This is a genomic window from Nocardiopsis sp. JB363 (assembly GCF_900143625.1).
Lineage (GTDB): Bacteria > Actinomycetota > Actinomycetes > Streptosporangiales > Streptosporangiaceae > Nocardiopsis.
On the sequence record NZ_FRFF01000053.1, the window covers coordinates 1 to 100,986 of the forward strand.

85 protein-coding genes and 1 pseudogene are annotated in these 100,986 nt (G+C 67.8%); 45 read left to right on the forward strand and 41 right to left on the reverse strand.

What is annotated here, in order from left to right; all coding sequences use genetic code 11:
• Positions 1-279: 279 nt before the first annotated feature.
• Positions 280-2,397 carry an acyltransferase family protein gene (locus BQ8420_RS08405; RefSeq protein WP_087097267.1) on the reverse strand — a complete coding sequence of 706 codons (2,118 nt, stop codon included), beginning with the start codon at positions 2,395-2,397 and terminating at the stop codon, positions 280-282.
• A gap of 75 nt (positions 2,398-2,472) precedes the next feature.
• Positions 2,473-3,075, reverse strand: coding sequence for a suppressor of fused domain protein (locus tag BQ8420_RS08410; RefSeq protein ID WP_087097268.1), 603 nt, complete (start codon positions 3,073-3,075; stop codon positions 2,473-2,475).
• A 217-nt stretch (positions 3,076-3,292) separates the two neighbouring features.
• Between BQ8420_RS08410 and BQ8420_RS08415 the strand changes: the two genes are divergently transcribed.
• The 3 genes from BQ8420_RS08415 (at position 3,293) to BQ8420_RS08425 (ending at position 7,026) form a co-directional block, all read left to right on the forward strand.
• Positions 3,293-4,291 carry a hypothetical protein gene (locus tag BQ8420_RS08415; RefSeq protein WP_087097269.1) on the forward strand — a complete coding sequence of 333 codons (999 nt, stop codon included), beginning with the start codon at positions 3,293-3,295 and terminating at the stop codon, positions 4,289-4,291.
• A 434-nt stretch (positions 4,292-4,725) separates the two neighbouring features.
• Positions 4,726-6,603, forward strand: a complete 1,878-nt coding sequence (locus tag BQ8420_RS08420; protein ID WP_087097270.1) for a BTAD domain-containing putative transcriptional regulator — start codon at positions 4,726-4,728, stop codon at positions 6,601-6,603.
• Between the two features lie 15 nt (positions 6,604-6,618).
• Positions 6,619-7,026 carry a DUF1707 domain-containing protein gene (locus BQ8420_RS08425; protein WP_087097271.1) on the forward strand — a complete coding sequence of 136 codons (408 nt, stop codon included), beginning with the start codon at positions 6,619-6,621 and terminating at the stop codon, positions 7,024-7,026.
• A 10-nt stretch (positions 7,027-7,036) separates the two neighbouring features.
• On the opposite strand, the gene BQ8420_RS08430 is transcribed toward BQ8420_RS08425, so the two are convergent.
• The 11 genes from BQ8420_RS08430 to BQ8420_RS08480 all read right to left on the reverse strand — a co-directional run bounded on the left by BQ8420_RS08430 (position 7,037) and on the right by BQ8420_RS08480 (position 22,029).
• Complete coding sequence (locus tag BQ8420_RS08430) at positions 7,037-8,935, reverse strand: TOMM precursor leader peptide-binding protein (RefSeq protein WP_087097272.1); 1,899 nt, start codon at positions 8,933-8,935, stop codon at positions 7,037-7,039.
• A gap of 84 nt (positions 8,936-9,019) precedes the next feature.
• Positions 9,020-9,199, reverse strand: a complete 180-nt coding sequence (locus tag BQ8420_RS08435) for a thiazolylpeptide-type bacteriocin (protein ID WP_087097273.1) — start codon at positions 9,197-9,199, stop codon at positions 9,020-9,022.
• A gap of 66 nt (positions 9,200-9,265) precedes the next feature.
• Positions 9,266-9,451: a lantibiotic protein gene (locus BQ8420_RS08440; RefSeq protein WP_087097274.1), complete on the reverse strand. Its 186-nt coding sequence runs from the start codon at positions 9,449-9,451 to the stop codon at positions 9,266-9,268.
• Between the two features lie 111 nt (positions 9,452-9,562).
• Positions 9,563-10,315, reverse strand: coding sequence for an ABC transporter permease (locus tag BQ8420_RS08445; protein WP_087097275.1), 753 nt, complete (start codon positions 10,313-10,315; stop codon positions 9,563-9,565).
• Positions 10,312-11,235: an ABC transporter ATP-binding protein gene (locus BQ8420_RS08450; protein ID WP_087097276.1), complete on the reverse strand. Its 924-nt coding sequence runs from the start codon at positions 11,233-11,235 to the stop codon at positions 10,312-10,314. Before BQ8420_RS08450 ends, BQ8420_RS08445 begins: the two co-directional genes overlap by 4 nt.
• Complete coding sequence (locus BQ8420_RS08455; RefSeq protein ID WP_087097277.1) at positions 11,232-12,464, reverse strand: hypothetical protein; 1,233 nt, start codon at positions 12,462-12,464, stop codon at positions 11,232-11,234. The genes BQ8420_RS08450 and BQ8420_RS08455 overlap by 4 nt, the downstream gene beginning before the upstream one ends.
• Positions 12,461-13,537 carry a lantibiotic dehydratase C-terminal domain-containing protein gene (locus BQ8420_RS08460; RefSeq protein WP_087097343.1) on the reverse strand — a complete coding sequence of 359 codons (1,077 nt, stop codon included), beginning with the start codon at positions 13,535-13,537 and terminating at the stop codon, positions 12,461-12,463. Before BQ8420_RS08460 ends, BQ8420_RS08455 begins: the two co-directional genes overlap by 4 nt.
• A 3-nt stretch (positions 13,538-13,540) precedes the next feature.
• Positions 13,541-16,315: a lantibiotic dehydratase gene (locus tag BQ8420_RS08465; RefSeq protein ID WP_087097278.1), complete on the reverse strand. Its 2,775-nt coding sequence runs from the start codon at positions 16,313-16,315 to the stop codon at positions 13,541-13,543.
• Positions 16,316-16,337: 22 nt separating this feature from the next.
• On the reverse strand, positions 16,338-17,891 hold the full coding sequence (locus tag BQ8420_RS08470) for a SagB family peptide dehydrogenase (protein WP_087097279.1): 1,554 nt from the start codon (positions 17,889-17,891) through the stop codon (positions 16,338-16,340).
• A gap of 20 nt (positions 17,892-17,911) precedes the next feature.
• Positions 17,912-19,858, reverse strand: coding sequence for a TOMM precursor leader peptide-binding protein (locus BQ8420_RS08475; RefSeq protein ID WP_087097280.1), 1,947 nt, complete (start codon positions 19,856-19,858; stop codon positions 17,912-17,914).
• On the reverse strand, positions 19,855-22,029 hold the full coding sequence (locus BQ8420_RS08480; protein ID WP_087097281.1) for a TOMM precursor leader peptide-binding protein: 2,175 nt from the start codon (positions 22,027-22,029) through the stop codon (positions 19,855-19,857). The genes BQ8420_RS08475 and BQ8420_RS08480 overlap by 4 nt, the downstream gene beginning before the upstream one ends.
• A 656-nt stretch (positions 22,030-22,685) precedes the next feature.
• Here BQ8420_RS08480 and BQ8420_RS08485 point away from each other — a divergent pair.
• Positions 22,686-23,075, forward strand: coding sequence for a hypothetical protein (locus BQ8420_RS08485; RefSeq protein WP_087097282.1), 390 nt, complete (start codon positions 22,686-22,688; stop codon positions 23,073-23,075).
• Between the two features lie 247 nt (positions 23,076-23,322).
• Entirely contained in the window at positions 23,323-25,140 is a 1,818-nt protein-coding gene (locus tag BQ8420_RS08490) for an acyl-CoA dehydrogenase (protein ID WP_087097283.1), read from the forward strand.
• A 69-nt stretch (positions 25,141-25,209) separates the two neighbouring features.
• Here the strand turns inward: BQ8420_RS08490 and BQ8420_RS08495 are convergent, their stop codons facing one another.
• Complete coding sequence (locus BQ8420_RS08495; RefSeq protein ID WP_200815860.1) at positions 25,210-26,394, reverse strand: nitrate/nitrite transporter; 1,185 nt, start codon at positions 26,392-26,394, stop codon at positions 25,210-25,212.
• A 668-nt stretch (positions 26,395-27,062) separates the two neighbouring features.
• Here BQ8420_RS08495 and BQ8420_RS08500 point away from each other — a divergent pair.
• From BQ8420_RS08500 to BQ8420_RS08520, 5 genes are all read left to right on the forward strand, one after another.
• Positions 27,063-27,437 carry a hypothetical protein gene (locus BQ8420_RS08500; RefSeq protein WP_087097285.1) on the forward strand — a complete coding sequence of 125 codons (375 nt, stop codon included), beginning with the start codon at positions 27,063-27,065 and terminating at the stop codon, positions 27,435-27,437.
• A 25-nt stretch (positions 27,438-27,462) separates the two neighbouring features.
• Positions 27,463-28,677 carry an N-methyl-L-tryptophan oxidase gene (gene solA / locus BQ8420_RS08505; protein ID WP_087097286.1) on the forward strand — a complete coding sequence of 405 codons (1,215 nt, stop codon included), beginning with the start codon at positions 27,463-27,465 and terminating at the stop codon, positions 28,675-28,677.
• A gap of 156 nt (positions 28,678-28,833) precedes the next feature.
• On the forward strand, positions 28,834-30,900 hold the full coding sequence (locus BQ8420_RS08510; protein ID WP_087097287.1) for a WD40 repeat domain-containing serine/threonine protein kinase: 2,067 nt from the start codon (positions 28,834-28,836) through the stop codon (positions 30,898-30,900).
• Positions 30,901-30,919: 19 nt separating this feature from the next.
• On the forward strand, positions 30,920-32,992 hold the full coding sequence (locus BQ8420_RS08515; protein WP_087097288.1) for a serine/threonine-protein kinase: 2,073 nt from the start codon (positions 30,920-30,922) through the stop codon (positions 32,990-32,992).
• Positions 32,993-33,035: 43 nt separating this feature from the next.
• Positions 33,036-35,054 (forward strand): protein kinase, encoded by a 2,019-nt coding sequence (locus BQ8420_RS08520; protein ID WP_087097289.1) that lies wholly within the window; start codon positions 33,036-33,038, stop codon positions 35,052-35,054.
• Between the two features lie 9 nt (positions 35,055-35,063).
• Here the strand turns inward: BQ8420_RS08520 and eccD are convergent, their stop codons facing one another.
• Positions 35,064-36,404 (reverse strand): type VII secretion integral membrane protein EccD, encoded by a 1,341-nt coding sequence (gene eccD / locus BQ8420_RS08525; protein WP_087097290.1) that lies wholly within the window; start codon positions 36,402-36,404, stop codon positions 35,064-35,066.
• Positions 36,405-36,623: 219 nt separating this feature from the next.
• Here eccD and eccCa point away from each other — a divergent pair, with 219 nt between their 5' ends.
• Positions 36,624-40,586, forward strand: a complete 3,963-nt coding sequence (gene eccCa / locus BQ8420_RS08530) for a type VII secretion protein EccCa (RefSeq protein WP_369825487.1) — start codon at positions 36,624-36,626, stop codon at positions 40,584-40,586.
• 108 nt (positions 40,587-40,694) lie between these two features.
• Here eccCa and BQ8420_RS08535 read toward each other — a convergent pair whose 3' ends face one another.
• On the reverse strand, positions 40,695-42,479 hold the full coding sequence (locus tag BQ8420_RS08535; RefSeq protein WP_235006006.1) for a PQQ-binding-like beta-propeller repeat protein: 1,785 nt from the start codon (positions 42,477-42,479) through the stop codon (positions 40,695-40,697).
• 65 nt (positions 42,480-42,544) lie between these two features.
• On the reverse strand, positions 42,545-42,694 hold the full coding sequence (locus BQ8420_RS31810; RefSeq protein ID WP_160049283.1) for a hypothetical protein: 150 nt from the start codon (positions 42,692-42,694) through the stop codon (positions 42,545-42,547).
• Between the two features lie 314 nt (positions 42,695-43,008).
• Between BQ8420_RS31810 and BQ8420_RS08540 the strand changes: the two genes are divergently transcribed.
• From BQ8420_RS08540 to BQ8420_RS08585, 10 genes are all read left to right on the forward strand, one after another.
• Positions 43,009-43,335 carry a hypothetical protein gene (locus BQ8420_RS08540; protein ID WP_087097292.1) on the forward strand — a complete coding sequence of 109 codons (327 nt, stop codon included), beginning with the start codon at positions 43,009-43,011 and terminating at the stop codon, positions 43,333-43,335.
• Between the two features lie 70 nt (positions 43,336-43,405).
• Positions 43,406-46,012 carry a hypothetical protein gene (locus tag BQ8420_RS08545; protein WP_087097293.1) on the forward strand — a complete coding sequence of 869 codons (2,607 nt, stop codon included), beginning with the start codon at positions 43,406-43,408 and terminating at the stop codon, positions 46,010-46,012.
• A 50-nt stretch (positions 46,013-46,062) separates the two neighbouring features.
• Entirely contained in the window at positions 46,063-46,572 is a 510-nt protein-coding gene (locus tag BQ8420_RS08550) for a hypothetical protein (RefSeq protein WP_087097345.1), read from the forward strand.
• Between the two features lie 262 nt (positions 46,573-46,834).
• A complete protein-coding gene (locus BQ8420_RS08555) occupies positions 46,835-47,176 on the forward strand; it encodes a hypothetical protein (protein WP_087097294.1) in 342 nt (113 codons plus the stop codon).
• Between the two features lie 43 nt (positions 47,177-47,219).
• Entirely contained in the window at positions 47,220-47,513 is a 294-nt protein-coding gene (locus BQ8420_RS08560) for a WXG100 family type VII secretion target (RefSeq protein WP_087097295.1), read from the forward strand.
• Positions 47,514-47,527: 14 nt separating this feature from the next.
• Positions 47,528-47,893 (forward strand): hypothetical protein, encoded by a 366-nt coding sequence (locus tag BQ8420_RS08565; RefSeq protein ID WP_087097296.1) that lies wholly within the window; start codon positions 47,528-47,530, stop codon positions 47,891-47,893.
• A 68-nt stretch (positions 47,894-47,961) separates the two neighbouring features.
• Positions 47,962-49,947, forward strand: coding sequence for a serine/threonine-protein kinase (locus tag BQ8420_RS08570; protein WP_087097297.1), 1,986 nt, complete (start codon positions 47,962-47,964; stop codon positions 49,945-49,947).
• Between the two features lie 143 nt (positions 49,948-50,090).
• Positions 50,091-51,206, forward strand: a complete 1,116-nt coding sequence (locus tag BQ8420_RS08575) for a hypothetical protein (RefSeq protein WP_087097298.1) — start codon at positions 50,091-50,093, stop codon at positions 51,204-51,206.
• A gap of 116 nt (positions 51,207-51,322) precedes the next feature.
• On the forward strand, positions 51,323-51,763 hold the full coding sequence (locus BQ8420_RS08580) for a GerW family sporulation protein (protein WP_087097299.1): 441 nt from the start codon (positions 51,323-51,325) through the stop codon (positions 51,761-51,763).
• 78 nt (positions 51,764-51,841) lie between these two features.
• On the forward strand, positions 51,842-52,774 hold the full coding sequence (locus tag BQ8420_RS08585; protein ID WP_087097346.1) for an AEC family transporter: 933 nt from the start codon (positions 51,842-51,844) through the stop codon (positions 52,772-52,774).
• 55 nt (positions 52,775-52,829) lie between these two features.
• On the opposite strand, the gene BQ8420_RS08590 is transcribed toward BQ8420_RS08585, so the two are convergent.
• On the reverse strand, positions 52,830-54,545 hold the full coding sequence (locus BQ8420_RS08590; protein ID WP_087097300.1) for an OmpA family protein: 1,716 nt from the start codon (positions 54,543-54,545) through the stop codon (positions 52,830-52,832).
• Between the two features lie 209 nt (positions 54,546-54,754).
• Between BQ8420_RS08590 and BQ8420_RS08595 the strand changes: the two genes are divergently transcribed.
• Complete coding sequence (locus BQ8420_RS08595; protein WP_160049284.1) at positions 54,755-56,740, forward strand: serine hydrolase; 1,986 nt, start codon at positions 54,755-54,757, stop codon at positions 56,738-56,740.
• Positions 56,741-56,932: 192 nt separating this feature from the next.
• Positions 56,933-57,070, forward strand: a pseudogene (locus BQ8420_RS31350) (serine hydrolase); the annotation flags it as partial.
• Positions 57,071-57,292: 222 nt separating this feature from the next.
• Here BQ8420_RS31350 and BQ8420_RS08600 read toward each other — a convergent pair.
• Genes BQ8420_RS08600 through pdhA form a run of 3 tightly spaced genes read right to left on the reverse strand, consistent with a single transcriptional unit; the run spans position 57,293 to position 60,851 of the window.
• Positions 57,293-58,732 carry a dihydrolipoamide acetyltransferase family protein gene (locus BQ8420_RS08600; protein WP_087097302.1) on the reverse strand — a complete coding sequence of 480 codons (1,440 nt, stop codon included), beginning with the start codon at positions 58,730-58,732 and terminating at the stop codon, positions 57,293-57,295.
• A 19-nt stretch (positions 58,733-58,751) separates the two neighbouring features.
• Positions 58,752-59,732, reverse strand: coding sequence for an alpha-ketoacid dehydrogenase subunit beta (locus tag BQ8420_RS08605; RefSeq protein WP_087097303.1), 981 nt, complete (start codon positions 59,730-59,732; stop codon positions 58,752-58,754).
• A gap of 3 nt (positions 59,733-59,735) precedes the next feature.
• The gene (gene pdhA / locus BQ8420_RS08610; RefSeq protein WP_087097304.1) at positions 59,736-60,851 is read right to left on the reverse strand and encodes a pyruvate dehydrogenase (acetyl-transferring) E1 component subunit alpha; all 1,116 of its coding nucleotides are present in this window, start codon (positions 60,849-60,851) and stop codon (positions 59,736-59,738) included.
• 613 nt (positions 60,852-61,464) lie between these two features.
• On the opposite strand from pdhA, the gene BQ8420_RS08620 reads away from it, so the two are divergent.
• The 3 genes from BQ8420_RS08620 (at position 61,465) to BQ8420_RS08630 (ending at position 63,374) form a co-directional block, all read left to right on the forward strand.
• The gene (locus BQ8420_RS08620) at positions 61,465-61,758 is read left to right on the forward strand and encodes a helix-turn-helix transcriptional regulator (RefSeq protein ID WP_087097305.1); all 294 of its coding nucleotides are present in this window, start codon (positions 61,465-61,467) and stop codon (positions 61,756-61,758) included.
• On the forward strand, positions 61,755-62,153 hold the full coding sequence (locus tag BQ8420_RS08625; protein WP_087097306.1) for a VOC family protein: 399 nt from the start codon (positions 61,755-61,757) through the stop codon (positions 62,151-62,153). Before BQ8420_RS08620 ends, BQ8420_RS08625 begins: the two co-directional genes overlap by 4 nt.
• A 123-nt stretch (positions 62,154-62,276) precedes the next feature.
• Positions 62,277-63,374 (forward strand): CPBP family intramembrane glutamic endopeptidase, encoded by a 1,098-nt coding sequence (locus tag BQ8420_RS08630; RefSeq protein WP_087097307.1) that lies wholly within the window; start codon positions 62,277-62,279, stop codon positions 63,372-63,374.
• 397 nt (positions 63,375-63,771) lie between these two features.
• Here the strand turns inward: BQ8420_RS08630 and BQ8420_RS08635 are convergent, their stop codons facing one another.
• A complete protein-coding gene (locus tag BQ8420_RS08635) occupies positions 63,772-64,407 on the reverse strand; it encodes a sigma-70 family RNA polymerase sigma factor (protein WP_087097308.1) in 636 nt (211 codons plus the stop codon).
• 270 nt (positions 64,408-64,677) lie between these two features.
• On the opposite strand from BQ8420_RS08635, the gene purS reads away from it, so the two are divergent.
• The 10 genes from purS (at position 64,678) to BQ8420_RS08685 (ending at position 75,504) form a co-directional block, all read left to right on the forward strand.
• Positions 64,678-64,920 (forward strand): phosphoribosylformylglycinamidine synthase subunit PurS, encoded by a 243-nt coding sequence (gene purS / locus BQ8420_RS08640; protein ID WP_067602247.1) that lies wholly within the window; start codon positions 64,678-64,680, stop codon positions 64,918-64,920.
• A 240-nt stretch (positions 64,921-65,160) separates the two neighbouring features.
• Positions 65,161-65,640: an ATP-binding protein gene (locus tag BQ8420_RS08645; RefSeq protein ID WP_087097309.1), complete on the forward strand. Its 480-nt coding sequence runs from the start codon at positions 65,161-65,163 to the stop codon at positions 65,638-65,640.
• Between the two features lie 307 nt (positions 65,641-65,947).
• Positions 65,948-66,643 carry a phosphoribosylformylglycinamidine synthase subunit PurQ gene (purQ, locus tag BQ8420_RS08650; protein WP_087097310.1) on the forward strand — a complete coding sequence of 232 codons (696 nt, stop codon included), beginning with the start codon at positions 65,948-65,950 and terminating at the stop codon, positions 66,641-66,643.
• 55 nt (positions 66,644-66,698) lie between these two features.
• A complete protein-coding gene (locus tag BQ8420_RS08655; protein WP_087097311.1) occupies positions 66,699-67,247 on the forward strand; it encodes a hypothetical protein in 549 nt (182 codons plus the stop codon).
• 81 nt (positions 67,248-67,328) lie between these two features.
• Entirely contained in the window at positions 67,329-69,623 is a 2,295-nt protein-coding gene (purL, locus tag BQ8420_RS08660; protein WP_087097312.1) for a phosphoribosylformylglycinamidine synthase subunit PurL, read from the forward strand.
• 215 nt (positions 69,624-69,838) lie between these two features.
• The gene (locus BQ8420_RS08665) at positions 69,839-70,177 is read left to right on the forward strand and encodes a hypothetical protein (RefSeq protein ID WP_087097313.1); all 339 of its coding nucleotides are present in this window, start codon (positions 69,839-69,841) and stop codon (positions 70,175-70,177) included.
• A 189-nt stretch (positions 70,178-70,366) separates the two neighbouring features.
• Entirely contained in the window at positions 70,367-71,170 is an 804-nt protein-coding gene (locus tag BQ8420_RS08670; protein WP_143847160.1) for a hypothetical protein, read from the forward strand.
• Between the two features lie 41 nt (positions 71,171-71,211).
• Positions 71,212-72,567, forward strand: a complete 1,356-nt coding sequence (locus tag BQ8420_RS08675; protein ID WP_087097315.1) for a hypothetical protein — start codon at positions 71,212-71,214, stop codon at positions 72,565-72,567.
• A 47-nt stretch (positions 72,568-72,614) separates the two neighbouring features.
• Entirely contained in the window at positions 72,615-73,895 is a 1,281-nt protein-coding gene (locus tag BQ8420_RS08680; protein ID WP_235006007.1) for a PQQ-binding-like beta-propeller repeat protein, read from the forward strand.
• 187 nt (positions 73,896-74,082) lie between these two features.
• The gene (locus BQ8420_RS08685; protein WP_087097316.1) at positions 74,083-75,504 is read left to right on the forward strand and encodes a PQQ-binding-like beta-propeller repeat protein; all 1,422 of its coding nucleotides are present in this window, start codon (positions 74,083-74,085) and stop codon (positions 75,502-75,504) included.
• A 140-nt stretch (positions 75,505-75,644) separates the two neighbouring features.
• Here the strand turns inward: BQ8420_RS08685 and BQ8420_RS08690 are convergent, their stop codons facing one another.
• Positions 75,645-75,965, reverse strand: coding sequence for a helix-turn-helix transcriptional regulator (locus BQ8420_RS08690; RefSeq protein ID WP_087097317.1), 321 nt, complete (start codon positions 75,963-75,965; stop codon positions 75,645-75,647).
• Positions 75,966-76,161: 196 nt separating this feature from the next.
• Here BQ8420_RS08690 and BQ8420_RS08695 point away from each other — a divergent pair, with 196 nt between their 5' ends.
• On the forward strand, positions 76,162-76,410 hold the full coding sequence (locus tag BQ8420_RS08695; RefSeq protein ID WP_087097318.1) for a hypothetical protein: 249 nt from the start codon (positions 76,162-76,164) through the stop codon (positions 76,408-76,410).
• 33 nt (positions 76,411-76,443) lie between these two features.
• Here the strand turns inward: BQ8420_RS08695 and BQ8420_RS08700 are convergent, their stop codons facing one another.
• The 10 genes from BQ8420_RS08700 to BQ8420_RS08745 form a co-directional block, all read right to left on the reverse strand.
• Positions 76,444-76,968: a DUF2812 domain-containing protein gene (locus BQ8420_RS08700; RefSeq protein WP_087097319.1), complete on the reverse strand. Its 525-nt coding sequence runs from the start codon at positions 76,966-76,968 to the stop codon at positions 76,444-76,446.
• Positions 76,965-77,288 carry a PadR family transcriptional regulator gene (locus tag BQ8420_RS08705; RefSeq protein WP_087097320.1) on the reverse strand — a complete coding sequence of 108 codons (324 nt, stop codon included), beginning with the start codon at positions 77,286-77,288 and terminating at the stop codon, positions 76,965-76,967. Before BQ8420_RS08705 ends, BQ8420_RS08700 begins: the two co-directional genes overlap by 4 nt.
• A 124-nt stretch (positions 77,289-77,412) precedes the next feature.
• Positions 77,413-79,296, reverse strand: a complete 1,884-nt coding sequence (locus BQ8420_RS33000; protein WP_087097321.1) for an endonuclease/exonuclease/phosphatase family protein — start codon at positions 79,294-79,296, stop codon at positions 77,413-77,415.
• 122 nt (positions 79,297-79,418) lie between these two features.
• Positions 79,419-79,820, reverse strand: coding sequence for a hypothetical protein (locus tag BQ8420_RS08715; protein WP_087097322.1), 402 nt, complete (start codon positions 79,818-79,820; stop codon positions 79,419-79,421).
• Complete coding sequence (locus BQ8420_RS08720; RefSeq protein WP_087097323.1) at positions 79,817-80,134, reverse strand: hypothetical protein; 318 nt, start codon at positions 80,132-80,134, stop codon at positions 79,817-79,819. Before BQ8420_RS08720 ends, BQ8420_RS08715 begins: the two co-directional genes overlap by 4 nt.
• A 115-nt stretch (positions 80,135-80,249) precedes the next feature.
• Complete coding sequence (locus BQ8420_RS08725; protein WP_087097324.1) at positions 80,250-81,212, reverse strand: glycine betaine ABC transporter substrate-binding protein; 963 nt, start codon at positions 81,210-81,212, stop codon at positions 80,250-80,252.
• Between the two features lie 4 nt (positions 81,213-81,216).
• Positions 81,217-83,187 (reverse strand): proline/glycine betaine ABC transporter permease, encoded by a 1,971-nt coding sequence (locus tag BQ8420_RS08730; protein ID WP_087097325.1) that lies wholly within the window; start codon positions 83,185-83,187, stop codon positions 81,217-81,219.
• A 1-nt stretch (position 83,188) separates the two neighbouring features.
• Entirely contained in the window at positions 83,189-84,355 is a 1,167-nt protein-coding gene (locus tag BQ8420_RS08735; RefSeq protein WP_087097326.1) for a glycine betaine/L-proline ABC transporter ATP-binding protein, read from the reverse strand.
• Entirely contained in the window at positions 84,352-85,926 is a 1,575-nt protein-coding gene (locus BQ8420_RS08740; RefSeq protein WP_087097327.1) for a GMC family oxidoreductase, read from the reverse strand. The genes BQ8420_RS08735 and BQ8420_RS08740 overlap by 4 nt, the downstream gene beginning before the upstream one ends.
• A gap of 169 nt (positions 85,927-86,095) precedes the next feature.
• Positions 86,096-87,622: an aldehyde dehydrogenase family protein gene (locus BQ8420_RS08745; protein ID WP_087097348.1), complete on the reverse strand. Its 1,527-nt coding sequence runs from the start codon at positions 87,620-87,622 to the stop codon at positions 86,096-86,098.
• A 312-nt stretch (positions 87,623-87,934) separates the two neighbouring features.
• Here BQ8420_RS08745 and BQ8420_RS08750 point away from each other — a divergent pair, with 312 nt between their 5' ends.
• Positions 87,935-88,600, forward strand: coding sequence for a class II aldolase/adducin family protein (locus BQ8420_RS08750; protein WP_087097328.1), 666 nt, complete (start codon positions 87,935-87,937; stop codon positions 88,598-88,600).
• A 22-nt stretch (positions 88,601-88,622) separates the two neighbouring features.
• Here BQ8420_RS08750 and BQ8420_RS08755 read toward each other — a convergent pair whose 3' ends face one another.
• From BQ8420_RS08755 to BQ8420_RS08765, 3 genes are read right to left on the reverse strand one after another with little or no spacing between them, the layout of a single operon-like run.
• Positions 88,623-88,892, reverse strand: a complete 270-nt coding sequence (locus BQ8420_RS08755; protein WP_087097329.1) for a helix-turn-helix transcriptional regulator — start codon at positions 88,890-88,892, stop codon at positions 88,623-88,625.
• On the reverse strand, positions 88,885-89,733 hold the full coding sequence (locus BQ8420_RS08760; protein WP_087097330.1) for an ABC transporter permease: 849 nt from the start codon (positions 89,731-89,733) through the stop codon (positions 88,885-88,887). The genes BQ8420_RS08755 and BQ8420_RS08760 overlap by 8 nt, the downstream gene beginning before the upstream one ends.
• On the reverse strand, positions 89,730-90,707 hold the full coding sequence (locus BQ8420_RS08765; protein ID WP_369825486.1) for an ABC transporter ATP-binding protein: 978 nt from the start codon (positions 90,705-90,707) through the stop codon (positions 89,730-89,732). Before BQ8420_RS08765 ends, BQ8420_RS08760 begins: the two co-directional genes overlap by 4 nt.
• Positions 90,708-90,971: 264 nt before the next feature.
• On the opposite strand from BQ8420_RS08765, the gene BQ8420_RS08770 reads away from it, so the two are divergent.
• Positions 90,972-91,415 carry a VOC family protein gene (locus BQ8420_RS08770; protein WP_087097332.1) on the forward strand — a complete coding sequence of 148 codons (444 nt, stop codon included), beginning with the start codon at positions 90,972-90,974 and terminating at the stop codon, positions 91,413-91,415.
• A 24-nt stretch (positions 91,416-91,439) separates the two neighbouring features.
• Here the strand turns inward: BQ8420_RS08770 and BQ8420_RS08775 are convergent, their stop codons facing one another.
• Positions 91,440-92,207: an alpha/beta fold hydrolase gene (locus tag BQ8420_RS08775; protein ID WP_087097333.1), complete on the reverse strand. Its 768-nt coding sequence runs from the start codon at positions 92,205-92,207 to the stop codon at positions 91,440-91,442.
• A 151-nt stretch (positions 92,208-92,358) separates the two neighbouring features.
• Here BQ8420_RS08775 and BQ8420_RS08780 point away from each other — a divergent pair, with 151 nt between their 5' ends.
• Together BQ8420_RS08780 and BQ8420_RS08785 are read left to right on the forward strand one after the other, a co-directional pair.
• Positions 92,359-92,892, forward strand: coding sequence for a DinB family protein (locus BQ8420_RS08780; RefSeq protein ID WP_087097334.1), 534 nt, complete (start codon positions 92,359-92,361; stop codon positions 92,890-92,892).
• A 374-nt stretch (positions 92,893-93,266) separates the two neighbouring features.
• A complete protein-coding gene (locus BQ8420_RS08785) occupies positions 93,267-94,067 on the forward strand; it encodes an SURF1 family protein (RefSeq protein ID WP_087097335.1) in 801 nt (266 codons plus the stop codon).
• Here the strand turns inward: BQ8420_RS08785 and BQ8420_RS08790 are convergent.
• Both BQ8420_RS08790 and BQ8420_RS08795 read right to left on the reverse strand, forming a co-directional pair.
• A complete protein-coding gene (locus BQ8420_RS08790; RefSeq protein WP_200815858.1) occupies positions 94,043-94,477 on the reverse strand; it encodes a DUF3817 domain-containing protein in 435 nt (144 codons plus the stop codon). The two genes, BQ8420_RS08785 and BQ8420_RS08790, sit on opposite strands and share 25 nt — an antisense overlap.
• A gap of 116 nt (positions 94,478-94,593) precedes the next feature.
• Complete coding sequence (locus BQ8420_RS08795) at positions 94,594-96,138, reverse strand: glycosyltransferase (RefSeq protein WP_087097336.1); 1,545 nt, start codon at positions 96,136-96,138, stop codon at positions 94,594-94,596.
• A 268-nt stretch (positions 96,139-96,406) separates the two neighbouring features.
• Here BQ8420_RS08795 and BQ8420_RS08800 point away from each other — a divergent pair, with 268 nt between their 5' ends.
• The 3 genes from BQ8420_RS08800 to BQ8420_RS08810 all read left to right on the forward strand — a co-directional run bounded on the left by BQ8420_RS08800 (position 96,407) and on the right by BQ8420_RS08810 (position 99,133).
• A complete protein-coding gene (locus BQ8420_RS08800; protein ID WP_087097337.1) occupies positions 96,407-97,225 on the forward strand; it encodes a WbqC family protein in 819 nt (272 codons plus the stop codon).
• Positions 97,226-97,338: 113 nt separating this feature from the next.
• The gene (locus BQ8420_RS08805; protein ID WP_087097338.1) at positions 97,339-98,052 is read left to right on the forward strand and encodes a PIG-L deacetylase family protein; all 714 of its coding nucleotides are present in this window, start codon (positions 97,339-97,341) and stop codon (positions 98,050-98,052) included.
• Positions 98,053-98,149: 97 nt separating this feature from the next.
• Complete coding sequence (locus tag BQ8420_RS08810; protein WP_087097339.1) at positions 98,150-99,133, forward strand: NAD(P)-dependent oxidoreductase; 984 nt, start codon at positions 98,150-98,152, stop codon at positions 99,131-99,133.
• A 314-nt stretch (positions 99,134-99,447) separates the two neighbouring features.
• Here the strand turns inward: BQ8420_RS08810 and BQ8420_RS08815 are convergent, their stop codons facing one another.
• Together BQ8420_RS08815 and BQ8420_RS08820 are read right to left on the reverse strand one after the other, a co-directional pair.
• The gene (locus BQ8420_RS08815; RefSeq protein ID WP_087097340.1) at positions 99,448-99,807 is read right to left on the reverse strand and encodes a DUF202 domain-containing protein; all 360 of its coding nucleotides are present in this window, start codon (positions 99,805-99,807) and stop codon (positions 99,448-99,450) included.
• Entirely contained in the window at positions 99,804-100,151 is a 348-nt protein-coding gene (locus tag BQ8420_RS08820; RefSeq protein WP_087097341.1) for a YidH family protein, read from the reverse strand. Before BQ8420_RS08820 ends, BQ8420_RS08815 begins: the two co-directional genes overlap by 4 nt.
• Positions 100,152-100,425: 274 nt before the next feature.
• Between BQ8420_RS08820 and trxA the strand changes: the two genes are divergently transcribed.
• Positions 100,426-100,797, forward strand: a complete 372-nt coding sequence (gene trxA, locus BQ8420_RS08825; protein WP_087097342.1) for a thioredoxin — start codon at positions 100,426-100,428, stop codon at positions 100,795-100,797.
• Positions 100,798-100,986: the final 189 nt, after the last annotated feature.

Here is a 100,986-nt window from a genome sequence, read left to right on the forward strand (position 1 = left end):
TCGCCTTGACGCGTGCGGTGCGGGCGGCAACAATCACGCGGCGGGGAAGGAGGGAAATCCACCGCAACCCCGCCCAACAACCCCAAGGAACCCGACCTCAGGCGCCCCACCAACACACCCATAGAACGCCCGAGAACCTCAATCAACCCCCACCCCATGCGCACCACACACCCGTGAGACGCCCGGCTACCAGTAGGGCTCCGGCTTGAGACGTTCCACCTGAGGCCGAGACCTCCCACCCGAAGCGCACCATGCACCAACCTCACCTACACACCAACCTCACCCACGCGCCCGCACACCCACACACCCACGCACCCACGCCCCCGCTCGCCACTCAGTAGCGACGAGGAGACGCAACCCCAATTCGGCGGCCATAGTGCGCATGTAGGTGGCGGTGATGTGGCCCGCGTCCCAATAGACCAGCACGTTGCCGACGACCGGGTTGCACAGGTCGGGTTCGCAGATGAGGTCGGTGAGGTCGAGGGTGACGACGTTGTCCGGGAGCTCGACGTCGCTGAACGGCGACTCCTCGGCCACCGAGTCACTGAGGGGCGCCGCGCATTCCTCGGGGGAGGCACCGGCCAGGCATTCGGGGGCGTCGAAGCCCAGGCGTGGGGTGTCACGGATCGCGACGACCTCGATGCCCAAGTCCTCCAGCTCGCGCCAGCGCTCGACGTAGCCCTCCACCAGGACCTCTTCGCCGAACCCGGCGGTGGTGTCCAGGCTGGTGGTGGTGCCGGTGGTGAACACCGCGTCCGGCCGCGATTCGGCGAGCTCGGCCATCACTTCGCGATTCCACTCGGCGCACTCGGTGTACGGCTCGCCCTTGTAGAGCTGGGGCGTGTCGGTGAACAGGCAGGCTCCCTTGACGATGTTGACGAGCCGCCAGTTCCGCTCCTGCGCGATGACTTCGAGGGCGGGAAACCAGTGCGCGGCGTGGGAGCCGCCGACGAGGGCGATGGTGCGGTCGGCGTCCTCGGGCTCGGCACCGTACTCACAGACGAGTGCCTCGGTCCCGGCGATGGTCTGGTTGCAGCCGTCCTCGTAGGTGACGGGGGTGTCCTGGGTGGCGGAGGCGGGTGCGGGGTGGACGGGGTCGGGGTACTCGCCGTGCTCGGCGCCGAGCGCGGCGGCGCCCGGATAGCGCTGGGGGTCGGCGAGGAGCTCCTCCATGCGGCGCTGTTCGGCGTCCATGTGCGTCGTCCACACGGTCGTCGTCAAGAGGAGTGGCAGGAGGCAGGCTAGGGCGAGGGCCGGGCCACGGACCTGCGAGGCGCGGACCTGCGAGACACGGACCTGCGAGGCGCGGGCGTACGTGGCGACGCGGTCGGCCAGAGGGGTGGTCGCGGCGGCCAGGGCCACGGACGCCGCGAGGACCGCCGCGCCGCCGAGAGGGCTCGCCAGGGTGCGGCCGGTGAACTCCAGGTAGAACGCCAGGACCGGCCAGTGCCACAGGTACAGGGCGTAGGAGATCGAGCCGAAGTAGCGCACCGGTCGTGGGGTGAGCAGCCGGTCCGCTCCCCAGCGTGAACCGGTGGTCCCGGCGACGACGATGGCGGCCGCCGCGAGGGTCGGCCACAGCGCCGCGTAGCCGGGGAAGACGGTGGACACCTGGAGCAGGACGCCGCAGAGGACGAGGGCGGCCAGGCCGGCCCAGCCGAGGAGGATTCGGAGGGTCTTCGGCGGCTTCAGGTACGGCAGGAGCAGCGCGAGCAGGCCGCCCAGGGCGAGTTCCCACAGCCGGGCACCGGTGTCGAAGTAGGCCCACGTCTGGTCGGCTCGGGTGATGTACACCGAGTACGCCAGGGAGACCGTGAACACGGTGCCCAGGGCGACAAAGAGGCTCCGTCGCGGGGCCGTTCCTCGCCGGGTCGCCCACCAGACGGCCAGGCCGATCACCGGCGGCCACAGGAGGTAGAACTGTCCCTGGATCGACAGCGACCAGAAGTGTTGGAAGGGGCTGGTGCCGTCGTCGCGGGCCAGGTAGTCGACCGACCCGAGCGCCAGGTGCCAGTTCTCGTGGTAGAGCGCCGAGGCGACGCCTTCGGCGACCGTGTCGCGCCACCGTGTCTCCGGGAGAAGGAACCGGGTGGCGACCAGGGTCACCGCGATCACCAGGACGGCGGTGGGGACCAGCCGGGTGGCCAGACGCGCGAGGAAGGCCCCGTAGCGGATCCGGTCGCGTCCGGCCGCCCGCACCAGGGAACCGGTGATGAGGAAGCCGGTGATCAGCAGGAAGACGTCCACGCCGCCGGAGACCCGGCCGAACCAGATGTGGTAGGCGGCGACGAGGAGGACGGCGATCGCGCGGAGCCCGTCGATCTCCGGCCGGTGGCCTTCGGTGGGCACGGGAGAACGCACGGACGACCTTCGGACAGGGGACGGGGAGGTCGCCATGATCGCCCGCCCGGGTGACGGGCGGGCGTACGCGGGTCGACCTCCCGGTCTCGCCCGGAAGAACCCCGTCGAAGGTCAGAGGCGGATGGTCTCGCGGTTCGGGTCGGTGAGCATCTTCGGGTCGCGGTCGCGCAGCAGGGCGATGATCGGCGCGACGGTGTCGGCTTCCTGGGCGTACTCCGCTTCCTCCGCCTTGAGCCCCACGACCTGGAAGAACAGCACCAGACCGTTGTCGGTGTCCAGGATCCTCATGTCGGCGTCGGGCACGATCGCGAGCGAGGTCATGTCGCCGTTGGACTCCTCGCCGCCGAGCGGGGAGCGGGTGATGATCCAGTGGCCGACGTCCAGCTGCGCTCCGGCGACGTACTGCTCGGCCAGGGCGTGCAGGACACGGAGGGCCCACGCGGGTACGGTCTCGTCGCCGCCCTCGCGCGGGATGCGGCAGGAGAACTCGAACCCGGCGCCGGAGACCCGCTTCTCCTCGCTGGTCTTCTCCCCCAGCTCGGTGAGACCGAAGGTCACCAGCAGCCAGTGCCCTTCCATCGGGTAGGCGAGCACGCCGTCGATCCCCAGGTCGGACCCGCCCCCGGGGAACTGGACCGTCAGCGGACGCACGTCCGGGTAGTGCTGCGCCCACCCTTCGTAGATCTGGGTGAGTCCGGGCAGCATCTCCAGCATCGTGCGTTCTCCAGGGTCCGGGGTCGGTGCACTTCAGAGGATAGGAGTCTCCCGGAGGCAGACCGACCGCTCAGAAGGGACGCGGCGAGGGGTCTTGTCCGAACGCCGGAACCGATGTAACTTTCCTGCGAAATAGACAATCAAATAGAAACTTACTGACAGTGACCCGTCGGTAGCCAACCGCTCCCCTCATCCCCGCTCCAGAGGTGGACTCCCTATGAACTCCCCCTTGTTCAGACGTGCCCTGAGCGGCCTGGCCGCAGTGGCGCTCCTCGCGCTCACGCCCCAGGTCGCCATGGCCGACACCGAATTCGTTCCCACACCCGCGGACACCCCCGCCGAACGCGAAGCCGCCGACCGGCAGGCTTTGGAAGACAAGCTCGACGCCGTGTCCGTCCCTTCCGGCCCGCTGACCTTCGGCGCCGAGCCCCTGGCCGCGGCCCAGAGCGCCGCCGAGAGCGCGGCGGCCGGTGCGTCCTGCGCCATCTCCACCCAAGAGGCCACCGCGTTGGCGTTGGCGCCGGTCTGGCCCGAGGTCTCCGGCGGTTCCTCGTCGCCGCCCTCACCGATGACCCTCTCCCGATACGACAACCAGTCCGGCCTGTACGACCCGGCCGGGCGTGACGGCCTGTTCTTCAACCCGGGTGTGGGCCTGTGGCAGATGGACTCGGCCGGGCTGGGCACCGACAACACCGCCGGTGAGGCCATCGACTCGGTGTGGGTGTCCGACTTCGTGGTGCCCTACATCGTGGACAAGTACTGCGGCGCCATCAACGGCGGGTCGGCCGCGCCGGCCGCGCGGGCGACGGCGTGGTCCGACTGGAACGCCTGTTCCGCCGGAGACTGCGACACCGTCTACTGGCGCGCGTACAACGACGGGATCGGCGCGGAGCCGACGGTGGACCGGTACGGCGGCGGCGAGGCGCGGACCTGCTCCTATGAGGGCTCTTCGTACGACTGCCTGTTCGTGAACGTGGCCAACGCGCAGGGCGCGGATTGGTGGGCGAACCCGGGCAGCGGGCAATCCCCGGTCCCGCACCCGTTCTACGTGCTCAGGGCCGGCGACAACGAGGTCCGGGTGTGGTTGGCGCAGGACTCGGGGCACGGGGTGGACGTGACGGTCACCCGCCCGTTCGGCGGCAACGCCCGCGACGCCCTTTCGTGGACCGACGGCCGGGGCCTGTGCGACACGACCGAGGGCCGAGGCGCCTGCTGACGGACCTTCGGGGGCGGGGCGACTCAGCCGCTCCGCCCCCGAGTCGTACCCAAAGGAAAGCGAAAGCGAAAGCGAATACCTTCACACTCAAAATCACACACCGTCACAGAAAAGGCACCCAGGACTATTTCCAAAGGAGATCCACCTCGATCCCATGACGAGCGCCCCATCCGGAGATACAAGGTTAAAAATGGGCAGAGTGGATAAGATCCCCGGTGCCCCACCAGCGCGATCGATCCTTTCCACAGCCCACGAGGGGCACACGGAAAGTAACCGAAACTTACAATAAACTGAACACCCGAAAAAATCTGTATTCGACAGGCGCGAGCCTGGCGATGGTTTCCTCTTGATGCCATCCACACAACAAATTTCTGTGCGCACGGGAAGCGAAGACAGGAATCCCCCACACTCACAAGGCACGGTGCCACCTCAGAATGAAGTACAGATTCGAGATACTCGGTCCCGCCACCATCGTCTCGGACGGCGAGGACACCGTTCTTCCCTCTACCAAGCCGAGTGCGATCCTCGTCAGCCTCCTCCTCAAGTGCAATTCCTTCGTGTCCCTGGAGTACTTGAAGTACGCACTGTGGGGTGAGCATCCTCCGCCCAACGCCGACGTGACCCTGCCGACGTACATCCTCCGGCTACGGCGACTGCTCCGTAAGTACGATGACGAGGCCGATCCGATCGACACCATGTCGCGTGGGTACCGCGTCAGCTTCCCTCCCAACAGCGACGCCCTCGACCTCCTGATGTTCCGGCGCCTCCTCGACAAGGCCGCCCACCACCGTTCCTCCGGGGCGTTGGAGAACGAACGCTCGGCCCTTCAACGGGCGGAGAAGCTGTGGAAGGGCCCCGCGCTGTCCAACATTCCGTCGGACATGCTGCACCGGGAGGAGACCCCCAGGCTGAACGACCAGTGGTTCGACGTGTTGGAGCGCCGTTTCAGCATCGACCTCTCATTGGGAGACGTCGATGGTCTGGCCCCCCAGATCCGTCAGGCCATCACGCACCGACCCGAACGTGAGCGCTACTGGGAGCAGCTCATCGAGACGCTCCATCGGATCGGTCGAACCACTGAGGCCCTGAACGAGTACCGCAAGGTCCACACCTACCTGGCGGACGAACTCGGGATCGAGCCCCGCGCGAGCCTGCAGCGCCTCCACATGGAGGTGCTCGGACAAGCCGAGTTCGAACCGGAGCGGAACGGTCTCGTCCGCGGGGCTCGACTCGCCCCTCCCGCCATCGGCCCCGGCAAGGAACCTCCGTACGGACCGAAGGCCTACCGGGCGACACCTCACCTGCCGTTGTCCCAGGACTTCCTCGGCAGGGGCGAGATCACCGAGGCCTTGGTGGACGGGATCAAGGACTCCGACACTCCGATCGTGGTCGTCTCCGGCCCGCCCACGGCGGGGAAGTCGGAGATCGCGTTCCAGGCCGCGAAGCAGTGCAAGGACGAATTCGCCGGGGGCGTCCACGTCGTACACCTCCTCCGCCCCGACGGCGCTCCCCGGTGCGGGGAGGAGGTCCTGCACGATCTCCTCCTCCAGGCCGGGGTGGAACCGCCCGTCCGAACCGATGCGGGGGACCAGGAGGCACGACTCCTGCGTTCTTGGCGGTCCACCCTGGTGGACCGGCCGTGCCTCGTCGTCGTCGACGGTGCCAGAAACTCCGTCGAATGCCTCCCCTACCTCCCCCGCTCCCCCGAATCGCGCGTGATCGTCACGAGTCGCAACGCCCTTCCCCGACTGCTCGCCTTCCACGGGGCCCGCTCGCACGTCGTCCCCCCACTGAGTCGGCACCATTCGGTACAGCTGCTCACCCGGATCATCGGGGAGGACGCGGAGGGGGAGTCGCACGAGGTCCTGCAACGGATCTGTGACGTCTGCGGCGGCCTGCCCGGAGCGCTTCGTCTGGCCGGTGCGAAGTACCTGTCCACTCCGCACCTGTCCCTGTCGCAGTTCGCCACCCTGTTGGAGTCCTCTCCCCTCGACCAGCTCTCGGCCGCGTCGGAGTCGGAGTTCTCCCTGCGTGAGCAGCTGTACCGGTGCTACGAGGACGTGAGCGAGTCGGCTCGGCGGATCTTCCTGGAACTGGCGTCGACGAACCCCCCGGGCCGGCCGGTGGCGGAACTGTTCGCGGATTTCTCGGGGACACCGCACGAATTCGACCGGGCGTTGGGGGAGCTGTACAACGCCTCCCTGATATACCACTGCGGGAACGGGCGCCTCGGAGTGCTCCGCCTGTTGAAGGGTATAGCCGCCCATACTGTGGACAGACTCACCGAAGTATCGGTGACCAATGGAAAATGAAAAGGGGGATGATACGTGCCAAAGAACATTCCGGACCAGCGGCAGCGTGCCTCGGACCAGGACCGGGAGGAGACCGCGGTCTCTCTGCGCACCGCCTTCGCGGAAGGACGACTGGACCAGGAGGAACATGAGAGGAGAGTCGGCGCCGCCTTCAGCGCCAAGACTCACGGGGAGCTGCGAACCCTGATCGACGATCTTCCCGCCCCCGTGGAACGGACAGGGGAAGTCCCCGTTTCGGCCCAGGAGAAATCCGGCATCAATCCGATCGCCATCTGGGGGATATTCGCCGCGGTCACGTTCGTCATCTGGGGCGTCCCCGCGCTGGTCATGGGCTACCCTCTGGGGCTGCTCGGCTGGGCGGCGTTCTGTGGTTTCTGGGGGATCCCCGCTTTCGTCGTGACGGCGACACGTCGCCGGAAATAGTGTCCACGGATCAGGGGAAGGGGTGCGGAACGGGGTTGGGCGCCCCGGCCCGTCCCCGCCTCACCTCGCGCTCCAGGAGATCGTGGAATCGCGGCATCGTCAGGACCCGCTGCTTGCCCCATCCGAAGTCGATGGGGGCCAGACCGGGGGCGATCACACAGACGTTGGAGAGACCGACGGATTCCTGTTCCGGCGACGTCTGGTCGACGGCGATCACGTCGAAACCCGCCTTCTCCATCACCGACACGCAGAATCGCAGGTCCTCCAGCAGGTCCATGGTGCGCGGACGCTCTACCTCCCACTCGCGGTACAGGTCCTCGATGGGCTCGGGACGAGCGTTCGCGAGCAGGAAGTCCGCCGCGGGAGCCATCTCGGGGAGCGCGAACAACAAGGGGTGGTCCTTGAGTTCCCGCACCAGGCGGTGGTCGTCCGCCATCGCCCGCAGTTCCCCAGCGCGTTTGTCGGCGCGCATGGCCAGTGAGGGGATGTAGGTCGCGATCTCCGACAGGGCGGAGTGGACGGCGCCTTCGGGGTCCATGGCCGATCCTGCGGCGAAGCAGAGGTTTCCCAGCCCACCGTCCCGTCGGACACCCACCGCGTTGACCACCGGGAACGGCAGGTCGATCCTGTTGTCGAAGAGTCGGACGTCGTATCCGTGCAGGCGGATGCGGTCCACCATGTGACGTGTCCGTGGTGAACGCAGCGAGTCGACGTCGATCTCCCGCAGCGGCACGGCCCCGTACCAACCGAGTACGAAGGCGTCCCTCTCCATCAGTTCGAGGAGGGCGTGCAGGATCGCTTCCTCCGGGACACCGCCGACCGCGCAACCGTTGGAGCACTCGTCCACGAACGCTCCGGGGGAACCGTCCCGGACGTAGTAGACGAGCTGCTCGGGGACCAGGATCGGACGGTCGTCACGGAGGGACCTGCCCCAGACCCAGGTCATCTCCCGGTCGGGGTCGAAGGGGATCAAACGATCGGATCCGGCGTAGAGGGCGTCTTCGTAGGTCCCGCACTCTCGCGGGTCCAGCACGTGCGTCCCCTGCTCGGTGAACTCTCGGTAGCTCCCGACCACCAGTTCCCGGTGCCGTCTCTGCTGGGTACCCGCGTGCCGTTCGAGGCCTTCGAAGGCCGCGGAGAAGCGACTCTTCCGGTAGGAGTCGGTCTGCCCCGACCAACCCACCTCAAGGAGTCGCCCTCCGGCGGAGACCCGCATGTTCCCGGTCGCGGGCGCCATCGTCGGGGAGGTGAGGTCGAGGTGTACGCCGTCTCCCAGGACCCCGCACACGGGGTTGGCGAAGACGGCGGTGTCCGTGTCGTGGTCCTCCGCGGAACGGAGTCGAAAGCCGTCGGGATCCGGCTTGCGGCGCGGGACCAGGGGGGCGAGCCCGTACTCGGCCGTGGCCGGCACGGGACGCGCGCAACGCGGACATCCGGAGTCGGCGAGCAGGGGGAAGGACCGCACGGCGAGGGAGGCCAGGGAGAGTTCGACCACCTCGGCGCTCCGGGGGTTTCCGACGGTGGGCCGTTCCCCGCCGATCACCTTCGTGTACAGGTGGTGGACGGCGTCGATCATGAAGTCGGTGAGGTAGGGCGCGGAGAAACCTCCGAAGAAGCTTCCTCCGGATTCCAGGACCTCCCGCTCCGCGGGAGGCCGGATCCTCTGCCAACGGGAGGCGAGACAGTTCACGCAAGGTCCGTGCTCTCCGGCGCCCACCGGACCGATCAGGGCGGAACGGGGGGTGAGGAAGATCCCGGGGCCGTCGCTCCCGATGCCCGCCTCCGTCGCGTCGACCATTCCGAGCAGACGGACCCTCGGACGCAGGGCCTCGGGACGCCCCTCCGCGGACCAATACCGGTTCAGTCCGTCCTGAAGCAGTGTCCCGCTCTCGTGCGCGGCCGATCCCATGTGTGCACCTACTCCTCGTGTGGCCGGTGTCCCGCGTCGGCCGACGCGGGGCGCCGGCCGACCGAAGGCATCCGAGAACGGTCCCTAGGCGCAGCTGCTCGCCGTGCTGGTGCAGCTGGTGCAGCTGCTGCAGGTGCTGGTGCTGCTGGTGGAGGTGGTGCCCGAGAGCATCTCTTCGGGGGAGTCCGCGAAGTCGAGGACCTCGAAGGTCTCCGACTCCAGCTGCTCCAGCTCGTGACGCAGGGAGGTGAACGTGTTGTTCATGGTCGCTCTTCTCTTCATTCTCTGTGGGGGGTCGAAAAGGGGTGGATCATGGACTGCTTTTCCGGGTCAGCCGCCCGCGCAGCTGGTGCTGGAGCAGCTGCTGCTGGAGCAGCTGGAGCAGCAACTCGTGGTGGACGTGGTGCTGCCCAACATCTCCTCGCGGGCCTCCACCAGGTCGAGGACCTCGAAGGTCTCCGACTCCAGGAGTTCGAGTTCTCCCTGGAGGTTGGACAACGCGGTGGTTCTGCTCATAGAGCGCTTCTCCTCTGCTCGTCGTCCGTGGCGGAGTCACGGACCCACTGACGAGCATGGCGATCGGTGCTTGCACTCTCCTGGCAGCGGTATTGCCTCGTCATCGGGCGCTCACTTCTCCCCCTTGCTGAAGAAGAAACCCGCGAGACCCGCCGTCACCACCGTGAACAACAGGAGCGCGGCGCAAGGGCCGAGGAGCGCCTCCGGCCCCTCCCCGCGGACCAGGAGCGCCAGCATTCCGTCGTTCATGTGTCTCAAGGGGCTGGCCAGCGACAGCGTGTCCATCCAGGAAGGCGCGAAGTCCAGGGGGAAGAAGGTCCCGGAGAGGAAGCCGAGCGGAAGTACCACCAGGTTGCAGGCCGCGGAGGCCGCCTGCTCGGTGCGGAAGACCGCACCGATGAGGATGCCCAGGGAGAAGAAGGAGAGCACGCCGAGGAGGAAGAGCGGTGTGGCCATCCACCAGCCGCTCTCCAGGCGCAGTCCGAAGAACGGCAGGAACGCCACGGCGAGGAAGAGGGCCGCCTGGATGACGGCCACGACCACCGTCACCGCGAACCGCGACATCAGGATGGATTGCGGGTTCACGGGAGCCAACTGGAGACGCCGGAGCAGGCCGTTCTGCCGCCAGTTGACCAGGGTCAGCGCGGAGGCGAAGACCGCGGACATGGCGATACCGAAGGAGAGGATGCCCGGCGCGATGTACTGAATCGGCTCCAGGGTGCCCTGTCCGCCCTCCATGTCCCTGAAGAGGACGCCGAACAGCACCAGGAAGAAGAGGGGCAGGACGAACGCGAAGAAGAGGGACGCGCGGTCCCTGACGAAGCCCTTGGTGACGGCCAAGGAGATCTGCTGGAAGGCGATCATGACCGGTACTCCCTTCCGGTGAGTTCGAGGAAGACGTCTTCCAATGAGGCGGCACGGATTTGGAGGGATCCGGCGATCCCCCTCTCGGTGAGGGCCCGCATGAGGGGCCCCGGGTCAGCGGCGCTGAAACGCACTCGGCCGTCCTCCTCCGTCACCTCCTCGACACCGGGGAGCCCCCGGACGTCGTCGGGACCGATCACGCTCACGGGCAGTTCCATGCTCGTCGGCCGTCCCAGGGCGCTGACGAGTTCGGACGGTGTGTCCATCGCGATCACACGACCGCCGTCGAGGATCGCGATCCTGTCGCACAGGCGCTCGGCTTCCTCGATGTAGTGGGTGGTGTAGACGATCGTCTTGCCTTGTTCCTTGATCCCGCGCAGGACGTCCCACAGGTTGCGCCGCGCTTGGGGATCCAGGGAGGCCGTCGGTTCGTCCAGGAACAGGACCTCGGGGTCGTGCACCAGGGCGCAGGCGATCGACAGCCTCTGTCGCTGGCCACCGGAGAGCTTGTCCTCCCGGACCCCCGCGTGATCGGTGAGCCCGACGAGGGCGAGCAGCTCGTCGGTCCGGCCCACCCCGGCCCCGTAGAGGGCTCCGAAGGTGGACAGTTGCTCACGTGCCGTCAGACGTTCGAAGAAGGCCGAGGACTGGAGCTGCACGCCGATCCTCGTCAGCAGCGCGGTGTTCCTCGGCCAGGGGGACGACCCCAGGAGCGACACCGAACCACTGTCGGACCGACGCAGGCCCTCGATCATCTCCAGCGTCGTGGTCTTGCCCGCGCCGTTGGGGCCGAGAAGTCCGAAGAACTCCCCCTCGTGGACGGTGAACGACACGTCGTCCACGACCTTCTTGCCCCCGTAGGCCTTGGAAAGCCCTTGTACGGCCACGGCGACCGCTGCGTCGCCGGTCTCTTCCATCATGTTCTCTCCTTGTTCGCGATCCGATTCCGCCGTCGTACCGCGACGATTCGGTAGACGACGGTGACCAGCACGGCCGTGACGATGAGGATCAGTGCCGCCGCCACCGCCCCATAGAGGTGCTCCAACAGCGCGAACCACCACCACAGCACCAGCGACGCCAGTGCCGTGTAGAAGATCGCCGCGAGCACGGCGTAGGCGGTGTAGACGTTTCGGGCCCATCGGGGCGGCCGGGGCGCCGGGGTCCCGCGACTCAGGAAGTCCCTCAGCGAAGCGGCCACGTGGGCGGCGGAATCCCGTGCGAGGTTCTCCGTGCCCAGGGCGTGGTTCAACATCGCGTAGCCGTCCAGGCGCAGGAACGGTACGAAGTTGGCCAGTGCCGCGGCGGTCCCGAAGAGCAACAGCATCGAAGTGAGCGTGTGCGCGGCGCCGCCCTCGGGAGCCGCCAGCCAGAAGGGCACCACCAGTGGCAGTGTGAGGAGGCTGACGAAGACCCCCGCGAAGGCGATGTGGACCCGATGCCTACCGGGCAGGAGTTGGATCTCCTCGACCGAGCAGTAGGGGGCGATGAGCGGGAACCGCCATTGGATCCCGATCTCTCCCACCCTGGCCCCGAAGTGCTTCGCGGTGAGGCCGTGTCCCACCTCGTGCAGGGCGACGACACCCCACAGGATCAGCAGCGCGACGACGCCCGTCCACGGACGTTCCCACACCCCGGCGGCGGCCCCCACCAGCGACGGCAGGTTCCACACGATCACCACCAGGGTGGCGGTGACCAGGACCATCGCGGTGAGGGTGAACCCCGGCGAGAACACCGGGGACACCCGTTCGGCCAGCCTCCCCAACCGCTCGTCGGGACGGAAGAGGGGCAGCCGAACCCGCAACAGCGAGGCCGGCTCCCGAGTGATGGCGGACGGGGTCCGCTCGTCGGGGGCCATGCCCTCCAGGAAACGCCGCCCGGCCAGCGTCCCCATGATGCCGCCCCACGCCCGGTCATCGAGTACGCGACCGAACTCGGCCCTGTACTCGGAGGAGATGTCGGCGATGCTGTGATCGCCGTCCAGCCGGGAGATGATGAAGTGTTCACGCTCGCCCACCGTCATCAACCGCCCCGACAGCGGGTCCTTGATGACGTGCGCGTATCCGGCCCCTCGCAGCAGGGCGGGCCCCACCACGAGGTCGTCGCGGATGCGCGGGCGCGCGGCGGCGGCGTCCGTCTCGGAGAAGCTCACGGTGTCGACTCCGCGGTGCTCTCCCGGTCCGCGACCACCCGTTCGAGCAGGTAGGACAGGTAGGCCTCGTCGACGATGGTCGCGCCCAGTCGGTTGTTGGTCATGTGCATATAGGGCGAAAGCAGGATGCGCAGCGCCACGTCGGGGTCGGTCACCGGCTCGAAGCGCTCGTCCGTGCGCGAGTGGCGGAGCCGTTCGGGGTCCCACGTGGGGAAGAGCAGGTCGCCCTTCTTCGCGAGGTCGACGACGCGTGCGCGCAGTTCCCGGCAGTGCTCCGCCCACGCCCGGGCGAAGGAACTCAGCCGGGCGGAGTCGTCTCCGCTCACCGCGGCCTCGATGTCGAAGAAGCGCTGGGACAGCCGCTCCGACATGTGGCCGAAGTTCTCCTCGTATTTGTCGACGCTCGCCAGGTCGGTGATCTTGAAGGCGTGCTGCCAGAACTCGTGGTAGCCGCGGTAGAAGGACCGCAGGTCCGTGTGGTCGGGCAGGAACGCGGTCCCCATGACCATCATCAACTGGGAGGAGATACCGAGCAGGACCGTGCGCAAGTGTGTGTTCGCCTGGTCCAGGATGCTCAACACCAGGTCGCTCGAATGCTCGAAGTGCCACTCGGCGAGCTCGATGCCCCGCGGCCCCCCGTACTTGGCGTACTCCGGCTCGTAGGGAAGGTAGGCGTAGGAGTTGTTCTCTCGGAGCGGCATGGGGCCGTCGCTGCCGTAGCGTTCGACCCGCTCCTCCTCGGAGTACTCCAGCCGGAACATGTCCTCGTACATTTCGAGCAGGAACTCGGAGTCGTAGTCGTAGAGCGCCGGCCGTCGTTTCAGGTAGGCCGTGATGGCCTCCTCCACGGTGCGACGCACCTCCTCGGCCAGCTCGGGCCTGCGGGGTTTGACGCGGAACCGTACGTGCTGCCCTTCCAGCCAGTAGTTGATGAAGAAGAAGCGTTCCAGGAGGTCGCGCTCACGAAGGTCGTGGATCAAGGGGCGGACGCACTCCGTCAGAACGGGACGGGAGTCCGCCGCGTAGAAGATGTGGATGGCCATCCAGTCGGCGCCACCGTCGGTCGGTCTCATCACTCACGCCTCGCCTTCTCGTCGGTCGGACCCGGCCCTGGGGGTCCTGGTGATCTCCACCGTCTGCTCGGTGACGTACGCGCCGTCCTCCCCTTGGAGCCACAGCTCGTCGGGGGCGGGAAGCATCTCCGTCATCACCACGCGCCGCTCCGCCCTGGTCGCCATGTGGTCCAGCGACTGCAACGAGAAGTAGTTGTCGAAGTCCACGTACTGGGGTTTGGTCGGATGGGTCGCCCCGGCCTCCTCCGCGCCGTCCTTCCGGTCGCCCAGCAGCGTGTCGACGGCGGCGAACACTCTCCGGGGAAGCCCGTTCTCCCGGCGCCAGCGCTGCCAGGACAGGAACCAGTCGGCCTCGTCCTGGCCCTTCTCCCTGCGAGGCAGGTGCGAGGGCGTCATCTTCCAGGTGTGCCTCGCCAACACGAGGTCGCGGTAGCGCACTCGGGGATGGCCGCCGATCGGCGAGTCCCCCAGCGGTTTGTCGGTGCCCTGCCACAGGTCCAGCGGAGCCATCGCCGTGGGAGAGAACAGCAGCAGTGCCCTCTGCACCTCGGGGAGGGCCAAGGGCATGAGGAAGCCCAGGTAGACCGGGATCACGGTGCGATCGATCCGGGGGCAGTACAGGTGCAGCCCCTTATCGGGACTGTGTCGGATCTGGAGTTCCTCGACCCGGATGCACTCCGCCTCGGGGCGTGAACTGGACTCGCCGGGGCAGACGATCTCGAACTCGGTGACGGCCGGGTGCAGGTTGAGGTTGGTGCTGTCGTACCCGCCCGTCAGTTCGGCGAGGACGGCGTCCTCGGGGCACACCCGCAGCAGGGTCTCGCGGAGTTCGTCGACCAGGGCCGGTTCCCGCGTGTGCTGGAAGCAGTGCAGGAAGCGCGAGTACAGCAGGGTCAGGCCGCTGTAGGAACGGTTGACCACTCCCAGCGCCCGGTCACCCTGCTGGGCGACCTGGAGGAAGAAACTGCGCGAGTCGAGCTGTTGGACCGCCGGGGGCAGCTTCTCGGCCACGGCCGTCATGAAGTCGTCTCCGAGTACGAGCTCTTCCTCGGGGTCGGGAAGCGCCGAGTACGCCTCGCGCATACGGCCGATCAGCTCGACCCGGGCATCGTTGAGGGCGTCGATCTCCGGCATGCGCAGCCAGTTGTCCAGGGGGACGTACTCACCCTGCTCGTCGAAGTCCTTGCGCCGGCCGCCGGCCTGGAGGTACTGGTCGTAGATGTCCAGGTGGAACTCGTGGACGAACTTCAGGACGTCGTCACAGGTCCCGCTCTCGCCGTAGCGGGCGCGGAAGAAGCCCAACAGGATGAGTCGGTGCGGGAGCAGCATGTCGAACAGCGGCAGGATCCCCGTCAGCCCTTGGAGATCGTGCAGGAGTGTGTCGTCCCAGAGTTCCTTGTCCGCGCGGACGTCCAGGTCGGGCAGGGAGACGTCCTCGTAGAGGACCCCCGGGGGAAGCTCCGCCGCTTCCGGGACGAGCGACTTCAACGCCCTGTTCAGGGTGGCGTGGACGGCGTCGCGCAGTTCGCGGCGCTCGGTGGTCCCCGCTTCGGGGTAGGTGTCGGCGAGCGTGGCGGTCCGGTCGAGTTCCGTCACGAGGGTGTCCGACCAGGGACGGTCGAGTACGGCCAGGCCGTCGCGGAAGGTCCGAAGCGGGTCATCGCTGTGGATGTCGATGTCCAGGCTCGGCAGGGTCAGCAGGCTCAGCCTGATCAGGGCCCGCAGGTAGGTCCGTAGTTCCTCGGGCTCTCGTCCCCCGACGTCGGCCAGCCTGTCCTGGAGTTCACCCAGCCTCATACCGGGTTCGTCCGCCAAAAGGGCCATGATCTCGTTGAGCAGCCCGCTGTTGGAGATGAAGAAGAGCTCTTCGCGCAGCGACTCGAAGACGGCGGGGTCCTCGGCGTCACCGCTGAGCTTGGTCCTGCGCACGTAACGGATGCGTTCGCGGTCCAGGCTGTGTCCCGAGGACAGGGCCACGGGCAGGTCGGTGAGGCGTTCCCAGTCCTCGGCGATGGAGGAGGCGATCCTGCCGAGCGCGGCCATGTTCACCCTGACGTGGCTGTGTCCGGCCAGTCCGCGCGGGTCCGCACCCAGCGGTACGCCCGCCAGGGGTTCGAACGTTCCTGTCGCCACTGTGGTCAGGGTGCTGAAGGGGCTGGTCTTGCAGGCCGTACGGAACACGTACTCCAGGAGTGAACGCTCGATCTTGCGCGCACGTTTGGAGAGGGCTCCGGGAGCGGCGTCGAGGTAGGCCGGCAGGTACCGCTCCAACGAGGGGGAGGCGAGCAGGAGCCCGTGGCGGAGCCTGGGGTCGTCCGCGAGCTCTCGCAGATAGGAACGTTGTTCCGCCAGTTCGTTCGAGAGGAGGGTCCTCCCCTCGGCCCGCCGCCGTTCCAGTTCCTCCCGTTCCTCGATCCAGTCGCCGACCGCCCGTCGCACGTCCTCGGGCAGACGCTCCATGACCGGGGTGAGCCGGGCCCGCCCCCGGGGCACCCGAAAGTTGAAGATGTCCCTGCGAAGGGACAGCAGGACCCGGCGTGTCTCGTTGTCGTACTCGGTCACCAGGGGTTCGAGCGTGTCGCTGATCCCCCGGGCACGGTCCTTCAGCCCGGACTCCCGTGCCAGGATCGCGTCCGCCCACTCGGCGGTCGTGTCACAGGCGAGCGGCCGCACCGCCGACCACGGCAGCCCGCCGACCCTGAGCATGAACACGTCCGTACTGATCCAGCCGTCGTCGGGCAGGGGACGTGCCGGCGCCACCGTCGCATTCTCGGTCATCGTGTCTCCACCGTCGGTTGCTTCAGACATTTCGGTACACGAACTCGGGTTGCCCACCGCGTTCATGGCCGATCATGAGGATCAGCAGGGGCCACTCCGTCTCGTCGGTGATCCGCAATTCCTCCCGGTACGAGACGTTGTCGAAACCGAGGGCGGCGCCGCAGCCGACGCCGAGCGCGGCGCACGCCAGGTACACGCTCTGTGTGACCGCGCCGACCTCGGCGTTGACCAGGCGATAGCCCCGGGGACCGACCACTCCGGTCACCGCCGCGGGGCGGGCGACCACCGTGACCACGGCGGCGCACTGCTCAAGGTTGTAGTTGTTCAGGAAGTAGTTGCGCTGGAGGAACTCGGCCACGCTGTGCTCCTGCACGGACCGCAGTTCGCCCTCCCCCATGGCGAAGTCGTAGCTCCCCGCGGGCAGGTCGGCGACATGGTTGGCGAACACCGAGACCCGGGTGAGGCCCGTGTCGTTGAGCAGTGTCGACGCGTCGCCCGCCGCCGTCAGGATCGCCGAGAGGTCCCGCTGGGCCAGCGGCCGCTCCGCGCTGAACCTCCCGAAACCGCTGCGCCGTTCCCGCAGCGTGGTCGTGACGGGAACGTCGAGCGGGGCCGGAGGAGGCAGGCGGCGGGACGTCGCGGCGGGGGCCGGGAGGGCGCGGGCTTTCGCGAGACCGGCCTCGTCGGGTTCCTCCCGGGAGGAACCGAGGATCTCCCGGTGGACATCGAGCACCTGGGAGAACCGGACGACCTCGCGTGAGCGTTCCGACTCGGTGATCTTCACCGTGGGCCGGCCCACGGGCTCCGCCGCGGGTCGCGGGTCGCTCCCCGGCCAGGACAGGGGGACGACGGCGAGCACGCTCTCGTCGCCGGAGTCCAACCCCAAGAGTTCGTTCAAGGCGGGCTCGTCGAACCAGAAACGGGGCTTGAGGGAGAGACCGGCGGCCCGGGCCGCGATGCTCCACGTACCGAGCAACGTACCCACGTCCATGGTGACCGCGTGATAGCAGAAGCTGTTGTACTTGAAGGAGTTCTTCCAGAACTTGACGCTGATCAACAGGTACTGGTCCGTGTCCTGGGCGTCCCGGGGCAGCGCCGCACGCACGTGGGGGGTGACGTCGCCCGCGAGGAGCCTCTGCATGGAGTGGTGCGACGTGCTGTAGTTGTGGATCCCGGGCGGCAGCGGTCCGGAGGGCCCGCTGACCCAGTAGACCTCCAGCGGATAGAGGCCTCCCCCCGAGGCCACCCCCCGCGACCAGGTGGCCGATGGGAACCACGGCATCCCGCGCAGATCGGGGTTGCCGTGCACGGCGAGGCGTCTTCCGGTCAGGCCGTAGGAGTCACGGAGCAGGGAGGAGAGCCGGGGCAGCGTCCACTCCCCTTCGCCCTCGGAGCCGAGGCCCTGGCCCAGGTCCCCCGGCAGGGGGGAGGACGGGGGCAGGGGAAGCCGCACCGCCCCGGGGTAGTACTTGTGCCGGCGGGGCTGGTCGCCCCAGTCGGGTTCGAACCCCCGTGGCTCCATCGGTTCCCTCGCTCGACGCACGATGGCGTCGATGTAGGTGTCCACGGCTGTCATGGCAGGCTCCTCCGGGCGGTTCACGGGAACGGATGGGGGACGGCGGCGGCCAAGACCTCGTCGACCCGGGATCGACTCCAACCGAGATCGTGTGCGACCCGGCCGATCCTCGGCATGAGGAGCGCGCGCTGTCGGTCCCAGCCGAAGTCGATGGGCAAAAGTCCGGGCGTCAGCACACAGAACGTGTGCACACCGCTCCGAAGTTGTTCGGGGGAGGTCTGGTCCACCACCACGCAGTCGACGCCCGACCGGGCGAGTTCGCTCCGGCAGTAGCGCAGGTCGTCGGTGAGATCGTCGTTACGCGGACGGTCCCGGTACCACTTCCGGTAGACCTGATCCGCGGGCACGGTCGGCCCGGGCTCTTCGCCATGGGGTCCCAGGAGGTGATCGGCGTGGGCCCGCATCTCGGGGAGTCCGTACAGCCTCGGATGGTCCGCCAGTTCCCGTACGAGCCTGAAGTCGGCGGCCATGTCGAGCAGCCGTTCCCGGGAGTGCGTGGCGTAGGCCTCGGCGTTGGGAACCTCGAAGGCCACCTCACGTAGCGCCGAGTTCGCCGCCGATTCCGGGTCCAGGCTCGCCCCGGCACCGAAGCAGAGGGTTCCCGGTCCGCCGTCCGCACGCTCGGCGACGACGATCACGACGGGGATCGCGAAGACCGTTCGGGCGTCGAAGAACCGTGCCCGGTACCCGTACAACGCCAGGCGGCGCACCATCCACCGGATGTCCGGGGACCGCCAACTGTCCGCCGCGATCTCGGTCGCCGGGAACCGCCCGTACCAGGTGAGGAGGAACGCGTCCCGTTCGACGCGTTCGAAGAGCCCGTGCAGGATCGCCTCCTCCTCGCTACCGCCGGTGGCGCATCCGTTGGAGCACTCCTGGACGATCTTCCGGTCCTCCCCGAGCCCGTGGTAGTAGACCGAGACCTCGGGGACGAGTACCGGACGCCGTTCGCCCAAGGAACGACCCCAGACCCAGGTCAGCGGCGTGTCCTCGGTGAAGGACCGGTACTCGGGGTTGTGCTCGTAGAAGACGGGGTCGTAGGTGCCCAGCTCACGTGGGTCGAGCGCGTCCGCCGCGAACTCCCGATAGGTGCCCCTGACCGAGGGCCGGTACCTTCTCGGCGCCAGACCCGCCGACCGCTCCAATCCCTCCAGCAGCCCGAAGCGGAGGCTGTCGCGGTAGGTGTCGGCGTGACCGCCCCAGTAGGAGGGGTGCAGGTAACCCGGTCCCCGCACGGACACGTATCCGACCGCCGGAGCCGTGGTGGTGTTCTCCAAACGCAGCACCCCCTTGGCCGAGAGCGCTCCGCACACGGGGTTGACCAGGGCGGTCTCCGACATCCGGTACTCGGACACGGACCGCACCCGCATCGCGTCGGTGGAGCTCTTGGCGCGCGGCCGCAGTTCCGCCACGGTGTGCTCGGGACCATCGGGGAGCCGGGTCGCGCAGGCCGGGCATTGCGAGTCGGGGACCAACGGGTGACGGTCGATCCGCAGGTCCGCCAGGTCCAGGCGGTAGACATACCGGTTACCGCTGTCGTCGGTCTCGTCCAGGAAGGGAGCGGACGTCAACGTCCGAGCGAGGGAGCACACGGTGTCGATCGCGAACCCGGTCAGGTAGGGCGACGGGCTGTGCGCCCGCATCCTGGACCCCTTCTCCAACGTGTCCCGGTACTCGTCCGGGCGCAGCTGCTGCCAACGGCGAGCCAGGCACACGAGGCATCCGGGGGCCAGGGCCGGATCCCGCCGGACCGGTCCGATGAGCACGTATCGGTCGTTCAGGAGAAGGGGGAGCAGGGGGGAATCCGGGTCGAGGCCTTCCCACCAACGCGCGGACGGGTTCCACAGCAGGTCCTGTTCACCCAGCGTGCGCACGGCGATGGCGAGCGACCCCTGCCCTCCCAGGGCCTCCTCCAGCCGGACCCGTGCCTGTTCCAACGGCTCCGCTCCGGCCCTTTCCCCGTTCATGCGTTCCCGTCAGGCTCGGTGAACAACACCTTGGCCGTGTGGACACCGCAGCGCGCCAGGTCCGAGGTGCCGGTCTGGACGGCGACGGCCTTCCGTCCGTCCCCGGCGAGGTCTTCGCGTACCTGGTCGGCCGTGGTGCGGACGTCGTCCGGCCGTTCCGTCGAGGCGTCGGAGCCGGGGTCGGAGTCGAGGACGAGGGAGCGCGGGTCGAAGCCCTCCAGCCACGTGTCGGTCGCCTCCTCCGCCGGAACACCGTTCTCCGTCAGTTGTTCGAGGGCGACCAGGTCGCGCAGCGCGGCGGTCACGGCCTCGGTCGTGGAGACGCCGAAGCCCAGGGCCCAGTCCGCACTGTCCACACGGCGGGCGACGACGGTGGGAACGGAGCCTGTCAGCCGGAGCAGCTCCACCTCCGTTCCCATCGTCGCGGCGACGCCGGTCAGGAACTCCAGCTCGCTTCCGACAGGTGGATCGGACGGGTCGATCCGCGTGACCGGGCGGCCCGAGGCCGCCTCCCGCAGAGCGTCGAAGGCACCCGCGCTGAACAGGGCGGCGTTGATCGCGTATGCGGCCGTGGAGCCCGCTCCCTCACCCGCGACCGTCCGCTCGAAGAGTCCTTCGGAGTTGAACGCGGAGAAGGGGTGGACCGCGGCCAGGGGGACCTCCCGGACCACACCGTCGATCAGGCAATGACCGCGCGCGAGCGGCCCCTCGGCCTTCGATCCGGGCACACCGGTCGCCGTGCCGATCCGGCCCACGTCCGGTCGGCCCGGGTCCCCGGTGACGGTGGCGTTGGTCCTGACGTATCTCAGGGCGGCGGCGCGCATCGTCCGCAGCCGGGCCCGCAGGGTGGTGTGAACGTCCGCGCGCGCGATCCTCGAACCGTTCCCCTCCTGCCCGACGAAGCCGAGCCTGCTCACCTTCAGGGGGGACTGCGTCAGATCCAGGTCCAGGTACTCCTGGATGATGCCCAGGCGTGCGCCGACCAAGGCCTCGGCGGCCTGGTACGCCTCGCTCACGGAATCGTCGTCCTCCGGTTCGGCGTCGAGACCGATCGGCGGGGCGACGGCCGGGGGACCGGCCTCGTGAGGGGCGGGGCAGGACGGGTGCGGCAACACTCTTTCCGAGGCGCTGTCGAGGGTGCGCAGGTCCTGGACCAGGGCCGCTTCGAGCGTTTCGCCCGCCAGGACCCCCGTCGCCCAGCGGAAGGCCTCGAAGGCCAGCGCGTTACCGATCATCGCCGTCTGTGGCTCGTGGATCCGGGTACTCGCGGGCTGTCCACCGTCGACCTGGAAACGGCGCCAGATCCGTGCCGACACCTCGGCGTCCGCCGCTTCGGTGTACCGAAGGAGGAAGCAGTTCCAGCAGGAGTCCGTTCCGTGCGCGTTGAGCGGGCCGACCACCGCGTGCTCGCCGAGCAGTACCGCGGGAAGCAGGGGCGGCGCGTCGGCGTCCGCGCACAGGCGCCACACGTGTGCCAGGGATCGCTCGTCCGCGGTCACGAGGACCAGGTCGTATTCGGACAGATTCGCACCGGTCACCGTGGCCAGGGACAGGTCCGCGTCACGCAGCTCGACCGGACAGCCGTCCCCCTTCAGACGGTCGGCCTCGTCGAGGAGCTCGTCTGTGATCCCGCCGCCATCGGCCATGTCCACGCTCGCCGCACCATTGCGGAGCAGCCCGAGTGCGGCCCAACCGGTGAGCGGACCGTCCCCCGCCACGAGGACGCGCAGATCGCGGAATCGGGCGAACCGCTCGACCGCCCCGTCGACGTAGTGCTCGACGTAGTCGATCTGACGCTGGAACCCGGCCTGGATCTCCGGGGCGAGCGCCCCCTCGGGAGAGAGCCGGGAATCACGGGCGAAACCGCGTTCGAGCAGGGTGCCGACGAGGCTGAGCAGCATCGGTCGCTGCTGTTCCGGGATCGCCTCGGCCAACTCCTCGACGGTGACCTTCCCCGTGAAGTAGGGGGCCAGCGCCGAGAAGAACCGGTACGCCCCTCGTCCCTTGACGACGAAGCTGGCGTCGGCGTGCCGAAGTAGCACCCCCGAACCGGTGTCGGCGAACAGAACGTCGTGCCGAAGGCGGGGTCGACTGCCCCACACCGGGTCTCTTCCCCCGTCCGGGCCGGAAGCGTCCGGCTTCTCCTGGTCCCTGGGCTCTGCCTGCTGCATGGCTGCCGTCCCTGATCGCAAGACTCGGTGTCCTCGGCGGCGCGGCGGATCCGCGTGCCCCGCCCCTTGATGCGGACCCCACCGGGGTGGAACGCGCTCACATCATCCGAGGGGGACATTGCACATCGATGGCGTCGGGATAGCAGGCCGCGGAGGCCGCGGGAGAGGCGTGTCCGGAAGCGATCCCTGGTGGGGCCGGGGGAAGCAGGACGTTCCTTGCTTCCCTCTCGCGCCACGGGGACGGGTCGGGGACCACCCGGCCACCGACGTCACCCGTCGACGTGCCGGGGATCCGAAAAAATAGAATTAATTCGCGAACCCAGAGAACCACAAAGACTTGATCATCATCTAAGGGCGATCATGAATGGTCGCCTTATGTCGCCGATCGATCCTCGCATAATCATCCCTTGCATGGGGAAATTTCGACTTGATCTGCTTTTCTGACAGAGAACTTAACCCGCGCCGGCGAGCATGGACCACGTCCATCGAACGCCCGGGCGGTTCACGAACGAGGACCTACAGCCCAACAGGGATCGACCTTCGGGGACAGGGGGGCCGGGGAACCCCGAGGGCCGACACGTTCACACAACACCCGAGAACCGCGCACGGAACGCCACGGCGTATACCGATATCTCTCGAACCCAGAAACGGACATCATGAAGAACACATTCCGCTCCACCGCCCTGGTCCTTCTCTCCTCCGGCCTTCTCGTCACCGGCATGGCATCCCAGGCATTCGCGGACACGGCGAGCGACTCCGCGGACGTCGTCGCCGAGTCCGCCGGCTTCACCGGCACCCTCTCCGGGGAGGTGGAGTACCTGGCCCCCGGCAAGTACATCGTCGACGGCCAGGCGTTCTTCGTCAGCACGGAGACCGAGATCCTCGGCGGTCTCTACACCTGCGCCTCCGAGTCGGCCGGCGACGTCGGGAACGTGGAGTGCCCCTTCGACGAGTTCGACGAGGCGCTCGCCGAGGGGATGGTCGTCCTCGCGGGGGTCGAGGTCGAGGACGGCATCGCCGAGAGCATCACCGAGTTCCAGGCCTGATCCGGGTCCGATCCACGCCTCCCGGGCCGCTCCGATCCGCGCTTCGCGGGCGGGCGGCCCGATGGCGTGTGCCTGGTGTCCGATAAGCACCCATGGCCTGCCTTTCAAGACACTTGACACACTCCTGGGGGACACAAGTACCTAACAAGACTGGCATCTGGATCTACTCGGTAGTAACATTGACTTGTTACTAGTCGGTAGATCCGCGTGTACAGACACCGCGGCCAGGGAGACAGCGGAGCTGTTCATGACGCATTACAAGAGCAACCTGCGCGACATCGAGTTCAACCTCTTCGAACTCTTCAAGCGCCAGGACATCCTGGGCCAGGGCCCCTTCGAGGAACTCGACGAGGAGACCGCGCGCACCATCCTGGAGGAGATCAACCGTCTCGCCACCGGTGTCGTCGCGGAGTCGTTCGAGGACGCGGACCGCAACCCGCCCGTCTTCGACCCCAAGACCAACACCGTCGCCATCCCCGAGAGCCTGAAGAAGTCCTACCAGGCCTACATGGACGCCGGCTGGTACAACCTCGACCTTCCCCAGGAGCTCGGCGGCCTCGGCGCGCCCCGCTCCCTGGTGTGGTCCGCGGCCGAGCTCATCCTGGGCTCCAACCCCGCCGTCCACATGTACTCGGCGGGCCCCGGCTTCGCCGGCATCCTGCACTCCGAGGGCAACGAGGCGCAGAAGAAGTTCGCCCAGCAGGCCATCGAGAACGGCTGGGGCGCCACCATGGTGCTGACCGAGCCGGACGCCGGTTCCGACGTCGGCGCCGGCCGCACCAAGGCCACCGACCAGGGTGACGGCATCTGGCACATCGAGGGCGTCAAGCGCTTCATCACCTCGGCCGAGCACGACATGTCCGAGAACATCTTCCACCTGGTGCTGGCCCGCCCCGAGGGCGCCGGCCCCGGCACCAAGGGTCTCTCCCTCTACCTGGTGCCCAAGTTCCTGGTCAACGAGGACGGCTCCCTCGGCGAGCGCAACGGCGCCTACGTGACCAACGTCGAGCACAAGATGGGCCTCAAGGCCTCCACCACCTGTGAGCTGACCTTCGGCGACAAGCACCCCGCCATCGGTTACCTCGTCGGTGACAAGCACGACGGCATCCGTCAGATGTTCCTCGTCATCGAGTACGCCCGCATGATGGTCGGCACGAAGGCGATCGCGACCCTGTCCACGGGTTACCTGAACGCTCTGGAGTACGCCAAGAACCGCGTGCAGGGCAACGACCTCGCCGGGGCGAAGAACTCCCCGAAGGTCACCATCACCCACCACCCGGACGTGCGTCGCAGCCTCATGACGCAGAAGGCGTACGTGGAGGCCATGCGTTCGCTGGTCATCTACACCGCCACCCAGCAGGACGAGATCCAGATCGCCCAGGCCAAGGGCGAGGACGCTTCCGAGCTGGAGGCCATGAACGACCTCCTGCTGCCGATCGTCAAGGGCGTGGGTTCGGAGCGTTCCTACGCGCTACTGGCCGAGTCCCTGCAGACCCTGGGCGGTTCCGGGTTCCTGCAGGAGTACCCGATCGAGCAGTACATCCGCGACGCCAAGATCGACACCCTTTACGAGGGCACCACCGCGATCCAGGCACAGGACTTCTTCTTCCGCAAGATCGTGAAGAACGGTGGCAAGTCCATCGGCAAGCTGTCCGCCGAGATCAAGGCCTTCGCCGAGAGCGACGCCGGCAACGGTCAGCTCAAGGAGGAGCGCGCGCTCCTGCTCGGCGCCCTCGGCCAGGTCGAGAAGTTGGTCGAGCTCATGGTCGGCCACGCGATGGGCTCCGCCGAGGACTCCCGCGAGCTGTACAAGGTCGGCCTGAACTCCGTCCGCCTGCTGTTCGCCTTCGGTGACGTCGTCCTGGCCTGGCTGCTGCTCCGCCAGGCCGAGATCGCGCTGAACAGCGTCGACGGCGCGAGCGAAGAGGACAAGAGCTTCTACACCGGGAAGATCGCCGCCGCGCGTTACTTCTCCGAGCAGTTCCTGCCCCGCGTGGAGTCCGAGCTGAAGATCGCCCGGACCGTGAACCTGGGCATCATGGAGGTCCCCGAAGAGGCCTTCTAGGCTCCGACGGGATACCGAACACCGCCGAGGGGCGGGGTGGTCGCACGACCGCCCCGCCCCTCGGGCGTTCTACACCCGTCGACGGTGGGCGCGGAGGATGAACAGGGTCAGCACCAGGGTCGCCGCCGCCGTGCAGGCGGCCAACGGCGCGAACGCGGCCTGGTAGGCGCCCGGTAGGGCCTGGAGGATCACACCGGCGGCGACGGTACAGACGACGGCGGTGGTGAACCCGCTCATGTTCACCAGCCCGGACGCCACGCCGGTGCGGCTCGCGGGGATGCCGTCGCGGGCGAAGTCGAAGGAGACCGTGGGGGCCAGGGTCTGTCCGATCCCGCTCACCGCCATGACCGCCACCCCCAACGGCACCGGGACGCCACCGGGCCACGTCACCAACAGGATCCACCCGAGGCTCAGGAGACCGCCCAGGACGAGCGCCATGTACACGCGCACGCCCGGCCACCGACCGACGAGCAGCCCGGCGACGGGCGCCAACCACAGGGCTCCCGCGGCCAGCCCCGTGAGGGAGAGCGCCGCGGCGCTCTCGGACAGTCCCAGACCGTTCACGAGGAACGGGTAACCCCACAGCACCATCATCATCGTGAACGGCGCCATGACGGCCGCGTGGTGCGCCATACCGATCCGGGGCCCGTCGGCCCGCAGCGCCTCTTTGAGGGCCGCCCAGGCGGAGATGGGGTCGGCTACGGTGGAACGTCCGGCGGCCCCGGCGGGCCGGTCGCGGACCACCAGCAGCATCAGGAGCGCCATGAGCACGGTGAGGACGCCGGTGGTGAGGAAGGCCGCCACCCAACCGATTCCGTCCAGCGCCCAGGCCAGGGGGGCGGCGCTGGCCACCTGTCCGGTACCGCCGACCACACCGGTCAGGCCGCTCACCAGCGCGTAGCGCGCGCGAGGGAACCACAGCGCGGCCAGTCTGATGACGTTGAGGAAGACGAGCGCGTCGCCCAGACCGATGAGGAAGCGACCGACGACCGCCATCTCGATCCCCGGGGCGAGGGCGAACATGCAGGATCCGGCGGCCATCGCGATCATGCCCATGACCAGCGTGTACCGCGGGCCGAGCCGGTCGGCGAGCAGGCCGGCGGGCACTTGCAGGATCACGTACACCAGCAGCTGCAACATGGGCAGCATGGAGAGCAGCGCGGGTCCGACGTCGAAACGGCTCTGCGCCTCCAGGGCGGCCACACCGAGTCCGTTGCGGTGCAGCATGGCGAGGAAGTAACCGCCTACGGCCATGCCCCACACCAGCCAGGCGCGGGCACCGCCCCTCGGTTCGTCGGGGGACGCGCCGTTCACTGTCGTCCGGTCACCGGATGTATCGGATCTGGTCTGGGTCACTTCGCCGCTTCTCTCCTTGTTTCCTGCCGCTCCCCAGTGTCCTCCACGTCGGCGAGGGCCCCTTACCCCGGGGTGACCAGCAGCGCAAAACGGACGGGAATGCGCGATGACGCGGCGGGTGTGGAAAGGGCAAAGCGTCACCGCCGGCAGGCAAACCCTTTCCCACCTGTACAAAATCACTGTAAGCGACAGTTTCGCCGCAGTATGTGGCGAAAGCGGGTGACCCTGACGACAGTCGAATCGGGACCAGAGTCCTTTTATTTCAGTCCGATAACTCGAATACACGTTCGAATATACCGATTGCACCTGCGAGTTCTTTGGATAAACAGGTCGATACGCACTTGTTAGGTGTGGCATGGGTCACACGTCTAAGCCTCGACTGTCGGGGGCCGGTTACTGCTAGCATCCGGAGCGCGAAGGATAACTGCGAGGTAACGACAGAGTTCACATCGCGCCAACTTCGTTCGAGGAAGCCATCCGGTGGCCCCTCGATACCGCGGCGACGTGGCCGCACCAAGCACACACGGTCAGCACCCGCGGTTCCTCGACACACACTGGAGACGACCTTGAGTCACTGGCGCCTGAACAACCCCCGGGCCTCCCGGGCGAAGTCGGTACTCGCCAGCCGGGTCAAGCACAAGCCCCGCCACGCCTTCTGCGCCCAGCAGGCGATCACGGCGCTTCTGAACGAACTCTCCTCCGTGGCCACCCGGCCCCTCTACTGGTCCGGTAGCTCCGAGATGGCCGTCGCCTCCGTCATGCGCGACGTGAACGTCTGGTGCCGCGACGGCCGCTTCTTCTGGAACGACCTCTTCCAGGGCGGCAGCATGTCGCACCCCGCGAACGACCCCACCGGCGCCGCCGCCCTGCTCAACCCGTTCGCCCAGATCCCCGAGCCGGCGCACTACTACACGCACCGCCGCCCGGTGGCCGCCGCCTGACCCGCTCCCGTTAGCCTTCTGCCCCATGAGCAGACCCTTGGACACCGACACCGTCGTGGTCGGCCTGGGCGCGATGGGGTCCCAGACCCTGTGGCGGCTGGCCCGTGAAGGCGTCGACGCGATCGGTGTCGAACAGTTCTCCCCCGGGCACGACCGGGGTTCCAGTCACGGCGAATCCCGCATCATCCGGACCGCCTACCTCGAAGGCGCCGAGTACGTCCCCTTCGTGCGTGCCTCTTGGCGCGCCTGGGACGAACTCCAGGCGGCCGCGGAGGCGCGTCTGGTCATCCGATCCGGCTCCCTGATGCTCGGGCGCCCCGGTTCGGCGGCCATCGCCGGATCCACCCTGGCCGCCGAGAAACACGGTCTGGCCCACGAATACCTCTCCGCGTCGGCGCTCGCCGAACGGCACCCCCGCCATCTCATGCATCCCGACGAGGTCGGCGTGTTCGAGGAGGACGCCGGGGTCGTCCTGCCCGAACCCGCGATCCTCGCCGCCGTCCGTCTGGCCCGACAGGCCGGGGCGCGGGTGCTCACGCACCGGGCCGTCACCCGCATCGAACCCGACCCCGACCATCCACGTGTGTGGGTCGGCGACACCGAGATCCGTGCCCGCCGCGTGGTCGTGACCACGGGTGCCTGGCTGACCCGATTGCTCCCCGGCCTCAGCGACCTGGGCGGCGGCATCCGGGTGGAACGGCGTGTGCTCGGTTGGTTCCCCATCACCGAGCCCCTGCCCAGTACGGCCGGCCCCGAGCCGGTCTTCGCGCGCGACGAACCCGACGGCACTCTCTGGTTCGGGTTCCCCAGCATGGACGACGGACGCACCCTGAAGATCGGGATCCACGCCGAGTCCGAGACGGTGCGCGACGCCGCCGGTCGACGCCCGGGCTCCCAGTGGGGTGAACCCGTCGACCCGGACGTCGGCCCCCGTCCCCCGGACGAGGACGACGCACGCCGTCTGGGCGACCTCGCCGCGGGACTGCGCGGGGTGGGTCCACTGCCCGAACACATGGTGGCCTGTATGTACACGATGACGTCCGACGAACACTTCCTCATCGGCCGTCGGGACGAGCTGCCGGGGTTGGTCCTGGCCGGTGGTTTCTCCGGCCACGGGTTCAAGTTCGCCTCCGCCGTGGGCGTGGCCCTGGCGGACCTGGCCCGCACCGGACACACGGATCTACCGATCGGTATGTTCGATCCGCACCGCTGGGACACCGACGGGCGTCGTCCTCGCTGACTCCCTCGACGGCCCCACCAGGCGGAACTCCGGGCCGGATGAGGACAGCGCCCTGGGTGGTTTGTCGCCAAGCCGCTACATTGGCCCAGTACACGTCCTCTTCGTGAACCCTCCGGAAACACCGCCGCCTCGCGTGCAGTAAGGATCCCTGCAGTCATGCAACCCCTCACCGCCGACGATCCCCCCGCCATCGGCCCTCACCGGCTCCTCGCCCGGCTGGGCGCCGGCGGGATGGGCAAGGTGTACCTCGCACGTACCCCCGACGGTCACCTGTGCGCTCTGAAGGTGGTCAAGGAGGACCTGGCGCACGACAGCGAGTTCCGGGCGCGGTTCGCCCGTGAGGTGCGCACGGCGCAACGCGTGCGCGGCCCCTTCACCCCGGCGGTCGTGGACGCCGACCCCGAGGCCCCCGAGCCGTGGATGGCCACCGAGTACGTGCCCGGCCCCACCCTCAAGGAGGCCGTCAGGGAGGTCGGGCACTTCCCCGCCGAATCCCTGTTGGTGCTCACCTTGGGGTTGGCCCAGGCGTTGGCGACCATCCACACCGCCGGGCTGATGCACCGCGACCTCAAACCCAGCAACATCCTGCTGTCCCCACGGGGTCCACAGGTCATCGACTTCGGTATCGCCCGCGCCGTCGAGGGCACCGTCCTCACCAGGACCGGCCAGACCTTCGGTACCCCCTCGTACACGTCTCCGGAACAGATCACCGGTAAGAACGTCACTTCGCGCGCCGACGTGTTCTCGTTGGGCGGTGCGGTGATCTTCGCCGCCAGTGGGATGCCGCCCTTCGGTGCGGGCAGTCCGGTCAACACCCTCGCCAAGGTGCTGAAGGCCGAACCGAACCTGGAGGCCCTCCCGGAGGGACCGCTGCGGGACCTGATCGCCCGATGCATGGCAAAGGAGCCCGAGCAACGCCCCGACACCGACTCCATCCTGCGTGATCTGTCCGGTCTCCCGTTGCCCTCGGCCGCGCACGGTTGGCTTCCCACCCAGGTGAACCGGCAGATCGACGCCAAGGCGGGTGAGACGGAGCAGGCCAGGGCCGCCGAACGCACCACCGTGCCCATGAACGGCGGCGCGGGACGGAGCGGTGGAACCTCCTGGTGGCGCCGCCGGTCGGTGGTGGTCGCGGCGGCAGCGGCCACCGCCTTGGTCCTGCTCGGTGGTGGGGCGCTGGCGTGGACCGCGCTCCCCCTCGGTTCCGGGGACGAACAGGAACCGACCGCCGACGCCTCCGACGAGGCCTCCCAGGGGGCAGACGACGGGTCCGGTGGCGAAGGTGACCCGGGCGCGGAGGAGCCCGACGGCTTCGGCGGGTTCATGTACTCCCTCACCTTCTCCGAGGACGGCGACCTCCTGCACGTCTTCGGCGGGAGCACCCTCAGCACGTGGGACTGGCGAAGCGGGGAGATGGTCGACGAGTACCCGAACGCCCTCGGCGCCGACTTCACCGACAGCGGTTACGTCGCGACCGCCGTCAACTCCTACATCCGGGTCTGGGAGGGCGGCAGCGACAACCGGATCGCGGTCCTGGGGCAGGACGAGGAATTCGGCATGTTCGACATGGCGGCCCTCACCGAGGACGCCTCCACGTTGGCGGCCGAGGCCTCCGACGACGGAACCGAGGACGGGAACCCGATCCTTCAGACGTGGGACATGGAGAGCGAGGAGGTCGTCTCCGACTTCCCCCTCGACGGGTTCCTGCACGCCCTGGACTACACCCCGGACGGGTCGATGCTGGTGGGTGCGAGCTACAGCGCGGAGGAGGGCGACGCCACCTTCACGGCCGTGTGGGACGCGGAGAGCGGCGAAGAAATCCACCGGTTCGACGGGACGGAGAGCTCCGACTTCGCGCTGTCCGCGGACGGGAACACCATGGTGGTCCTGACCGACTACACCGACGTCCGCACGGTCGACCTGACCGACGGTTCCACCCGGGAAATGGACATGCCGGACGTCGGCGAGGACAACGTGTACAACGTCGCGCTGTCCGCGGACGGTTCCATCGCCTACTCCGGGGCGAGCTTCCCGAGCTCGGACACCCTCGCCTGGGACACGGCCACCGGTGAGGTCCTACCGATCGAGGGCCTGCGCCTCTCGGAGGTCATCGGGGTCAGCCCCGACGGCGAGCACATCGCCACCACCGTGACCGAGGACGGCTACGCCACCGTCCGTGTCCTGGACACCACCGACTACGAAGTCGTCGCCGAGTTCTCCTGAACACCCCCGAAAGGGCACCATGCAGCAACCCGCTCCACACGACCCGCGCGAGGTAGGCCCCTACCGTGTCATCGCCCTGCTGGGCTCCGGTGGCATGGGCCGCGTGTACCTCGGGATGGACTCCGACGGCAGACCCGCCGCGGTCAAGGTCGTACGCGCCGAATACGCCTACGATCCCGGGTTCCGTGCACGGTTCGCCCGGGAGCTGGAACTCGCCCAGCGGGTCCACGGCAACTACACGCCCCGCGTGCTGGCCGCCGACACCTCCGGGCAGACCCCCTGGTTGGCCACCGAGTACGTGATGGGCCCCTCCCTGCAAGACCTGGTGTCCGACACCGGGCCGCTCCCCGAACAGTCGGTGCGTTTCATGGCCCGCGGCATCGCCCAGGCCCTGGAGCGCGTCCACGCGACCGGGCTGGTCCACCGCGACCTCAAACCCGGAAACGTGATGGTGGCGGCCGAGGGCCCCCAGGTGATCGACTTCGGCATCGCCCACGCGTTGGGGGACGCCCAGGAGGCAGGGGAAACCGGGGAGGCCGGGGAGGAGCGACGCTTCGTCGGTACCCCCGCGTTCATGTCGCCGGAGGCCGTCGACGCCGGACACGGCCCGGGGTCGGCCGCCGACGTCTTCGCGCTCGGCGGCGTCATGGCCTACGCCCTCACCGGGCAGGGGCCGTTCGGCGACGGTCACCCCTCCACCGTCCTGTACCGCATCGCCAACCTCGACCCCGACCTCGATCGGGTCCCCCCGTCCATGCGCGGCATCATCACGGCCTGCCTGGAGAAGGACCCCGCTTCGCGGCCCAACGCCGCGCAGGTGCTGCACGCCCTCGGCGGTCCGGTGGCACCCGCTCCGGCCTCCGCCGCGTGGTTGCCCCCGAACGCCGCCGCGCGGATCGACGGTGTCGCGCACGAATACCACTCCGCCGTGGCCGCCAACCCCGATCCCGGGGCCAAGGGCGGCCTGGGCGGGCGGCTGCTCATCGTCGGCGCGGCCACCGTCGCCCTCGCGATGGTCGCCGGGCTCGGTGTGTGGACCGCGGGTCAGGCCGGTCTGGTCGGCGGGTCCACCCCCGACCCCGGGGAGGAGCAGGGCGTGGCCCAGCGCGAGACGTGCGACGCCACCGAACACCTCGCACCCGAGTTCACCGAGGCCGCCAAGGAGGAACCCACGGCGCCCAACGACGACGAAGGCGTCTTCTACACGGAGTTCTCCGGCGACGGCGAGGTCCTGGCCGTGGCCGGCACCGGCGGCGTGGCGTTGTGGAGCTGGCGGGAGGACACCGAGGTCGCGCGGATCGAGACGCAGATCCCCATGCTGTACGGGCATCCGAGCTTCAGCCCGAACGACTGCCTGCTGGCCTATGCCTCCGACGACGGCGCGCACGTCTACGACCTGGAGAGCGGCGAGCACAAGGTCTACTCGGAGGGCTTCGACATCGGCTCCATCGCCTTCACCGACGACGGCACCCGTTTGGTGGTCGGCTCGGGAGGCGGTACCGACTCGGCGGTGATGATCTACGACCTGGAGACCGACGAGCTGACCGACACGCTCTCCGGCCCCTACAGCCTGCGCTCGGTCGACGTCTCTCCCGACGGCGCCCACGTGGTCGGTCAGGACTACTCGGAGCAGCTGCACCTGTGGGAGGTGGAGAGCGGTGAGGTCGTCGGACAGAGCACCGAAAGTCCCCTCTTGGGCCCCCAAGGCGTCTCCATGGTGGACGACTCCACCATCCTGCATCCCCTCTCCAACGGCGCCCACCGGATCAACCTCGACGACCCTTCCGACTCCACCGATTTCGTCGACGAGGACATGGACGCGGAGGAGTTCGAGGTCCACGACGTGCAGTACAGCGTGGCGGCGGACCGCGTCTACGTCACCTACGTTCCCAAGGACTACGAGTTCGAGGACGCGTACATGAAGGTGTGGGAGTACTCCACGGGGGAGGACCTGACCGCCGACGAGAACGAGGGGTACCTGCACGAGATCGCCGTGCACCCCGAGGGCGAGGTCATCGCGGGCGTGCCCGGGCACGGCAGCGGCATGTGGTTCGTGGACGCGGCCGACCTGCGTCTGGTCGAACAGATGTGACCTCCGCCCCACGTCCCCTCCCTCCCCGACCTCGGTAAGGCCCATGTTCCCTCTCCACCCGCACGACCCGCCCGCCATCGGCCCCTACCGGCTGCGCGCTCGCCTGGGCGAGGACGCCTACGCCCGCGTCTACCTGGGGGTACCCGACGACGGTTCGTCGGTGGCGGTGAAGGTCGTACGTCCGGAGTACGCCACCGACCCCACCTTCCGCGCCGCCTTCGCCCGCCAGGTGGAGGGGGCGCGAGGGCTGTCCGGGGCGCACGTGTGCGCGGTCCGGGACGCCGACCTGAACGGCGCGGTGCCGTGGGTCGTCGTCGGCCGTCCCCTCGGGCCGACGCTGGCCGAGCTCCTGCGCGCACACGGCCCGCTCCCCGTGGACGCGGTGCGCCCCTTGGCGTTGGCCCTGGCCCAGGCACTGGCCGACCTGCACGGCGCCGGTCTGGCGCACGGTTCGCTGTGGCCGGACGGCGTCCTCATGGCGGGTCACGGCGCCGCGTTGGCCGACCCCGGCCTGGAGCGGGCGGTCTCCGACACCGAACGGCGGGCGCCGCATCCGGCGTTCGCCGCACCGGAGGGTGGAGCGAGCCCGGCCACGGACGTGTTCTCGTGGGCGGCGACGCTCTGTTACGCGGTCTCCGGGGTGGCCGGACCCGAGGGTCTGTCCGCCGTGCCGCTGCAACTGCGCGGCCTGGTGGACGCCTGTCTCAAGCGGGACCCCAGGCTGCGTCCCAGCTCCTCCGACCTGGTGAGCATGCTCGGTGGACCCACCGAACCACCTCCGTGGTCACCGCCGGTGCGCGCGACGATCGACGCGGTCGCCGCACGTCAGAGGGAGGTGCTGGCCGCTCGACCAGAGGCCGGGCGTGGTGGGCCCCGGAGGCGCGGACGGCTGCTCGCCCTGGGCGCCGGGGCACTGGTCCTGGTCGTGCTCGCGGCCGGGGGCGCGGTGTTCGCCCATGACCGGCTGTCCGATGATCCGGCGGACGCGGCCGGTCCGGAAGAGGGCGCGGAGTCGCTGGTCAGCGAGGGCCGTTGCCTGGACAGCACCGCCTACCCACCGCCGGAGGAACCTCCCGCTCCGGAGACCACCGTCTCCCACCTGGAGTTCTCCGGGGACGGCGACGTCCTGGCGGTGACGTCCGAGGTGGGACCGATGGTCTGGGACTGGCGGGAGGGCCGGGAGATCGCCCGCCCCACCACGACGGGTTCGGCCGTCTTCCCGGAGTTGGCGTTCTCCCCGGTCGGCTGCACCCTGGTCGCCGCGGAGCCCGTCGAGTACGAGGGACGAGAGGAACCCGTCCACCTCGCGCACACCTACGACCTGATCTCCGGCGAGACCGTCCAACACCTGGGGGCGCAGGAGGGCCCGGACGACCAGGAACGCTGGTTGGCCAGCCCGAACGACGTCCGAGGTTTCGCGTTCTCCCCCGAAGGCACCCGACTGGCCGTCACCCTGGACCAGGGTTCCGACGACGGTCCGGGCACCAACGTCGTCGACACCGCGACCGGCGAGGCCGGCGAACCCCTGGCCGAGGGGCTCCAGTACGAGACACGATTCGTGGACGAGGACCACTTCGTCACCAACGACTACGGCACCGTCCACGTCTGGGACGCCGGCACCGGTGAAGAGGTCGGCACGGTGGAGGGGACCTCGGACAGCTCGCTGGCGGTACGGCCGGGAACCACCCAGGTCGCCTACGCCGAGGACCCCGCGATCCACGTCGAGGACTACGAGGACGGAACCGAGGTCGCCTCGTTCACCCGCGAGGAGTTCGAGTCCGACGACGAGCCCATCCTCATCCAGCTCCTGTTCGACCCCGCCGGGGAGAGGCTGTACGCGACGTGGTCGGCGAGCACAGGCCCCGGTTCCCGGGAGTACCACCCCTACGTCTGGGACCTGGAGTCCGGCGAGAACCTGGTGGAGGCGGCCGAGGAGGACGTCTCCTACCGAAGGATCGCGATCCACCCCGACGGCGAGGTCATCGCGGCCGTGGGCGAGGACGGCGCACCCCCGGCCCTGCTCGACCCGGACACCTTCGAACAGGTCGACACCCTCTACTGAGCACCCGCGTCACGTGGCGCTGGTCATCCTCTCCACGAAGGCGAACAGGCCCATGCCCCAGGCGAACATGACGCACATCGTCATGATGATGATGATCTCGACCCAGTTCAGGGCCCTTCGGAGCGAGGCACGAGGGACGTCGTTCAGCTTCACCCAGCTCAGGACGCTCAGGAGTGTCCCGGCGAGCAGGACGGCGACCGGAAGCCACGGGCCGAAGACCGGGTACTGCGTCGTGACCGCGACACCCGCGGCGCCCAGACCCACGACTCCCGCGAGACGCAGGGGCAACACGTGACGGATGCGGTCGAACAGGCGCGAACGCATGACCAACAGCACCCCGAGAAGACCGCACAGCAGCAGGTCGGGGAGTCCGGTGCCGAAATAGGCGAGCAGGACCGCGAAGATCCCGCCGGAGAGGGCCGTGCCCATGGCGATGCCCAGCAGCAGACGGTCGGTGTTGGCGAAGGTCTCCTCGAACCGATCCGTGGCCACCTGACCCGATCGGCCTACCTCGTAGTCCAGCCCGGACAGACCGCCCATCACCATCGCCACGCGCGGCAGCGCCCCCACGCACAGGGCCAGCGCGATGCCCATCGCGCGCACACCCTGGACCGGTTCCGCGAAGATCCCGACCACGACCAGCACGCCCCCGGTGAGGGCCACCACCGTGAGGCCGGCGATGTAGGGGAGACCGGTCTCGTGCATGGACCAGCCGATCACCGCCACCAGCAGACCACCACAGAGCGCGATGGCCCCCATCACCAACGGGGTCGGACTGAACAGGAACCCGGCCGCGAGGACCGCGGTGGCGCCACCCCACATACAGGCCGCCGCGAAGAGGACATGGGCGACGACCGGCAACGGGCGGCGGGCCGCGAGCAGCATCGTTCCCACCGTCAACAGCGTGCCGAACGCCGCCACCGCGAGGTGCCCCGGGGACGGTCGCAACCACATCATGAGGAACAGCATCAGCAACGGACCGATGCCGCCCACGAGCAGGCCGAACGACAACGTGGTCGTCGGGTTCCAGATCCACGCGGTTTCATCGACGCTGTCCTCGACCGCGCCGCGTACGTCGTCGACGTGTTCGGGACGGCTCGGGGCGACCACACGGTCGAGCAGGAGCAGGTCCCCGTCGTAGATTCCGGAGCTCTCCAGAGGTTCTTCGGGCCGGACGGGTTGACCGTCGACCGTGGTCAATGTCCAGGACGCCGGTTCGGAGCTCTCCCCCTCGTCCACGCACACCTCGATGATGCGCGGCATGAGCGTGGCGACCGGCACACTTCCCGGTAGCGCCAAATCAGCCCAGCGCTGGGGGCCGGTGACCGTGACCCTGCAGTATCCGCTCACCCAAGACCCTCTTTGTCGACTCGTGCGGTGATTACCATGCTTAAGGGGTGCCAACCGATGTTAATTAGGCGATTCGTGGTGTTCACGAGATCATCTATAGCGTAGTCACCCATACACGAAACCTTGTAGGTGGACGGAGAAGGGACCCCCGTGGCGACGAGACCTGTTCCCCGACCAGCTCGTGACATCCCATCGGCCCCCGGGACATCTCCGCTGGTCATCGCGACACCGCCGCAGATGCCGGAGAACGCGCCCGCCGGTAGTTCCGGCGCGATGATCATCATGCCGATCATCACCGGTTCCGGTTCCCTCCTGATGTCCATCACCATGGGTCACCGTCCATTGATGATGGTGGCGGGCGTGATGATCATGCTCGCGAGCGTCATCGTCGGAATCATCATGTTCGTTGCCCAGCACAACGGCCCGCGCAAGCGCATTCGTGAGCAACGAGAGCGCTACGTCGACTACCTCGACCAGTTGCGCGAGATCGTTCGTGACGTCGCCGCCAGTCAGCGCTCGGACAACGCCTTCCGCCATCCGAAACCGAGCCTGCTCACGGAACCGGCTCGCTCCCGAGCACGAAGATGGGAGCGCAGGGCGTCCGACCCCGACTTCCTCGACGTGCGGGTCGGATACGGCACACGGCCGCTGGCTCGCAGACTGAAGCTCAAGGTGGACACCTCCTCTCCCCTCATCGTCTACGACCCCGTCTGCCAAGGCGCCGCCGACCAGATCATCGAGCTCTACGGCGACGTCCCCGAGATGCCCTTGGTCGTGCCGCTCCGACGGCACGGCGTAATCTCGATCAACGGAGACCGGGAGGCGGGACGCGGTCTCGTCCGAGCGATGATCTCCCAGCTCTCGGTCTTCCATTCCCCACACGACCTGCGCATCGGTGTGGTCCGCGATCAGAAGCTCCGTGAGCGGTGGGAGTGGACGAAGTGGTTGCCGCACAACACCTTCGACGACGCCACGGACGGGCCGATGCCCGCCCGCTTCGTCTCGGACAACACCGTGCAGGTCGCGGAACTCCTCACGGACGAGATCGAACGGCGCACCGTCGACCTGCAACGTCGCCGCGGTAAGCCCCCCGGCCCCGGAACGCAGCGGCTCGTGGTCGTCTTGGACGGCGAATACCAGTCCACCCTCTCCGGCCTCCAGGCCGAACCCCCCGTCACCAACCTGGCCGACCTCGGGATCCACGTCATCATCCTGTCCTCGGAGCGACGCGAGGAACCCGACTCCGTGGAACTGCGGCTCCTGATCGAGGCCGACGGCACCCTTCGTGAGGACACCGAGGGCATCAAGCCCGACCCGGCCTCCGCCTACGTGCCCCTCGACGGCAAGGCCGACAACGCCGGTGTCGCCCAACTGACCACCCTGTCCCGCCTTCTGGCTCCCTACGGCATCGCGGTGACCGACGGCGACGACGCCATGCACGAGACCGTCGGGCTGCCGGAGATCCTCGGGGTTCCCGACGTCGCCGCGCTGGACACCCGGCGTACCTGGCGCAAACGCTCCACCGGCGACTACCTGCGCGTTCCCATCGGTGTGGGCCCGAGCGGCAACACCGTCCTGCTGGACCTGAAGGAATCGGCCTTCGGCGGCATGGGCCCGCACGGCCTGGTCGTCGGTGCCACCGGTTCCGGTAAGTCGGAGATGCTGCGCACCATGGTGGCCTCTTTGGTCATCAACCACTCACCGGAGAACCTGGCCCTGCTGCTGGTCGACTTCAAGGGCGGCGCGACCTTCGCCGACACCGACCGGTTGCCGCACAGCGCCGGGCTGATCACCAACCTCGCCGACGATGACGGGCTGGTCATCCGGTTCCGTGAGGCGACCTTCGGTGAACTGGTACGACGGCAGCAGATCCTGAAGAACGCCGGCAACCTGCCCAACCTGCACGCCTACGAAGCGGCTCGGGAGAACGATCCCGACCTGGAACCGCTGCCGCACCTGCTCATCATCATCGACGAGTTCTCCGAGCTGCTGACCGCCCACCCCGACTTCGCCGAGTTGTTCGTCGCGATCGGACGGATCGGACGGTCCATCGGCGTGCACCTCCTGCTCGCCACCCAGCGCCTGGAGTCGGGCAAGATCAAGGGGCTGGAATCCCACCTGTCCTACCGGGTGGGTCTGCGGACGTTCTCCGAGGCGGAGAGCCGTGAGGCGATCGGTGTCGGCGACGCCTACCACCTGCCCCCGGAACCCGGTTCGGGTTACCTGAAGGTCGACACCTCCGTCTTCGAACGGTTCAAGGCCGCCATGGTGTCCCAGCCCTACGAGCCACCGGCCAAGGAGGAGAAGACCGAGCACGACCCGGTCCTGCCGTTGCTGTCCTACAACGGCCTGAACAAGGTGACGGGCGCGGGATCGCTGGTGGAGTCACTGGTGGACTCGATCAAGGCGAAGGCCGACGAGAAGCCCAAGCAGGCCAAGCGCACCACCCTGCAGGTGACCGTGGACCGGTTGGTGGCCTCGGGCGCCGACCCCGTACGCCCCGTCTGGCTGCCTCCCCTCCCGGAGATGCTGACGTTCGACACCGTCCTGGCCGACCTCGGCGAAGGGGACGACATCGAGGGCGCGGGAACCGAGCCGGACGCGGCCGAGGCCAAGGCCGTCTTCGGACTGACCGACATCCCGCGCGAACAACGCGTGGTGCCCGCCGAACTGGACTTCACCGGTGGAGAGGGCAACATCGTCGTCCTGGGCGGGCCCCAGTCCGGTAAGTCCACCCTGCTGCGGACCATCATCACCAGTCTGGCCTGGCGGTACCCGCCGGGCCGTGTGGCGGTCTACGCGATCGACTTCGGCGGCGGCGCGCTCCAGGCGATGGACGAGCTGCCGCACGTCGCGGGTGTCGCCGGTCGCGCCGACCCGGAGAAGGTCCAGCGGGTCCTCACCGACGTGTCCGGGCACCTCGACCGCCGGCAACGCCTGTTCCGCAAGCACAAGCTCGACTCCCCCGCGGCCCTGCGTCAGGCCCGCGCGGAGGGCAAGGTGCCGGCCGGTATCGCGGGTGACCTGTTCCTGATGATCGACGGCTGGTCGGCCGTTCGGGACACCTTCGACGCCGCCGACGACTACCTCATGGACATCGCGACGCGTGGTCCGTCCCTGGGGGTGCACACCATCCTGACGGGCGCGGCGTCCTCCCAGGTCCGTTCCCGGTTGCAGGCGCTCTTCGGCGGCAGGTTCGAGCTGCGCCTGAGCGACCCCATGGACTCCGGTATCGGCCGCAAGATCGCCGAGGACATCCCGAAGGACACCCCGGGCCGTGGCCTGTCCTCGGAGGAACACCACACCCACGTGGCGCTCCCCCGCGTGGATGGTTCCGCGAACGACGAGGACCTGACCGACGGCATCCAGGATCTGATCAAACGGATCCGGGAACGCTGGCCGCAGAAGGCGGTCCAGGGCGTCCGTACCCTCCCCGAGCGCGTGGAGCTGGACGACCTGCTCAAGGGCCGCAGGACGGGCCGGAGCAGGTCCCGGGAACTGGTGCTGGGCATGGGCGAGAGCTCTCTGGCCCCGGCCGTCATGAACCTGGACCGGGACCCGCACCTGCTGGTGTTCGGAGACCCGCAGACCGGGAAGTCCACCCTGGTGCGCGGGCTGGTCAAGCAGATCGTCCAGCGCCCGGCCAAGGAACTGGGCATCGTGATGGTCGACTTCCGCCGCTCGCACCTGGAACTGGTTCCGGAAGAGCACCTGTTGGCCTACTGCACGACCGCGGAACAGACCAAGGCGGTCGCCGACAACCTCGCCGGTTCCCTCCAGGAACGCCTTCCGGGCCCGGACGTGACCCCCAAGCAGCTACGGGAACGCAGCTGGTGGCAGGGGCTCGACCTGTACATCATCGTGGACGACATGGACATGATCGCCTCGCGCAGCAACCCGCTGGCACCCCTGGCCAAGTTCATCCCGCAGGGCGCCGACCTGGGCCTGCACGTCATCGCCGCCCGCCGGACCGGCGGTACGGCACGCGCGATGTTCGAGCCGGTCTTGCAATCGCTGAGCGACATGGCGACCCCGGGTGTGCTGTTCTCCGGCGACCGTATGGAGGGACGCCTGGCCAACGGTGTGGCCTCCAAGCAGCTTCCGCAGGGCCGAGCGCAGCTGGCCCTACGCGGCAAGCGCCCCGACCTCGTCCAGGTCGGCTGGAGCGAACCCCCCGCGTAACCACACCCGCGCGGAAGAGGAACCGTTCATCGAGCAATGGCCGCACGCGGCCACCTCGGAACTCGGTCGGGTCGAGCCTTGGAAACCCGTCGTGACACGGGCGAGAGCTCACCTGACCGTTACGGCGGACGTGACCAGGTTCGACTCGACCGAGTAGACGACGACTGCACCCGGGACCACGCGAATACCGGCCCCTTCGTCCTCGGCGAGAGGCCGATCCAACACATCCTCGATGGTGTGCGGAGTGGACCCGTCCCAGGGGTACACCATCAGGTCGACCGACCGTTCACCGCTCTCGGGCCATTCGACCGAGTAGAGCACCTCGTCCGTGGTGACGATCCGCCGGTGCCCGTCCGTCGGGGGGAGCTCCAGCGTGTGCTCAGGCGACCCGTAGGCGTCGGTGAGCGTGAGGGCCTGATCCGACCCCAGAAGCGCACCATTGCCGAGCACACTCTTCCAAAGTTCCCCTTCCCCCGGCTCGCCGCTCAGACGGAAATCTCCCCAGTCCCCCGAAGCGACCTCCTCACCCGTCGCGGCGTCGATGGTGGAATACCGCCGTGGAGAACGATCTCCCTGGTCCTCCCGATAGGCCACGAGTACGTAGAGCAGGGAACCATCCGTGGACGCGGTGACCTCACCACCCAGGTAGCCATCCGCCGGGATCTCGTGGGTCCACATCAGCTCACCCGTCACCGAGGCGAACGCGAACACCTGGGGAACGCGCCGTCGCGAATCGCCGCTCCCTTCGAAACAGCTCATCTGAACGAACACGTGATCGCCGGTCACCTCGCGATCCACCACGATGTTCGACGCGGACTCATCGAGCGTGCACTCAGAGGAATCGGCGAGGGACCAAAGGAGGGCCCCGGAAGAGGCCCCGTACACCTCCAACGGCACGTCCTCCTCGTTCCGCACCACGACGCTCTCCCCATCGAGGGGCTCCGCTGCGTCGGCGTCGTGGCTATCGGGGGATGCCTCGCTCTTCAAGAGCCCCTGCCTGTCCTTCGTCCGGTGAAGGATCCGCCCGGTCCCCACGTCAAGCGTGACCCGGGCCGTATCGGGAGAGGGATCGTCATCGCGCGAAGGCATGTACGCCTCCATCACGATGGAGCCCATGTCCGGCGTGATCACGGACCGCGTGACCGAACCGGGAAGGCGGTAGCGCCACAACTCGTTCCCGGTGACCGGATCCACCACCATCACGCCGTCGTCGAGCTTCAGCAGAACCCCGGACGCGACCGCCTGCAATCCGATCACCGAGCCGTCGGGGAGGTCCAGAGTCCGGTCGATGTCCTCGACGAACGCAGGAATCTCAAGATCAGGATGCTCTACTTCCGTGGTGAGATGCTCTGCCGCTGGTTGAGGAGAGCGGACCACGTCCTCGGCCACCGCACCCGCCCCGGCAGAGAACACCAGGATGATCGCCAGCCCCAAGGACAACGCCGGCCCCGACCCGGGGACACCGTTCTCTCTGTGGTCGAGCACGATCATGACCACCGCGACGATCCCCTGGAGACCACTCACCACGACGGTGACCACAGCGGTCGCCAGTAGAAAGTAGCGCTCCCCAGGGAAGAGTTCGACCTCGGAGTACCCGCTCACGAAGGAGAACGCCATGGCCGCGACCAGGACACCCGCTCCGGTGGCTGCCCAAAGGAACACCGACCTCACCGTCGAGGCCTCGTTTTCCTTGGCCCGCACATCCCAGGACCAGTGGACCAAGAGCAGAACCGTCGCCGTCAAGGGCCCGTAGAGCACATACGAAGGAACCGACGACTGAGGTGTCCCAGACCAGGCGAGAACGGCCTGTGAGAGAAGGGGCAGGAAGCCGATCAGGCCTCCGACCAGCAGCAGATGCCTTCGCAGCGCCTTCATGGTGCCGACGAGTGACATGCATAAAGCCTCTCTGCAACAGGAGATTCACTATACGTCTGCGCAAATCTTTGACTCATCAGGATTCAGCCGAGTTCCCCAGTACCACAGTCAACGTATTCGGCAATACTCTCCTCGTACTGCTCATTTGCCTCGAACAACTCCTCGTGCAATTCCATATAGTTCCGAACAAAGGAGACCACGTCCCGTTGAGCCACGGTCTCTGCGTCTTCCATCTCGGCGAATGTCCGCTAAGGCGCCGGGAAACGGGAAACCATCGCGACCATATCCGGACACCGTCCGATACTTCTCCGCGAGGTGTATCACCGCCACCGCACCCACAGCCCTCCGCGCATGCGCTCTCACCCTGTGTACGGACGCCTCAGGAAGTACAGAACTCGTTACCCTTCTGTTCCCTTTGGTATGAAACCCTCGTTCCTTTGCTGTCGTCGCACCAGGCGACCCTGACCTCGTCACTCCCCCCGAAGCGGCGTTAGCGGACACCGGTACCCGTCACCGGTGCGCACCCTCATGCGAAAGGAGTGCCCTCATGACCAACGAGTCGGGCGCCAACCCGATCGAGGCGATGGAGGGCGGCGAGTACGCCGAGACCCTCGCCGCGGCGATGGCCGGGCTGGCCGACGCGTTCGACCTCCTCCTCGGAGACGCCGTGGGCGCCTGCGGCCACGACGACGTCAGGTCCGGGTTCAACAAGTTCCGAGAAGAGGCCGACCAGGCCCTCATCGACCTCCAGGAACACGGGCTCGCCCTGGCCAACAACATCCAGGCCGGCGCCGGTGAGGTCGCCCGGAACGACCTGGACAGTTCGGAAGGCTTCCACCCTTGGGAGTCCCACCGCGACCTCAACTTCGACTGAACCCCGTGGCCCCGCCCCAGCCCGAGTCCCCGTCCCGTACCCCGCTAGTTCTTCGCCTCTGAGGATGACCGTGGCCACCATCGCCCTCGTTTTCTACCCCCGTGATTTCTACGGACGCTCGGACGATCTGTACGAATGCGCGACGGATCTGGAGATCCTCAACGCCCGTGTGCTCGGTCGTGCCGACGACCTCGGGGGGAGCTACGACTCCGCCTCGCACCAGTTCACCGACCTCATCGCCTGGAACATCCAAGGGCATTCCGAGGAGGACATCCAGAAGTGGCGGGACGCCGCGGTCTCGGTCAGTTACGCCGCTTCGGTCGCCGAGAAGTGGGCGGACACCGTCAAGTCCTTCGATGACGAGCGCGAGGCCCAGCTCACCACCTGGCAGACCAGCAAGGGTGAGAAGGAGGGCGCCATCCCCTCCAAGTACCAGGGCGACCGGATCACCGAGTCCCACCCCCAGGCCGACGGGTTCCTCTGGACGGACTGGGGCGCCGGCGACGAGAAGAAGTGTCGCGACCTGTACGACGAGCTCTCCACCGTGCGTGAGGGCCTCATCGAGCGCGAGCAGACCAACTGGAACACCCTCCAGGACACCGCCGAAGACGTCCGGAGCATGCTCGAAGAGGGGCCGACCCCGGAGAACGTCTCCAAACTCATCGAGTCCGGCAACGCCGGCTTCGGGTTCCTCAGCCTCGATCCGTCGCGTTACTCCGACCTTCTCGAAAACGTCGAGCTCACCCCGGAGAACGCCGAGGAGTACGCCGAGGAGCTCCAGGCCTACTGGTCCGGCGACAAGCCCCTGGACGACCGTTACAACGAGCTCATGCTCGTGATGGCGATGATGGGGTCGAACGCCCGCAGTCACCAACAGAACGGGACCCAGTTCGAGTCGGAGGAGATCGAGTTCCTGGAGGAGTTCTACCGGCAGTTGGAGGAGCCCTACGTCCGTGACGGCGCGGGCGCGGGCATCATGGCCTACCCCGATGTCATGGCGGAGTCCGGTATGAGCGCCGAGGAGCGTGAGCAGGCCCTCGGCGCACTCGGCGACGGCCTACTCGCGCTGTCGGATCCGCGTATCGGCGGTGGCTACGAGAACCTGCCGCAGAGCTTCCGGTACGCGGTCGAGGGTCCGTGGATCAACCCCGACGCGGAGGGCAAGATCTCCGCCGGCCCCGCCGGGCTGGGCATGGACATGAAGGCGCTCTCCGCCTTCATGGAGCACACCGACGAGAATCTGGAGGCCGGTTACGGCCTGTCCACCAACCTCCACCTGAGCACCGGCGCCTTCCTCGACGCCTGGGGCGGCGAGGTCCACGACTCCGACGGCGTGCTGCCCGACTCCGAGCAGGTCTCGCACATGGTCGACGTGGCCTCCCGGAACAAGGACTCCAACTACTACATCCTCACCGGGGATCACCTCAACGAGGAGCCGGGCGTCCCCTACGGCGACGAAGAGCTGCGCACGCAGGCCCTAGAAGGCACCCTCACCTTCGAGTGGCACGACGACGGGCACACCGCGCGACAGCTCACGGACTGGTTGGCGGAGGACGTGCACAGCGAGGACCCGGAGGTGAGCGGGCGCGCGGGCGACGCCTTCACCGGGTTCATGGAGACCATCACCGACCCGGACATGCACGACGCCCTCGTCAACACCGGGGTCAGTGTCACCGAGGGGGACAACGAATACTCCGACGCCTCCTTCACCCAGTTCAACGGTGGGCTCGCCGACAGCCTCGCCGACATCTTCGACGCGCACATCTACAGCTTCGCCGACAGCGACGTCTTCGATGGGAAAGAACCGGTCACTGGTATCGGGGACTTCGACCCGGAAACGAACTTCGTGCGTATGGGGCCGGAGGAGCGGGCCATGTACATGCAGTTGCTCTCCGGCAACGATGAGAGCGCCGGACGCGTGGCCAACTCCATCGACATCTATCAGCAGATCGAATCCGCCGCGTACTTCGAGCACGGCCAGGACGAAGAGGCGTCACGAGGTTCCGGCCAGCTCCAGGCCCTCTTCGAGGAGGGGCTGAAGAGGGACTCGGCCGACCGGTCGGCCGACCTCGACGAGCAGATCGAGCGACAGGAACAGATCACCGAGTTCGTGGTGTCCGAGGCCGGGAGCCTGTCCGAGAAGATCCCCGTCATCGGCCTGGGAATTTCGAAGGGGATGGAACTGGCCTCGGACGACATCGTGGGCGCGATCATCGACGGTGAGTATGACGTGTCCCCACGCCACCCGACCTTCACCGGGGCCGAGTTCATCGAACGCAACTATCGAGTCGAGGGCTTGGACTACCTCGCGCAACACTCTCCCGAGACCCTCAACAGTGTCGTCAGGCCCGACGACATCCAGACCTTGGTCGATGGTGGAGCGATCACCATCGAGCGGGACGGCGAACCGGTCACCTCCGAGGACTTGGGCGACGACTTCGTCTTCGACGACGGCATCACTATCGACGTCCAGAAGAACCCCGCTGAATGGACTGACAACCAAGACCGCGCTCTCGACGGTATGGACACCGCGATCAGCAACATCATGGACGACGTGGAGATCACCACCACCGACGGTCGTACCCACACCGGGGACAAACGTGTTCAGGACATCGTCGGCCAGTACGAGAACGCGTACAACGACACTCGTGGCTACTTCGACGACCAGGGGGAGTGACCGACGGCCTCCCCTGTGAACGACCGCCTCGACAGCACCTGGAGAATCCGTTGATCCGTCGTGAGGGCCGTGCGCCCGCCTTCCTCAGCATCGCCGTGTCGGCGAGTCTGGCCCTGACCGGCTGCTCGGCCTCCCAGTCCGAGGCCGGGCCGGACACCGATGACACCTCTGAGCACATCTCGGCGTTCTGGGTCGAACGCCAGGTGCGGGTACTCACCCTGGATCGGATGTTCACCGAAGGCGACTCAGGCGAGGTCGTCGAGAACATCGGTGACGAACGGGATCGGTTGTTCGAGTCCCGGGTCGTCCAGGAGGAGGGCGACGGGTACACCGTCGAACTCGACGAGGACGAGTGGGACACCACGATCAACCTCAGCCGGATCGACAGTGCGTTGAACGACGCCATGTACCACAACGAGGTCACCTGGTGCGGGGACGTCGTGACCGGTGAGGAGTTCGTCGACGCCTACATCGACGAGTACGAGGGAACCCTCGACGCCCACGACGCCTACGAGGCGAGCGTCGCCGACTACGTCGACTGCGGGACCGGCGAACCGTGAACATCCCCGAAGGCCCGGTGATCGGAACACGCCCCGAGTGGTCGGGGACGCCCACCGGAGGCCACCGGTTCGAACAGGGAAAGGAGGTAATTCCCACTCGATCACCAAAGTCACGAAACGCACATATACATTGACCGACAGGTCATACCCTGACTAATGTCCCTACTCGCCGTACCTCCCCTGATCCCGAGCCCCGGGCGAACACCCTGCTCATGGAGGACGGGACGCACACTTCCCCATCAGCGATTTCGAAAGGGTTCGGATGTCCTCCCAGCACGCCGGTCTTGAAAATGTCAATAGTCTGTCGCAGGGCGGTGAACAGCTCGGACAGGAGTCCGACGGTCTCCGCACCCAGATGAACCAGCTCATCGACGACATGACCAGTGACGCCGACTCCCTCCAGGGGCAGGCCCTCCACGACTTCCGTGAGGCGCGCAACAGCCTCACGGAACGCTTCGACGAGCTCATGAGCTGGTGCAGCCAGAACGGCATCAAGCTGAACGAGGGTCAGCAGCAGTTCAACCTGACCGACGACGAGGCCAGCGACGACTACGCGCAGTCCACCAGCGAGCTCGGCTCCATGTCCCGTCCGGTCAACGCCTGACCCCTTCACCGCTTTCGTCACGGCTTTCGAGAAAGGCACCTTCATGGGTAGTAACTTCGACGTTTACGGCAATGTCGGTGGGCTGCAGAACCTGGCCTCCGACCAGCAGGCGCACTTGGGCCGTTTCACGGCCATCATGAGCACGATCAACGAGCAGTCCGAAAGCACGGTCAGCCAGTGGGAGGGTTCCGGGAGCTCGCAGTTCCAGGCCAAGGCCCAGGAGTTCGACACCCACTTCTCCGAGGTCAACTCCGCGTTCGCGAAGATGATCGACGCGACCGATGAAACCGCGAACAAGTACGACAAGCTCACCCGGCACCTCGACGGTCTGTTCTAGTAACCTGGATCCCGATGTCCTCCCCACCCTCGCCTCCTGCGACCGATCCGGATCCGCAGCTTCCCGAGGCGTTCCACTACACGCCCGACGAGGAGAAGTACGTCCTCGAAGCGGACGCTCTCCGGCATCGGCAACTTCGATCCGCTCTGCTGTACGGCTCCAGTCGGTACTGGCGCCGTCGCCAGCGGGTGTGGCCCGCCGTGATCGGCGGCGCCATCCTCATCGCGCTCATCTGCGGGGTCATCGCCCTCATGGGCGCCTTCGGCAAGCAGCAGGAGATCAATGAGGAGCGAGGGTGGGGAGCCAACAACAACAACCTTCGCAACCAGATGATCGAGAGCCCCATGCTCGATCATCCGGTGTTCCAGGGCCGTCCCTGACTCGGCCCGGCGCACACGCCCCGTTCACCTGAGCGGGTATCCCACCACCAACAGGGGGTCGATCTCTCATGTCCGGCTCCGCTCCCGGGCCCGTGTGGGCCCCGGGGTACGACACCTCGGCGCAACTCCGCCAAGGGCGCCGCGCCCGGATCATCCGCGCGACCCGGGCGACCAGTGGTGCCGAGGTCGTGCTCAAGGTACTTCCCGTCGAGGCCGGCCAGGTCGAACTCGGTCACCTGCGCACGCTCAACGGCGTACCCGGTGTGGTCCCCCTGTTGGACGCGGGCGCCACCGCGGACGGGGGCTTCTTCATCGCCATGCCCTTCTACCCGGACGGTTCGTTCGGGGAGATGTTGGCGAAGAAGGGCCCCGCTCCCCTACAGGAGGCGGCGGCGATCTCGCGAAGCGTCGCCGGCGCCCTGGGCGCCCTGCACGGTCGTGGCCGGCTGCACAACGACGTCTGTCCGGGAAACATCCTGCGGGCCGGACGCACTCCGGTGCTCACCGGTTTCGGCGCGGTGTCCACCTCCGGAGAACCGCTCCCGCCTCCATCCCCCCAGATGGAGTCCTTCCTCCACTCGGCCCCCGAGTCCCTCCGAGGAGAGCCGCGTACGCCGGCGTCGGACGTCTACCAGCTCGCCTCCACGATCTGGACGTTGCTCATGGGCCGGGCACCGTTCTCATCCACGGACGGTTCCCCCTTCGACCCCCAGACCTACGCTCGGCGCGTGCTCAGCGAAGAGCCCGCGCCGGTGCCGCGTCCGGACGTGTCCCGTTCCCTGCGCCGGGTCCTCACTCGTGGCCTGGCGAAGGATCCCGCGAACCGGTTCGAGAGCCCCTCCGAGTTCGCCGCGGCCTTCGAGAAGGCACGTTCCGGACGAACGGCGGCGGCCCCCAGCGGCGCCCAGCCCTCGATGAGCGGGAACGCCCCGGCAAGCGCCCCCTCCGGGCCGCAGACCCCACCCGTACCCACGGGCCCGCAGGCGCCCCCGACCGCCCCCCCTCAAGCTCCCCCGGTCGTCCCACCGGCGCCCCCTTGGCCCGGGTCGGCCGGTCACCCGTCCGGCCCCCAGGTTCCGCAGCCGCCCGTTCCTTCCGGGCCGCAGCGGCCTCCGCACGTCCCGGCCGAGGGCCCGGCCCAGGGGCTTCCCCCCGGCGGGTTCCCTCCGGCCGGTGGAGAGGACCGGAACCGGCTGCAGAGCGCCGCGATGCTGCGTCCACCTCAGCGATCGCTGCCCACCCCCGAGGAACGGGAACTCCACGGCGCCGTTCCCGAGGACTCTCCCCACAGCACCGCCGACCTCATGATGGCGAAGCTGCGCGGGGAGGAGGTCTCCACCCTGCGCGCCTGGTCACGGCTGGAAGGGTGGAGTGGTGACGCCGAATCCGCGTACCTGCCCGTGGACGAGGCCGACGAGGAATCCTCGGACCCGGAGTGGGACTCCCTGTCCGCGATTCAGGAACCACCGAGATGGCGCAAGCAGATGCACATCGCGGTGACGGTCTGCGGTGTTCTCATGGCCACCATCGTGGCGAGTGCGTTCGCGGCGACGAACACTCCCGAGCCGGTGGTCGCAGCTGCCGCCGAGGAGACCGAGGAGGAACCGGTCGAGGAGGACGCACCGGCCGAGCCGGTGGCCGAACCTTCCGCTCCGCCGGAGGTGTCCGCTCCCTCCGACGTCACGCTGGAGGACACCCTCAGCGCGGTCACCCTGAACTGGGTGGACAACACCGGAGGCACGGGCTCCTACTTCGTGGTCGGCGGGGCCCAGGACCACGACCCTCGGACCCTGGCACGAACCGGTCCCGGAGCGGTCACCGCACAGGTCCCCACCGAGAACACGCAGGTGGAGTACTGCTTCACCCTGGTCGCCGTCGACCAAGGGTCGGCCCCCGCCGAGGAGGTCTGCACCACGCGAGGCGCGGACCGGGCCGCCGAAGCCGAACGCCAAGCCGAGGAAGAGGCCGAGCGGGAAGCGGAGGAAGAGGAAGAGGAGGAGGAAGAAGCCGAGGCCAGCCCCGCGCCGTCCCCCTCCCCCAACGCCGATGACTGAGAGCCGGTAACGACCCCGGCACACCCGTGTCGATAACGTGAGGAACCAGGAGAACCATCGTGTGCCTCCGGTGATCCCACCTCCCGGACAGGTTCTTCAGCCCCACTCTTCCCGAGTCCCACTCTTCCCGGAAAGGCGACCCGATGCGGCGTTCCCTCGCCCTGGCCTCGGCCGTGTGCCTGCTCGCCGTGACGGCCTGTGACTCCTCCTCCGATTCCTCCGACGGCTCCCCCGAGACCGTGGAGGAACTCACCGAGGAGGGGATGGTCGGACTGGCGCTGATCCACCGGGGGTTCGAGGGCGGCGACCCCGAGACCGACCAGGTCCTGGTCTTCCACGACCCCGACACCGGTGCGCCGCTCCAGCGGATCGAGCTGCCCGACGGCGCCGTGGACCCGATGGCCTCCGAGGTCCCGGTACACGGACGGTTCTCCCAGGACTGGCAGCATTTCGCCTTCGTCACCGACGAGCCCAGCGCCGTGCACCTGGCGACCCTCACCGACCCCGAGGACGCGGAGGGCGACGAGGTCGAGGGGTTCTCCTATCAACCGGTCGAGTCGATCGCCGCGCCGCAGAACGAGACCCTGTCGGATCCACTGATCCACGAGGGTCGCCTGTGGTACGTCTCCGATAGCGGCGACGGGCAGCCCCCTCAGGCTCTGTCGGTGCCGATGGAGGCGCCGAACGGCACCCCCAACCAGGAGGGCAGCCTGGCCCTGGGCGAAGGACAGCGGCCCAGCGACTGGGCGATCACCCCGGACGGTTCCCTGCACATCCGCAACAGCGTGCCCACCCAGCAGGTGGCCGGCGGGGAGGGCCAGTTGGTGGTGCGGTCGACCAACGGCACCACCGTCAACGCGACCCTCACCACCGGCGGGCAGCAGTGGCAGACCTTCGACGACGCGACGGTGTGGGGCGGGGAAAGCGCCCTGCTGCGCCCCGACGAGGGCGACAACGCGCCCGGCGGCGTCCTTCTGCTGACACTGGAGGGCCAGGGTTTCTCGACGGCGGAGCTGTTGGCCGACGAGGGCTCCCCGGTCGTGCAGTTCGCCCCTTCCGCGGAACGTGATGCGGTCCTGCTCCAGACCGAACAGGCATGGTTCCGCGTCGGTCTGGAGGACGGGGAGGTCGGTGAGGCCGAGGAACTCTTCCCGCGTTACCACGACGCTTCCATGGACGGTTGGCCCTTGATCGTGCGTTGGGCCCAGGAACCGCCCACCGACCCGAGCGAGGAACCCTCGGAGAGCCCCACCGGCTGATCCCCTCGGTTCACCTTGGGCGCTGGACACTCCGGGTCCGTCGGCTTTCACATGACCCTCGGACGGCCCCTATAGCGTGATATCCCACGACCGAGTCCGAGGAGAGGACCCCGAACATGGCGAAGCAGGACGTGCGGCGCGGAACGATGGCCGCCATCACCTCGCTGATCGACAGCACGCGCTCACTGGCCCGGGCCGCCACGGTGTTCGGCGACCCGGTGACCTCCGGAACGACCACCGTGGTGCCGGTGGCGCGGATCAGCGTGTTGAGCACCATCGGCGGCGGCACCGGGAAGATACCCCTGTCCGGTGGCGACGGAGCCGCGGGTATGGGGCTGGTGCGGGCGCGGCCCGCCGGGTTCCTGGTCGTCTCCCCCGAGGGCGCCGCCTTCCGGGCCATCCGTCAGCCGGCCGCGAGGTTGGTCCTGCCGCTGGCCACGATCACCGCGGTGGCGGCGACGCGCATCGTCTCGGTGTCGGTGAAGGAGGCCCGTCGGCGCAAGCGGTTGGAACTCGAACGCACACGAAACCAGGAGCGCTCACAGCACTCGGTGTGACCCGCGCCGTAGTCGCCGTGCGCCGCCTCGGATAGCGTTTCCCGGTCTTTAACCACATGCTTGTTCGGGGGGCGCCCCTTGTCCGGGGTCATCGTCGGGTTCGGAGTCATCGCCAGTGTCGTCGCCATCGGCTACATGCTGGGCCGGATCCCGCTTCTGGGCCCCGGGGCCAGGGAGGTCCTCAACCGGCTGGCGTTCTACGTGGCCAGCCCGGCGCTGCTGTTCACGATCCTCTCCCGCACGGACCTGTCCGTCCTGCTGTCGCCGCCGGTGCTGGTGAGCGTCCTCAGCGTGGTGGTCGTCGCCGGGATCTTCCTCGTCGTCGGAGTCATCCGACGATGGGGCGTCGGGCGCACGACCGTGGGCACCCTCGGGTCCTCCTACGTCAACGCGGGCAACCTCGGTATCCCGATCTCCGCGTACGTCCTCGGTGACGCCTCCCTCGTCGCCCCCATCCTGCTGTTCCAACTGCTGGTGTTGGCGCCGGTGTCGTTGACCGTGCTGGATCTGGGCAACGGGCGCGTGCGGGGGTTCTGGCCGGTGCTGCGCCGTTCCCTGGGCACCCCGGTGCGCAACCCCGTGGTGATCGCGTCCTTGGCCGGAGTCGCGGTGTCCGCGTCCGGCTGGGTGCCGCCGGGTCCCTTGATGGAACCCTTCGACCTGGTCGGTGGGATGGCGGTGCCGGCGATGCTGCTGGCGTTCGGAATCTCCCTGCACGGCAGTGCCTTGCCCGGGCGGAGCGGTCCCGACCAGGTGCCGGTGCTGTTGGCGGTGGCGTTGAAGTCGGTGGGGCAGCCGCTGGCCGCTTGGGCGTTGGGCACTCTGGTGTTCGGCTTGGAGGGCGCCGCCCTGTTCGCGGTGGTGGTCCTGGCCGCGCTGCCGACCGCGCAGAACGTGTTCAACTACGCCACCCTCTACCAGACGGGTGAGGTGCTCACCCGCGAGGTGGTCATGCTGACCACGTTCCTCACCGTCCCGGCCCTGTTCACCATCACCCTGCTCCTGGGCTGATCCCCGACCACCCGGGGAAACGCACCACCCGGGGGCCGGGGCCAGCGGCCAGGGGTCATTCGGCGAAGTACACGCCCTCGATCTCACCGAACGGGCCGGCGCGCAGGGTCAGCTCCTCCACCTCCGCGGATGGGGCGGGGAAAACCGCGATGAGCTGGTACTGGTTGTCCGGTTGCATCTCGTGGACCTCTTCGGCGAACCCGGCGTAGCTCTCCTCCATGCCGAAGTTCAGCTGGGTGACGTACCGGACCAGGTCGGTGTCGGGCTCCAGCAGCTGGAAGCCGCCCAGGGCACCCTGGCTGAAGTCGGCCGGCCCGCCGGGGGAGACGGCGTCCTCGCCGCCCATGTCGGGCAGGACGGGCTCATCGCCGTTGTTGGTGAGGGTGACCGTGCTGATGACGTAGGCACCGTCGCGGCGCAGCGGGTGCACGTCCAGTTGGACGTCGTCGTCGGTCACGCTCTCGACGATCTCGGTGGTGTCGTCCTCGACGAAGGCCGCGGGCGGGTGGACGTGGCGTTCGCTGGAGCCGAGCGCCCCGTCCTCTCCTCCGCCCTCGCCGCCTTCGCCGTTCTCCTCGCTGGACCGGTCGACCCGGTAGGAGAACTCGACGCGTCGGTTGCGGGCCTCGGCCTCCTCGGTGTCCGAACCACCCTCCTCCGCGACGGGCTCGTCGGCGCCGCGACCCTCCACACTGAAGGACAGGTCGTCGGCCTCCCCCTCCAGGATGTCGCGCACGGTCTCGGCGCGTTCCACGGACAGGTCCTGGTTGTAGTCGTCGCTCCCGGTGCCGTCGGTGTGCCCGATGACGGTGACCTCGGGGTCGTCGGGGTCGATGTTGCTTCGCAGGGTGGCCGCGGCCTCGCGAACGACCTCTTCGGCGTCCGAGGTGAGTTCGGCGGAGTCGAAGTCGAACATGACGTCGGACTTGAGGGCGACGGTCTCGGTGTCGCCGTCTCGGGTGGTGGAGGCGACCTCGGAGTCGACGAAGCTCTCCATCTCCCCCACATACTCCTCCCAGCCGGGTTCGGGGCGTTGGTTCTCGAACTCGACGGTCTCGCCCGCGTCCGGGCCGTCGGCCACGGTCATGTCGGCGCCGTTGGGGTCGGCCGGATCGGGCTGTTCCTCGTCGACGTCGACCACCGGAATGCCGGTCATGGCGCCGAGGCCGCTGCCGACGAAGGTGATCTGTTCGACCTCCTCGGGCAGGCGGGGGAAGTAGCTCCGGTACTGGTTGGTGGCGTCCACCCGGACGGGGAAGACACCGTCGTCGGGCGGCACGGAACCGAAGGCATAACCTTCTTCGTCGGTGAGTGCCCAGAACGCCTGGCCGCTGACCGGGTCGATGAGGGTGTTGGGCATGGACAGGCTGCTGTCGATGCCTTGGAAGTGATCGACGAAGGTGTTGTCGTAGTACAGGACGGTGTACTCGTCGGTGCGTTCCAGGCCGGTGATGGCGAAGCGCAGGGTGGAGTCCTGGCCGGACTCCTGGAAGATCCGGCCCTCACGGGTGTAGGGGAAGTCGGCCTCGACCTCGGGGCGCGGGTCCTCCTCGCCCGACTGTTCCTCGGCTGCTTGTTCCTCGGTCGTGGGCTCCGCCTGTTCGGGGTCCTCACCCTGGATGTCCCGGACGATACCGCAGCTCGACAGGGCGAGGGCGGCGATGGCCACCAACGCGGTGGTGGCCAGGAACCTGGCGCCGCCGGTTCGGGAACCGTCGTCTCGGCCGGTGGTGGCCCTGGCGGAGGGCTGGGAGTGCGGGGTGGGCGGCATGGAGGGTGCCCTTCTGTGTCTCTTTTGATCAACGCTGATTGAGACTCCGCCAACACTGTGTTGGTTCAGGTCGGTTTCAGTTTTTCGTCAGAACGGCACCCGCCCGGGAGACCGCTTCTCTCTAGGTGTTGACTGTGGGGAACCGAATCGTCGGTCCCGCTCGCCGACACCCGTCCGTGCCCTCACACGGCATCCCCCGAGGAGCGCAGTTGCCGACCGCCCCCGACCGAAGACTCCCTGCCCGGACCTCCGCACTGGTCCTGAGTCTGACCGCCCTCCCCCTGGCCGCGACCCTGTTGTTCGCCGCACCCGGCTCGGCGGCCCAAGCCTCCCCCGTGTCCCCTACGACCCAGGCGCCCGTCGCGGCACCGAGCGCCCCCACCCCCGAGGACCTCCAAGGCTTCCTGGACACCCGGGTCCCCGAACTGTTGGCGCGGTACGACGTGCCGGGTGCCGCGGCGGCCGTCGTCGCCGACGGCGCCCCGGTCGCGTCGGGCACCTACGGGTACGCCGACCCCTCCGATGAGACCCCCTACACCGAAGAGCACCTGCTCCCCACCGGTTCGGTCGCCAAGTCCTTCACCGCCGTCGCCGTCCTCCAGCTCGTCGACGAGGGCGTCCTCGACCTGGACGAGGACGTCAACGCCTACCTTCCCGAACAGGCACGGCTCCCCGACACCTTCGACGAACCCGTCACCCTCCACCACCTGCTCACGCACACCGCGGGGTTCGAGGACCGGCTCGGCGGCACCGCGGTGACCGACCCCGACGACCTGCTCGCCCTGGACGAGTACGTCCTCGATACCGACGTGGAGCGGGTCCACCCGCCGGGCCGGTACTCCCTGTACTCCAACCACGGGGTCACCCTGGCCGGGTACATCGTGCAGCAACAGACCGGCATCCCCTTCGCCGACGGTCTCCGGGAAACCCTCTTCGACCCTCTCGGGATGACCGACACCGCTTTCGTGCAGCTCTCGGAGGTGGACCCGGAACGGCTGCCCACGCCCCACCACCCCGACGGAAGCCGGGCGGCCGACCTGTACCTGCACCAGACCCCGGCGGGCGCGGCGGTCACGACCACCGCCGACATGGCCCGTTTCATGACGGCACTGCTCTCGCAGGGTGAACTGGACGGAACGCGCGTACTTTCGGCGTCCTCGGTCGACGCCATGTTCGAATCGCAGTGGGCCCTCACCTCGGCGGCGAGCGGAGTGGGCTACGGCACCTGGGAGTACCGCCAGGAGTCCCCGCGCGTGGTCGGACACTCCGGCGACCTCCCCGGGCACCACGCCGAGTACTTCCTCGTCCCCGAAACGGGCCTGGGGTTGTTCCTCAGCAGCAACGCGATCGTCGGACCCGACAGCGAGGTCACCGATCACCTCATCGAGTTCCGGGGCGACCTGCGTCGCACCTTCCTCGACGCGTTCGCGCCGCCGAACACCTCGGTGCCGGCCGACCCCGACGCCGAGGTGGACCTGAACCGGTACACCGGCACGTTCCTGAATCTGCGTCTGTCGGAGTCCGAGGCCTCCCGGTTGCGCGCGCTCAGCACGTTCGTCCTGGTGGACAGCGCCCCCGGAGGCGGGTTGACGGTGGCCTCCGGACCGGGGGCCCCGTTGACCATGCGTCCGGCGGGCAACGGGGTGTTCGTCAGTGAGGACGGGCTCCACCGGGTGGTGTTCGGCGAGGGCTCCGAGGAGGCCTCGTCCCTGATGTTCACCGGGAGCGCGATCACCACCTACGAGCGGGTCGGTCCACTGAGCAACCCCCTCGTGCACCAGAGTGTTCTGTCCGTGTCCCTGTTGGTCCTGGCCACCTGTCTGGTGTGGCCGCTCACCGCGCTGGTCCGCCGGCTCAGGAAGCGACCGCCCCACGCCCCCCGTCGAGCGCTCTGGGCCCGCCTCACCGCGTTCGCCGCACTGCTCGGGTCCGGCGTGACGTTCGGGGCCGTGGGCTACGTCAGTGTCGACATGGACGCCTCCTACCGGTGGTTGTTCGAGGGCTCGCCCATGCTGGGCCTGCCGTTGCTGCTGACCGCGCCGTTCCTGCTGGGGATGGTGGTGTGGGCGGTCATGGCCTGGGCCGGCCGTTGGTGGAGCGTCGTCGGTCGGATCCACTACTCGTTCATCGCCCTGACCGGGCCGGCGCTCCTGGCGTTCGGTGTGTACTACCGGCTGCTGTGGCCCCTGAACTGACGTAAGCGGATCGCCACTCGCGACCGGGGGTCGTACGTCTCCTACGTGCGCGCCCTCGGTCGGGCACTACAGCACGTCCCACCCCCGGAACGGGCACGTGCGCCAGTGACCCGTCGGGGCCCGCTTCCCTAACCTTGTGGGAAGTTCAGTGCCACCACGTCATGGAGCCCTCCCGATGCGTCCACACCCCCGCGCGCTCAGCGCCTGCCTGGCCGGTACTCCGCCTACTCCAACTACGGAACCGGGCCGGCCGGGTTCGTGGTCCGGGAGATGAGCAGGGTGCCGTTCGAGGAGTACGTGGAGCGGAACGTGTTCGCGCCGCTGGGCTGAACCGGCCTTCGTGAATCGGCCTTCGTGAATCGATCGACAAAAACGCCGACCAAAGGTTGGTCAAGACCTCATCACGGGAACACTGGACGGTAGGGCCCGCCCCCACCCCCTTGGGGGACGGGCCCGTCCACGTGTTCGACGGGCGAACGTGAAGGGGCCGGCGCACCCACGGTGCGCCGGCCCCTCGCTCTTCCAGGGTCGAAAATTCGACTCCTACAGGGTCTAACCCCAAGCCAGAGCGGTCAGCTCCGGGTCCTCCAGCGCGGTGCCGATGTCCCGCAGCACCTTGGATCCCAGCTCACCGTCGACCAACCTGTGGTCGAAGGAGAGCGACAGGGTGGTGACCTTGCGGATCTTCAGCTCGCCCTTGTGCACCCAGGGCATGTCGCGGATCTGACCGAAGGCGAGGATGGCGGCCTCGCCCGGGTTGATGATCGGTGTCCCGGCGTCCACCCCGAACACACCGACGTTGGTGATGGTGATCGTGCCCTGGGACATGTCGGCCGGGGTGGTCTTGCCCGAGCGCGCCGTGTCCGTGAGCTCCTTCAGGGACGCCGCCAGTTCCGGAAGGGTCTTGGCGTCGGCGTCCTTGACGTTGGGCACCACCAGTCCGCGCTCGGTGGCGGCCGCGATCCCCAGGTTCACGTAGTTCTTCACCACGATCTCCTGGTTCTCCTCGTCCCAGGACGCGTTGACGTCCGGGTGCCGTCGGATGGCCATGAGCAGGGCCTTGGCCACCAGCAGCAGCGGTGACACCTTGACGTCGGCGAAGTCCGGGCGCTCGCGCAGGCGGGCGACGGCCTTCATCGTCTTGGTGACGTCCACCTGAAGGAACTCGGTGACGTGCGGGGCGGTGAACGCGCTGTTCACCATGGCCGCGGCGGTGTGCTTGCGCACGCCCTTGATCGGCACCCGGCGTTCACGCGCGCTGCGGTCCGACGCGGGCGTGGCCTCCGGCGCCGAGGTGGCAGCGGGCTCCTCGGTCGCGGGGACCTGGGGCGCCTCGGCCGCGGTACGCACGTCCTCGCGGGTGACGACGCCGCCCTTACCGGTGGGCGTCACCGTCGCCAGGTCCAGACCGAGGTCCTTGGCGAGCTTGCGCACCGGTGGTTTGGCCAGCGGGCGACCCACCGGACCCGAAGCGGGCGCCGGACCGGCGGGAGCGGCCATCACGCCGGGGGTGCCCGCCGGAGCGGGCTCGCTGAGCTTGGGCGGTGGTGCGGACACCGGCGCCGTGGGGGTGGGGCGACGGCGGGCGCGGCGCTGGGTGGAAGCCGCCTTCTCGCCGTAGCCGACCAGCGGCTTCTCCCGCTCCTCGGTCACCTCGGCGGCGCCGTCGGCACCACCATGGGCACCACCGTCGGCGGCACCGGAGGCACCCGTGCCGCCGGTTCCGTCGTCCACGGTGATGATGACCGAACCGACCTCGACCGTCTCGCCCTCGGCGGCCATCAGCTCCTTGACCGTCCCGGAGAACGGGCAGGGCAGCTCGACGACGGCCTTGGCGGTCTCGATCTCGCAGATCATCTGACCATCGGTGACCTTGTCGCCCGGTTGGACGTACCAGGTGAGAAGCTCGGCCTCGATCAGGCCTTCACCGACGTCGGGCAGTTTGAACGCGTGCACGCCGTCGACCGCGGGCGTGCTCTTCTGAATCGCCATGTCTTGCGGTTTCCCCGATCTAGTACGCGAACGCCCGGTCGACCCCGTCCAGGACGCGGTCCAGGTCCGGCAGGTAGTGCTCCTCCAGCCTGGACTGCGGGTAGGGGGTGTCGAACGCGGCCACGCGGATGACCGGCGATTCGAGGTGGTAGAAACACTCCTCGGTGACCCGCGCGGCGATCTCCGCGCCGGGGCCGCCGGTGAGGGTGGCCTCGTGCGCGACCACCAGGCGACCGGTGCGCTTCACGGACTCGGTGATGGTGGCGTAGTCGATCGGTGAGAGCGAGCGCACGTCGATGACCTCGATCGAGTGGTCGACGTCGGCCTCGGCGGCCTGCAGGGCGGTCTTGATCATCGGACCGTAGGCGAGCAGCGTGCAGTCGGTGCCCGGGCGGGCGATACGCGCCGCGCCCATCGGGGTGACCGCGTCGATCGAGACTCCGGTGTCGACCTCGGCCTTCTCGTAGTAGCGCCGCTTGGGCTCCAGGAAGATCACCGGGTCGTCGGATCGAACGGCCTGCTGGATCATCCAGTAGGCGTCCTCCGGGTTGGCGACGCTGACCACGCGCAGACCGGCGGTGTGCTGGAAGTACGCCTCGGGCGACTCGCTGTGGTGCTCGACCGCGCCGATGCCGCCGCCGTAGGGGATGCGCATGACCACGGGCATGCTGAGCTTGCCCGCCGAACGACGGCGCATCTTCGCCAACTGGGTGAAGGTCTGGTTCGCGGCGGGGAAGAAGAAGCCGTCGAACTGGATCTCCACCACGGGGCGGTAGCCCCGCATCGCCATACCGATGGCGGTGCCGACGATGCCGGACTCGGCCAGCGGGGTGTCGATGACCCGGTCGGCGCCGAAGTCCTTGTGCAGTCCGTCGGTGACGCGGAAGACGCCGCCGAGCCTGCCGACGTCCTCGCCCATGACGAGGACCTTCGGGTCGTGTTCCATCGAGGCGCGCAGGCCCGCGTTGATGGCCTTACCGATCGTGAGGTTGGTTCCCATGGCCTAACGGCCCCCTTCCGCGCCGGCGCCTTCGAACGAGGCCAGGTAATCGGCGAACTCGGACCGCTGGTGGTCGATGTGGACGTTGGGTTCGGCGTAGACCTCGTGGAAGATGTCCAGCGGCTCGGGGTCGGCCATGGAGCGGCACTGGGTGCGCACCATCTCGCCGACCTTGTCGGCCTCTTCGTCGATCCGGGCGAAGAACGCCTCGTCCGCCAGCTCGTACAGTTCGAGGTGGTTGCGGACCCGCAGGATCGGGTCCTTGGCCTTCCACTCGTCGAGTTCGGCCGCGTCCCGGTAACGGGAGGGGTCGTCGTTGGTGGTGTGGGCGCCCATCCGGTAGGTGAACGCCTCGACCAGCGTGGGGCCTTGGCCGGTGCGCGCGTTGTCCATCGCGGCGCGGGTCACGGCCAGGCAGGCGAGGACGTCGTTGCCGTCCACCCGCACGCCCGGGAATCCGAAGCCGGCGGCGCGCTTGTAGATCGGCACGCGGGCCTGACGCTCCAGGGGCTCGGAGATGGCCCACTGGTTGTTCTGGCAGAAGAACACGACCGGGGCGTTGTTCACCGCGGCGAAGTTGAACGACTCGTTGGTGTCGCCCTGGCTGGTGGCTCCGTCGCCGAAGTAGGAGATGACGGCACTGCCGTCTTCGCCCACGGCACCGTCGCGCTGGATGCCCATGGCGTAGCCGGTGGCGTGCAGGGCCTGGCTGCCGATGACGATCGTGTACAGGTGGAAGCCGTACTCGTGCGGGTCCCAACCGCCGTTGGTGACCCCGCGGAACATGCCGAGGAGTTCCTTCGGCTCGATGCCGCGGCACCAGGCGACGCCGTGCTCACGGTAGGAGGGGAAGGCCATGTCGTCGGGGCGCAGGGCGCGGGCGGAGCCGATCTGCGCGGCTTCCTGGCCCAGGAGAGAGGCCCACAGGCCCAACTCGCCCTGGCGCTGGAGGGAGACGGCCTCACTGTCGACCCGGCGGACCAGAACCAGGTCGCGGTACAGGGCGCGGATCTCCTCCGCGCTGATGTCCAAGGGGTAGTCGGGGTGCTCCTTGAGCTCCCCCTCCGGTGTCAGGAGCTGGATAAGCTCCGGTTCCTCGTGCGCGGCGGTTTGCGACACGTCGCTCCTCGGGTTCTCGGGGCCGACTTCGCGTGGGTGAACGCTGGCCGACCGTTTAACGGTCCATGCGCGCTCCCAGGGTGTCGGGAGGGTCATGGACAGTCCTGCCCACATCGTGACAGACCTCACCATGGTGTGCGCAAGCCCCCGGCGACACCTTTTACGCGGCGCGACCCATGTTCCCGGACCCGTGACCAGGATGATTAGCAGGGGTTCCTAGCATCTACAAGGACTTCCAACAACTTTTCGGGCACGCGGACACAACGAGTCGGGAACCCCTGCGCCGGATGCCGCTGACGCGGGCACGGGCACGGGCACCGATCCCGCCACGCGGCGAACGGACCTCCACCCACACCTCGGGGGCGGCCCGTTGGAGTTCGCGCGCGCCCCGTCTTGGTGCGCGTGTGGAAGTGGTAGAGCGTGCGGCCGGTGATCAGGGTGAAGGGGTTACTCCTCGCCGGGTTCCTCGTGCGGAGGCACGTACTCCACGGCCTTGATCATCGCCGGCCCCTCGGGGTTGGACGCGCGATGCTCCACCTCTTTCGAGGGCGCCCCCGCGACGAGGTCCTTTCACGGGTTGATAGGCAAGCATCTGCTTGCCTATAGTGTTCGCATGGCCGATGACATCTTCAAGGCCTTGGCCGACCCCACGCGACGGACGATCCTCGACGAACTCACCGAACGATCCGGGCAGACCCTGTTCGAGCTCTGCGGACGGCTGACCATGAAGCACCAGCTCACCATGTCCCGGCAGGCCGTTTCCCAGCACCTGTCGGTACTGGAGGAAGCCGGGCTCGTCGAGAGCCGACGCGAGGGGCGTTACAAGTTCCACGACATCGATCCGGAGCCGCTGCGACACATCACCGCGCGGTGGATCCGGCCCGACACGGGAGAAGGCACATCATGAGGATCCACCTGAACAGCGTCTTCGTCGACAGCCAGGTCAAGGCCCTGGACTTCTACACCGACAAGCTCGGCTTCGTGAAGAAGCACGACATTCCGCTGGGCGAACCCGTGGACGAGCACCGGTGGCTGACCGTGGTCTCGCCCGAGGACCCCGAGGGCACCGAGCTCGTGCTCGAACCCTCCGGACACCCCGCGGTGGGTCCCTACAAGGAGGCGCTCGTCGAGGACGGCATCCCCGCCACCGCCTTCGCCGTGGAGGACGTTCACGCCGAGTACGAACGCCTGCGGAAGCTGGGGGTGCGCTTCACCCAGGAGCCTCTGGAGATGGGCCCGGTCACCACCGCGGTCCTGGACGACACGTGCGGCAACCTCATCCAGCTCCAGCAACTCCAGTGACTCCGTCCCCATCACGGCGACCGGCGCATGACATCCGTCATGTGTCGGTCTCCGCGAATCGCAGCGGGAACCGATGATTCCAGGGACTGCCGAGTGCACACCTCGCGGATTTAGGTTCGAGACATGAACCGCGACGACGAACACCTCGGCTCCGCCCCGCCGTCACCCGACGCACCTCCCCCGCACCCGGACGCGCACACGGCCGAAGGCGCCGCCGCGGTCACACCATCGACGCCACCCACACCGCCCGGGCCGACCAAGCGGCGTCGCGGCCCACGGCCGGTCCCGCCGGGCGTCCCCTACCACCGGGTCCTCGCCCGCGAGAAGCGCGGGATCTGGCGGGGCATCGCCGCGCTCACGCTCCTCATGGGCGGCCTGCTCGTCTTCGCCTTCGGGTTCATGTTCCTCGGCGTGGCCATCGACATGGCGATCGGCCGCGACAGCATCCTGACCGGCGGCACCGACTTCACCCCCGCGACCCACGCCACCAGCATGCTCGGGCTCGCGGCGCTCCTTCCGTGGAGCATGCTGATCCAGCGGTGGCTCTACGGAGTGAAGGGCGCGTCGCTGCACTCGATCCTGTCGCGGTTCCGACCCGCCGTGTTCGGTCGGTCCCTGCTGGTGATCCTGCCGATCTGGACGATCTACCTGACCACCTTCTCGGTGTTCACGCCCTACCCGACGACCTCGTGGACGACCACCGATCTCGTCCTCATGCTCGGACTCGTCGTCCTGATCACGCCGTTGCAGTCGGCCGGTGAGGAGTACGGCTTCCGCGGTCTGGCCTTCCGGGTCGCCGCGAGTTGGGGGCGCGGACCGCGTACGGCGCTCGTGATCGGCGTGGTCGTCTCCAGCCTGCTGTTCATGGTGGCGCACTTCGCGTTCGACCCGTGGCTGAACCTCTATTACTTCACGTTCGGTGCCACTCTCGCCCTGATCACCTGGCGCACCGGTGGTCTGGAACTCGCGGTGGTCATCCACGCGGTCAACAACACGATCGCCTTCCTCTTCAGCCTCGTCACGCACACCGACTTCACCGAGGGCATGGACCGGTCGACGGGCGCCGGGTCACCGATCATGCTGGTGCCCTGTGTGCTGCTCGCCGTGATCACGGCCGTGGTGTGGATGCGCTCGCGACGGACCGGGCCTCCACTGACGCCGACCGTCCCGGAGCCGGGACCGGAGCCGGGGCCGGTCACGACGGTGGAACACCAGAGCTGAGGTTCACCGGGGCCGAAGGGGCGTCCCGGACCCGACGGAGGGTTCGGGGCGTGCCGTTCTCGGGCAGGGGTTCGGAACCGATGTCGACCGTGAGTCACCATCGGTGTGGTTTTTGTGCGGCCTCGGTGAGAAACGTCGGCGGATTCGCCCGAAACGCTTTCCACGAGTGCGTGAACCGCCCGATCCCCGAAAGTCGGGAAGAGCGTTGCGCGACCTGCGCCACTTCTTCGGGCGCCTTACTTCGCGTTACGTCGAGTTACTCCGGGTGGATAAGCGGCCACCCGGCCTGAGGGAACTCCGTCATCCCCGCACCACCGTCGATACGGGGTGGGGACGCTCGGCCCGATACGAATTCCGGGCCGTACACGGCCCCGTTTCGGGGCCTTCCCACCACCGGTTATTCGGCGGCCGCACGAGCCTTGGGCGCGGGTACCTTCATGCCGCGCTCACGGCCGTAGTCGGCGAGCATCTCGCGCAGCTGGCGGCGTGCGCGGTGCAGCCGTGACATCACCGTGCCCAGGGGCGTGCCCATGCGCGCGGCGACCTCCTTGTAGGCGTAGCCCTCGATGTCCACGAGGTAGATGACCTCCTGGAACTCCTCCGGGAGTCGGGCCAGTGCCTGCTTGATGTCGGAGTCCGGGAGACGGTCGAGGACCTCGGTCTCGGCCGACCGCATGCCCGACGAGGTGTGGGTCTCGGCCGCGGCGAGCTGCCAGTCCTTGATCTCGTCGGTGGTGTCCTGGCGGGGCTCCCGCTGCTTCTTGCGGTAGCTGTTGATGAAGGTGTTGGTCAGGATCCGGTAAAGCCAGGCCCTCAGGTTGGTCCCGACCCGGAACTGGTGGAAATTGGCGAAGGCCTTGGCGAACGTTTCCTGAACGAGGTCTTCGGCGTCGGCCGGATTGCGCGTCATGCGCAGGGCCGTCGGATAGAGCTGGTCCGCGAACGGTGTGACCGCGGTGGCGAAGTCGAGAGTCGGTTCTTCGGCCCGGGCCTCACCAGCCGTGGAGACGTGGTCTTTTTCGAGTGTCGTCAAGATTCCCCCTCGGGACGACCGGAACGATCACTTCCACTCTGTTAGACGCAACATCACCTTCCCAATGATGACATCAATCCACGTGATCCGAGTCACGAACGTACCGAATCCGTAGCCTGTACCGGTAAGCATGCGGTAAATACCCAGCGTGGCGCCTGGCCGAGACCGACGCTCACCACCGGGTGTCATACGCTGGCGTCGCCACCAGGCGCGGCCCGCGCCCTTCGCACGGTGGACCAGTGGCATACCCCTTTTTCCTGTGGAGGACCTGTGGCCCGCGTCGTGGTTGACGTCATGCTCAAGCCCGAGATCCTGGACCCCCAGGGTCAGGCGATCGCCGGGGCCTGCTCCCGCCTCGGCTTCGAGGGGATCGACCAGGTCCGTCAGGGCAAGCGCTTCGAGGTGGAGGTCGAGGGCGAGGTCGACGAGGCCAAGCTCGCCGACGTCCGTCGCCTGGCCGAGACCCTGCTCGCCAACACCGTCATCGAGGACTTCGAGGTCCGTCCCGCCTGATCGGATCCGTGGCCGCACAGCCCCCGGCGCCCCCGTCGGCCACCGCCGCCACCGGCGAGGAAGCACCCTCGGCGCATATCGGACGGTGTCCTGCGGGACCCCATTGACCCATGTGCCGGAAGTGTCCGACTTGTTCAGCCGTGCCCCCTGAGGGCGCGGCTGTTCGTTTTACTCGGAGCGACCTCGGGAAGGGTTCCTGACGCCGGGTAGCCAGCGATACGGAGCACGAGAGGTTCACGGATGGACACCGTATTCTCGATCTCCCTCCCACGAAGGGCGTACACGGTCGCCATAGTCCGTGAGATGCTCGACGCACTTCTTCGCAGGTCAGGACTATGCCAAGGATGCATCGACGACATCCTGTTGTCAGTCTCGGAGGCCTGCGCCAACGCCATCGAACACGGCGGACCGAACGACGGTTATGAGGTGGAGACCGAGTTCGCCCCTGGTTGGTGTGAGATGCGCATCTCCCATACCGGCCGGGCACCGGACGTGACGGCGCTCGCCGACAGGTTCAATTCACCGCAAACGCCTCTCCCGGGCCTGGAAGCGGAATCGGGCCGAGGCATCTTGTTGATGCGGTACCTCATGGACGAGGTCGCCTTCTGCGGCGAGCCCCGCACGACCGTCATCCTGCGCAAACGGGTCACGTCGTGTGACCCGGCGAGCGGGGAGTCGTCCGCGGGGGAGGATCGGCGTTCCCACTTCGCCCTCCTCTAGTGAGCACTTCTCCCGATGATCTTGCTACCAGTAGCCATATCGGCGCCTTTTTCGCTACTGGTAGCAAGATCATTGGACAACGGGGGCCGTGACGCACACCACGAGAACTGTTCGGTCGCACACCCGCACCCCCTCCAGGCGGGGTTTCCTTCGGAGGATCACACAGGTCGGACCTCCGGGAACGGGGTGACCGTCGTACCCGAGTACAGGTGAGCGGGTACGCTGCGGAGGTAGCGGACCCACCGTCCTCGTGGCGGGGTCGGGCACCGAACTTCTCCCCGTCGAACCACGATCTCGGAGTGTGCTCATGACAGCCCGTGTGGGCGTCGTCACCTTCCCCGGCTCCCTTGACGACAAGGACGCCGCTCGCGCCGTGTCCCTGGCCGGCGCCGAATCCGTTCCGCTGTGGCACGACGACGCCGATCTCAAGGGCGTCGACGCCGTCGTCCTTCCCGGCGGCTTCTCCTACGGCGACTACCTGCGCTGCGGCGCCATCGCCCGTTTCGCCCCGCTGATGTCCGAACTGGTTCCGGCGGCGCGTTCGGGCGCCCTCCCGGTCCTGGGCATCTGCAACGGCTTCCAGATCCTGTGCGAGAGCCACCTGCTGCCCGGCGCCCTCACCCGCAACTCCTCGCTGCGGTTCATCAACCGCGACCAGGTCCTGCGGATGGAGAACACGAGCACCGCCTGGACCAACGCCTACGACGAGGGCCAGGAGATCCTGGTCGTCCTCAAGAGCGGTGAGGGCAGCTACGTCGCCGACGAGGCCACCCTCGACCGGTTGGAGGCCGAGGGGCGGGTCATCGCCCGTTATGTCGACGGCAACCCCAACGGTTCGCGCCGCGACATCGCCGGCATCACCAACGAGCACGGCAACGTCGTCGGGCTCATGCCGCACCCCGAGCACGCCGTCGAGGCCCTCACCGGACCCTCCACCGAGGGTCTGGGCTTCTTCGCCTCGATCCTCGGCCACCTGGCGTCCGGAACCCCGGCGCAGGTCTGATCCACCCGGGCCGGCCCTCCGGCCCCGTACACCCGACAGGGGGACGATCCTCGCGATGATGGCGCTGCTGCGCTCCCGGAAGACCATGTTCGTACTGGTGGGACTGGTCGTGGTCGGCCTGGTGATCTCCGGGGCCATCGGCCTGTTCCAGTCGTTCAACGCAGCCCCCGTGGCCGGCCCTGAGGGGCAGGGCCAACAGGGCCAGGGGGAACAAGGACAGGGGCAGCAGGGGTCACCGGACGGGCAGCAGCAGGAGCCACCGCCCGAGGTCGACGTCCTGGGCAGCCCCCCGTCCGGGTTCACCTACGTGGACCAGGACGAGGCCCACTGCAACGGAAGCATCTGCTTCCGGCTGATCCTCGTCGCCGGTGAGGACGGCGAGGAACTCGACATGGAGACCGACGAGGCGGTCGGGACGGTGTACGAACACCTGCTCGCCAACGGTTGGAACCAGGAACTGCCACCCGAGGCCGACTCCCCCGACGACATCGCGCTCACCGACTCCGTCCTCACCGACGGCGACATCCTGGTGGCCGACTCCTCCTCGCCGGGTGACTCCATCCCGGTCATCATGTTGGGCAACGCGGGCATGCCCGCCTACTGATCCGGTGCCGGGCGGCGGACACAGCCAAGGCTCGGCCTGAACCATCCGCGTAACTTCGCGAGACCCGAACGGAACAACCGCATGTCTGAAGTACCCGGCCTCGACACCGTCACCACGGCGAACGACACCCCGGACACCCCTCAGCCGTACGCCGAACTGGGCATGGCCAAGGACGAGTACGAGCGGGTCCGCGAGATCTTGAGCCGCCGACCCACCGCCGCCGAGCTGGCGATCTACTCGGTCATGTGGAGCGAGCACTGCTCCTACAAGTCCTCCAAGGTGCACCTGAGCCAGTTCGGGGAGAAGGCCCCCGCCAACGACGCCCTGCTCGTGGGCATGGGCGAGAACGCGGGCGTGGTGGACGTCGGCGACGGACGGGCCGTCACCTTCAAGATCGAGTCGCACAACAGCCCTTCCTTCGTCGAGCCCCACCAGGGCGCGGCCACCGGCGTGGGCGGCATCGTCCGCGACATCCTCACCATGGGCGCCCGTCCCGTCGCCGTGATGGACGCGCTGCGCTTCGGCCCGCTCGACGCGGACGACACCAAGCGGGTGCTCCCCGGGGTGGTCTCCGGCATCTCCTTCTACGGCAACTGCCTCGGCCTGCCCAACATCGGCGGCGAGATCGGTTTCGGACCCGGATACCTCGGAAACCCGCTGGTCAACGCCTTGTGCGTGGGTGTGATGCGGCACGAGGACATCAAGCTGGCCCAGGCCCCCGGTCCGGGCAACAAGGTGGTGCTGTTCGGTTCCAGCACCGGCCCCGACGGCATCGGCGGCGCCTCCGTGCTGGCCAGCGCCAACTTCGACGAGGAGTCGCACACCAAGCGGCCCAGCGTCCAGGTCGGTGACCCGTTCATGGAGAAGCTGCTCATCGAGTGCAGCCTGGAGCTGTACGCCAAGGACATGGTGGTCGGCATCCAGGACCTCGGCGCGGCCGGGATCTCCTGCGCCACCACCGAACTGGCCGCGGGCGGCACCGGCGGCATGAACGTCCAGCTCGACAAGGTCCCGCTGCGCGACCACCGACTCACCCCTGAGGAGATCCTCATGAGTGAGTCGCAGGAACGCATGATGGCGATCGTCGAGCCCGCGAAGATGGCCGACTTCCTCGCGATCTGTGACAAGTGGGGCGTCCTCGCCGACGAGATCGGCGAGGTCACCGACGTGACCCCCGAGGAGGCCGAGCGCGGCGGCCGTCTGCTGATGACCTGGCACGGCGAGACCATCGTGGACATGCCGCCCCGGACCGCCTCCGACGAGGGCCCCGTCTACCGGCGCCCGTACGCGCGCCCGGAGTCCCAGGACGCCCTACAGGCCGACGACGCCGCGAAGCTGCCGCGCCCGCAGGGCGACCCGGAACTGCGCGAACAGCTCCTGCGGGTGTTGGGCGCTCCGGGCGTGGGCGATCCCACCTGGATCACCCAGCAGTACGACAGCTACGTGCGCGGCGACACGGTGGTGTCGACCCCGCACGACTCCGGGATGATCCGGATCTCCGACGACTCCGACCGCGGGGTGGCTCTGGCCACCGACGGCAACGGCCGGTTCACCCGGCTGGACCCGTACGCGGGTACCCAGCTGGCCTACGCCGAGGCGTACCGCAACGTCGCCGTCACCGGCGCCCGGCCGCTCGCGGTCACCAACTGCCTCAACTTCGGTTCCCCCGAGGACCCCGGGGTGATGTGGCAGTTCGCCGAGACCACCCGCGGCCTGGCCGACGCCTGTCAGCAGCTCGGCACCCCGGTGACCGGCGGCAACGTCAGCTTCTACAACCAGACCGGTGACGTGCCGATCAACCCGACCCCGGTCATCGGTGTGCTCGGCGTGATCGACGACGTGAACCGCCGCCTGCGCTCGGGCTTCGACTCCGAGGGTTCCCGGGTGTTCCTGCTGGGCGAGACCCGTCCCGAGTTCGGTGGTTCGACCTGGGCCGACGTGGTCCACGAACACCTGGGTGGACTGCCCCCGCAGGTGGACCTGGCCGCCGAGGCCGCACTGGGCGAGGTCCTGGCCACCGCGGCCGACCGCGACCTGGCCACGGCCGCGCACGACCTGTCCGACGGTGGCCTGGGTGTGGCACTGGCCGAGTCGGCGCTGCGCGGCGGCAAGGGTCTGCGCGTGGAATTGGGCGGCGACGCCTTCACCGAGCTGTTCAGCGAGTCGGGGGCCCGCGCGATCGTCGCGGTCGAGCCCGGCGAGGAGGAGGCGTTCGTGGCCCTGGCCGGCGAGCACGGCGTCCCGGTCACCCAGATCGGCACCGTCGGCGGTGACAGCCTGACCGTGACGCACCCGGGCGGTGTCGTCGAGGTCGATCTGGCGGACCTGCGCACCTCCTACGAGGCGGCCATTCCCGCCGCGATGAACGGCCTGTAGTAACCATCGAAGAAGGGGGCGTCCCGGCCGGGACGCCCTCCTTTTTTGTTCGAAGAGCGGCCCAACAAGATCATTTTCAAGTGCGTATGGGCCATTTGCTACTCTTCCTAGGTCGCCCTTATCGCGATCATCAAGACCTCGGGCCGGTCCCGATCGGCCCTTCCCGAACGCAGGCCTGAACACCTGCAAGAACCCCCTGAAAAGGACGAGATCCCATGGGAAACGGAACCGGAGCCAACACCGGGGAAGCACACTCCGGCGGCGTCCAGGCCGAGCCCCCAGCCCAGCGCATTCTCGGAACATCCGTCGACTTCGAAGACGCCATTAGCGATGCTGGAAAAGCTGCTGGGAACGTTCCGGGCGTCACCGGTTGGAGCGGGTACTCCGGCGAGCACGCCGACAGCATCCGGGACGTCGAGGATCAATGTGTCGCGATCGCCGGCAACACACAGGCGGGCGCCGAGGAGATCTCTCGCACCGATCATGAGTCCGGAGGCGACTTCTCCGCGAGTGGAGGCAACCTCTCCCGTCCCATCAACGTCGAACTTTACTGAGTCTTCTGGGGAGCGATCATGGGTTTCAGCTACACCGAAGATGACGCGAACCTGTCAGGCCTCATCTCCGCCCGAATGGACTTGAACCGCATCTATACCAAACTGCGGGGCGACACCGTCTAGTACAACGACATCGTCGACACCACCGCGACCGAGTTCACCGACCTCATCAGCGATTCAATTCGCACCGTGTCGGTAGAAAACCAGGAAGCCTGGCAAAGCGCGATAATGGCCTGTATCTGCGTGCACGGGGTCATCGATCAATGGATATCGGACGTTCAATGGTATCGAAACCGCATCGATGAGATCGAGACCGAATTCAACTCGTCGGTCACCGGAATCGAAGATTTCACTGCCTACACCGCGATCGAGGCCTCGCACAACAGTCAGGCCCGGATTGCCTATGAGAAGTTGGAAGAATACTCCGATGCCTGCTCGGACATGCTCGCCGACGGACCGACACCCGAGACCGTACGCAAACTGACGGAGGCGGGCCACCTGAGCATGGCTCCCTTCGCGGTGACGGGCGACCACGAGTACTACCCCTACGACGAGTCGGTGGGGGAGGACCTCGCCGAGCGCATCAGGAGCGGTGACTACGGCGGGAACTACGACGAACTGCACGACGCGGCACTCGCCTTGTCCGAGAGGGCGGCCAACGCGGCGCAGAACGGCGAGGAACTCTCCGAGAGTGAGCTGGACTTCCTGGAAGCCGTGCTCAACGGTACCGACGACGTCATGTTGGACCTGCATGACGATGGTTTCCGCGGTGATCCCAGTGCCTCACAGCAGCAGGAGATCGCCGCGATGTTGGGCATGTCGATCGTGGCTCTGTCTCACCCCTCCACCGGTGGCGGACACGACCGTCTCCCGGAGAGCGTCCGGAACCTCTCCGAAGGGGTCAGCAGCGGGGGGTCAGGCTACTCTTCATCGGCGGCCCAGGGCGGTCGAGCACCGGCTACGAGCGGTGGCTGGAGGACGCCGCCGGCTTGACTTACCTACTCGACGGAGCACGCCACCCCAACGGCACGCCGATGGAACTCGGTGAGGAGACCTCCCTCAAGTTCACCGCCGCGGTGAGCGAGGTGGCCGGTGCCTTTCCCAGCGAGCACAACCGCAACGACCTGACCGTCACCTACAGTCCGGACGAGCAGGAACAGACCACCATGTCGAGACTGCTCGGGTTCTCCACGGCCAACGAGGACGCCAACCATACCCTCCTCACAGATGGTTCCGAGCCCAACGGACGAGACTCCGAGCAAATCCTCACCGACCTGTACACGTTCGACTGGAACGATGACGGTCGCGCTGTGGCCGGCCTCACCGACTGGATCGAGGACTTCCAGAACAGCGACGACCCGGACAAGGTCGACCAGGGATCCGAAGCCTTCCTCGCACTCGTGGAGACCATCACCACTCCGGAGATGCAAGAGCGACTCGGCAAGACCGGACACAGTATCGAGGACGAAGAGAATGACATCACCTGGGAGAACGTGTCTTTCACGCATCTGAACCCGGAGGTCGCCGGTTCCTTCACGAACCTCTTCCTCAACAACATTGAATCGATGGAGAGCGTCGCTGGATTCAACTTCGATGACGACAGGGAACAAGACCCGGAGATCTACGCAGTGGACAACGAGTACTTGGGGGATGGGGCGCTTCAACTCGACCCGATGACACGGCTGGCCTTCGCGGAGTACATCGTAGGGAGTGAAGACGCCGCGACCCGACTCGAAACCGCGTCGTTCTTCCGAACGGAGGAAGCGGCCTCAACGTACTTCGCCGAGTACCCGCCCGATGTCTCCGAACCCAGGGCTGCGGGTATCTTCGACGCACTCATCGACGAGGCCATCGAGAACGAGCACCAGAATCGCTTGGACGCCACCAACGGCGCCATCGACTACAAGAACCAGGTGGCCAACAACTCCGTCGACTTGACCGCAGCGATCTTCAATGAGATCCCCGCCCCTGGGGTCAGCACTGTCAGTGAGGTGATGAAGCAGGGCTTCAAGGAGGTTCTGGCCACGGAACATATCGATGTAGCGAGGGACACGAGTTCTGACTTCTCCTCCGTGGCTCTGGACAACCGGGCGACGATCCACGCGGCGATGGCGGTGGAGAACAACGGAGAACACACCTTCGGTGAAGAGGTCGACTATCTGCGCGACCCCAGCACCGGCGAGATCAGTCTTGATCCCCATCTCTGGATGGAGGGTGAGGGTGAGTCCTCCTTCGACGCGACGGCTTACCAGGAGGCCATCGACAGCATCTACGGCGACCTCAGAGACGAGAAATGGCCTGGTGCCGAGAACGAACTGGGGAACACGGTCATCAGTGATTTCAGTCGTTTCAACATGGCGGGCAGGGAGGCCCTCGACTCACGGACCTAGTAGGGCGCCATCCTCACACGACCCCTACGTGACGAAAGATGCACGACGTGAGAAATCGAAGAAACCTGGCTGTTTCCGCCGTCTGTCTGGCAATGACGATGTCGGCCTGTTCCTCCTCACAGGAGGAGGGCCCCGGCCCACAGCCGAGCGCCGACCACAACGTCGCCGAGGACGAGATCTCGGCTCCGGACGCGGTCTCCTCCGTGAGTGGAATCGGTTGGGAGTGGCGGCCCGGCGAGGGCGAGCGGGTCACGGCGGTGCATCCCGGCCCCGTCGGCGCCGTGATCGAACTGGCGGACGGACTTGTCGGCCTGCGGGGTGACACCGGTGACGAGCTGTGGCGATACCGGGTTCCCGACACCGAGGGGTTCTCCGCCTCGTTCTCTCCTTCTGGTACGAACGTCTTAGTGACGGCCACGGATGAACCGAGCGCCCTGCTGGACACCGCGACCGGCGCGTCCCTGGCCGAGGACGTCGAGGGTGGTGGTGGCGCCCGTCTGCTGGACGAGGGGCGCCTACTGCACCAGCGAGGCGAGGCGACCGAGACCCTCCTGGAGGTGAGCGACCTAGAGACCGGAGAGACCCTGTGGAGCCAGGGGACCCCGCAAACCTGCTCTGACGGTGGACCGACCCGTCAGATCTCCACCTCGCATCACAGTGACGCGATCGTCCTGTTGCTGCACTGTTCGGAGGACACTTCGGAGGGTGCGCTCCGCACCCCCGCCCCCGATACCGTCAACGCCTTGGTCGCGCTGGATCCGGTCGAGGGTCGAGAGCTGTGGCGTGTGGAATCCGAGGACACCGACGGCCTAGGGATGGCGCAGGCACGCATGTTCCAGGACGGCTTGGTGGCCGAATTCCCCGGTGAAGAGGGATGGCTGATCATCGATCCCACCGACGGTACGACCATCGCCGAGTCACCGAAGCCGGTCCTGTCGATCCACGAGGACGGATACCTCGCCGGCCCGGACCCGTTCGCAGAGGACCCGACCCATGAGCTTCGGACCTTCGACGGCGAGGTGACCGCCACCGTCACGGTTCCCGATGGACGACTTCCCGCGGACACCCCGGAGAGCGCCGTGGGCCTGCCCGAACATCTGCTCGGAATCGACATGGAGCGCGGTACCCCCGAGGACGCCATCGACGTCCTCCTGACCCCATGGGTCGACGAGGGTAGTGGCGAGGTCATCGACGCGACCACCACCGAGACTGCGAGCAACCTCGACCCGGGACGACTCCTCCCCGTAGCCGGGGCGGTGCTCGTGTACGTTCCCGTGGAACGTTCGGCGGGCATCGACACGGTCGAGCACGTGGTCGCCCTCCAGTGAGAGGGAGGGCGTTGGCAGGGTGAGGACAAGGGAGGACGCTGAGGGCACGTGCCCGAACGGTCCACGGCGGTCTCCGAGGTGGGATGGGTCCGGAACACGGATTGGGCGGCCCACGCATAGTGCACCGGTCCGAGGGTTTCCTACGAATCTTGCTCGAAAGACGTGACCCAGGCGCAGAGGAAGCAGCATGTCCACCACACACAGCACCGGCGACGAATCCCCTCCCCGTAGACGCCGATGGCTGATCGTCGGGACGGCCGGGATCGCGCTGATCATGATCGCCGCCGCAGGCCTGGTCTGGTGGAACATCGACCGCCCCGACCACGTCACCACCGCCCCCCTCGACGAACACCCCCTCGCCCGGACCGCCACCGAGACCGCCTGGGAATGGAACCCACCCGAAGGCTCCGAGGTCTCCATGGCCCACCCCATTCCCTCCGGTGTGGCCGTCCGACTCGACGACGGCGTCATCGCACTCGACGGTGTCACCGGTGAGCCCACCTGGCACTACCAGCGCGAGGAAACGGCGCTCACAGCCGCCTACACCACCCTCGACACCGAACGAATCGCCCTGACCTTCGACAAGGAGCAGGCCGAGGACCATCGCACGATCGATCCGCGCATGGAGGACCTCCTCGTGCTCGACACCGCGACCGGCGAGATCATCGCGGAACAAGAGATCGAGGAGGTTGGCCGCCGACGGGGAACGAATAACCCGACCCGAGGTCCGAATGGTGCGATCCAGGACCTGCCCGCCTCAGGGATCTACCAACTCACGAACGACACACGAATCGAAAACGCAGGCGGAAAGTTCATCGCCCATTCCCTCACAGATGGCACCGCCCTGTGGCAGAACGAGACCACCTCCACTTATGTGCGCGAAGACGACTCGATCTCGGACGTTTACTCGGGGCAGGCCACGGTCTCCGGGAACACGATCGTGTCCGGGCGCTCGACCGTGAACACCGACAACCGTCACGATTGGACCTACGAGATCGTCGCCCTGGACGCCGACACCGGGGAACTCAGTTGGGAAGACTCATGGCCGATCGGCGATGGCGGGGACTACCCCGATCCCACGTTCACTCTCGGACCCAACACCCTGGCCCTGCGCCTCTACCCCGAGGAACAGGGACGGATCCTCGACTTGGAGAGCGGCGAGGAAATCACCACCGACCCCTGGCCTGAAGAGGGCGGCCTACTCGCCCTGACCGACGACGGCTACGTCACCATCGACCAAAGCCTCGACGATGACCGGGGTGTGCACTACTACGACCATCAGGGCGAGCACCGACACCACCTGGAACCGGACGGCGTCAACCTCCAGCTGACCCAGACCCTGGCCCTGCCCACCGACGAATCCCTCATCACCCTGGGCCCCGATCCCGACGCCCCGGACGGGTCCGACCGCGGACTGCTCAGCGTCGACCATTGGGAGAGCAGCACACCACAAACCACGGTGCCCGTGGATTGGGCACCACCCGAAAAAACACGCCTGGTCACCGACATCGAATGGTCCGCCGAAACGACCCCCTACCTGCGCCAGGTCCCCGGCGCCATCGTCGCCCTGGATCCCACCACTGGCCGCATCACCGCCTTCGCACCCTGACGAACGGCGTCCAGAACCACCTCGAACGGGAGGGACCTCCTGATCGAGGCGGCCATTCCCGCCGCGATGAACGGCCTGTAGGAACCATCGAAGAAGGGGGCGTCCCGGCCGGGGCGCCCCCTTCTGTCGTTCCCGGGCTCTCAGCCGACCTTCAGCTGCTCGTCACCGAAGTCCGCGATGATCATCAACGTGCCACCGAGCGCCGAGACGTAGCGGTCGAGTACGTCACGGGTGGAGACGTCCCCGGCCTCGATCTGCGAGATGCGGGCGACGGAGATCCCCATCCGCTCCGCCACCTGGGCCTGGTTCAGTCCTCGGTGCTTGCGCATCTCCATCAGGCGCCATGATTGTGCCCGGTCACGGAGACGGCCCACACCGGCCTCGAATTCCTCGGGGCCTCCGGCATCGGCCACCGCCCGCTCCAGGTGTCCGCTCCCTCGCCGGCTCTGGTACCCGCTCATCAGGCCCCTTCCCCTTCACGTTCCTGTAGATAGCCCCTGCAAAGACGCTCTGCGGCTCCCTACTCCCAAGACTGACTCGGCTTAAGAAAATCCTAAAGTACCCGGAGCGCGATGGCCCCGGTCTCCCCCCGTCGTCGACCCCGGGGCTAACGTCGGAGCCCGCTGGGGTAGGACTGTGGGGAGGAGGTGGACGCACATGGAACGTGCCAGACGCGGAAGGCTGAAGGGAGCGCTCGGGAGTCACGACCGCCCGGCCAGCGCCCTGGGTTTTCGACTGATCCTGGCCGTGTTCGGAGCTCTGGTGTTGCTGCTGGGAACGGCTGCCGCCGCCCTCTGGACCGACGAGACCTGGTTGGTGGTGGTCTTGGGCGCCGCATTCGTCGCCGCCTGCGTCAACGTCTACTGGGTGAGCAGGCGCCTGCACTACGAACGGCCGGGTCACTGACGCATGAGGCCATGACGACGTCGAAGGGTCGGGTCAGTGGGAGTCCTGGATTTTCCTGAGTCGATGCCAGTATCCGAACAGTGGCAGCACGGTGTAGACCACGGGGAGGACGAACACCACGAGTAGCGCTGCCTCCACCCACTCGTTCCAGGTCACCAGGGCGAGTCCCAGGACGACAAGGGCGAAGACGACCAGAGCGACCAGGGCGTAGCGCGCGTATTGGTTTCGGTTGCGGAGCAACTCGTCACGGCGGGATTCGATGCTCGTGTGGACGGGCGTGGCGCCCGGGGCGGCTTTGAAGATGTGCACGTTGCCCAGCGAGACGACCGGCTCCCAGCCGGCGCCGCGGAAGATGTCGAAGTAGTCCGGCGAGGGGTCGTCCTCGTAGGCGAGGTCGAAGACGGCTTCTTCGGGTTCTCCGTCGACGAAACTCCACCCGTGCATGAGGTTGGCCGTCCCGTCGAGGTGCTTGCCCCGACGGGCCATGTCGGCGAACATCCGGAGGTCCTTCTCGGGGGTGAAGGCCAGACCGCTGCCCATCTTGCGGGTGGTGCTCATTCTTCCTCCATGATGTGGTCCGCCATCGCCAATAGCCGGCGGCGGTGCTCGATGTTGCGGTTGAGGACTTCACGCCCTCTCGGTGTGATGCGGTAGACGCGGCGGGAGTCGTCGCCGTCGAGCTCGTTGATGAAGTCCGCGGAGACCAGCTTCTTGAGCGTGGTGTAGAGCGAGGCGGGCCCCAGGGTGATGGCGCCGCCGCTCTCCTGCTCCAGGAACCGCATGACCGCGTAGCCGTGTCTCGGCCGGACCAGGGCGAGCAGGACGTGTACCGCGGTGTCGGCCAGCTCACCGCTCTCGAAACCCGAACTACGCGCCATGGCTCGGCACCCGATCACCTATATCAACTGACGATATATCCATTAGTGATATATAAGCATGGCGGACGTCATTCGGCAAGCGCGGGTACCGCACCGGACGGTCGTTCGCGTTCGCCGTGTCCGGTCAGTGCGTGAGGGTGACGGCGATGGGTCGGTGGTCGGAGTGGGGCACGTCCGGGTTGGCCGGGTCGCTCGCGGTCAGTTCCTCGGTGGTGAGGATGTGGTCGATCTGCTGGTCAGAGCGGGTGTCGGCGGCCATGGTGGGGAACGGGCGCACGTCGGCGAAGGCGTCGTGGAGGACCTCCCCCAGCGACAGTTCCTCCGGTTCGAAGTTGAGGTCCCCCGCGACCACCACCGGTGTCCCTCGTTCGTGGGCGGTCGCCGCGATGTCGAAGAGCGCGTCCAGCTGCGCCCGGGCAGTGGGGTTTCCCAGGTCATAACCCTCGGGTTGCAGGTGCGTGGAGACCACGGTGACCTCGGTGCCGTCGTGGGCGACGGTCACCTCCAGGGCCTGCGCGCCGGTGGGGCCACTCCCGGGCAGAGCGTGTCCGCGCACCGAGGAGACCGGAAGGTTCGTGAGCACCGCGTCGCCCCAGAACGGGCCGTCGGCGGGGGCCCAGTAGGCGGTCATGTCCAGGTGCTCGGCGAGCAGGGACAGCCCGTCGTGACCGCCGTTGAGCAGCCACCCGCGGTCCACCTCGCTCAGGGCGATGACATCGGCGTCGAGTTCGCGCAGGGTGTCGGCCTGTTCGGCGACGGAGAAACGTCCGTCCATCCCGAAGCCCATGCGCACGTTGTAGGCCGCCACGCGTAGACCGTCGGCGGAGGGTCGGGGGGCGTCGGCCTCCGGTCGGGCCAGGGGCGCGGCGATCGTGACGACGAGGGTGAGCGCGGCCGCGACGGCGGTCGCCGGGAGCACGTGTTCGGGTGGTGGCGGAACCGCGTCCCCCATGCGGGGCAGGACCGCCACGGCGAGCAGGAGCAGTGCGGCGAAGGGCACGTAGGTGTTGGTGACGTGCAGGTCGTAGGCGGCGTAGAAGGCGAACACCAACACCACGAAGCCCAGCAGCCCCAGGGTGGCGAGGACACCGGTGCGGGTCGGGGAGGCCGCCGTGACGGTGTCCGTGGCGGCCCATCCGGCACAGGCCGCCAGGGCGAGTTGCCCGAGCAGCAGGGCGATCAGGGTCCACGCCGGCAGTGCCCCCGGCACGTCGCCGGGCAGGCGTGCGGCGAACGCCAGGGTGGCCAGGACCGCGAGCAGTACCGCCAGTGGTACGTAGGGGTTCGGGGAAACCCATCTCGGGTGGGCGGCCACGGCGATGGAGGCCACGGCGACCACCGCGAGGGCGGACGCCGCGTAGGGGGTCCCACCGATCGTCTCGGCCACCGCGGGGTTCGCGGTGTACAGGCCGGACAGGAAGAGCAGCGGCCCCAGGGCGAGCCAACTCCGGGGCGGGGTCGGCATCGGTGGCACCGAGGTGGCCCGCCAGGCGCGGGCCGCGGTGCCGAGGTAGGTCACCGCCAAGAGCGACACACCGACCCAGACGAGCGCCCCCTCCCGCCACAATGGGTCGACGGTGCCGAGCACCGTGTGCAGCGCGGCCGAGGCCGCCACCCCGGCGACCACCCCGGTCATCACGCCGAGAGCGCTCACTCGGCCATCGGTCACCGTCGCCATCACGGTGCACACCAGCCCCACCACGCCCAGGCCGACCAGGGACGAGGCCAGGTACAGCTGTGGGCCACCGCCCTCGGTGGCCTGTAGCGCCACCCGGCCGACCGCGAGCAGTCCGCCCGCCGACAGCGCCAGTGCCAGAGGCGGAACCCACCGGGCCAGGTACACGAACGGGAAGGGCGCCAGGAACCAGACGAGGGCGAACGCGCCCATGAGCGCGGGTCCGGTGGCACCGGCCTGCCCGAAGAGCGTGATCAGTGAGGGCAGGAAGACCCGGAGCACGTCCAAGAGCAGGACCGTGCCGAGCGTCGTGACCAGTCGTCCCTGGTGCATGCGACTCCACTCAGTGGGAGGGCAGAGACATGAAGGATCCTTACCTCTACCACCCCACAGGGCAAGGGGCCACGACGAAGGGATAACCGGCCCCGCCGAGCCCCCGCCCTCGGAACGCTGTCTCAGACCGTGATCAGGGGAACGTCACCGCGCACGGACTCGACCAGTTTTCCGATGTCCACCGGGTCCGAGGTGATCACCGCCGCGCTCGCGTCCATGGCGACGATCGCCACCACCGCGTCGACGACGTCAGCCGTACCGGAAACCCCGAGGAGTTTGCCGACCCGACGTGCCATCAACTCATCGACGTCGATGATTCGAGTCGCCTTCACCACACTCGCGACCGCCGCCTGCCGTGCCCCGCCACGCCAGATCTGGGCCAACACGACGCTGGGGAGCAGAGGTTGGCGCCCGGCTTGGTTCTCCCTACGGCAGAGGGCCCACACCATGCCTCGTGGATTGGACTCGGCCTCTCGCAACGCCCCCGCGTCCAAGACCAACCCTTGAGGATGCAGCACCGTCATGTGTCCGTCTCCTCATCGAGTCGATCGAGGTGGGAAAGTGCGGCCTGGTTGGCCTGGGCACGCCCCGAGGGGATCGGACGACCGATACCCGTCTCCTCGATCACCCGCTCGGCTTGGGCTTCGGCTTCGAGCGAAGGGGGCCCGAACGCGGCGAAGTGCTCTTCCAACGCGATCCTCCCCTCCTCCAGGTCCGCGGCCTGCCGCGCGGCCTTGTTCAGCCATCTGGAGAGGGGGATGCCTTCGCGCTCGGCCGCACGGCGAGCACGTTCGACGGTCTCGGACTCAAGGGACACGGAAAGCTTCTCAGCGGACATGCCACCAGGGTAGACGAAAAGTAGCAACCAGGTAGTACTTTTTCCCGGAACAGAGAGAGGGGCGGAGACCCACCGGTCCCCGCCCCTCTCGTCTCGTGTGCTCGGTCGCGTGTGGTCAGCGGGTCTCGTAGCCCTCGGGGAGCCACTCGCGCCACACGTCCGGGTTCTCGTCCACCCAGATCTCCGCGGCCTCGGAGGAGTCGATCCCCTCGTCCGCGATCATCCGAGCGACCTCGTTCTGTTGTTCGTTCGTCCACTGCCAGTTGTCGAGGAACCGATAGGCGGGTCCGTCCTCTTCAACGAACCCGGTCCGGAAGATCTTGTTCATGTCGTAGACCGGGTAGTCGCACGGCACCCACTCGATGTCGGCGTCGCAGCCGGGCTCATACTCCGGGAACTCCACCCGGACGAAGTCCAGTTCCTCCTGCAGCCACTGCGGGTCGTAGAAGTAGAAGAGCACCGGTTCCTCGTTGGCGTAACGGCGCCGTACCTCGGTGATCTGCGAGGCCTCCGACCCGGCGAAGACGATCTCCAAGTCCAGGTCGAACGCGTTGATCATCCCCTGGTCCTGGGTGACGAATCCGGGTGCACCACCCAGGAATTCACCCTTGTCACCGGTCTCGGCGGTTTGGAAGACGTCCGCGTGCTCCTTGATCCCCTCCATCGTGGCGATGTTCGGGTACTCCTCCTCCATGTAGGCGGGGACGTACCAGCCGATGCCACCGACGTTTCCATTGGATCCGCCGTCCACCACGGTGCCGTTGCCCTCCGGCCCGTAGAGCTCCAAGAGGTCCTCGTGGCCCCAGTTCTCCACGATCACGTCGAGCACGCCCTGGTCGAGGGCCTGCCACGAGGGTTGCTCGTCCGTACGGACCAGCTGGACCTCGTAGTCCATCTCGTTCCGGAGGATGGCGGCCAACACCTCGGCGCTGGCCTCGTAACCCACCCAACCGTTGACGGCCATCCTGACCACCCCGGGGTCCCTGGCGATCTGGTCGGTGCGCACCGCGCATGAGCCGACCATGACCATGACGACCGCGACCGCGATCACCCGAAGCAGGGCGCCCTTCCTTCTCATGAACCTAGGCACGGGGTGCCCTCCTTCCCTGTGTGACCCGGTCCAGGAACAGTCCCAGGCAGACGATCGCCAGTCCCGAGGCCAGACCCAGGCCGAGTTGGTTCTGCGCGAGGCCGACGACCACATCGTTGCCCAGCGCGCCCGCACCGACCAGCGCACCCATGACCACCATGGACAGCACCAGGATGATGCCCTGGTTGATGGCCAGCAGCAGTGAGCCGCGGGCCATCGGCAACTCCACCTTGGTGAGCAGTTGCCACTTGGTGGAGCCCTGCGATTCGGCCGCCTCGATCGTGCCCGCGGGAACACCGCGGATACCGTCGTTGACCAGCCTGACCACCGGGGGTAGCGCGAAGATGAGCGCCGCGGCCAGGGCCGGCACGCGACCGATGGTGAACAGCGCGACCGCCGGAATGAGGTACACGAACGGCGGCAGTGTCTGCATCGCGTCCAGAATGGGGCGCAGGATCGTGGCGAGGACGTCGTTGCGCGACATCAGCACACCGATGACCACACCCAACGCGATGGTGACCACGGAGGCCACCAGCACCTGGGACAGGGTGTCCATGGCGTTGTCCCACACGCCCAACAGACCGATGGCGACGAAGGCCGCCGCGGACACGATGGCGGTGCGCCCACCCGCGAAGATCCAACCCAGCGCGGCGGCGGCGAGGACCACCAGCCACCAAGGCGACCCGGTGAGCAGGGCGCTGAGCGGGCTCAGCACCCAGTTCAACAGCCACGTTGCCAATGCCGCCGTGAAGTCGCCGATCCCCGACTGGATCCAGTCGTAGACGGTGTTGACCGGGTCCGCGATGTCGACGGACATCTCGCGCGGCCAACCTCCGAGCTTGAAGAGTCGGCCGACCGCGGTGGCCATGATGATGGCGGCGAGACCGATCGCCGAGACCGGCAGTCGGTACCGCTCGGGAAGGTTCGAGACGGGCGTACTGCGGCCGACCGCGCCCGTGACCCGGTCCATCGCGATCGCCAGCATCACGATCGCCACACCCGCCTGGAACGCCTGCCCGACGTTGACCTTGGACAACGCCTGGTAGATGGCGTCACCCAGACCACCGGCGCCGATCACCGACGCGATCACGACCATGGAGACCGCGAGCATGATGGTCTGGTTCACACCCAGCAGGATGGTGCGCTTGGCCAACGGCAGCTGCACCTTGGTGAGGATCTGCCAGGGCGTGGAACCCAGCGACGTCGTCGCCTCGATCGCGCCCTTGGGGACCTCGCGGATGGCCAGCGCCGTGATCCGCGCGACCGGTGGAAGCGCGTACACGGCGGTGACGACGGCCGCCGCCGGGTTGCCGATGCCGAACAGCAGCACGAACGGCAGCAGGTAGGCGAACGCCGGCATGATCTGCATGAAGTCCAGCACCGGCCGCAGGCCTCGGTAGAACGCCTCGCTGCGTCCGGCGAGGATGCCGAGCGGGATGCCGAACAGCAGGGCGATGAGGACCGACGTGAAGATGAGCGACAACGTCGTCATCGACTCGCTCCACAGCCCCGTCAGCGCGAACACCGCGAAGGTGGCCAGCACCAGCAACGCCACCCGCCACCCGGCGAACCGCCAGGCGACGAACAGGCCGAGCGCGGTCACGCCCGCCCAGGTGAGGAAGTCCAGGAACTGGTTGATCAGCACGACCGCCGATCCCAGACCCACCGAGACGTAGTTGAAGAAGTAGAGGAACAGCGGGCTGTCGTTGCGGTTCTCGACGACCCAGGCGTAGATCCCGTCGAGCCACGCCATGAAGCGGTCGCCGACCGCCGTCGGGAAACCACCCGCCCAGGAGGGGTCGCCCATCAGACGGGCCGCCCAGTACCCGGCGACGAGCACGACGACCACCAGGAGGGCCTGGACCGCGCTGCCGCGCAGCCACCCCCCGGCGCCCTGGGAACCCCTGTCTGAACCAGTCGGGCCGGTCGCCGCGGCGCCGGCCGATTCGGTCACCGTGGCCATGTCACGCACCGTCCCCGGGCGACGTCACGTCGCCGTGGTCGACGGCATCGGCGGGGATCTCCTCGACCGTCTCCTCCACGATCGCGGCCACCTGGTCGGCGTCCTCCAGCTGGTCCTCGGCGATGGCGCGCAACACGTCGTCGCGGCCCACGTAACCGAGGAGTGTGTCACCCTCCACGACCCGGACCGGGGCGGTGCTGGCGGCGAGCATCGGCAGGACCTCCGCCAGGACGGTGCCGGGTTCGGTGATCGGCCCGTCGGTGCGTTCCTCCGGAAACGCGTCGCGCACCAGCCACCGGGCGGTGAGCACGGTGGTGCGCGCGACGTCGGAGGTGAAGTCGGCGACGTAGGCGTTGGCGGGACGACCCACGACCTCCTCCGGGGTGCCGACCTGGACGAGTTCGCCGTCACGCATGATGGCGATGCGGTCGCCCAGCTTGAGCGCCTCCTGGAGGTCGTGGGTGATGAACACCGAGGTCTTGTTCAGTTCGCGCTGCAACCGGACGACCTCGTTCTGCATGTCGCGGCGGATCAGCGGGTCCAGCGCGCTGAACGGCTCGTCGAACAGCAACACCTGGGGGTCGACGGCGAGGGCTCGGGCCAGGCCCACACGCTGCTGCATACCGCCGGACAGTTCGCTGGGGCGCGCGCTCTCGTACCCGGACAACCCGACCATGTCGATCATCTCGCGGGCTCGCGCGTAGCGTTCCTCGCGCGACATCCCCCGCACTTCGAGCCCGTAGGCGACGTTGTCGATGATCCGGCGGTTGGGCAGCAGCCCGAAGTGCTGGAAGACCATCGCCATCTTGTGCCGGCGCAGCTCGCGCAGGCGCTGGTCGCTCGCCTGTTCGATGTCCTCGCCGTCCAGCCGCACCGAACCCGACGTGGGTTCGATCAGCCGGGTCAGGCAGCGGATGAGCGTGGACTTACCGGACCCGGACAGGCCCATCACCACGAAGATCTCGCCCGGACGTACGTCGAAGGAGACGTCGCGCACCGCGACGGTGCAGCCGGTCTCCTCCTTGATGCGGTCGCGGTCGGCGCGTTCCAGTTCGGTGCCGATGACCTTGTCGGCGTTCTTGCCGAAGATCTTCCACAGGTTGCGGACCGAGAAGGTCACGTCGGTGGCGTCGGCGGCCGGTGTCGTCTCGGTGGCCTGGATGCTCATCGGCTCTCCTCCTTCTCGGCCGACCGGTCCTGACGGATCAGGTCGGCGGCGCGCTCACCCAGGGCCAGGACCATGACCATCGGGTTGGGCGTGGGCAGGGTCGGGAAGACCGAGGCGTCGGCGACGCGCAGTCCCTTGAGTCCACGGACGCGCAGGCGGGGGTCGACGACCGCTCCGTCGTCGGCGGCGGCGCCCATCCGGCAGGTGCCCGCCGGGTGGTAGACGGTGTGCGCGGCGCGGCGCCCGTACTCGGACAGTTCCTCGTCGCTGCGGACCTTCGGTCCGGGGGCGACCTCGCGCTTGATCCAGGACTTGAACGGTTCGGTGGCGGCGACCTCGCGGGCGATCTTCAGCCCGTCGACGATGGTCTGCTCGTCGTAGCCGTCGGGGTCGGTGAAGTAGCGGAAGTCCAGGGCCGGCTGGACCCGGGGATCGTCGGAGGTGAGGTAGAGCCGACCACGGGAACGGGACCGCGGGATGTTGGGGGTCATGCAGACCGCGTACCCGTCTTCGGGCGAGTCGTAGCCCAGCCGCTTCGTGTTGTCGTCGAAGGGGATCTGGTAGATGTGGAACATCAGGTCGGGGCGCGGATCGCTCTCGTCGCGGCGCACGAACAGGGCCGCGTCGGAGTCCATCACGGTGTTCTCGGGGACCCGCTCGTTGGTCTCCCACATGATGATCGACTCGGGGTGGTCCTGGAGGTTCTCTCCCACCCCGGCCAGGTCGTGGTGGGGCGTGATTCCCACCGATTCCAGGTCCTCGGCCCTGCCGACCCCGGACAGCATCAGCAGGCGAGGGCTGTCGACGGCTCCGGCGGCGAGGACGACCTCCCGGCGTGCTTGGACGGTGATCCGTTCGCCGTCTTTGGTCGTCGCGCTGACGCCGGTGGCCTGGTCGCCGTCGAACAGGACCTTGTCGACCCAGGTCTCCAGCAGCACGGTCAGGTTCTCGCGCACGTCCATGACGGGGTGCAGGTACGCCACCGAGGCGGAGGACCGGTAGCCGGTATAGGGGTCGTAGGCGATGGACAGGAAGCCGGTGCCGTCGGCGAAGCCGCCACCGTGCGAGGTGAGGGCGTTGAAGTCCTCGACGACCGGGACGCCCGCCGCCTCCGAGGCCGAGGACACCCAGTCCCGGACCATGGTGTTGCGGTCCTTCTCGGCGATCGGAACGATGTTGCACTTGATCCGGTCGGCGTAGGACTGGACGGTGGCGTTGTCCCAACCCTCGGCGCCGGCGGCGACCCACTCGTCGAGGTCCTCGGCGAACGGCCGGAAGCTGATCAGCGTGTTGTGCGAGGAGCAGCCGCCCAGTACGCGGGCACGCGAGTGCAGGATGTGGGAGTTGCCGTTGGGCTGCTCCGTGGTCCGGTAGCCGTAGTCGAGTTCGCCGTCGAGGACGCTCAGCCAGTCACGGAGCCGGAGCACGTGTTCGAGGTCGCGGTCGTCGGGGCCTCCCTCGATGAGGCAGACGGTGGTGTCGGGGTCCTCGGTGAGGCGATTGGCGATCACCGAGCCCGCCGTTCCACCGCCGACGATGACGTAGTCGTAGGTGTGTTCCTGATCGGACACGGACCGATTCCTCTCGTTGGTCTCTCGCGGGGATGCCGGGGAAACCGACCTGTGTTGTGTTGGTGGTGTCTTCTGTTGTGAAGAGGGGGACACCCGTCGACGCGGTGGACGGTTCCACGCCGACGGGTGGCCGGCGCCCCGGGGCTTCAGCCACCGGGGGCGATGTCGCTCAGCCGAACCAGCGCTGCGGTTCGGGGGCCAGGTTGCGGTAGACGTGCTTGGCCTCGCGGTACTCGTCGAGCCCGGCCAGACCCAGTTCACGGCCGATTCCGCTGCGGCCGAAGCCGCCCCACTCCGCTCCGGGGAAGTAGGGCCCGTAGTCGTTGATCCACACGGTGCCGTGGCGCAGGGCGGCGGCCACGCGCTCACCTCGGGCGGTGTCATCGGTCCACACACCGCCGGAGAGCCCGTAGTCGGTGTCGTTGCCCAGCTCGATCGCCTGCTCTTCGGTCTCGAAGCGCTCGACGGTCACGACCGGGCCGAACACCTCGGTCTGAACGATGTCCATGGAACGGTCGCAGTCCACGAACACGGTGGGGCGGTAGAAGTAGCCGTCCCGTAGTTCGGCGTCGTCGGGTCGCGCGCCGCCGGCGATGATCCGGGCGCCCTCCTCGACACCGCGGGCCACGGACTTCTCGACCTTGGCCCGGTGCTCGGCGGACACCAGCGGGCCGCAGCGCACGCCCTCGTGCTGACCGCGGCCGATGCGGATGGCCTCGGCGCGGCGGGCGAGCTCGGCGGTGAAGGCGTCATGGATGTCGTCGTGCACGATCAGGCGCGCACCCGCCGAACACACCTGTCCGGAGTGGAAGAACGCGGCGTTGAGCGCGTAGTCGACGGCCGTGTCCAGGTCGACGTCCGGGAAGATGATGTTCGGGTTCTTGCCGCCCAGCTCAAGGGCGGTCTTCTTGACGGTCTCGGAGGCCGCCGCCATGATCCGGCGCCCGGTGACCAGTCCACCGGTGAAGGAGATCAGGTCGACGTCGGGGTGCTCGGACAGGGGCGCGCCGGCTTCGGGACCGCTGCCCAGGACCAGGTTGACCACGCCCGCGGGGATGCCCGCCTCGGTGGACAGTTCCACCAGTTTGGCGGTGGTCACCGGGGTGATCTCGCTGGGCTTGATCACCATGGTGTTCCCGGCCGCGATGGCGGGGGCCATCTTCCAGGAGAGCTGGAGCAGCGGGTAGTTCCACGGCGTGATCATGCCGCAGACGCCGACGGGTTCGTACACGACCTTGCTGTGCACGCCCTCGGGCGCGGAGACCAGACGGCCCGCGTCCTTGTCGGCCAGACCGGCGTAGTAGCGGAAGACGTCGGTGACGTCGTCGACGTCCATCCCGCCCTCTTCGATGGTCTTGCCGGTGTCGAGGGACTCCATGACCGCGATCTCCTCGCGGTCGCGCTGTAGTAGGTCGGCGATCCCGTCGAGGACGCGGCCGCGGTCGGCGGCGGAGGTGCGGCGCCACTCTCCGGTGTCGAAGGCGCGTCGGGCGGCGGCGATGGCCGCTTCGGTGTCGGCGCGGCCACCTTCACTGACGACGGTCAGAACGGAGGCGTCGGCGGGGTCCAGGATCTCCCGGACCCGTCCGTTCTTCGCCGCGTGCCACTCCCCGTCGATGTACAGACTGGTGGCGGTGGCCGTCCCGGGTTCGGACAGGTACGGCACGGACGGCAGGGTTGCGTAGGACTGGTTCACGGAGCCCTTCTGCCCGGGATTGATAGTCACAAACGACCTCTTTCGTAGGACACTTTCCACAACGTCCCATAACCTTCTTGAACAGGCAAAACGTGCATTGTGCCCTTGGGGGCGCCCCTCAGTGTCCTCGGTCACCGGCCTGCCTTGGCACAGACCTACGTCGACGGCCGGGACGAGGGCCCCGGGACACTCCGCGGTGGGGAATACAAGAACAAGATTTTGACGTACATTAGGTATACCTAAGTTGGTTCGTCCCGTTCGCCCGGGTCGGCCCCCGTGTGACCGCCGCCCGCGAACCCCATCGAGGAACGCATGCTGCTCGAACAAGAACGCCGCGACGTCTGCCTGACCGCCCGCGCCATCGCCCGGCACCCGGGCGTCGCCCCCGGTGAGGCCGGCACCGTCAGTGTCCGCAGCGGTGACCTGGTGGTCGTCACCCCGCACGGTGTTCCCCTGGACCAGATCCAGCCCCAGGACTGCCCGGTCATGTCCCTGGACGACCGGATGCTCGAAGGGCGGCGCGACCCGGCCGCCGAGACCACCCTGCACATGGCGGTGCATCGCCAGGCCGCCGAGCACGACCGTGGTGTCACCGCCGTGGTCAACGCCTTCACCTCCGACGCGGTGGCCGTGTCGACGGTCGAGGTGGAGCTGCCCCCGATCCACCACCGCGCCGCCGGTCTGGGCGGGGCCGTCGCCGTCACCCCGTACATGCCGTACGGCGGTGGCGACATCGCCGACCAGGCGGTCAAGGCCCTCAAGGGGAGGGACGCCGCACTGCTGGCGGGCCACGGCGGTGTGGCGCTGGGCCGCGATCTGGAACACGCCATGGAGAACCTGCGCCTGCTCGACTGGCTGAGCGCCACCTATCTCCGAGCCCGCCAGATCGGGCGCCCGCGCGTGCTGTCCGAGGAGGAGCTGGCCCAGATCCGGCAGCGCGACACCTTCGGCTGGGCCGGCCCCGACCCCTTCCTGTAGGCCTTCCTCACGAAGGGGTCGGTCACTGCCCGATGCGGGGGAAGGGTCCGGTGGAGAAGACGACCTCCACCGGGACCTCGAAGTACTTCGCGATGCGCAACGCCAGGTGGAGGCTGGGGCTGTACTCGCCCCGCTCCAGGTAGCCGATGGTCTGGTAGTGCACGCCCAAGGCCTCGGCCAACTGCCGGCGGGAGACACCTCGCTCGGCTCGCAACATCGCGATCCGGTTGTGGATCGTCTCCGTGTTGGCCCCTGCTTTGGCGCGGCGGCCGTTCGTCTTCTCGCTAGGCACGTTTCATCGCTTTCTCTCGGGCCGCTTGGACCCGTGACCCGGACTCGCGCCGTGCCATCCGACGCAGGACCCACTGGGCCACCACGAGTCCGACCAGGGCCCACACTGCCAGAACCCCGGCGACCTGCGGCAACTGCCAGGAGCCCGCGAGTTCGAGGGCGGCGTGCGCCTCGGGCAGCATCGCGGAGCGAACGCCCAGGCCGAGCCAGTAGACGGGGAGGACCTGGCCGATGGTCTGGACCCAACCGGGCAGAAACTCGAAGGAGAGCAACAACCCGGAGATCATGATGATGGCGATGGTGGGCAGCATCGCCAGGGTGACGCCCATGCGCGGATTGGTGATGAGCGAGCCCAGGATCGCACCGATGGGCGCGAGCGCGAGCATCCCCAGCACACAGACCCAGATCAGGGTGACCAGGTCGGTCCAGTCCTGGAAGCCGAAGCCTTCGACGAACAACAACCCCGGAACGACGATCAGGGTCATGGCCGTGATCGACATCGCCGCCACGTGCACGGATTTGGCGACCGTGTACCCCAACAGCCCCCGGGGAACGGCCTTGGCCCGCAGGAGTGTCCCGTCCTCCCGCTCGTTCGCCAAGACCTGGAAGACGGTCGTGATACCCAGCATCACCAGGAAGAAGGCGGCCCCACCACTGAGGACGATCGCCCCGATCGGCTCGCCGTCGCCCAACCCCACGGTGTCGAAGGTGATGGCCATTCCCACGAACAGGATCGGCATGTACAGGTAGCCGAAGAGTTCCTGGCCGCTGCGGAAGGACAGCAGGAACTCGATCCAGCCCCGGGAGAGCCCGGCCCGGACCGCGTTGAGGTCGGCGTTCATCGGATCTCCTTGGTGAACTCGGCCGCGGCACGCTCGGCGTCACCGCTCTCGTACCGCTGGACCATGGCCATGTACACGTCCTCCAGGGACGGCCGGGTGACCCGCAGTTCGGTGACCTCGTCCCCGTGCTCCGTGTACAGCTCCGCCACGTACCGGGCGGGGTTCCCGGTGCTGTGCAGGTACCGCTGCCCGTCGACGGTCCAGGTGACCTCGCTGTCCTGGGCCACCAGGGACGACAGCCGGTCCGGACTGCCGTCGGCGACGATCCGACCCCCGGCCAGGAGGAGGATGCGATCGGCGAGCTTCCCCGCCTCGTCGAGGTCGTGGGTGGTGAGCAGGACCGTGGTGTCCTCCTCGTCGGCGAGCCGGAACACCAGGTCGTGGAAGTCACGACGGGCCTTGGGGTCGAACCCGGCGGTGGGTTCGTCGAGGAAGAGGAGTTCGGGCCGGCCGACGACTCCGATCGCCACGTCCAGACGTCGGCGTTGCCCACCGGAGAGGGCCTTGATCCGTTTTCCGGCGTGCTCGGTGAGGCCGACCAGTTCCAGGATGGTGTCGGTGTCGTGGGGACGTGGGCGTTCGGGCGTGGCGTAGGGGGCGTAGAAGCGGCCGAAGTGGTGGAGCAGGTCGCGAACTCGCCAGGCGCCGTGGTCGCGCCAGGACTGAAGGACCACGCCGATCCGTGAACGCCACGCCTCGTCGCCGTGGTCCGGGTCCGAGCCGAGGACGTCGACCTCGCCGGCGGAGCGACGTCGGAACCCCTCCAGGATCTCGATGGTGGTGGTCTTGCCCGCCCCGTTGGGGCCGAGCAGCGCGACCACCTCACCCCGCCGGGCGGTGAGGTCGACCCCTTTCAGAACCTCGGTCCTGCCGTAGTTCATACGCAGGTCACGAACCCGCAGCACGGTCTCGGCCGGGGTTCCGGTGGCCAGGGCTTCGGCCCTGGCCCGTTCCGGCACCGTCTTACTCGGCACAGAAATCCCCTCCTTCGTATCTCCTCTACTGAAATAGATAGTACGTGTGCTACATAAAATCGAATAGTGACTACTGAGACACGCCCGAACGATCTGTCCTGAAAACAGATGGATCCGGAGGTGAACTCACAGGTCATCGGCGGAGAAATGTAGCGGGTGACCACATCCGGCCACCCCGGATCCGGATACGGACACTCGGTGATCCGTCACGCTCAGACGTGAGAATGGTGCCGACGACCAACCCCGCCACGGCAGGAGGCTCCCATGCGTTGCAGCTACATCAGGCTCCTCGTGAACGACTACGAGGCCTGTTTCCGCTTCTACTCCGACGTCCTCGGCCTGCCCGTCCTGTGGGGTGACGAGGGCAGCCGCTACGCCGAGTTCGACGTGGAGTCGGGGACACGTCTGGCCATCAACCAGCGCGAGGTCATGGCCGAGGCCTTGGAGACCGACACCGCCGACCCCGAACTCCCCCACCAGGACCGACTGGCGGTGATCTTCGAGGTCGACGACGTCGACGAGACCGCCGAACGGCTGGTGACCGCCGGCGCCCGTCAGGTGATGGAGCCGCGCGACTGGACGGCGTGGGGCATCCGGGCGGCGCACTTCCGCGACCCGGACGGCTACCTGTTGGAGGTCAACCGACCACTGATCCCGGTCGTGGCCCTGGAGGACCCGGTGAGGGAGGTGAGCCTGCCCGAGGACTGACGGAGGACTGACGGGCGCACCGCCTCAGGCGACCACGTGTTCCACCAGAAGCTCGTTGATCCGGTCGGCGCGCTCCACTCCGAGAAGGTGCGCGGCCCCGGAGACCACCTCGAACCGGGCGCCTTCGATCCCGTCGGCGAGCCTGCGGCCGTGCCCGGGCGGAAGCAGGGGATCGTGTGCGGCGGAGACGACCATGGTGGGCACCCGCACCCCCGAGACGAGATGGCGCTGGTCCATGGTCTGGATCGCGTCGCAGATCGACGCGTACGCGGTCGGGTCGACCCCGTCGAAGTCCTCGCTGAAGCGGGCCGCGACCTCGGGACGTTCGTCGGTGAGGTCGGGGGTGAACCACGGCAGCACCACGTCGGCGGTGACCGCCTCCATGCCGCCGGTGCGCACCCTGGCCGCGACCCGGTCCCAACGGTGCATGGTGGGCGTGCGCGGCGCCGCCGCCATCAGGGCGATCCGGTCCAGCGTGCGCGGGGAGTTGGCCGCGATCCACAGCAGCAGCGAGGAGCCGAACCCGGCCCCGACCGCCGACACCCGACTGACCCCCAGGTCCTCCAGGACCCCCAGCACGTCCAGGGCCAGGTCCTCGATGCGGCAGGGGCCGTCCGGGGACGGCGAGTGGCCGTGGCCGCGATGGTTGATCCGCAGTACACGGCGGTCGCGGGTGAGTTCGGGCATCTGCGGTTCCCAGACCGACATCTTGGTGCCGAACGGCGGCACGAGCAGCACCACGGGCGCGTGTTCGGGGCCGTCGAGTCGGTACTGGAGCGGAATCAGGGCCATGAATCCTCCGGGTCGCCAGAACGCCAGGCTATCCGTAGTGCTTTCGGCGGTGCCAGAAAAGTCCGGACCTCATCGAAAGTGGAGGCCAGAAACTGACCGCCACGCTTTCTAGTGTCGAGTCCAGCGAGACGGACACGACGAAGGGGTTCCCATGACGGCGACGAGCACCGAGACGACCGGCCGGGTGGACGTGGAGCGAGAAGCACTGTTGGACTTCCTCGCCGCGCAGCGCGAGTTCCTGCTCACCACGCTCAAGGGTCTGGACCAGGAACAGGCCACCACCCGCACGACGAAGAGCGTGCTGCACCTGGCGGGCCTGGTCAAACACGTGAACGGGGCCGAGCGCGGGTGGATCCGGTTCATCGAGGAGGGCCCGGTAGAGGTCGACTACGAGGCCCAGGAGACCTACGACTTCCACGAGAACACCTTCCGGCTGCTCGGCGACGAGACCCTGGAGGGGGTGCTGGCCGACTACGCGGCGACCGCCGAGAACACCGAGAAGTACGTGCGTTCCCTGCCGGACCTGGAGATCTCCCACAAGCTGCCCGCGGCGCCGTGGTTCCCGGAGGGCGCCGAGTGGACCGCGCGGGACGTGCTGCTGCACATGATCCGGGAGACCGCCCAGCACTGTGGCCACGCCGACATCATCCGGGAGTCCCTGGACGGCCAGAAGACCATGGGCTGAGCCGACCGTGTCCCGGGGCGATGGCCCGGACACGACAACGGGGCGGGACCACCGATCGGTGGTCCCGCCCCGGACGAGGTGGCGAGAGTCGCCTCCGCATCCCCCCTCAAAGTACGGAGGCGACCCTCGCCTGGGAAACGGCCTGCGACTCCTCCCCCCTGGAGTCGCCGCCTCAAAGGTCTGCCCGCGGAGCGATCTTGTCGTTCCGCGTTGATAGAAACAGTACCCACCACACCCACGAATAACAACCCTCAGTCACGAACAACTACTTAAAGTGATCGTCATTCCTGGGGTGACGAACTCCCAAGCGGCTGTGGCCATCGTCAACCAGGGGTCACGATCCCCCACTCCGAACCCGCGCATAGCCTGGACAGGTGAGTTCACCTCTCCTCAGCCCACGCTGGCTCGGCATCCACCTCGCAGCCGTGCTCGTGGCCATCGTGTGCGTCGCCGGTACCTACTGGCAGGGCACCCGCGCCTTCGAACCGGACCGCGACGTCATCACCAACCCGGTGGCGGACCTCGCGGACGCCATATCGGTCGACGAGCTCGGCGAGCCCGGCGAGTACCTGCACCCCGACCTCACCGCGAACACCGCGGTCGAGGCGAGCGGGCGCTTCGACACCGACTCCCAGGTCCTGGTGCCCCAGTACATGGACGACGCCGAGGGTTACGCCGTCGTGACCGCCCTCGTCACCGAAGAGGGCGTCGCGATGCCGGTGAACCGCGGCTGGACCGAGGACCCCGACGCCGTGCCGGCGGCTCCCGAGGGCGAGGTCACCGTCACCGGTTGGCTCCAGCCCCCGCAGGAGTCCTCCGAGGGTTTCGTCCCCGTGGGCGCCCCCGAGGAGGGCACCGTGGAGCGGATCGCCCCGTCGGTCCTGGTCGGTGAGTGGGACCAGCGAATCTACGCGGCCTACCTCACCCTCCCCGATCGGGAATCCGCGGTCGACGGACTCACCGCCATGCCGCCCCCGGCGCCACCGACCGGGTTCACCATCAACTGGCGCAGCCTCAGCTACACCGTCCAGTGGGCGATGTTCGGAGTGTCCGCGCTGGTCTTCTGGGTCCTCCTCATGCGCCGCGAACTGCAAGAGGCCCGCACCCGGGAAACGGGCGGGGCCTCAGAGGACGGGGAATCGCAGACGGATCAGGACGTGGGCGCGGGTTCCTGACTCCCGCCCAGGGCGGACGCGGCCGGCTCCTCCTTGGCCCTCTCCGACTTCACGACGCGGTGCTCGACCACGAAACCGAGGATCGGGATGGTGCCCGCGAGCACCACACCGAGGGTGCGACCGGCGCCCCAACGTCGGTCCAGCGCCACCCACAGGACCACCAGCACGTAGAACATGTAGATGTAGCCGTGCGGCATCGCGATGTAGAGCATCAGCGGGGACTCGGGGCCGAACCAGTGCTCCCAGCCATGCGGCGCGGGCGCGAGGGCGAACATCGAGGTCTCGCCGACCAGGTACTTGGCGGGCATAGCGACGAAGGTCAGCCCGATGAGGAAGACACCCGTCACATACGCCAACACCCGGTACAAGCCGAACGACACACGCCTCTTGTCCACTGCCAACACACCCATTCAACGACTTGGCCCGAGGAGGGTCGGGTCCCCTCCCACGAGGCTAAGCGCTGTCCGGCACCCGAGGTGTTCGGGGTGGCCGTGACCGTTCGATCTCACATTCTCGCCACTGGACCTCACTTGTCCTTGGAGACGCGGACGGGGCTGCTCCACCGACCGTCGGACTTGGCCGTCCAGGCCTTCGGGATCATCCGCAGCGAGATGTAGGAGTCCACGACGCGGATCGGGAAGAAGAACAGCCCGTAGAACAGGTACGAGGGCCTGCGCCGGATCATGGTCATCATGCAGGTGAGCATGTAGTCGGGCACCAGCAGACCGATGGCGAGCGCGGTCAGCGGCAGGAAGGCCGTCACCGCGCTGAACGAGTCGGTGAGGAACGGGATCCCGGTGAGCAGGTCACCGGCGAACGTGCCCAACAGCACGAAGACCGCGATGCCCACCGTGACGAGGAACAGCAGCGAGACCAGGACGACCTCGAACACGTACAGCGCCAGGCACAGGCAGAAGAGACTGGGCCACATCTTGTGCCTGCGCAGCGTCTGCCAGAAACCGAGCGTCCAGCGGCCCACCTGCTTGCGGTAGTCGCGGAAGGTGAACGGGTCCTGGCTGAAGGCCTTGGTGTCGGCGTGCATCGAGACCCGGCCGAGGCGTTTGTGGTGCACCTCGAAGGTCATGTTGAAGTCCTCGATCACCAGTCCCGGGGGGTTCACGGTGATCTGCTTGAGCGCGCGACTGCGGTAGACGCTGGCGAAGCCCGGCACGATGAAGGAGACGTTGACGCGCTTCCAGGTCTGACCGAAACGCATGAAGTACTGGAGCATGAAATACAGGCGGTCCCGGTAGGCCGAGATGATCCGCCCGACGATGCTGCGCTCCCAGGGCTTCCACTCGGAGACCACGAAACCGGCCACGGCGGCGACGTCGGGGTCGGCCAGCTGCCGTTTGGCCCCTTCCACGTACCCCGAGTGGAGTTCGGTGTCGGCGTCCAGGATCAGCACACCGTCGTAGTTCTCGGTCAGTGCGAACTCCTCGATGACCGCCTCGATGGCGCCCGCCTTGCCCCGGTTGGTGAGGAGTTCGAGGACGTTCACGCCGGTCTTCGCGGCGATCTCGGCGGTGGAGTCCTTGGAGGAGTCCGAGACCACGTAGATGTCCCAGCGGTTGAACAGGCCCAGCGCAGAGGAGATGGCCGCGTCGATCACCGGTTCCTCGTTGTGCGCCGGGATGATGACGGCGATGGTGATGTCGTCGGGGTCGGTCGCCACGACGTCGCCCCCCGATCGTGTCCGCATCAGGGTTCCTTCGGCGTCGTCGTTGCCACTTGTGGCCACGACGGTTTCGCCGGCGTCACCACCGCCGGCCCCGACGAGCACCTTCTCCCGTTCGCGGCCCCGGGCCACCGCCCGATTCCCCTTGTGGACGGGGTCGCGGCGCAGAGCCGCCCTGGTGCCGTCCTCGGCCAGCCGGAGCAGGCCCATGACGGTCCACAACAGGAGGTTCAGCCCGAAGGCCATCCAGAGGAACACGTAGCCCAGAGCACCCAGCCCTGAGGCCGCCGCCATGCCCGTGGCGAAGTCGAACCAGAAGACGAAGAGTGCGACGGCCAGCACCAGGGCGATCAGCCCGGTCAGCAGGCCACCGATGAATCGCGCGATACGCACAGCCCTAGGACTCCTCCGACAGTTATCGGTTTCGGCCCGACATTAACCCGCAAAGTCGGTGTTAGGTTGACGCCCTACGCGACCGATGGGTTCACCCTGGTTCGCGTCCTATGTAGGCCACGCAAATCGTATACACAGGCTTGCGTGAGGTGGTAACCATTAGAGGATATTTGAGGCGAACCGGCGTCGGTCAACGGCACCGGAATATCCGATACGGCTTAGTAGTCGGAAAAGCGTCGCCTCTAGGTGACCCCCCGAGAGAAGGAGAATGCCCGGCGTGATCGGCGACTCACGTTCCCCATCGCCAGATCCTGCCCGCCCCGACCCCGGCGGCTCCCGGAAGCACACCTCGCTCACCAGTGACGACCCCGGTCGGACGACGGTGGCGATTCACCAACCGCACTATTGGCCCTGGTTGGGGCTTATCGACAAGATAGACCGCTCTGACCGGTTCATCATGCTCGACACGGTCCAGTTCGAACGCCGTGGATGGCAGAACCGAAACTACATAGCGGGGCCGGGCAAGCCGGTCCTGCTGACCGTCCCGGTCGAGCAGTCGAGCAGGGACGAACTCATCCGGGACAAAAAGATCGACAACACCCAGAAATGGAGGATGAAGCACTACAGGGCACTGGCTGAACACTGTTACCGCAAGGCCCCGTACTGGAACGATTACAAAGACGAAATCGCTCACCTGTACGAGACGGAGTGGGATGATCTCGCAGATCTGTCCATCGCGACCACGCGCATGCTGATGCGCGGTTTCGGTATCGACACACCGATTCTGCGCGCCAAGGATCTGGGGGATTTCCCCGGGTCGAAGAGCGAGCTGCTCGCACAGATCTGCGCGAAGGCCGGAGCCGACACCCTGCTCGCCGGTGAAGGATCCAGGGGCTACATGGATCCCGAGATCACGGGCCACTACGGAGTGGACATCGAGTGGCAGGACTTCCGACATCCCGAGTACCCGCAACGCACTCGTAAGGGCACCGAACCGTTCGTCCCCCGCCTGGCGGCGATCGATCTCCTACTCAACGCCGGACCGGAATCGCCGCAGATACTCCGACAGGCACGAACCCGGGACTGACCCACGGGTCGGCACATCGGGTCACCGCCCTCCCGGACCACGCGGCTCAAGGCCGAGAACGGACCGGGTAACCACCGATCGCCCCCACATTCGGCAAAGGACGGGAAACCGACATGACGATGGACTGGTCACAGGAACGTCTCCTGGTCTACTCCCCCCATCCTGACGACGAGACCCTCGGCTGCGGCGGCCTGATGAACAAGGCCAAGCGCGCGGGCGCGGAGGTCTACGTTCAGTTCATAACCGTCGGCGACACCGCGGACCAGTCCCCGAAGGGCTTCTCGACGGCACAGGAGCGCCACACCGAGATCAAGAGGGCCTCCGAACACTTCCACTGGGACGACTGGCACATGGCCCTGCCGGGTGACGCACACCACCTGAGGCTCGACGGCATCCCCCGGGTGGACCTGGCCCAGCTCGTCGAACAGGAGAGCCCGCTGTCGATCGCGCGGCTCCGACCCACCGTGGTGCTCATCCCGCACCGCACCAGCTACAACCAGGACCACCAGGCGACCGCCGAGGCCGTCCACACCGCGCTGCGCCCCTCCAACAACCGACTGCGCCATCACCCGAGGCTAGTGATGGCCTACGAGGAAGCGGCCGATCAGTGGCGGACCGAACCGGTGGAGGCGCCCAACCTCATCGTCGAACTGGAGGAGGAGGACCTGTTGACCAAGCTCCAAGGCATGGAGCTGTACGGATCGCAGAGCCACGAGCACCCGCACACCCGTTCCGAACTCACCCTGCGCAGCCTCGCCGTCCTCAGAGGCATGCAGGCCGGGGTGGCCCTCGGCGAGGGCTACCACGTGCTGCGGCACCTGGCCTGAGCGCGTCGGGAGGCACCAGAGCTCCCCCACCCGTCCCGAGAACACCCATCCCCGCGAAAAAGCGAAACCGATCAACACCCGCTGTGGAGGGGAAACCATGAAGGCTGTCATCACCGGCGGAGCCGGGTTCATCGGCTCGCACCTGAGCGATCACCTGGTCGCCCAGGGACACGAGGTCATCGTGCTCGACGACCTTTCGACCGGATCACTGTCCAACCTGTCCCAGTTGCAGAACTCACCGGCGTTCCATTTCGTCCAGGGCGACATCCTGGACCGGGAACTGGTAGACGAACTCGTCGCGGAGGCGGACACCGTGTTCCACCTCGCCGCCGCCGTGGGTGTCTACAACATCGTCGACAAGCCGCTCCAGTCCCTGCGCACCAACCTGCACGGGACGGAGACCGTCGTGGAGGCCGCGGTCCGGCACCGCGTTCCCTACATGGTCGCCTCGACCAGTGAGGTCTACGGCAAGAACGACGCCAACGGCCTCAAGGAGAACGACGACCGGATCTACGGCTCCCCCATCAAGAGCCGCTGGTCCTACGCCGCCGCCAAGGGCCTGGACGAACTGGTCGCGCACGTCTACGGCAAGGAGTCCGGCGTCCCGTGCGTCATCACCAGGTTCTTCAATGTGGTGGGGCCTCGGCAGACGGGACAGTACGGCATGGTCGTCCCGCGCTTCGTCGACCAGGCCCTGGACGACGCGCCGATCACCGTGTACGGCACGGGTACACAGCGGCGCTGCTTCGGCTCGGTCTTCGACGTGGTGCCGACCCTGACCCGGCTCTTGGAGACCCCGGAGGCCTATAACCAGGCGGTCAACCTGGGCGGGCACGAGGAGGTATCGATCAAGGGCTTGGCCGACCGGGTCGTGGAACTGACCGGTTCGCGCAGTGAGATCACCTACATGGACTACGAACAGGCCTACGGTGAGGGATACGAGGACATGCAACGCCGCTACCCCGACACCTCGTTGGCCGCGCGGCTGATCGGCTACGAGCCGACCAGGGACCTGAACACGATCATCGACTCCATCGTCGAACACCGTCGTTCGACCGAGGTCCTGCCGCAGCCCGCTTAGCGCCAGAGGAGTCGCATTCGGGTGCCCCGCCGTCCGAACCCGGTCTCCCACCCGATCAGAACACAGCCACGAGCGGGCACGAGGCCAGGCCCCCGCCTCACCAACGGCCACCACCCCACACCCGACCCGAGCCCCATTCGTCAGGGAAGGGTCGCCGTCCCCGGCGGCATCGGGGAGTTCCGCGGGAACCACCCCACCGCCCTTCGGTACGCGAGACCGCGACCGGCCCGCCCGTCACAGGGCATGAGACGTCTCCGCCCGCGACAGGGCATCGACCCGACCCGCACCGACACCCGCCGGCGGGGAACGCCCGTTCAGGGCATGATCACCGTCGCCGCCACAGCCACCGCCAGTGCGAGCACACTGGTGCTCAACAGGACCAGGGCCCAGGGACGCGCCACGCTCAGCGGGGGCCCGGAACGACCCTCTTCCCTTAGGCCGTGGGCGGTCCTTCGCCATCTCAGCCACAGGTGCAGTCCAAGGCCGGCCCCCACCAACAGGGTCAGGGCCACGACAGCCACCCTGAGCGGCGCCGGGACCTCGGGGACCACGGCGGTTCCGGGCACCAACGGTCCGCGCAGGTACAGCAGCCCCACGAGGACCACCAGGATGAGTGTGCGCTGCCAGGACAACAGCGTGCGCTCCGGTTGGAGCCCCGGGTCCCGCCCGCTCACAGCAGGTTCCCCAGCAGGACCGCCAGGCACACCAGCCCCACCACGAACGTGGTGATCAGGGGCAGGGCGCTCATCGGCAGGGTGTCACCACGGCGCATGATGCGCTGTACACGGAACCAGCGCACCGGTGCGTACACCGTCACCACCCCGGCGATCAGGGCCAGGAGCAGCCCCACGGCGGTACGCGGGGTCTCGGACCAGCCCAGCGGGAGCAGGTGCAGGACGGCGACGGCCCCGGCCAGCAGCGCCAACGCGGTACGGATCCAGGCCAGGAAGGTGCGCTCGTTGGCCAGGGTGAACCGATAGTCGACGGCCTCGTCGCCCTCGGGTTCTCCCATGCTCATCCGTCCCCCATTTCGCGCGTTCGGCCCACGACCCGAGATCACGGTCACCACAATGAACCAGTGCCCCGCACGGTGACACTAACCCCCGAGAGGCTTGCCTCCCAAACCGGTATGAAACACGTGTTGAGTCGGAAATCAGCAGGCCATCAGGGTGCTCGGAGGTCTCCCGCAGGCATGCGGAACAAACAAGCGGGCACGACCGCTGTAGGACCCAGGAGGATGGCAGTTGGCCACCGGTCGACACCAACAAGACGAACGAAGAGCAGGAGACCACGTGTCCACCGTCGAACTCACCAAAGACAACTTCGCCGAGACGCTGAAGGACAACAGCTTCGTTCTCATCGACTTCTGGGCGGACTGGTGCGGCCCCTGCCGACAGTTCGCCCCGGTGTTCGAGAGCTCCTCGGACAAGCACGGCGACATCGTGCACGCCAAGGTCGACACCGAGGCCCAGCGTGAGCTGGCGTTCGAATTCAAGATCCAGTCCATCCCGACCCTGATGATCGTGCGCGACCAGACGGTCATCTACAACGAGCCGGGCGCGCTCCCCTCCGAGGCCTTGGAGAGCCTGATCACCCAGGCCCGGGAGCTCGACATGGACGAGGTCAAGGAGAAGGTCGCCGAGCAGGGCGAGTCCCAGCAGTAGGGCGTTCCCTGACGCAGGCTTCCGGCCGCCCACGCGACCGTCCCTCGGACGGCGGGGGCGGCCGTCGCACGTCCGGGGCCGGAAACCGACGTCATCACCGCATCCCCGCACGTGATCGCACGCGCGCGGGGCTCCGTCCTCGGTGACCGGACGTGGCCTGTCCCCTGTTCCCCCTGATCCCCCCGATCC

Excerpts from the sequence above, each read along its gene's own strand:
- BQ8420_RS08440 (WP_087097274.1), bottom strand. The coding sequence starts at position 9,451 with ATGAGCAGAACCACCGCGTTGTCCAACCTCCAGGGAGAACTCGAACTC.
- BQ8420_RS08495 (WP_200815860.1), bottom strand. The coding sequence starts at position 26,394 with ATGGCCGTAGGCGGTTACTTCCTCGCCATGCTGCACCGCAACGGACTC.
- BQ8420_RS08435 (WP_087097273.1), bottom strand. The coding sequence starts at position 9,199 with ATGAACAACACGTTCACCTCCCTGCGTCACGAGCTGGAGCAGCTGGAG.
- BQ8420_RS31810 (WP_160049283.1), bottom strand. The coding sequence starts at position 42,694 with ATGGAAGACGCAGAGACCGTGGCTCAACGGGACGTGGTCTCCTTTGTT.
- BQ8420_RS08420 (WP_087097270.1), top strand. The coding sequence starts at position 4,726 with ATGAAGTACAGATTCGAGATACTCGGTCCCGCCACCATCGTCTCGGAC.
- BQ8420_RS08630 (WP_087097307.1), top strand. The coding sequence starts at position 62,277 with ATGAACCGCGACGACGAACACCTCGGCTCCGCCCCGCCGTCACCCGAC.
- BQ8420_RS08460 (WP_087097343.1), bottom strand. The coding sequence starts at position 13,537 with ATGAGACCGACCGACGGTGGCGCCGACTGGATGGCCATCCACATCTTC.
- purQ (WP_087097310.1), top strand. The coding sequence starts at position 65,948 with ATGACAGCCCGTGTGGGCGTCGTCACCTTCCCCGGCTCCCTTGACGAC.
- BQ8420_RS08790 (WP_200815858.1), bottom strand. The coding sequence starts at position 94,477 with ATGGGTGTGTTGGCAGTGGACAAGAGGCGTGTGTCGTTCGGCTTGTAC.
- BQ8420_RS08565 (WP_087097296.1), top strand. The coding sequence starts at position 47,528 with ATGTCCTCCCCACCCTCGCCTCCTGCGACCGATCCGGATCCGCAGCTT.
- BQ8420_RS08590 (WP_087097300.1), bottom strand. The coding sequence starts at position 54,545 with ATGCCGCCCACCCCGCACTCCCAGCCCTCCGCCAGGGCCACCACCGGC.
- BQ8420_RS08820 (WP_087097341.1), bottom strand. The coding sequence starts at position 100,151 with ATGAGCATGGGAGAACCCGAGGGCGACGAGGCCGTCGACTATCGGTTC.
- BQ8420_RS08685 (WP_087097316.1), top strand. The coding sequence starts at position 74,083 with ATGTCCACCACACACAGCACCGGCGACGAATCCCCTCCCCGTAGACGC.
- BQ8420_RS08520 (WP_087097289.1), top strand. The coding sequence starts at position 33,036 with ATGTTCCCTCTCCACCCGCACGACCCGCCCGCCATCGGCCCCTACCGG.
- BQ8420_RS08405 (WP_087097267.1), bottom strand. The coding sequence starts at position 2,397 with ATGGCGACCTCCCCGTCCCCTGTCCGAAGGTCGTCCGTGCGTTCTCCC.
- BQ8420_RS08480 (WP_087097281.1), bottom strand. The coding sequence starts at position 22,029 with ATGCAGCAGGCAGAGCCCAGGGACCAGGAGAAGCCGGACGCTTCCGGC.
- BQ8420_RS08475 (WP_087097280.1), bottom strand. The coding sequence starts at position 19,858 with ATGAACGGGGAAAGGGCCGGAGCGGAGCCGTTGGAACAGGCACGGGTC.
- BQ8420_RS08465 (WP_087097278.1), bottom strand. The coding sequence starts at position 16,315 with ATGACCGAGAATGCGACGGTGGCGCCGGCACGTCCCCTGCCCGACGAC.
- BQ8420_RS08570 (WP_087097297.1), top strand. The coding sequence starts at position 47,962 with ATGTCCGGCTCCGCTCCCGGGCCCGTGTGGGCCCCGGGGTACGACACC.
- BQ8420_RS08535 (WP_235006006.1), bottom strand. The coding sequence starts at position 42,479 with ATGTCACTCGTCGGCACCATGAAGGCGCTGCGAAGGCATCTGCTGCTG.
- BQ8420_RS08450 (WP_087097276.1), bottom strand. The coding sequence starts at position 11,235 with ATGATGGAAGAGACCGGCGACGCAGCGGTCGCCGTGGCCGTACAAGGG.
- BQ8420_RS08665 (WP_087097313.1), top strand. The coding sequence starts at position 69,839 with ATGGGAAACGGAACCGGAGCCAACACCGGGGAAGCACACTCCGGCGGC.
- BQ8420_RS08555 (WP_087097294.1), top strand. The coding sequence starts at position 46,835 with ATGTCCTCCCAGCACGCCGGTCTTGAAAATGTCAATAGTCTGTCGCAG.
- BQ8420_RS08625 (WP_087097306.1), top strand. The coding sequence starts at position 61,755 with ATGAGGATCCACCTGAACAGCGTCTTCGTCGACAGCCAGGTCAAGGCC.
- BQ8420_RS08540 (WP_087097292.1), top strand. The coding sequence starts at position 43,009 with ATGACCAACGAGTCGGGCGCCAACCCGATCGAGGCGATGGAGGGCGGC.
- BQ8420_RS08730 (WP_087097325.1), bottom strand. The coding sequence starts at position 83,187 with ATGGCCACGGTGACCGAATCGGCCGGCGCCGCGGCGACCGGCCCGACT.
- BQ8420_RS08705 (WP_087097320.1), bottom strand. The coding sequence starts at position 77,288 with ATGGCGCGTAGTTCGGGTTTCGAGAGCGGTGAGCTGGCCGACACCGCG.
- BQ8420_RS08800 (WP_087097337.1), top strand. The coding sequence starts at position 96,407 with ATGCCCGGCGTGATCGGCGACTCACGTTCCCCATCGCCAGATCCTGCC.
- BQ8420_RS08410 (WP_087097268.1), bottom strand. The coding sequence starts at position 3,075 with ATGCTGGAGATGCTGCCCGGACTCACCCAGATCTACGAAGGGTGGGCG.
- BQ8420_RS08655 (WP_087097311.1), top strand. The coding sequence starts at position 66,699 with ATGATGGCGCTGCTGCGCTCCCGGAAGACCATGTTCGTACTGGTGGGA.
- BQ8420_RS08735 (WP_087097326.1), bottom strand. The coding sequence starts at position 84,355 with ATGAGCATCCAGGCCACCGAGACGACACCGGCCGCCGACGCCACCGAC.
- BQ8420_RS08485 (WP_087097282.1), top strand. The coding sequence starts at position 22,686 with ATGAAGAACACATTCCGCTCCACCGCCCTGGTCCTTCTCTCCTCCGGC.
- BQ8420_RS08750 (WP_087097328.1), top strand. The coding sequence starts at position 87,935 with ATGCTGCTCGAACAAGAACGCCGCGACGTCTGCCTGACCGCCCGCGCC.
- BQ8420_RS08725 (WP_087097324.1), bottom strand. The coding sequence starts at position 81,212 with ATGAGAAGGAAGGGCGCCCTGCTTCGGGTGATCGCGGTCGCGGTCGTC.
- BQ8420_RS08760 (WP_087097330.1), bottom strand. The coding sequence starts at position 89,733 with ATGAACGCCGACCTCAACGCGGTCCGGGCCGGGCTCTCCCGGGGCTGG.
- BQ8420_RS08805 (WP_087097338.1), top strand. The coding sequence starts at position 97,339 with ATGACGATGGACTGGTCACAGGAACGTCTCCTGGTCTACTCCCCCCAT.
- BQ8420_RS08575 (WP_087097298.1), top strand. The coding sequence starts at position 50,091 with ATGCGGCGTTCCCTCGCCCTGGCCTCGGCCGTGTGCCTGCTCGCCGTG.
- BQ8420_RS08515 (WP_087097288.1), top strand. The coding sequence starts at position 30,920 with ATGCAGCAACCCGCTCCACACGACCCGCGCGAGGTAGGCCCCTACCGT.
- BQ8420_RS08510 (WP_087097287.1), top strand. The coding sequence starts at position 28,834 with ATGCAACCCCTCACCGCCGACGATCCCCCCGCCATCGGCCCTCACCGG.
- BQ8420_RS08810 (WP_087097339.1), top strand. The coding sequence starts at position 98,150 with ATGAAGGCTGTCATCACCGGCGGAGCCGGGTTCATCGGCTCGCACCTG.
- BQ8420_RS08445 (WP_087097275.1), bottom strand. The coding sequence starts at position 10,315 with ATGATCGCCTTCCAGCAGATCTCCTTGGCCGTCACCAAGGGCTTCGTC.
- BQ8420_RS08715 (WP_087097322.1), bottom strand. The coding sequence starts at position 79,820 with ATGACGGTGCTGCATCCTCAAGGGTTGGTCTTGGACGCGGGGGCGTTG.
- BQ8420_RS08675 (WP_087097315.1), top strand. The coding sequence starts at position 71,212 with ATGGAACTCGGTGAGGAGACCTCCCTCAAGTTCACCGCCGCGGTGAGC.
- BQ8420_RS08645 (WP_087097309.1), top strand. The coding sequence starts at position 65,161 with ATGGACACCGTATTCTCGATCTCCCTCCCACGAAGGGCGTACACGGTC.
- BQ8420_RS08770 (WP_087097332.1), top strand. The coding sequence starts at position 90,972 with ATGCGTTGCAGCTACATCAGGCTCCTCGTGAACGACTACGAGGCCTGT.
- BQ8420_RS08560 (WP_087097295.1), top strand. The coding sequence starts at position 47,220 with ATGGGTAGTAACTTCGACGTTTACGGCAATGTCGGTGGGCTGCAGAAC.
- BQ8420_RS08620 (WP_087097305.1), top strand. The coding sequence starts at position 61,465 with ATGGCCGATGACATCTTCAAGGCCTTGGCCGACCCCACGCGACGGACG.
- BQ8420_RS08780 (WP_087097334.1), top strand. The coding sequence starts at position 92,359 with ATGACGGCGACGAGCACCGAGACGACCGGCCGGGTGGACGTGGAGCGA.
- purL (WP_087097312.1), top strand. The coding sequence starts at position 67,329 with ATGTCTGAAGTACCCGGCCTCGACACCGTCACCACGGCGAACGACACC.
- BQ8420_RS08775 (WP_087097333.1), bottom strand. The coding sequence starts at position 92,207 with ATGGCCCTGATTCCGCTCCAGTACCGACTCGACGGCCCCGAACACGCG.
- BQ8420_RS08720 (WP_087097323.1), bottom strand. The coding sequence starts at position 80,134 with ATGTCCGCTGAGAAGCTTTCCGTGTCCCTTGAGTCCGAGACCGTCGAA.
- BQ8420_RS08690 (WP_087097317.1), bottom strand. The coding sequence starts at position 75,965 with ATGAGCGGGTACCAGAGCCGGCGAGGGAGCGGACACCTGGAGCGGGCG.
- BQ8420_RS08430 (WP_087097272.1), bottom strand. The coding sequence starts at position 8,935 with ATGGGATCGGCCGCGCACGAGAGCGGGACACTGCTTCAGGACGGACTG.
- BQ8420_RS08490 (WP_087097283.1), top strand. The coding sequence starts at position 23,323 with ATGACGCATTACAAGAGCAACCTGCGCGACATCGAGTTCAACCTCTTC.
- BQ8420_RS08580 (WP_087097299.1), top strand. The coding sequence starts at position 51,323 with ATGGCGAAGCAGGACGTGCGGCGCGGAACGATGGCCGCCATCACCTCG.
- BQ8420_RS08695 (WP_087097318.1), top strand. The coding sequence starts at position 76,162 with ATGGAACGTGCCAGACGCGGAAGGCTGAAGGGAGCGCTCGGGAGTCAC.
- BQ8420_RS08605 (WP_087097303.1), bottom strand. The coding sequence starts at position 59,732 with ATGGGAACCAACCTCACGATCGGTAAGGCCATCAACGCGGGCCTGCGC.
- BQ8420_RS08600 (WP_087097302.1), bottom strand. The coding sequence starts at position 58,732 with ATGGCGATTCAGAAGAGCACGCCCGCGGTCGACGGCGTGCACGCGTTC.
- BQ8420_RS33000 (WP_087097321.1), bottom strand. The coding sequence starts at position 79,296 with ATGCACCAGGGACGACTGGTCACGACGCTCGGCACGGTCCTGCTCTTG.
- BQ8420_RS08415 (WP_087097269.1), top strand. The coding sequence starts at position 3,293 with ATGAACTCCCCCTTGTTCAGACGTGCCCTGAGCGGCCTGGCCGCAGTG.
- solA (WP_087097286.1), top strand. The coding sequence starts at position 27,463 with ATGAGCAGACCCTTGGACACCGACACCGTCGTGGTCGGCCTGGGCGCG.
- BQ8420_RS08700 (WP_087097319.1), bottom strand. The coding sequence starts at position 76,968 with ATGAGCACCACCCGCAAGATGGGCAGCGGTCTGGCCTTCACCCCCGAG.
- BQ8420_RS08470 (WP_087097279.1), bottom strand. The coding sequence starts at position 17,891 with ATGACAGCCGTGGACACCTACATCGACGCCATCGTGCGTCGAGCGAGG.